88 protein-coding genes and 3 pseudogenes are annotated in these 113,759 nt (G+C 38.9%); 53 read left to right on the forward strand and 38 right to left on the reverse strand.

Annotated elements, in window-relative coordinates:
* From ACGHEH_RS19740 to ACGHEH_RS19750, 3 genes are all read left to right on the forward strand, one after another.
* Nucleotides 1-2,011: insulinase family protein (locus tag ACGHEH_RS19740; RefSeq protein ID WP_390448906.1), on the forward strand; the 2,011-nt coding region annotated here is incomplete at its 5' end.
* A gap of 359 nt (nt 2,012-2,370) precedes the next feature.
* On the forward strand, nt 2,371-2,778 hold the full coding sequence (locus ACGHEH_RS19745) for an ExbD/TolR family protein (RefSeq protein ID WP_390448909.1): 408 nt from the start codon (nt 2,371-2,373) through the stop codon (nt 2,776-2,778).
* A gap of 114 nt (nt 2,779-2,892) precedes the next feature.
* On the forward strand, nt 2,893-5,499 hold the full coding sequence (locus ACGHEH_RS19750; protein WP_390448912.1) for a CHASE domain-containing protein: 2,607 nt from the start codon (nt 2,893-2,895) through the stop codon (nt 5,497-5,499).
* An 11-nt stretch (nt 5,500-5,510) separates the two neighbouring features.
* On the opposite strand, the gene ACGHEH_RS19755 is transcribed toward ACGHEH_RS19750, so the two are convergent.
* Together ACGHEH_RS19755 and ACGHEH_RS19760 are read right to left on the reverse strand one after the other, a co-directional pair.
* Nucleotides 5,511-6,842, reverse strand: a complete 1,332-nt coding sequence (locus ACGHEH_RS19755; RefSeq protein ID WP_390448915.1) for a hypothetical protein — start codon at nt 6,840-6,842, stop codon at nt 5,511-5,513.
* Between the two features lie 177 nt (nt 6,843-7,019).
* Nucleotides 7,020-7,187 carry a hypothetical protein gene (locus ACGHEH_RS19760; RefSeq protein WP_390448918.1) on the reverse strand — a complete coding sequence of 56 codons (168 nt, stop codon included), beginning with the start codon at nt 7,185-7,187 and terminating at the stop codon, nt 7,020-7,022.
* A gap of 120 nt (nt 7,188-7,307) precedes the next feature.
* Between ACGHEH_RS19760 and ACGHEH_RS19765 the strand changes: the two genes are divergently transcribed.
* Nucleotides 7,308-9,149 carry a serine hydrolase domain-containing protein gene (locus tag ACGHEH_RS19765; protein WP_390448921.1) on the forward strand — a complete coding sequence of 614 codons (1,842 nt, stop codon included), beginning with the start codon at nt 7,308-7,310 and terminating at the stop codon, nt 9,147-9,149.
* Nucleotides 9,150-9,195: 46 nt separating this feature from the next.
* On the opposite strand, the gene ACGHEH_RS19770 is transcribed toward ACGHEH_RS19765, so the two are convergent.
* Nucleotides 9,196-10,404 carry an iron-containing alcohol dehydrogenase gene (locus ACGHEH_RS19770; RefSeq protein ID WP_390448924.1) on the reverse strand — a complete coding sequence of 403 codons (1,209 nt, stop codon included), beginning with the start codon at nt 10,402-10,404 and terminating at the stop codon, nt 9,196-9,198.
* A gap of 127 nt (nt 10,405-10,531) precedes the next feature.
* Between ACGHEH_RS19770 and dbpA the strand changes: the two genes are divergently transcribed.
* Nucleotides 10,532-11,920 carry an ATP-dependent RNA helicase DbpA gene (gene dbpA / locus ACGHEH_RS19775; RefSeq protein WP_390448927.1) on the forward strand — a complete coding sequence of 463 codons (1,389 nt, stop codon included), beginning with the start codon at nt 10,532-10,534 and terminating at the stop codon, nt 11,918-11,920.
* A 180-nt stretch (nt 11,921-12,100) separates the two neighbouring features.
* Nucleotides 12,101-12,502: a disulfide bond formation protein B gene (locus ACGHEH_RS19780; RefSeq protein WP_390448930.1), complete on the forward strand. Its 402-nt coding sequence runs from the start codon at nt 12,101-12,103 to the stop codon at nt 12,500-12,502.
* Between the two features lie 81 nt (nt 12,503-12,583).
* On the opposite strand, the pseudogene ACGHEH_RS19785 reads toward ACGHEH_RS19780, so the two are convergent.
* Nucleotides 12,584-12,852 (reverse strand): annotated as a pseudogene (locus ACGHEH_RS19785) (glyoxalase); the annotation flags it as partial.
* Between the two features lie 173 nt (nt 12,853-13,025).
* Here ACGHEH_RS19785 and ACGHEH_RS19790 point away from each other — a divergent pair.
* Nucleotides 13,026-13,739, forward strand: a complete 714-nt coding sequence (locus ACGHEH_RS19790) for a tellurite resistance TerB family protein (protein WP_390448932.1) — start codon at nt 13,026-13,028, stop codon at nt 13,737-13,739.
* Between the two features lie 45 nt (nt 13,740-13,784).
* Here the strand turns inward: ACGHEH_RS19790 and ACGHEH_RS19795 are convergent, their stop codons facing one another.
* On the reverse strand, nt 13,785-14,975 hold the full coding sequence (locus tag ACGHEH_RS19795; protein ID WP_390448934.1) for an alpha/beta hydrolase-fold protein: 1,191 nt from the start codon (nt 14,973-14,975) through the stop codon (nt 13,785-13,787).
* Between the two features lie 164 nt (nt 14,976-15,139).
* On the opposite strand from ACGHEH_RS19795, the gene ACGHEH_RS19800 reads away from it, so the two are divergent.
* Nucleotides 15,140-15,874, forward strand: coding sequence for a spondin domain-containing protein (locus tag ACGHEH_RS19800; protein WP_390448936.1), 735 nt, complete (start codon nt 15,140-15,142; stop codon nt 15,872-15,874).
* A 54-nt stretch (nt 15,875-15,928) separates the two neighbouring features.
* Here the strand turns inward: ACGHEH_RS19800 and ACGHEH_RS19805 are convergent, their stop codons facing one another.
* A complete protein-coding gene (locus ACGHEH_RS19805; RefSeq protein ID WP_390448938.1) occupies nt 15,929-16,858 on the reverse strand; it encodes a LysR family transcriptional regulator in 930 nt (309 codons plus the stop codon).
* 131 nt (nt 16,859-16,989) lie between these two features.
* On the opposite strand from ACGHEH_RS19805, the gene chrA reads away from it, so the two are divergent.
* Nucleotides 16,990-18,144 (forward strand): chromate efflux transporter, encoded by a 1,155-nt coding sequence (gene chrA / locus ACGHEH_RS19810; protein ID WP_390448940.1) that lies wholly within the window; start codon nt 16,990-16,992, stop codon nt 18,142-18,144.
* 35 nt (nt 18,145-18,179) lie between these two features.
* Here the strand turns inward: chrA and ACGHEH_RS19815 are convergent, their stop codons facing one another.
* Nucleotides 18,180-19,796, reverse strand: a complete 1,617-nt coding sequence (locus tag ACGHEH_RS19815) for an RNA polymerase sigma factor (protein WP_390448943.1) — start codon at nt 19,794-19,796, stop codon at nt 18,180-18,182.
* Nucleotides 19,797-19,984: 188 nt separating this feature from the next.
* Here ACGHEH_RS19815 and ACGHEH_RS19820 point away from each other — a divergent pair, with 188 nt between their 5' ends.
* Both ACGHEH_RS19820 and ACGHEH_RS19825 read left to right on the forward strand, forming a co-directional pair.
* Nucleotides 19,985-20,569 (forward strand): CIA30 family protein, encoded by a 585-nt coding sequence (locus tag ACGHEH_RS19820; protein WP_390448946.1) that lies wholly within the window; start codon nt 19,985-19,987, stop codon nt 20,567-20,569.
* A 58-nt stretch (nt 20,570-20,627) separates the two neighbouring features.
* Nucleotides 20,628-21,818: an acyltransferase family protein gene (locus ACGHEH_RS19825; protein WP_390448949.1), complete on the forward strand. Its 1,191-nt coding sequence runs from the start codon at nt 20,628-20,630 to the stop codon at nt 21,816-21,818.
* Between the two features lie 423 nt (nt 21,819-22,241).
* On the opposite strand, the gene sdhD is transcribed toward ACGHEH_RS19825, so the two are convergent.
* Together sdhD and sdhC are read right to left on the reverse strand one after the other, a co-directional pair.
* On the reverse strand, nt 22,242-22,574 hold the full coding sequence (gene sdhD / locus ACGHEH_RS19830; protein WP_390448952.1) for a succinate dehydrogenase, hydrophobic membrane anchor protein: 333 nt from the start codon (nt 22,572-22,574) through the stop codon (nt 22,242-22,244).
* A complete protein-coding gene (gene sdhC, locus ACGHEH_RS19835; protein ID WP_390448955.1) occupies nt 22,571-22,951 on the reverse strand; it encodes a succinate dehydrogenase, cytochrome b556 subunit in 381 nt (126 codons plus the stop codon). The genes sdhD and sdhC overlap by 4 nt, the downstream gene beginning before the upstream one ends.
* Nucleotides 22,952-23,106: 155 nt before the next feature.
* On the opposite strand from sdhC, the gene ACGHEH_RS19840 reads away from it, so the two are divergent.
* Nucleotides 23,107-23,298, forward strand: coding sequence for a hypothetical protein (locus ACGHEH_RS19840; protein ID WP_390448958.1), 192 nt, complete (start codon nt 23,107-23,109; stop codon nt 23,296-23,298).
* A gap of 509 nt (nt 23,299-23,807) precedes the next feature.
* Nucleotides 23,808-24,746 (forward strand): annotated as a pseudogene (locus ACGHEH_RS19845) (serine hydrolase domain-containing protein).
* A gap of 106 nt (nt 24,747-24,852) precedes the next feature.
* Here ACGHEH_RS19845 and ACGHEH_RS19850 read toward each other — a convergent pair.
* The 3 genes from ACGHEH_RS19850 to ACGHEH_RS19860 form a co-directional block, all read right to left on the reverse strand.
* The gene (locus ACGHEH_RS19850) at nt 24,853-25,101 is read right to left on the reverse strand and encodes a DUF3297 family protein (protein ID WP_058028947.1); all 249 of its coding nucleotides are present in this window, start codon (nt 25,099-25,101) and stop codon (nt 24,853-24,855) included.
* A gap of 84 nt (nt 25,102-25,185) precedes the next feature.
* On the reverse strand, nt 25,186-26,307 hold the full coding sequence (locus ACGHEH_RS19855; RefSeq protein WP_390448961.1) for a response regulator transcription factor: 1,122 nt from the start codon (nt 26,305-26,307) through the stop codon (nt 25,186-25,188).
* Nucleotides 26,308-26,329: 22 nt separating this feature from the next.
* Nucleotides 26,330-27,406, reverse strand: coding sequence for an HD-GYP domain-containing protein (locus tag ACGHEH_RS19860; protein WP_390448964.1), 1,077 nt, complete (start codon nt 27,404-27,406; stop codon nt 26,330-26,332).
* Between the two features lie 145 nt (nt 27,407-27,551).
* Here ACGHEH_RS19860 and ACGHEH_RS19865 point away from each other — a divergent pair, with 145 nt between their 5' ends.
* Both ACGHEH_RS19865 and ACGHEH_RS19870 read left to right on the forward strand, forming a co-directional pair.
* Nucleotides 27,552-31,481 (forward strand): response regulator, encoded by a 3,930-nt coding sequence (locus ACGHEH_RS19865; RefSeq protein WP_390448967.1) that lies wholly within the window; start codon nt 27,552-27,554, stop codon nt 31,479-31,481.
* Between the two features lie 42 nt (nt 31,482-31,523).
* Nucleotides 31,524-32,402 carry a bile acid:sodium symporter family protein gene (locus ACGHEH_RS19870; RefSeq protein ID WP_390448970.1) on the forward strand — a complete coding sequence of 293 codons (879 nt, stop codon included), beginning with the start codon at nt 31,524-31,526 and terminating at the stop codon, nt 32,400-32,402.
* A 26-nt stretch (nt 32,403-32,428) separates the two neighbouring features.
* Here ACGHEH_RS19870 and ACGHEH_RS19875 read toward each other — a convergent pair whose 3' ends face one another.
* The 4 genes from ACGHEH_RS19875 to ACGHEH_RS19890 all read right to left on the reverse strand — a co-directional run bounded on the left by ACGHEH_RS19875 (nt 32,429) and on the right by ACGHEH_RS19890 (nt 38,157).
* Nucleotides 32,429-33,733, reverse strand: a complete 1,305-nt coding sequence (locus ACGHEH_RS19875) for an MDR family MFS transporter (protein WP_390448972.1) — start codon at nt 33,731-33,733, stop codon at nt 32,429-32,431.
* Between the two features lie 202 nt (nt 33,734-33,935).
* Nucleotides 33,936-35,129 carry a CobW family GTP-binding protein gene (locus tag ACGHEH_RS19880; protein WP_390448975.1) on the reverse strand — a complete coding sequence of 398 codons (1,194 nt, stop codon included), beginning with the start codon at nt 35,127-35,129 and terminating at the stop codon, nt 33,936-33,938.
* Between the two features lie 89 nt (nt 35,130-35,218).
* A complete protein-coding gene (gene nth, locus ACGHEH_RS19885; RefSeq protein ID WP_390448978.1) occupies nt 35,219-35,887 on the reverse strand; it encodes an endonuclease III in 669 nt (222 codons plus the stop codon).
* 161 nt (nt 35,888-36,048) lie between these two features.
* On the reverse strand, nt 36,049-38,157 hold the full coding sequence (locus tag ACGHEH_RS19890; RefSeq protein WP_390448980.1) for a TonB-dependent receptor domain-containing protein: 2,109 nt from the start codon (nt 38,155-38,157) through the stop codon (nt 36,049-36,051).
* 131 nt (nt 38,158-38,288) lie between these two features.
* Between ACGHEH_RS19890 and ACGHEH_RS19895 the strand changes: the two genes are divergently transcribed.
* The 3 genes from ACGHEH_RS19895 (at nt 38,289) to ACGHEH_RS19905 (ending at nt 41,398) form a co-directional block, all read left to right on the forward strand.
* Nucleotides 38,289-39,269: a helix-turn-helix domain-containing protein gene (locus ACGHEH_RS19895; RefSeq protein WP_390448983.1), complete on the forward strand. Its 981-nt coding sequence runs from the start codon at nt 38,289-38,291 to the stop codon at nt 39,267-39,269.
* Nucleotides 39,270-39,368: 99 nt separating this feature from the next.
* Entirely contained in the window at nt 39,369-40,208 is an 840-nt protein-coding gene (locus ACGHEH_RS19900) for an AAA family ATPase (protein ID WP_390448986.1), read from the forward strand.
* Between the two features lie 5 nt (nt 40,209-40,213).
* The gene (locus tag ACGHEH_RS19905; protein WP_390448989.1) at nt 40,214-41,398 is read left to right on the forward strand and encodes a VWA domain-containing protein; all 1,185 of its coding nucleotides are present in this window, start codon (nt 40,214-40,216) and stop codon (nt 41,396-41,398) included.
* Nucleotides 41,399-41,420: 22 nt separating this feature from the next.
* Here ACGHEH_RS19905 and ACGHEH_RS19910 read toward each other — a convergent pair whose 3' ends face one another.
* Entirely contained in the window at nt 41,421-41,885 is a 465-nt protein-coding gene (locus ACGHEH_RS19910) for a DUF1842 domain-containing protein (RefSeq protein WP_390448992.1), read from the reverse strand.
* Nucleotides 41,886-42,302: 417 nt separating this feature from the next.
* On the opposite strand from ACGHEH_RS19910, the gene ACGHEH_RS19915 reads away from it, so the two are divergent.
* Entirely contained in the window at nt 42,303-45,152 is a 2,850-nt protein-coding gene (locus tag ACGHEH_RS19915) for an insulinase family protein (RefSeq protein WP_390448994.1), read from the forward strand.
* 162 nt (nt 45,153-45,314) lie between these two features.
* Nucleotides 45,315-47,402, forward strand: coding sequence for a transcriptional regulator (locus ACGHEH_RS19920; RefSeq protein ID WP_390448997.1), 2,088 nt, complete (start codon nt 45,315-45,317; stop codon nt 47,400-47,402).
* 468 nt (nt 47,403-47,870) lie between these two features.
* Here ACGHEH_RS19920 and ACGHEH_RS19925 read toward each other — a convergent pair whose 3' ends face one another.
* Complete coding sequence (locus ACGHEH_RS19925) at nt 47,871-48,119, reverse strand: hypothetical protein (RefSeq protein ID WP_390449000.1); 249 nt, start codon at nt 48,117-48,119, stop codon at nt 47,871-47,873.
* Nucleotides 48,120-48,273: 154 nt separating this feature from the next.
* Complete coding sequence (locus ACGHEH_RS19930; protein ID WP_390449002.1) at nt 48,274-48,456, reverse strand: hypothetical protein; 183 nt, start codon at nt 48,454-48,456, stop codon at nt 48,274-48,276.
* A gap of 227 nt (nt 48,457-48,683) precedes the next feature.
* Between ACGHEH_RS19930 and ACGHEH_RS19935 the strand changes: the two genes are divergently transcribed.
* The 5 genes from ACGHEH_RS19935 to ACGHEH_RS19955 all read left to right on the forward strand — a co-directional run bounded on the left by ACGHEH_RS19935 (nt 48,684) and on the right by ACGHEH_RS19955 (nt 52,882).
* Nucleotides 48,684-49,379, forward strand: a complete 696-nt coding sequence (locus tag ACGHEH_RS19935; protein ID WP_390449004.1) for a VC0807 family protein — start codon at nt 48,684-48,686, stop codon at nt 49,377-49,379.
* 380 nt (nt 49,380-49,759) lie between these two features.
* Nucleotides 49,760-49,960 (forward strand): hypothetical protein, encoded by a 201-nt coding sequence (locus ACGHEH_RS19940; RefSeq protein WP_390449007.1) that lies wholly within the window; start codon nt 49,760-49,762, stop codon nt 49,958-49,960.
* 258 nt (nt 49,961-50,218) lie between these two features.
* A complete protein-coding gene (locus ACGHEH_RS19945; protein ID WP_390449009.1) occupies nt 50,219-50,473 on the forward strand; it encodes a kelch repeat-containing protein in 255 nt (84 codons plus the stop codon).
* 192 nt (nt 50,474-50,665) lie between these two features.
* Nucleotides 50,666-50,845, forward strand: coding sequence for a hypothetical protein (locus tag ACGHEH_RS19950; protein WP_390449012.1), 180 nt, complete (start codon nt 50,666-50,668; stop codon nt 50,843-50,845).
* 345 nt (nt 50,846-51,190) lie between these two features.
* Complete coding sequence (locus ACGHEH_RS19955) at nt 51,191-52,882, forward strand: immunoglobulin-like domain-containing protein (protein WP_390449015.1); 1,692 nt, start codon at nt 51,191-51,193, stop codon at nt 52,880-52,882.
* Nucleotides 52,883-53,504: 622 nt separating this feature from the next.
* Here ACGHEH_RS19955 and ACGHEH_RS19960 read toward each other — a convergent pair.
* A complete protein-coding gene (locus tag ACGHEH_RS19960; protein ID WP_390449018.1) occupies nt 53,505-53,717 on the reverse strand; it encodes a hypothetical protein in 213 nt (70 codons plus the stop codon).
* 328 nt (nt 53,718-54,045) lie between these two features.
* On the opposite strand from ACGHEH_RS19960, the gene ACGHEH_RS19965 reads away from it, so the two are divergent.
* Nucleotides 54,046-58,185 (forward strand): ATP-binding protein, encoded by a 4,140-nt coding sequence (locus ACGHEH_RS19965; protein ID WP_390449021.1) that lies wholly within the window; start codon nt 54,046-54,048, stop codon nt 58,183-58,185.
* Between the two features lie 110 nt (nt 58,186-58,295).
* Here the strand turns inward: ACGHEH_RS19965 and ACGHEH_RS19970 are convergent, their stop codons facing one another.
* Nucleotides 58,296-59,666: an L-cystine transporter gene (locus ACGHEH_RS19970; protein ID WP_390449024.1), complete on the reverse strand. Its 1,371-nt coding sequence runs from the start codon at nt 59,664-59,666 to the stop codon at nt 58,296-58,298.
* Nucleotides 59,667-59,974: 308 nt separating this feature from the next.
* Between ACGHEH_RS19970 and ACGHEH_RS19975 the strand changes: the two genes are divergently transcribed.
* Entirely contained in the window at nt 59,975-60,283 is a 309-nt protein-coding gene (locus tag ACGHEH_RS19975) for a hypothetical protein (RefSeq protein WP_058028923.1), read from the forward strand.
* 190 nt (nt 60,284-60,473) lie between these two features.
* The gene (locus ACGHEH_RS19980; protein WP_390449027.1) at nt 60,474-61,271 is read left to right on the forward strand and encodes an ion transporter; all 798 of its coding nucleotides are present in this window, start codon (nt 60,474-60,476) and stop codon (nt 61,269-61,271) included.
* Nucleotides 61,272-62,009: 738 nt separating this feature from the next.
* Here ACGHEH_RS19980 and def read toward each other — a convergent pair.
* The gene (gene def, locus ACGHEH_RS19985; protein WP_390449030.1) at nt 62,010-62,555 is read right to left on the reverse strand and encodes a peptide deformylase; all 546 of its coding nucleotides are present in this window, start codon (nt 62,553-62,555) and stop codon (nt 62,010-62,012) included.
* A gap of 145 nt (nt 62,556-62,700) precedes the next feature.
* Here def and ACGHEH_RS19990 point away from each other — a divergent pair, with 145 nt between their 5' ends.
* The 9 genes from ACGHEH_RS19990 to ACGHEH_RS20030 all read left to right on the forward strand — a co-directional run bounded on the left by ACGHEH_RS19990 (nt 62,701) and on the right by ACGHEH_RS20030 (nt 70,758).
* Nucleotides 62,701-63,249, forward strand: coding sequence for a hypothetical protein (locus ACGHEH_RS19990; RefSeq protein WP_390449033.1), 549 nt, complete (start codon nt 62,701-62,703; stop codon nt 63,247-63,249).
* Nucleotides 63,250-63,339: 90 nt separating this feature from the next.
* The gene (locus ACGHEH_RS19995; protein WP_390449036.1) at nt 63,340-64,002 is read left to right on the forward strand and encodes a hypothetical protein; all 663 of its coding nucleotides are present in this window, start codon (nt 63,340-63,342) and stop codon (nt 64,000-64,002) included.
* A gap of 498 nt (nt 64,003-64,500) precedes the next feature.
* Entirely contained in the window at nt 64,501-66,537 is a 2,037-nt protein-coding gene (locus ACGHEH_RS20000) for a Calx-beta domain-containing protein (protein ID WP_390449039.1), read from the forward strand.
* Between the two features lie 328 nt (nt 66,538-66,865).
* Nucleotides 66,866-67,666, forward strand: coding sequence for a hypothetical protein (locus ACGHEH_RS20005; protein WP_390449042.1), 801 nt, complete (start codon nt 66,866-66,868; stop codon nt 67,664-67,666).
* Nucleotides 67,667-67,879: 213 nt separating this feature from the next.
* Nucleotides 67,880-68,131 (forward strand): hypothetical protein, encoded by a 252-nt coding sequence (locus ACGHEH_RS20010; protein WP_390449045.1) that lies wholly within the window; start codon nt 67,880-67,882, stop codon nt 68,129-68,131.
* A gap of 95 nt (nt 68,132-68,226) precedes the next feature.
* On the forward strand, nt 68,227-68,478 hold the full coding sequence (locus ACGHEH_RS20015) for a hypothetical protein (protein ID WP_390449048.1): 252 nt from the start codon (nt 68,227-68,229) through the stop codon (nt 68,476-68,478).
* Between the two features lie 196 nt (nt 68,479-68,674).
* Entirely contained in the window at nt 68,675-68,983 is a 309-nt protein-coding gene (locus ACGHEH_RS20020; RefSeq protein ID WP_390449050.1) for a DUF6172 family protein, read from the forward strand.
* 482 nt (nt 68,984-69,465) lie between these two features.
* Complete coding sequence (locus ACGHEH_RS20025; protein ID WP_390449053.1) at nt 69,466-70,332, forward strand: GyrI-like domain-containing protein; 867 nt, start codon at nt 69,466-69,468, stop codon at nt 70,330-70,332.
* Nucleotides 70,333-70,551: 219 nt separating this feature from the next.
* Nucleotides 70,552-70,758 (forward strand): hypothetical protein, encoded by a 207-nt coding sequence (locus ACGHEH_RS20030; RefSeq protein WP_390449056.1) that lies wholly within the window; start codon nt 70,552-70,554, stop codon nt 70,756-70,758.
* A gap of 64 nt (nt 70,759-70,822) precedes the next feature.
* On the opposite strand, the gene ACGHEH_RS20035 is transcribed toward ACGHEH_RS20030, so the two are convergent.
* Nucleotides 70,823-71,689 (reverse strand): pirin family protein, encoded by an 867-nt coding sequence (locus ACGHEH_RS20035; RefSeq protein WP_390449058.1) that lies wholly within the window; start codon nt 71,687-71,689, stop codon nt 70,823-70,825.
* 116 nt (nt 71,690-71,805) lie between these two features.
* Between ACGHEH_RS20035 and ACGHEH_RS20040 the strand changes: the two genes are divergently transcribed.
* The 5 genes and pseudogenes from ACGHEH_RS20040 to ACGHEH_RS20060 all read left to right on the forward strand — a co-directional run bounded on the left by ACGHEH_RS20040 (nt 71,806) and on the right by ACGHEH_RS20060 (nt 76,630).
* The gene (locus tag ACGHEH_RS20040) at nt 71,806-72,714 is read left to right on the forward strand and encodes a LysR substrate-binding domain-containing protein (RefSeq protein WP_390449061.1); all 909 of its coding nucleotides are present in this window, start codon (nt 71,806-71,808) and stop codon (nt 72,712-72,714) included.
* A 166-nt stretch (nt 72,715-72,880) separates the two neighbouring features.
* Nucleotides 72,881-73,729, forward strand: a complete 849-nt coding sequence (locus tag ACGHEH_RS20045) for an HAD family hydrolase (protein ID WP_390449063.1) — start codon at nt 72,881-72,883, stop codon at nt 73,727-73,729.
* Between the two features lie 96 nt (nt 73,730-73,825).
* Nucleotides 73,826-75,565: a hypothetical protein gene (locus ACGHEH_RS20050; RefSeq protein WP_390449066.1), complete on the forward strand. Its 1,740-nt coding sequence runs from the start codon at nt 73,826-73,828 to the stop codon at nt 75,563-75,565.
* 199 nt (nt 75,566-75,764) lie between these two features.
* A pseudogene (speD, locus tag ACGHEH_RS20055) lies at nt 75,765-76,088 on the forward strand (adenosylmethionine decarboxylase); the annotation flags it as partial.
* The gene (locus ACGHEH_RS20060; protein WP_390449069.1) at nt 76,067-76,630 is read left to right on the forward strand and encodes an ATP-binding cassette domain-containing protein; all 564 of its coding nucleotides are present in this window, start codon (nt 76,067-76,069) and stop codon (nt 76,628-76,630) included. The pseudogene speD and the gene ACGHEH_RS20060, both read left to right, overlap by 22 nt.
* 138 nt (nt 76,631-76,768) lie before the next feature.
* Here the strand turns inward: ACGHEH_RS20060 and ACGHEH_RS20065 are convergent, their stop codons facing one another.
* The 4 genes from ACGHEH_RS20065 to ACGHEH_RS20080 form a co-directional block, all read right to left on the reverse strand.
* Nucleotides 76,769-77,248: a DUF3016 domain-containing protein gene (locus ACGHEH_RS20065; protein ID WP_390449072.1), complete on the reverse strand. Its 480-nt coding sequence runs from the start codon at nt 77,246-77,248 to the stop codon at nt 76,769-76,771.
* A 604-nt stretch (nt 77,249-77,852) separates the two neighbouring features.
* Nucleotides 77,853-78,623, reverse strand: coding sequence for a DUF4097 domain-containing protein (locus tag ACGHEH_RS20070; RefSeq protein WP_390449075.1), 771 nt, complete (start codon nt 78,621-78,623; stop codon nt 77,853-77,855).
* Between the two features lie 707 nt (nt 78,624-79,330).
* Nucleotides 79,331-79,609 (reverse strand): peptidylprolyl isomerase PpiC, encoded by a 279-nt coding sequence (gene ppiC, locus ACGHEH_RS20075; RefSeq protein WP_138479960.1) that lies wholly within the window; start codon nt 79,607-79,609, stop codon nt 79,331-79,333.
* Nucleotides 79,610-80,014: 405 nt separating this feature from the next.
* Complete coding sequence (locus ACGHEH_RS20080; RefSeq protein ID WP_390449078.1) at nt 80,015-81,286, reverse strand: hypothetical protein; 1,272 nt, start codon at nt 81,284-81,286, stop codon at nt 80,015-80,017.
* A gap of 375 nt (nt 81,287-81,661) precedes the next feature.
* Between ACGHEH_RS20080 and ACGHEH_RS20085 the strand changes: the two genes are divergently transcribed.
* The 3 genes from ACGHEH_RS20085 (at nt 81,662) to ACGHEH_RS20095 (ending at nt 83,785) form a co-directional block, all read left to right on the forward strand.
* Nucleotides 81,662-82,771 (forward strand): TonB family protein, encoded by a 1,110-nt coding sequence (locus ACGHEH_RS20085; RefSeq protein WP_390449080.1) that lies wholly within the window; start codon nt 81,662-81,664, stop codon nt 82,769-82,771.
* 243 nt (nt 82,772-83,014) lie between these two features.
* Nucleotides 83,015-83,224, forward strand: a complete 210-nt coding sequence (locus tag ACGHEH_RS20090) for a hypothetical protein (RefSeq protein ID WP_390449083.1) — start codon at nt 83,015-83,017, stop codon at nt 83,222-83,224.
* A 249-nt stretch (nt 83,225-83,473) separates the two neighbouring features.
* Nucleotides 83,474-83,785, forward strand: a complete 312-nt coding sequence (locus ACGHEH_RS20095) for a hypothetical protein (protein ID WP_390449086.1) — start codon at nt 83,474-83,476, stop codon at nt 83,783-83,785.
* Nucleotides 83,786-83,930: 145 nt separating this feature from the next.
* Here ACGHEH_RS20095 and ACGHEH_RS20100 read toward each other — a convergent pair whose 3' ends face one another.
* The 6 genes from ACGHEH_RS20100 to ACGHEH_RS20125 form a co-directional block, all read right to left on the reverse strand.
* Nucleotides 83,931-85,466 carry a serine hydrolase domain-containing protein gene (locus ACGHEH_RS20100; RefSeq protein ID WP_390449089.1) on the reverse strand — a complete coding sequence of 512 codons (1,536 nt, stop codon included), beginning with the start codon at nt 85,464-85,466 and terminating at the stop codon, nt 83,931-83,933.
* Between the two features lie 69 nt (nt 85,467-85,535).
* Nucleotides 85,536-86,312, reverse strand: a complete 777-nt coding sequence (locus tag ACGHEH_RS20105) for an AraC family transcriptional regulator (protein WP_390449092.1) — start codon at nt 86,310-86,312, stop codon at nt 85,536-85,538.
* 708 nt (nt 86,313-87,020) lie between these two features.
* Entirely contained in the window at nt 87,021-88,949 is a 1,929-nt protein-coding gene (locus ACGHEH_RS20110; RefSeq protein WP_390449095.1) for a hypothetical protein, read from the reverse strand.
* Nucleotides 88,950-89,405: 456 nt separating this feature from the next.
* The gene (locus ACGHEH_RS20115) at nt 89,406-90,401 is read right to left on the reverse strand and encodes a fatty acid desaturase (protein WP_390449098.1); all 996 of its coding nucleotides are present in this window, start codon (nt 90,399-90,401) and stop codon (nt 89,406-89,408) included.
* Between the two features lie 270 nt (nt 90,402-90,671).
* Nucleotides 90,672-91,109, reverse strand: coding sequence for an acyl-CoA thioesterase (locus ACGHEH_RS20120; RefSeq protein WP_390449100.1), 438 nt, complete (start codon nt 91,107-91,109; stop codon nt 90,672-90,674).
* A gap of 493 nt (nt 91,110-91,602) precedes the next feature.
* Nucleotides 91,603-92,055: a hypothetical protein gene (locus ACGHEH_RS20125; RefSeq protein WP_390449103.1), complete on the reverse strand. Its 453-nt coding sequence runs from the start codon at nt 92,053-92,055 to the stop codon at nt 91,603-91,605.
* A gap of 299 nt (nt 92,056-92,354) precedes the next feature.
* On the opposite strand from ACGHEH_RS20125, the gene ACGHEH_RS20130 reads away from it, so the two are divergent.
* From ACGHEH_RS20130 to ACGHEH_RS20150, 5 genes are all read left to right on the forward strand, one after another.
* Nucleotides 92,355-94,010: an LruC domain-containing protein gene (locus ACGHEH_RS20130; RefSeq protein WP_390449106.1), complete on the forward strand. Its 1,656-nt coding sequence runs from the start codon at nt 92,355-92,357 to the stop codon at nt 94,008-94,010.
* A gap of 12 nt (nt 94,011-94,022) precedes the next feature.
* Nucleotides 94,023-94,529 carry a hypothetical protein gene (locus tag ACGHEH_RS20135; RefSeq protein ID WP_349287956.1) on the forward strand — a complete coding sequence of 169 codons (507 nt, stop codon included), beginning with the start codon at nt 94,023-94,025 and terminating at the stop codon, nt 94,527-94,529.
* Between the two features lie 265 nt (nt 94,530-94,794).
* Nucleotides 94,795-95,643, forward strand: coding sequence for a trypsin-like serine protease (locus ACGHEH_RS20140; protein WP_390449108.1), 849 nt, complete (start codon nt 94,795-94,797; stop codon nt 95,641-95,643).
* Nucleotides 95,644-95,933: 290 nt separating this feature from the next.
* Entirely contained in the window at nt 95,934-96,563 is a 630-nt protein-coding gene (gene upp, locus ACGHEH_RS20145; protein WP_390449111.1) for a uracil phosphoribosyltransferase, read from the forward strand.
* A gap of 1,855 nt (nt 96,564-98,418) precedes the next feature.
* On the forward strand, nt 98,419-100,215 hold the full coding sequence (locus ACGHEH_RS20150; RefSeq protein ID WP_390449113.1) for an FG-GAP-like repeat-containing protein: 1,797 nt from the start codon (nt 98,419-98,421) through the stop codon (nt 100,213-100,215).
* A 202-nt stretch (nt 100,216-100,417) separates the two neighbouring features.
* On the opposite strand, the gene ACGHEH_RS20155 is transcribed toward ACGHEH_RS20150, so the two are convergent.
* The 3 genes from ACGHEH_RS20155 to ACGHEH_RS20165 all read right to left on the reverse strand — a co-directional run bounded on the left by ACGHEH_RS20155 (nt 100,418) and on the right by ACGHEH_RS20165 (nt 103,654).
* Nucleotides 100,418-100,990, reverse strand: a complete 573-nt coding sequence (locus tag ACGHEH_RS20155; protein ID WP_390449116.1) for a hypothetical protein — start codon at nt 100,988-100,990, stop codon at nt 100,418-100,420.
* Between the two features lie 2 nt (nt 100,991-100,992).
* A complete protein-coding gene (locus ACGHEH_RS20160; protein WP_390449118.1) occupies nt 100,993-101,826 on the reverse strand; it encodes a hypothetical protein in 834 nt (277 codons plus the stop codon).
* 472 nt (nt 101,827-102,298) lie between these two features.
* Complete coding sequence (locus ACGHEH_RS20165; RefSeq protein WP_390449121.1) at nt 102,299-103,654, reverse strand: erythromycin esterase family protein; 1,356 nt, start codon at nt 103,652-103,654, stop codon at nt 102,299-102,301.
* A gap of 297 nt (nt 103,655-103,951) precedes the next feature.
* Between ACGHEH_RS20165 and ACGHEH_RS20170 the strand changes: the two genes are divergently transcribed.
* A complete protein-coding gene (locus ACGHEH_RS20170) occupies nt 103,952-104,206 on the forward strand; it encodes a hypothetical protein (RefSeq protein ID WP_390449124.1) in 255 nt (84 codons plus the stop codon).
* A 396-nt stretch (nt 104,207-104,602) separates the two neighbouring features.
* A complete protein-coding gene (locus ACGHEH_RS20175) occupies nt 104,603-107,452 on the forward strand; it encodes a M16 family metallopeptidase (protein WP_390449127.1) in 2,850 nt (949 codons plus the stop codon).
* A 174-nt stretch (nt 107,453-107,626) separates the two neighbouring features.
* On the opposite strand, the gene ACGHEH_RS20180 is transcribed toward ACGHEH_RS20175, so the two are convergent.
* Complete coding sequence (locus ACGHEH_RS20180; RefSeq protein ID WP_390449130.1) at nt 107,627-109,765, reverse strand: winged helix-turn-helix domain-containing protein; 2,139 nt, start codon at nt 109,763-109,765, stop codon at nt 107,627-107,629.
* A gap of 640 nt (nt 109,766-110,405) precedes the next feature.
* Here ACGHEH_RS20180 and ACGHEH_RS20185 point away from each other — a divergent pair.
* Nucleotides 110,406-111,068, forward strand: a complete 663-nt coding sequence (locus tag ACGHEH_RS20185) for a hypothetical protein (RefSeq protein ID WP_390449133.1) — start codon at nt 110,406-110,408, stop codon at nt 111,066-111,068.
* A 273-nt stretch (nt 111,069-111,341) separates the two neighbouring features.
* Here ACGHEH_RS20185 and ACGHEH_RS20190 read toward each other — a convergent pair whose 3' ends face one another.
* Nucleotides 111,342-113,552 (reverse strand): hypothetical protein, encoded by a 2,211-nt coding sequence (locus tag ACGHEH_RS20190; protein ID WP_390449135.1) that lies wholly within the window; start codon nt 113,550-113,552, stop codon nt 111,342-111,344.
* Nucleotides 113,553-113,759: the final 207 nt, after the last annotated feature.

Raw genomic sequence — 113,759 nt, forward strand, 5'->3', positions numbered from 1 at the left:
ACAGCTAAAACTTGATTTCACCATTAAAAATAACCAAGACCAGTTTAAGTTCAAACCAAATGCATTTGTGTCTTACTTACTTGACTCTGAAATGCCTGGTACACCAGCGCAGCAGCTAAAAGCATTGGGCTGGATCAGCTCATTGAATGCCGGTGCTAAGCCAAACCATTATGGTAACTACGGTGAAATGTCTATTACCCTAAACCTGACTGATTTAGGTATGCAGAACCGTGACGAAATCGTTGCCATCATCATGCAGTACATCGACCTAGTTAAAGAAAAAGGCGTTGATGAAAAGTACTACAAAGAAATCAAAACTTCGCTTGATAACGAGTTCAGATTCTTACAAAAAGTCGACGAATTCAGTTATGCAGCTCAGTTAGTTAACAGCATGCAAGATTACCCGCTGAATTATAGCATCAACGCGCCATACTATTTTGGTCAATTCAATGCCAAAGCGGTTGATGACGTGCTATCACAATTAACGCCTGACACACTGCGTATTTGGTATACCAGCAAAAATGAGAAAGTCGATCAGAAACAACATTTCTATGCAGGTGAATACCGCATCGAAGACATTGCTGAGCGCGAAATTGCAACTTGGAAAAAACCAACTCAGGTGGCATTAGCACTACCAAAAGTGAATCGCCTATTACCTGAAAACTTCGACCTAAAAACAGCGGGTATGAAGCAATCGACCGCTGAGCTTAAAGTTGAAAAAGACGGTGTGAAAGTGTGGCACTACCCAAGTCAATTATTTGCCGAGCAACCAAAAGGTATCTTAAAAATTGACCTAAACGCCGGCGCAGCAAATGCAGATATCGAAACTCAAGTTTCTCTCGCACTTTGGTCAGAACTATACAACCTACAGCAAAGCTTATTACAAGCTGAAGCTAGTGTTGCGGGTATCAGCACACGTGCAATGACGAGTAACGGAATGAGTCTGTTATTGAACGGTTTCACTGATAAGCAAAACTTGCTGCTTGCTGAAATGCTGTCTGACCTCATTCCTGAGGTGACAGAGACGAACTTTGCTCAAGCTAAAGATCGCCTTATTCGTGGCATCAATAACGCACAAAAACAATTTACTATTCATCAGTTATTCCCTGCCCTTCAGAATTTAACTGAAGCCAATAACTTTGAAGATGGCGCATTAATCGCTACAACACAAAAGCTAGATATAGCGACTTTCAAAGCACGCTTAGAAAAGCTGTTGAAGGCAAACCAACCACGTGTATTTGCATTTGGTAACTACAATCAGGGCGATTTAGAAAACGTTGCTGAGGTTATCAGCAAAACCCTTGGTAGCGACCACACGCAAACAAGCTTTGCAAAAACCAAAACCATTGCGCCATTACCGCAACAGGTTTTGAGCTATCAAAAAGATACCGCAGCTGCTGACAATGGCTTATTAGATATTCATGTTCATCGTAAAGCTGGCTTCAAACAAAAAGCCATTGCAAAGGTATTGGCAAAACACTTCAGCCATGTGGCATTTAACCAATTAAGAACCGAGGAGCAATTGGGCTACGCCGTAGGTGCGCTCTACTATCCGATTGATGACTATGCAAGTATTGGTCTATATATCCAATCACCTGTCATGGACTTAGTCCAAGCGCAAAAACGTTTTGATGACTTCAAGGTAGAGTACAAAGCCAAGCTAGATGCACTGACACCTGAGCAATTTGCTGCAATGAAGCAAGGTGTACTAGTAGAGCTGACGCAATCGGCCAAGAATATGTATGAAGAAGTCTCTCCTATCTTCTCTGATTGGTATAAAGAGAACTGGAGTTACGATTCTAAGCAACAAATGATCACAGAAGTTCAAAACGTGAAACTGGCTGACATCAAGCAGTTCTACAATGAAACGTTAGCGAATCCTAAAGCGTCTCGTATCAACGTACAACTGCGTGGTGCAAACTACCAAGACAAGCCGTTTGCTGAGATTAAAGGTCAAACGAAGATCACCAACATCGCCGAGCTTGCTGGCAAAGTCAGCTATCAACTTTAAAGAGTAATACCAATCCTCTTAATTAAGTGATCTATTTTGAGGCAAGGAAAACGGGGCGATAGCAAGGCGAAAATTTTGCTATTTAGTTGTTCTAAATAAGAAGTTTTTAACGAAGCTAGCGTCCGTTTTAGTCCCTCAAAATGATTGAGTATTATTGAGGATTGGTATAAATGTAAGCCCATCAGGGCTTGCTCCTACTCATATGCCCTCAAGGGTTAACCTAACGGTTAACCCTTTTTTATTTCTTGGTAGAAGAAACCTCGCTTTATTGTGAAAGATTGTAAATATTAACAACAGGTTAAAGGTAAGGTTACAAGCATGGTCTAAGCTAAATATTGAAACAACATGGAGAAACTAAAATGATAAAAACAGCCAAAGCACACATGCAAGAAAACCTCAGCGTAGACATGAATCCGATGCTAGACATTGTTTTCATCTTATTAATCTTTTTTATTGTAACCGCCAGCTTTAACAAAGAAGCTGTATTAGACATCGAACGAAATAACTCACCGACATTGTCTGTTACACCTAAAGTGACCCCACAGTTCACCATAGATGCCAACAACAAGGTGTATTTAAATAACCGCCAAGTTGAAATTGAAGCAATTAATGTAAATATCGCCAAACTCGCTGCCAATGCAGACATTACCGCTATCAGTGTTAGAGCCCATGAAAATAGCCAACACAATACACTGGTCGCAGTTTTAAATGCGATTAAAGAGCAAACTTCAGCGCCAGTAGCGGTCGGAGAGGTTACTTCTAATTAGTATTACAAATAATGCCAGCTTAATTGTGACAAAGAAGAATTAAGCTGGCAGTTTGTGGAAAAAAAATACTCATCCACTAAATTTATATTAATTGTATCAATTTGGTTTTTAACTTTGAGTTCAAGCATACTAAAAGTAACAGTTCTGGCAGTAACAGGCTTTTTCATCAGTGGGTTAGTTTTATTTTGGATGAAAAGTATCGAACGAACAGCCATCATCAATAACTACCAATCTGAAGTTGAACAAATTGCCAACAATTTACAAAAAGAAATTCAAGTCCATTTTGAAATTTTATATCTGATCCGCTCTGTCTACTCCTCTGCCGATAATGTCAGTAAAAATGAATTTTCTAGTATTGCTCAACAGGCACTCAAACGGCATCAAACCATTCAGGCACTTGAGTGGATCCCTAAAGTCTCACACCAAGACAGAACAAAATTTGAAGCATTACAGCAAGAAATATATAAAGGGTTTGAAATTAGAGAGAGAATTAACAATGAAATGCGTGTTTCGCGAATTAAGGAGTTCTATTTCCCCGTTTCGATTGTAGAACCATTTATGGGTAATGAATCAGCGGTTGGTTTTGATTTATACTCCAATTTAGCAAGACGCGAAACTTTACTAAAAGCAGCCAATATGAACTCTATTCAGGCAACTGAAGGCGTTAACCTTGTACAATTAACAGGCCCCGATAAAGGCTTTCTGGTTTTTTTACCAATCTATAAGAAAGGTGCACTAAAGACATTAAATAATTTAAAAGGCTTTGCACTAGGAGTTTATCAGTCAACTGATTTTCTCAAAGACGCTTTGAGTGATAAGTTTACATCACTTGGTAATTTAAAATTATATGATGTTACCTCTTCAGCCTCACTACTAACTCAAATAGCACCTAAAGCGAATGATGTGTCTACGTTTAATGTATCTGTATCGGTTGATAATATTGCGGGCAGGCAATGGATGATACAAGCCTCAATCCCACAATCATATATAGCTTCACACCAAACATTTGAGCCTGTGCTCTCTGCACTTTTAAGTTTAATGTTCTTCATGTTTTTAACGCTCATTTACTATAAAGAGTTAAAAACTGCCAAAAAGATCAAAGCTGAAGTAGCTAAAAAAACTGAGCGCTTAACTAAAAGTAATTTATTTATTAAAAACCTCACCAATAGCGTGCCCATCATGCTGGGCTATGTTGATAAATCTCGCCGCTACCAATTTGTTAATAACAAATTTGAATCATGGCTACAAAAACCAACTAACTTCTATAAAAATAAACTGATTGAAGACACGGTCTCAGAAAGTAACCTGTCATTGATACAAAGTAATATAGAAAAAGTGTTTTCTGGTAGCGCGACTTCTTTTATCGACGAACAAACAGTAAAAAATAAACAACTCAGTTTAAAAACGACTTATACTCCCGACTTCGATAATCATGGCAACTTTATTGGCTTCTTCATATCAATTGAAGATAAAACAGATGAAATCAATAACGAACAAAAGCTTGCAAAGTACACTGCAGATCTCGAGTTTAAATCTTGGGCATTAGGTGAAGCGAAAGAGCAAGCAGAACAAGCAACAAAACTAAAGTCAGCCTTTTTAGCTAACATGAGTCACGAAATTCGGACTCCTATGAACGGTGTGATTGGCGCTTTGGAACTCGCTCTCAATTCCCAAGAACATAGTGAACAACTAAGATTTACGCATTTGGCTTATTCAAGTGCCGAAACACTACTAAGTTTAATCAACGAAATTTTAGATTTATCAAAAATTGAAGCCGGAAAGCTCACGATTGAAGAAACCCAATTTAATCTGGTCGAGTTAATAGATAGCCTCACTAAAATACACACCCACCTAGCTTATGATAAAGCCTTAAGCTTTACTGTGCATATGCATACAAACAAAGAACTCCTAATCATTGCTGATGAATTAAGAATAAGCCAAGTTATTAATAACTTGATCAGTAACGCCCTTAAGTTTACCCATAAAGGTGAAATTTCTATCACAGTCCGGCTCAATGAAGGCAATGACAACTCAAATATAAAAAGGAAACTAAGTATAGAAGTCAGTGACACGGGTATTGGCATGACAGCAGAACAAGTTAAGAGCGTATTTAATGCTTTCGAACAAGCAGATAACTCGACTACCAGAACATTTGGTGGCACCGGCCTTGGACTCAGTATTTGTAGGGAGTTAGCCGAATTAATGCAAGGGACTATTCAAGTAATGAGTGAAATAGGTAAAGGAAGTAAATTTACTTTTTCCATACCTGTAAAGCTCTCACACCTTGATGCATTAGTAACCAACCAAGAACTGATAGATGATGAACAAACGCAAAGTAATATTTTAACTAAAGAAATATATGTCTTGTTAGTCGAAGACAACCCAGTAAATCAGATTGTAGGAAAAGGCATACTCAATGCAATTAATGTAAGCGTTGTAACTGCTAACAATGGTCAAGATGCAATCGCCATACTAAAACAGCAACCAAAAAGGTTCGATGTAATCTTGATGGATTGCATGATGCCAATTATGGATGGGTATCAAGCAACTAAAGAGATCAGAGAATCATTACATCTAAAAATACCTATCATTGCCCTCACAGCAAATGCAATGAAAGGCGAAAAAGAAAAATGTCTATCGGTCGGTATGAGTGATTATTTATCTAAACCCATTCAAAAACATAAGCTAAAGAGCACTCTGTTACAATGGCTCTCAGTATAAAGAAGTCTCTTTCACCAAGTTAAACGCACAATATTACTTTGTGCGCTTAATGACTCAACCATCAACATGGCTTGTTGCTTAGGGTGAATATCAAAGTTCAGACGAAATTGGTTATCATCCATTTTTTCGCACACCGCATCTTGAGAAGGATTAGTGAGAGACACAAAACAAACTTCACCCACTCTTGCCACTCTTCTAGAAAAATACAATGCGTTATTTCTAATACGCCAGCGATTAGGGCTTGCTGAGTTCAGTTGGGCCAGTTTCGACTGCTTTTGCCAACCTTGTTCACCCTTTTTTAAGAACCAAGCCGTCAGTGAGGTATCGACCCCGACAGATGTGTCTGCATCTAATGATTTAAAGCTCAAAAAACCTGAAGCAATAAATTCCCTCTCACCATTGAGTACATTGAGCTTCACTATATTTGGCACATTCCCCTTTAAGTGAGCAACATAAATCGCGTGGTTATCTGCACTCCAAATAGGATTTTCAACGCGCTCTAAAGCCGCAGTTACAAAGTTGAGGCTTTGTGTAGGCTTGGCTTTTCGAGTGTTCAATATAAATAACCGCCCAGAAATAATACCGGCTAATTGGTTGCCATCATCCGATGCGACCAATGCAGTCAGTGTATTAGCGCAATTAAATTCTGCAAGCGTAAAACGTTTGCCATGTGAGTTAATGCGTTCTATCGAAAACTGCTTATTATTTAATTCTGCAAATACCAGATCGGCTGAAGCATTTAAATAAGAGGGAAAGTCTTGAGCCCCAGCATAGTTAAATATTCGCCCATTGAATAATCCATTCTGTTCAACTGTGCCTGTGACTTGAAGTGGGCGCTCTTTAATATCTAAAAAGTCACCATTATGCTGCCTTAAAATCAAACACTGCTCACCACAACTGGCAAATACATCATTGGTGTTTGCCGGCAGAGTTATATCTTGTTCTATTTTTTTACTCAGCAAATTGTAATGGGCTAGTTGCCCATTAAAACTGGTCAAGAAGATCTCTGTACTTTCGTGCCAAACCAACTTGCTTGCAGCAAAAGGCAACATCACATTGGCTTCTTCATCCCCCGACTTTAAGTCGATAATAACCAGTGCTGCTTTTTGCTTGCTCACCTCTCTCAAAATGGCCAATTTAGCACCATCATCAGAGAGCCCGGCTAGGTAATCTCCCTTCCCTGCCACATTGGGGTAACTCAGTGTTTTTAACTGCTTTGACTCTAAATCATATTGATAAATACTATGTTGCTTAGTGCTTTTGACTTGCTCCGCAAACAATAAGCCTGATTGCGCTTTGAGCCATCCAATCACAAATAAATTATTTAAACTTTTATCATTCAATATCTGGGTTTTTATTACATTACCCTGCTTATCAAACTCAGTAATATAGTGCAGATAGTCAATGCCATTACCTGCACCATAAACCAGCTTACTGCCATCTGGTGATCAACATACATTGGTATAATTTTGCGTACCCCATGTGAGGCGATTGAGAGAATTAGATGTCAGGTTTTTGATCTATATTTGCTGCGGACTCGATTTAATTTCTCTATGTAAAAATACCAGTCGTTGTGTGTCACTATGGTAATCAGCAAACACTTCTGAGCCTGATAGTTCTGTTACATTACTTACACTTAATTGAGTTGGTTTTACTACCGCTGACTCAGTCTGTACAAACCACATCATTAAACTGACTACCACGAATAATGCCAACAAAATAGTGACAATACTTTTAGGTGTTTTTATTACTCAGCCAATAAAAGTGTTTTACCTACTTTTTACTTATAAAAAAACAAAGGGTTTACATTGAAATTTGTCATTCATGCTATTAATCAGAGCTTAGTTATTAGTCTGCTATGCTTGCTATTTAGTTTTTCAGCCTCTGCTGAATTAACTAAACATGATTTAGGATTACTTGATCAAGATATTCAGAAAATCGTTAAACAATATAAACTTCCCTCGTTGGCTTATACCATTTTACAAAAAAGCACTTCACCATTTATCAGGGGCTCGGGCGTTACCAATATAAAAAATAACACGCTTGCCGAGCAGCATACCCAATATCGCATTGCCTCAATCAGTAAAATGTTTATTGGCATTGCCGTAATGAAATTGGTAGAAACAAAGAAAGTTAAACTCAGCGATAAAGTCAGTGACCTTTATCCTGAGCTGGAGTTTCATAACCCTTGGCAAGACACTCACCCACTGCGATTAGTACATTTATTAGAAAACACCACAGGCTGGAATGATATTTCACTGAGCGAATTTGCCTATGAAAATAATCCGGCCTTAAATCTTGATGACGCGTTAGCGATTAACTCAAACAGTCGCACGTCGCGATGGCATCCGGGTACACGACAGGCTTACACCAATTCCGCTGCGACAGTCGCCGCACGTATAGTTGAAAAACTATCAGGCTTGAAATTTACCGATTATGTCGAACAACATATTTTCACGCCATTGAACATGCTAAATAGCAACTATGCCCAGCCACTTGCGCAAGACAACGCTGCAACTGGCTATAAACGTCATCAGCCTGTGCCGTTTAAACATATTTTAATGCAACCCTCAGGCAGTTTAAGTGCCAGCATAGAAGATATGAGTCGATTTACTATGATGTTAATCAATCAGGGGGAGCCACTTTTATCTGCTAACTCACTAAATAGAATGGAACATTCTGAAAGCACTAACTTGAAACGATTTGCCGCGAGTTATAGTATTGCTAACTTTTCGAGATACTATCAAGGTCACCGATATCGCGGTCATGATGGCGCTTTACCTGGGTGGATGTCAGAACTTGTTTACTCACCAAGGCACCAAGTCGGGTTTGTACTATTGCTTAATAGTGAGCAACCTCGCGCTTTTAGGGAAATTGCCGAACTTATCAGTACAACTCTCGCAAAGAGTTACCCTAAACTTCAGCTCTCCAACACGAAAATACCTGAAGCATTCAAAGCTCAGTCTGGTTATTACCAATACATTAATCCAAGAAACGAAAAACAATTTTTCTTAGAACGTTTGATTGCGACAAGAAAATTAACCGTGACACAAGACTCTGCAAACTTCTCTTCTTTATTACCTGCCAATTGGCAACGCACACTGTATTACTCTGAGCAAGGTAAATGGTTAAACCCCCAAGGGGAAGAAGTTATGGCGTTTGCTAATGATCCCATCGAAGGTGAAGTGTTGCACTATGGTAATTTGGTCTTTAAATCGGTTTCTGGGTTTCAAGCATGGGCTGATAAAGTCATCGCAATTACATGGCTGCTGCTTCTCATTGGTTTGATTTTACATAGTTGTTACTGGCCTTGGCGACGAAAAAAACTGACAGTACCTGAAGTTCAGCTGAGACAATCGCTATCACTCAATGCTTGGAGCGCATTACTATTTTTACTTTTCTTAACTATTGGGCTTATGTCAGCCATCGATCGACTTGGTCATATCGGTTTTTTCTCTTTGGGCCTCATGCTCTCAAGTCTACTATTGGCAGCAACTTCTTTATGGTCTGTATGGAAGTTGAAACTACTTTATAACCAGTTAACAACCAAAAAAGCCTTTTACATCGCCAGTCTATTTGCTGCATTACAGTTAATGGTGGTCGTGTATCTCGCTACTCATGGCGTCATAGGTATTCAAAGTTGGAATTAAACCTTAGTTTCTACCAAGGTAGCGCGAGTAACTAACCTCGCGCTATTTAAAACACGACTTCTCGCTCGCCTGCTTTTACCGCATCTAAAATCCGAATCACGTGATTAAGCTTCATCGCTTTGGGCACAGAATAAGAGCCGTTTGCCTCACGTAATGCTTGTTTCGCTATCTTAAAAAAGTCTTTTTCTAAAAGACTATCAAGGGACTTTTCTATTTGTAGTTCATCAGACAATTGATCGATTCGTTTAATAAAATTATGTGCCAACTGCTGTTCGGGCAAGTCCGAGCCCTCCCCTGCAATTGCACTTTCTATCTCAGCAAGTTGATTTAAACAATGCGGTTTATTGAATCTTAATACTCTCGGTAACACCACTGCATTGGCTAAACCATGGGGCGTATTGTAATGCGCACTGAGCTGATGAGAAATCGCATGCACATAGCCCAAGCCTTGTTTACTAAACGCATAGCCCGCCATAAACGAGGCAAGCGCGACCATTTCCCGCGCTTCTAAATCCGTACCGTTTTTATAAGCACGAGGTAAATACTCGAGCAATAAACGAATTGCAGTTAAGGCATCGCTCTGTGCATCATTAAAATGCACACGCGCAATGTATGCTTCAATAGCATGAGTCAGCGCGTCCATGCCGGTATAAGCGGTGATCGAAGGCGGTAATGAAGCGAGTAAATCAGTATCGAGTCCTGCCGCAAGTGGCACAAAATCAGGGTCTAAGAAAAACGCTTTTTGATGTGATACAGGGTCGGAGATCACCGCAGCAACGGTTACTTCAGAGCCAGTACCAGATGTAGTTGGCACCGCAAACAAAGGGAGGGGCTTGTTCCTTACGCGCATCATGCCAATGAGTTTTTTAGGTTTGTTGCCATTGGTAAGCGTCGCAGCAACCACTTTGGCAATATCAATCGCAGACCCCCCACCGACCACAAATATGCCATCAGTCTTAATACTCTGAGCCAGAGTCACACTGTTTTCGACTTCCAGCATGGTCGGATTCGGCACTACTTCATCAAAGACTGTAAATTGACAATTGGCATCTTTTAAAAGCTTCGTTAATGCAGACAGTTTACCGCTTTGTGTCATAAAGTCATCGGCAATGATTAAAGGTCGCTGTACACCACTATTCATCATTAGCTTAGCCAGTTTAAGCATCGCGCCACTGCCCGTTATCAAGGTCGGTTTGTTAGCAGGAAAAGCCCCCGCTAAAAACTTAATCCCCCATTTATTAATTGCAGCACGCATAACAAAACTCCTTTGTTAAAAATATGATATCAAATAGGTTAATTACTCAACAATAAACTAGCTAAGCCTGAGTCTCAAGCCATGCTATACTCTCGCCAATCAATTTTGTAAATCAAAGAGCCTGACCTTGACGCAACAGCTATTTTCTCAAACATCCCTTTCTCGCGATTTGTTAGACAACCTAGAGTCATTGGGTTATCAACACATGACAGACATTCAAGCGCAAACACTGCCATTAATTTTAGCAGGCAAAGATGTGATTGGTCAGGGCAAAACAGGCTCAGGTAAAACGGCCGCATTTTCTTTAGGTTTACTGCATAACCTCAATGTAAAACGTTTTCGTGTGCAGTCGCTGGTCGTATGTCCAACGCGCGAATTAGCTGACCAAGTTGCGGTTGAAATTCGCAAGCTTGCTCGCGCTATTCACAATATCAAAGTACTTACTTTGTGCGGCGGTGCGCCGATGGGCCCACAAATTGGTTCGCTTGAGCATGGCGCGCATATTGTTGTTGGCACACCGGGTCGTATTGAAGAGCATATACGCAAAGGTCGTTTAGACTTAAGCGAAGTAAATACCTTTGTGCTAGATGAAGCCGACCGCATGCTAGAAATGGGCTTTGAAGACGCCATTGAATGTATTATTGAGCACTGTCCTGCACAACGTCAGAACTTACTGTTCAGTGCAACTTTCCCACCAAAAATTGAGCAACTGGCTAAGCACGTTATGACTGCGCCAGAAAAAGTGACGGTCGAAGCAAGCCACGATCACAGCAACATCACCCAATATTTCTATGAAGTAGACAACAACGATGTGCGCTTAGATGCAGTACAAAAGCTATTACTTGAGTTTCAACCAAGCTCAGCGGTGATATTCGCTAACACCAAAGCTGAGTGCCAAGCGGTATGTGATGAGTTACAACAACTTGGGTTTGATAGTGCCGCCCTTCATGGCGACCTAGAGCAAAAAGACCGTGACCGTACTTTAGTGCGCTTTGCTAATAAGAGCTTAACCATTTTAGTGGCCACGGATGTTGCTGCACGCGGTATTGATGTTGACCATGTTGAAATGGTGATCAACTACCATATTGCCCACGACCCTGAAGTACATGTTCACCGAGTAGGCCGTACTGGTCGCGCTGGCAACAAGGGCATTGCATGTTCACTGATGAGCTATAAAGAATCTCACAAAGTAAATGCCTTAGAAGATTATTTAGATATCACCATTGAGCCGAGTGACCTGCCAAGTGATGCCGTGTTTAACAACCCAATTACCCGTGCACCTATGGTGACACTACAAATTGATGGCGGTAAAAAAGCCAAGCTACGCCCGGGCGATATTTTAGGTGCTTTAACGGCGAATAATGCGCTTAAAGGCAGCCAAATCGGTAAAATTAAAGTGACGGCTATGGCCTCTTTTGTTGCTGTTGAACGAAAAGTTGCAGGCAAGGCCTTAAACGTGATTGGTGAAGGTAAAATGAAAGGCCGTAACTTCAGAGTGCGTAAAATCAATCGATAGTTTAAGCGTATAAAACAATCAAACTGCTACGATATGCACAAAAATCGTAGCAGTGCTTTTTAATCTTCACTTATCACCTTCATCGAACAAAACACATATAACTAAAAAGAATTAATTAGATTAAAAGGAAATATGATATATTATCACTCTTTTTTTGAATAAGACTATAAACAGAGTGTTATGAACCAACTTACATTAGAAAACATTATCGCCAAACGTCATTGGCTGGGATTATTTGCCATTGCGGTCAGCATCATTGCTTGGACGGTAGAATTAATGGGCGCCGTATATATTTGTCCATATTGCCGAACACAACGCACAGTTATCGGTTTGCTTGGTATTATTATGATTTTGCCATTTGTGCATCATTTTCTGACGAAATATTTGGCGTTAGTATTAGGGTTCTTTGGTGCAGTCGTAGCTGCTAATCAGCACTTTATGGGCTGGAAGAAAATCTCTGCAGGTAAATTCTCTTTCAATGAGAACATTTTTATCGACCCTTTCTTACTCTCAGGTGGCGCGCTATTTTTCATCATTGGTTTGACTGCACTTATTTTGCATACTCAAAAGCCAAATAGCTAACTGTTTGCATTGCACCGTCTCGATATTAGGCTTCTCACACTCTGAGAAGCCTTTTAACGGTTAGCTTGTTAACTTAATAACTTAGTAAGCACCGGCACTATAAATCAGTTCATAGCTATGGCTATAAATTTCTAATATGTTGCCAAACTGATCTGCCATATAAAACATACGATAAGGCTTTTCACTCGGATAATAGTAGCGCGGTTTTTCCATACGCTTTTACCACCCGCAGCCACGACTTTTTCAGCTAGTACTTCAACATTAGGATCCTGCACACAGAAGTGGAAGATCCCACTCTTCCAATATTCAAAATTTTCTTCTGGTTATTGCTGTGTCTTAAACTCAAAAAGCCATATATTCAAATAACAATTATGCAATCACAACATAACTAGCGCACTACCACGAATGCTTTGTAACAAATATGGGCTTTTAATTTTAAATAGCTTCTCTTAATCTGGGCACAGATATACTCAAACTACATCAGCCTATGAAGTAGTTTAGGTAAAAGTGAAGGAGACAAAATATGAAAGACTTGCAAAAACTCGTTGGTAGTCTTAACAAATCAGGTGCCCTAAGTGGCTTTTTAGGGGGGGTCGCCGGCGGTGGCTTAACCAGCTTAGTCAGCGGTAAGAAAAGTAAAAAAACCGGGAAAAAAGCCGTTAAATATGGTGCACTTGCTGCGGTAGGCGGTCTTGCTTGGAAAGCTTACAAAGAATATTCAGAGCAAAATAAAGCTGCGCAACAGCAAGCCGATAGCCGCGCTTATGACAACGCCATGAATAAACGTAGCCACAATCAAGCGCATGCTCACCAAGGTCGTACTTTTGACTTCACACCTGCTTATATGCCGGAGCAAAGCTTTGAACAGGTGGTGGAGGATGAGTCGGGCTCAGGCCAACTCATTATTATGCGTGCCATGATAGCCGCAGCTTATGCTGATGGTCATATTGATGAAACCGAGCGTCAGAAAATCTTTGCGCAAGTTGAAACCATGGAGTTGACTGTTAACGAAAAAGCCATGTTATTTGACGAGTTAAGAAAACCTATGACACTCTCAGAATTGGTGCAATCAGTGCCTGATGCACAAACAGGCATTGAAGTTTATGCCGCGAGTGTCAGCGCCATTGATTTAAACCAGTCTATCTCGGGGCAATACCTTGAGGCATTGGCCAATCAACTTTGTCTACCGAGAGAGCTGGTGCAGTCGATTCACCACCAGCTTACCGTACAAGCTTAACTTAAAGCTTGGTGATTCACTTATCATCAAGCAAACTGACCTATATTATAAGTTTGCCTTTAATAGCCTAGCTTCAAGCTCGGCTATATGATGATTGATCTGACCCCGACTACCTATGGCCAATTTGGGTTGGCTTAAGGCTCTTTCGTATACACTTATGGCTTTTTTATAATTTTGTTGTTTTGCATAAATAGAAGCCAAGCCTATATACGCTGACAATGTGCTGGGTTCACGCTTTAGAATTAATTCGAACAATGACACTGAAAGCTGCTGTTTATCTTCAAATAAAGCGCCATAGGCTAACGCTTCGAGCTGACTTTCAAGGTGCTGTTTAACCCCATACTTACCCTTTACTAGTTTTTGATGTGCCAAAATCTTCTTCTCACCTTGTGCGGTGTTTGCAAGCGTAAGTGCAAAGTCAGAGAATATTGATTTCAAACCAAAATACATGCCTTGATTAACCACACTATTATGGTTTTCTCCTAAAAAGCGCTTAGCTGAAAACTTAAACCCATCGATAGACCGATTATTTAAATATAACTTCACTTGCTCATAAGGGTCTTCCATCAGTGGTCCCTCTTCTCCCACAGCAAAGAAAATCGATTTATCGCTTAATTTATTTAAAGGTATCGACTTTAAATGTCCCAGCCAAGCTTGATGATCCCACCAAAGGCTTGGACTAATCGCAATAAAAGCGTCAAATAGATCTGGTTGTTTAACTAAGCTATAAACCGCAAATAAGCCACCGAAAGAGTGACCTGCAAATACATCATAACCTGAAACCCGATAGTGCTTCTGAACATAAGGTTTAACTTCATCAGCAATAAAGTCTAAAAACGCCTCAGCGCCGCCGGGATCTTGATTTAGCAGCATTGCACCATCGATCGGGAGCACCTCAAAACTATCTTCGCGATAAGTGGGGGTAAGGTTATGAGTGCGGTTTTGATTACTTTCAATACCGATGATAATTAACTCAGGTATTAGACCCTGCGATGATAAAAACTCAACAGAAGCGATTGTATGTTGGAGATTTGCTCGACCATCAGTCATAAATAAAACAGGATACTTTTGTTGAGACTCTGCATATTGTTTGGGTAAATGAAGATGTAATCGTCTCTTTTCTCCTAAAACCGAAGACTGCAGTTCAATAATATGCGTACTAGCTTGATTACTTTCGCCAAAACCACCACATCCGAACAAACAAAAAACCAGCAAAACCAAACAAATATGTCTCACTTTTAACTCCCTTAAATTACCACAATATTTTTAACGAATTTAATCAGTTATAACGCTATGCATCAAGTTAAGTACGCTTAATTCGAACAAAATTAAAACAGTTTTGAAATAAATATTTATAGTCTCAGGTCTTGTAAAAAAATGACATGAACCCAAGTTTAACTATGAACAAACTCATTCAACTTTCGACTGTTTTAAGCTTTACCCTTTTAACTGCGTGTGGTGGTAGTTCAAGTTCTAATTCTACATCTGAAACAACAACGAGAACACCACCAGCAAGCACAGCTCCAGCTGATACAGTGACTTACGAGCTCACTTTTACGCAAGAGTGGACAGCGGCTAACTTTACCACCAACTACCCTAGTGGTACTCACTTCTCTCCTCTTATAGGGCTTACCCATAATTCAGAAGGGGGAATCTTCAAGCGTGATGAGGTAGCGTCGCCAGGTATTGTTTTAATGGCTGAAACGGGTGGCAAAAGTACATTGAAAAATGAAATCAGTGACATACAAAATGCAGGTCATTCTAATTATCTAATTGATGAGTCAGGGATCTCAAATGGCAGCCACAGTGTGACGTTTACCTTTGAAGCCAGCCAAGACTTCCCGCTTTTAAGTGTGGTTTCGATGATAGCACCGAGCCCTGATTGGTTTGTGGCTATTAACAGCTTATCTTTATTTAATGACAATACATGGGTTGAGAGCCAAACCATTGAATTAAAAGTTTATGATGCGGGCAGTGATAGCGGTCTGCGCTTTAACTCTGGTAACCTAGCTACAGTTCCTTCCGAACCAATTACTTTACTGTCAAGCGAACGTGACGACACAGACTTTGCTGAAGGTATACATTATCAAACTAGTAAACATATTGGTTACGTCGAAATTAAGTTAATGCAGTAACTTTTTCTGAGAGCTGTTTCACTTGTTGTCGGCTTAAACCTCAGGCTTAAGCCGTTATACCAATACTTTATTTAACACACTACGTAACCAACGGCTTTTGTCATCTTGAGTTTTCACTTCAGGCCAGATCATCGCAATATCAAAATCAGCAACTGCAATCGGCGGCTCTAACATCGAGAGCCCCCCTTGCTCGGTAGCCAAATCTGCCATTTTCTTCGGCACAATCGCCATCAAGGCGCGCCCTTTAAGCAAGGTTTGAATGGTTAAAAAATTGCGACTTGCCACCGTGACTTGCCTTGATAAACCATGCTCTGCGAGAGTTTTATCAATTTGAGTTGCCAGCTTACCGTCGGGGCTCACTAAAGCATGCTCTACTTTTGCAAATGACTGCAAACTTAATTGGCCATCGGCTGAGAAAATAGATGAATCTAAAGCCGATAAATCAGCCAAACACACATGCTGTTCAGTGTATAGATGCTGACTGCTAAACCCATCGGCTAAAAGCGGCATACTACCAATAATGATGTCGAGCTTTTCTTGCTCAGAGGTTTGCTCATAGTTATTGCGATTCACATTTATCAAGCTGATCTGAGCATGAGGAGCTTGCCCTCGAATAGCATCATAAATCGCTGGCGCAAATATCAATTCGGCGTAATCGGTTAACCCTATTCGACACACACCTTGATAATGGCAGGGAGAAAAAGGCTCACTTTGCAAAATCTGCCCTGAAACTGTGTCGAGCAACACGCTGATTTTAGGCGCTATCTGATGAGCACGTTCGGTGGGACACATTTGATGTCCCTTTCTTTCAAATAATGCATCACCTAAAAGTTGCCTTAATCGAGCAAGACTATGACTCATTGCCGATTGGCTCACACAGGCATGCTCTGCGGCAATACTCACGCTACGATGGCGATACAGATACGAAAATGCCACCAGCAGATTTAAATCAATATGTCGCCACTGCAATTCTTCTTTACCCATTTGTTTCTCTAGCTCACTCTAGCCCTATAAATCCTGAATTATTCATAGTTAGCATAAATACTATTAATTTGAATCATGCTAAGTGAATTTTTACACTATGGGCATATTTATAACAACCTCGCGTTTTGCGTATGCTTTCTATTTTTAAAACTTTTTTCTACCTTGGCTGGATAAGCTTTGGCGGGCCAGCCGCTCACATCGGCTATTTTCGAAAAACCTTTGTCGAGAAGATGAAGTGGCTTAATGATAATGAATATGCACAAATCGTTGCGCTTAGCCAGTTTTTACCGGGTCCGGGCTCTAGCCAAGTCGGCTTTGCACTGGGCTATAAACGCGGCGGCCTGTTAGGAGCCTGTGCGGCATTTTTAGGTTTTACCCTGCCATCTATTCTGATCATGATAGGCTTAGCCCTACTTTCAAGCCAAGTCATGGATACCAGTGCTTTTCAAAATGTGGTGCATGGCTTAAAGCTACTGGCCGTGGTAGTGGTTGCCGATGCCACTTGGGGTATGTATAAAAACTTCTGTAAAAACACGCTATCGGTAAGCTTGTGCTTGCTCACGGCAATCGCGCTATTGGTCATACCAAGCATCATGATACAAATCGCCGTATTAGTTTTTGCTGCTATTGTCGGCACACTGTTTTTACAATCAGAAAAAAGCCACTCAAATGGCTCAAATTCAAGCCCTTTCAAGCCGAATCTCGTCCCGCTGATTTTGTTTATCGGTTTATTGCTAGGGTTACCATTTGCTGCGCACATCTCGCCAGAGTTAGGCTTATTTAATGATTTTTATCAGGCGGGCAGCTTGGTATTTGGCGGCGGCCATGTGGTGCTACCGCTACTGCAAAATATCGTCGGAGATCAACTCAGCCAAGATGCATTTTTAACCGGCTATGCGGCTGCACAAGCAGTGCCTGGGCCTATGTTCACCTTCGCAACTTACATTGGCTATGAGCTACTACCTAGCAACCCAATTGCAGGCGCGCTCATTGCCACAGCGGCGGTGTTCCTTCCGGGCTTTTTATTATTATTAGCGGTATTAAAGAACTGGCAACAGCTGGCGCAAAAACCGAAGGTTGCGGGCGCCTTAACCGGTGTTAACGCTGCTGTCGTTGGTCTACTTGCTGCGGCGCTATATCAACCTGTATTTATTAGTGCAGTTCTACAGCCGCTTGATATTGCCTTAGTATTAGTGGGTTTTTACTTAATGAAACAGCTTAAACTGCCTATTATCTGGATGGTTGTTTTCTTTATGTTGACGGGCTTTGCAACTGGCCTTGTTTGAGGATAAGCTGAAAAATAACTTAAAAAACGCGCTGATCATTTCAGCGCGTTTTTTCTCATTCTGGCTCTGACTTTATTCGAATGCCATGCCGCTGGGACAATCACAAATACCGCAATGAGTCCAAGCACCCAAGGATAATACTGGTTAATGAAAGATAAATTCGTCAATTGCGCAGCGAGTTCGTTATTTGCTTGCTCAGCATACGCAATTGCGCCAATGGCACCGTTTACGGCAACTGCAAAACCACCACTCACAGCCCCTTGCCATGCCAATGAAGACAAAGAAGAAAATGCCTGATAGCCAATGGCTGAGGCGCCAAATGCCAAACCACCTATAGCCACCGTGCCTGTTGCTAATAATCCAATGCCTACAGCCCCCACACTTAAAATACCGAAAGAAATAATACCAACACTAATAGGTGCGACGGCCACGCCTCCCCATGCAAATAGCAACCCATATGCTTTACTCCCACCAGCTATCCAACCAACGGCAGGGTTGTCGGTTTGCTCAGGCATTGCAAATTGCATATGGATCAGGGGCACACCGAACAGACGAATGGGACTAATATACTCCCTTTGCTTGGCATTGGGTTTATCTTGCTCTGCGCTAAAGGCATCAGTGTTAAAAAGCCGCTCTTGCGCCCTTAAATGCTTCATTGCATTAAATGCGTATTTCACTAGCCAAAAATAAGCCGCAACAAACATAAATACGCTAAGATGCGCGACCAAGGTAATTTCATCGACATAATTTTGCTGTGCAGAAGCGAGTGGCTTTAGTAGTAGCAAAACCCCAACAAATAGCGCGGCTATGAACATAAATAAAAATACGCTTTTCTTCACTAAGCTTTTTTCTCGCTCAGTGCGAGATTGATCAAGACTGGCTCTCAAACCAAAATATGCACTCACAAACCCAGATGCTGAACCTAGCACAGCCATGATGCTGGCAAAGTTAAACCCTGTGCCTGCTTTAAAAGCACCGAAACCTGCTGCAACTTTAGCCGGTGGAGCAATGTCGCTGATTGCAGACATGACCGCAGAAGTAAAGGCCAGACCTGGTTTTGAATGTTTAAGCGATACTTCAACAAGATCAGTAACCACCTCTTTCATCATCTTCCGACCTCGCGACAAGCGCTGCTTTACAGTGTCGAGGGATAAATCCAGTTCGCTGGCGACACGCTCAACGGATTGCTGCTCTCGGTAAAATAAAATCAGCGGTGCACGATAGATATCGTCAAGCTGCTCAAGCACTTGCCACATCAACGCTTGTTGCTGCGCTGAAATTGCGTTGGCCTCAAGTTCGGCGTTTTCAGCGCCAATATGCTCCGCGCTTTCTAGCTGCTCCCTGTATTTTTCTGCATTTGAAGCCTGCTTACGATAATGGTGACTTATCTTAAATTTAAGAATGCCACACAACCAAGCCTTGAGTTTATTTGGGTCGTGCAATGTATCGAGCTTTCTCCACGCCTCAACAAATGCATCTTGCGCTAAGTCTTCACTGTATTTGATATCGCCCACGGCAGAATAGGCCAATGAACAAAGTAGTGTTTGGTAGCGCGATACTATTTCGCAAAAAGCACTTTTATTGCCGCCAAGCGCGCGCATCACCAAAGCCGCATCATCAAGTGTTTTATGTTGTTTTGCTGTATTGAACATGCCTCAAGCCTGTTTTTATCTTCTTTGTTTTATAAGTGCCTGCTCTACACAAAAGGTGACAACAAAAATTTAAAAATTTTTTGTGATTTATTTTGTCACCTTTTCAAATCGACCGGCACTTATTGATTAAACCAAGCAAAAACGCCGCAGGCTTTTTGCAATCGATAATCAACATAGAGCACACTAACATGACATTAAAACACTTTATAGAAGTCGTAAAACTTACCCTACTAATTACCTTTTCACATGCCACCTGGGCGGGAGAGTCGCAAACGCTGGTTGATGATTTTAATTCAGCCTCGCAAAACAATATGGGCTTTGAAAGGCTCTTTATTGACGACACCAGTGCCGGCGGTAAGACCAAAACCCATATAAGCGTCAACAATGGCCTACTTTCAGCCAAGGGCGATATCGTGCCGCCTCGAGGTCAGCCGGGTTGGGCAAGTTCGGTATTGCCACTGAACGAATTTGGCAAACAGCTCGATGCCAGCCAATATCAGGGCATTGTGCTCAAAGTTAAAATCAACCAAGGCATGTTGTCGGTGTCAGCCAATAGCAGTGCGATTGATAACTTCGATTATCATGCACTTCCAATCATGATCAAAGCGGATGGACAATTTCATACCGTCAAATTGCCTTTCAAAGACATGAAACGCGCATGGTCGGCACAAACACCACTAGACCCTAAAACCCTCAATAGCTTAAGTATTGTGGCGTTTAGCCTGCAACAAGCCAAATTCGATTATCAAATTGATGAAATTGGCTTTTATTAATAATGCAATTAATAAGGCCTGAATGCAGGCCTCTCCCTTCACTTTGAGAGACATAACAATGACGACCACAACCCGATTGCACTATTTAGACGCAGTTCGTGCGTACGCTTTATTACTGGGCATTGTCTATCATGCCAGTCTATCGTTTTTACCTATCTTCATCGGCTGGGCAGTGATGGATATTTCAACCAGTGACTGGGTGTCGGTGTTTGTGTTTATTAGTCACGCGTTTCGTCTAGAGGTTTTCTTTTTAATTGCCGGCTTTTTCTCTTGTATGACACTACAAAAAGTCGGTATAAAAGGGTTTTTAACATCACGATTTACACGAATTGTGCTGCCGTTTTTACTAGGCTGGATATTGCTTAGACCACTGCTGGTGTCAGGCTGGATAATGGGTGCTGAAAGTATGCAAGGTGAAGCGAATATAATCGCGGCTTTAGTGACAAGCTTTAGCGATTTTAAGGGCTTATCGATGAGTTTATTTGTCGGCACACATTTGTGGTTCTTGTACTACCTCACTCTGGCTACTTTTCTGACATTATTACTCTACTTGCTCCATACCAAGCTTTCTCAATTAGCACCTAAGTTCTCTGACTCAATGCAATTTATTGTTAATACACTTACCAGTAAAAGCTCGTACTTACTTGTTGTTTCTCTGACTGCTGTTTGCCTTTGGTATATGCAACACTGGGGGGTCGATACCCCAGATAAAAGCCTAACACCACAATGGCCCGTGCTATGTATATATAGCGGTTTCTTTTTGTTTGGCTGGGTATTATTTAATCACCAAAATACACTTGCAGATTTTGCGAAGCTGAGCGCTTTTAAAGTAGGTGTTTGGTTGTGCAGCTGTATCGCCGCAGTCATGCTCTCTGGTTATCAAATGCAATATATGCACGAGTATTATCTACAAATCAAAGTCGCCTTTATAATGAGTTATGCAGTAATGATGTGGACATCATGCATGCTATTTATTGGTTTATTCAAAAAGCTGGCAAACAAACCTAATGCATTCACACAAAAACTTGCTGACACCTCTTATGGGCTTTACTTAGTGCATTTACCTTTGGTTGTTTGGCTACAAGTGGCTGTCGCTGAATTAACCATGCCATTGATACTCAAGTTATTCATTATTTGTACCTCGACAGTCGCAATATCACTATTGATCATTGAAAGTATTAAGTTTCTCAAAAATATATTTATAAATAATTCTAAAAGTGAACCAGAAAAAGGCATGCGCTATCAATAAAAATTGATTTTAAGCTTTTATTTTAAACAACAAACCAATAAAATTGAATGATAACTATTTGCAATTGGTATGTAATGATATGCTCAGAGAACTGCTCACAAGGAAGTGCCCTTGTTGTAATAAATCATTGGGTATGTCGCAAAGGCTTCCATTATTAAACCGAGAACCTTTAACCTGTGTTTATTGTGCCAAACCACTTAAACCAAAGTTAAGCGTAATGTTATTTAACATATTTTGGTTATGCATGAGTGTATCTTGGATTATAAAAACACATACTGAATTGAACTATTTTTGGGCGTGCTCTGTCTCTTTATTATTTGCAAGTACAGTATTACCAGCTTTAGATCTGCTCTTCCCGTTAGAAGAAGAGCAGTATTGAGTTTATTTAACTGAGCACAGGATAAATAAACAACTCTGGTCGAATTAACCCCAGAGTGTTGCGAGAATAATGATAACCGAGGCTACACTTGCAGTCATACATATCATATTAAACAGTTTATTGAGCGGTTTTTGTTTTACATAATCTCCTGCAATTTGCCAACCCGCAAGTACACTGTTAAAAGCGAAAAATACAACACACAAAGAGGTAATCACTTTAAACCATGTACTTTGAAACAAGTTAGAAACTGCGGTAAAACTACTAAAATCTACAGTAAATAATAAACAAATTAACAATAAGCTATACGCAACAATACATGCATTGCTCAAACGTTGAAAAATCCACTGGTTTGAACCTGACTTAAGTATATTCATCATAACCAGGTCCACCATATAGCCAATAAGCTAAGCAAAATCCCAACTGCGATTGCTACCAATGAAATCACCTTGCCGCTTTTTAGTTCTTCGCAGTATCCAAAATCTTGAATAATATGCTTTACAGTTCCCGCACAGTAATAGCCTAGTGCTGTCAAAAACCCCCAAACCACAAATTTTGCAATAAAATAACTCTCTAACACTGAGCTTACTTCATCAAAGTTAGTTTCAGACTTTAATGCGAAGTAACTAATAACAATAGCTACTATCATCGCAACCCAGACAATCACCCCGCTTACTCTATGTAAAATAGATGCATACGCTGTAGCAGGTAAAGCAATCGTATTTATGGCCAGATTCATTGGCCTTTCTTTTTTCATATTTATGTACCAATAGACAAACGAACAAAACAAATGCTAACGCAAACCATTTTTATTTACAATTTTTGATTGAACATTTAATTTTTTACAAAAAGTAAACTCTACGACTGTATAATTCGTAATCAATCATGAGAAATAGTTAAGGTAGGTTAGTTATGCAAGCAAATGAATTAAAGCGCGGTGAATGGGTGGAATATAACAATCATCCAGTAGAAGTTGTTGCCATTGATGCTCATAAGCAACAAGCAACGGTATGGGATGAGCAAACTTCAACACATCAAACACTGAGTATTTCAGAGTTGAATGCCGACCCACAATGCCACTGCGACTCACACCAATATTACTAATTTCCAAAAAGTCAGCATAGACATAGCGTATGCTTTGCTGACTGCTTTTTTATTCAACTTAGTTACCTAAATACTGTTAAAATTGACTAAACTAAATAATGTTTAGAGATGTTCTGAAAGGATTTTGTCATGAAATTATATCTCACTGCCGCATCATTGTTTTATTATCTATATCAACCATTACGCACGCATCTAAGCCATCTAAACAACTATTAATTGACGCTCAATCTGATGCCAATGCATTGCAATTGATGGTTGGCTTTCTACCTCTTATTGATAAACGCGTCAATTTGCCTGGCTCTAATTTTTTCAGTTTTCCAAAACTACGCTGGTCGGTTTGCCATATGCATGAACTGCTACCAACCGCCAGCATAGCACGTATCCCTCACGCCTACACGCCGCTAAATTACGCCTTATTACCTGGCATTGATGAACTGACATTTAAGCCAAGCAACAGTAATAAGCGAATGACTTGGCAACAAAGTTTGGCAGCTAATTACACTGATGGCATGCTCATTTTGCATAAAGGTAAAGTTGTATATGAGCGCTATAAGGGCTGTTTAGATGAGCACACAAATCATGCAGCTATGTCGATGACCAAATCTTTAACCGGCCTAGCCGCTGAAATTCTTATCGCTCAAGGCAAACTAAACGACAAAGCTCTCGTCAAAAACATTATCCCAGAGCTAACAAATTCTGCTTTTGGTGATGCCACAGTAAGACAAGTCATGGATATGACCACTGCCCTCCAATATAGCGAGCATTATGCAGATCCTAACGCCGATATTTGACAGTACAGTTATGCGGCAAACCCACTGCCTAAACCTAAAGAGTACACAGGCCCTGTTGGTTATTTAGAGTATTTACAAACCGTTCAAAAGCAAGGTCAGCATGGTGCATATTTTGGCTATAAAACTGTAAACTCAGACGTGCTAGGTTGGATTATTTCTAGAGTGACGAACAAAAAGTTCGACGAGTTAGCCAGTGAACTCGTATGGTCAAAAATTGGCACAGAATACAATGCTGATATCACTGTTGATGGCTTAGGCACGCCTTTCGCCGGTGGAGGGCTGAGTGCAACCTTAAGAGATTTAGCTCGCCTTGGGCTTGCCGTTGCAAACCAAGGAAAAATTGACGGCGTACAAGTTGTTCCTGTAAAAGCGATAGCGAGTATTCAAACGGGTGATGATAAAAACGCTTTTTCAAAAGCAGGCTTTAGCTCAATGCCCGTCGGAAATTATCGCAGTATGTGGTGGCATTTTCACAATAAGAATGGCGCATTCGCTGCACGTGGTGTGCACGGACAAACAATTTATATAGACCCAACAGCCGAGATGGTCATTGTTCGCTTAGCATCACACCCTGTTGCTACAAATGGTGTGATTGATCCAACATCGTTGCCTGCCTATCAAGCAGTGGCTGACTTTTTAATGAATCAGTCTAAATAAAATTGAAGTTTCAAGTTGAGAGGGAATTTGGCTTATTTTAGCAAAGTCACTTATAAAATAGCCATATAAATCAAAGGAGTAAGCAAACGCTTACTCCTCAAAGTGATTAGCGGAAGAATACTTCTACTTCACCTTTTGATTTGATCAGCATTGGCTGACCGAAGCGGTCTAGCGCCTTAGGTGCAGCTGTTTTGATCCAGCCTTCGCTGATGCAATACTCTTCAACGTCGTTACGCTCTTTACCTTTAAAACGCACACCAATATCGTGCTGTAAAATCTCTTCATTGTAGAACTTGCTACGAGGATTAATTGAAAGGTGATCTGGAATTGCTGGTAAATCTGTCTTATCAGTCATAATCTTTTCTTAAATACAGTGTAAAAACTGGGCGTATTGTAGGTAATTGCTAACAAGCTCTCAACCAACTTTATCACTTAATAATTAATCTTCTACTAAAGTGTCTAATTTATAGAAAAAATCACCAAATACGGCTGACATATCTTCTGTATGTTCATTAACTTCCAATACCCGCTCTCTAGACTTACTAAGCAAGGAAAGTAGTTCAGCTTCTTGTTGCTGACTCAAACCAAAACCTAAACTCGCTTCTTCGATCTCAAACAATAGGTCTTCAATTAGATCTTGAATCGATTGCGTATAGGCCTTGTGAGTTTGTTCAATATTAGACAAGTCTTTTTGGGCAATTTCGCTCAGCTCTTTGATCCCTTTATTTCTTTGCTGCATCATTTTGATATTGGTTTCTAAAGAGGACAATCTTGCATCTGCCCCTCTTACGATTAAGGCTAAAATGTCATTAAAGCGACCATACTTTTCAGAATCATCGCAGGGCATATTTTTAACTAACAACGAACACCGCTCACTATTAAAAAAACTTCTTTTATCTATATTAATTACTGTTTTAGAACTTCTTGCTCGAGTTAACAATTCATTTTCTAGCGGGTTAACTAACTCTGAACTGCTGTAATTTTTAAAACTATTCAATATCCCTATTTGAGTTGATACCTCTAAACCTAATTGCTTGGATGAACTAATGACTTCATTGGCTAACGCCGTCATTGTTTTGCACTGATAGCTTTTTTCTATAAATTCAAGCGCAACGCCCAACTCACTACAGCTGGTAATCGCCGTCAGTGTCACTTCTTCTGCATTTTGACAACTCTCTTTTAATGAAGCTATTTCATCTTTTAGACTCATTAATCTATCTATACGAAACTTTAACTCATCTGCATCAAAAGGTTTGGTAATGTAATCATCTCCACCAGCGCGAAACCCTTGTAAGATATCTTCAGTAGAACTTTTGGCAGAAACAAACAACACTGGCGTGCGACAATTAAGCTGATTTCGTAGCTGTTCACACACCTCATAACCATTTACTTCTGGCATAACCACATCCAGCAAAATGGCGTCGTACTCTCCTTGAGACAACAATTCAAGCCCTTGCTTACCTCCTAAAGCTGGAGTGATATCATAGTGCTGGCCGAGCATTGAGCTCACAATGTCATGGTTTACATCATCGTCATCAATTACAAGCACTTTACTTTGCATGCCTAGCTCCTAAGCCTTATCATTAATCTCGATACTTTTCAGAAATAGCAAAAAATTCGTTTTCAATTTCAAGAAATAAATCAATAAGCAAAGGATCGAATTGCTTGCCTTTGCCCTCTTTGATAATTTCAACAGCTTGCTCATGAGACATTGCTTGTTTATAAACTCGTTTAGAAATAAGTGCATCATAAACATCAGCAATAGCCATTAACCGAGCACATACAGGGATCTTCTCGCCGCTAATTCCCTTAGGATAGCCGCTGCCATCCCATTTTTCATGGTGGTATAAAGCAATCTCTTTCGCAACTTCTAGAAAATCATGTGCTCTGCCAGCTTTTTGCTCGGCCTGATTTATGGCGCTATATCCTAGCACTGCATGACTTTTCATTACTTCAAACTCATTCTCAGTCAACTTACCTGGTTTAAGTAAAATGCTATCTGGTATGCCAACTTTGCCAATATCATGTAAAGGTGCTGACTTATAAAAAATATTGATCCGCTCTTTTGTGAGCACTTTTTTATATTTAGGAAGCTTTGCTAACTCCTCAGCTAATCGCTTTACGTACAATTGCGTACGCTTAATATGAAAGCCAGTTTCTTCATCTCTCGTCTCAGCTAAACTCGCCATTGCTTGAATGGTCACGTCTTGTAGCTCAGACATTTGCGCAGCGCGCTTTTGAACTTCTTCTTCTAAGTATAAATTTTTACTCTTTAAGAAGTCTTTTGAGCGCTTATTTAGAAGATGCGTTTTTAGCCTTGCCATCAAAATTGGAGGGCTGATTGGCTTTGAAATATAATCAGATGCACCTAGAGAGAAGCCTTTTTTTTCATCCTCCACAGAAGACTTGGCAGTGAGAAAAATTACAGGTATGTCTTTGCTTTTGGGGTTTCGTTTTAACTCCGTGATAACTTCATAACCATCCATTTCAGGCATTACAACATCTAAGAGAATAATATCTACTTCATTGCGCTCTAAAATGGCCAGTGCTACAGAACCACTTTTAGCTGCTAACACCCTGTATTCATCACCAATAACTTCACTAATAAAAGATAAATTTTCGCTGACGTCATCAACTACCAGAACTGTTGCATTCTCCATAAATTAAGTACTGTTTATTTTTTAAACATAAAAATAAATATAGGTCTATCCTGTAAATTACAGCAAATAAATTTATTGAATAATGCTTAACTTAAGAACCACATTCATCATTACATTTACAATAATGCTTCTTTCTGGGTTAGGTATGGGGTTAACAACCTACACCTCCCAAAGTAAGTTATCCGAGATCACTTTATTAAAAGAGCAGCTTTTTAAACTAAACAACCTCGCCAATGAGTTGAAAACCAGTTCAGATAAGCTCTCACAATTTGCTCGAAGCTACGCAAACACTAGAAATAAACGATGGTTAGATTTATTTGATTATGTTTTGCTATTACGTCAAGGCAAAGTTCCCCTTCCTGCTGAATACACTCTCGACTACTGGGATAAATTATCAGCTCCCAATATGCCCCTCCCTCAAATAGATAAAACTATCAAAGGCATAAGTATTATTGAGCGACTTGAAAATACCGGGATCAAACCAATAGAGCTTGCAAGATTACGTAATGCTTTAGCTAAATCTGATGCCCTAGTGAATCTAGAAAATCGAGCATTTAACGCAATGAAAGGCTTGAGGCAAGATGAATTTGGCAATTGGAATATTAAAGGTGACCCCGATTTTGCGTTAGCAAGGCAAATATTATTTAGTGATGACTACTTTACTGCTAAAGCCAATATCATGACAGAAATTGAACAAGCCTATCATAGTGTTGAGAGTCGCCTTAATAATCAAATGCATAAGTTAAAAGAAGAGTACGAAGTTGTTCACTTTGCTAATACGGTACTGATTGTCTTACTTGTGAGTAATATTATTATTTCTTTCTATTTGCTCTGGAGTTTATACATCAAGCCAGTTGCCACAATTCAAAAGCAAGTGGTGCAAAATGTAAAAGAGAAAAACCTCAATTTCAAACTCAATGAGTCTGTCAGGGGTGAGCTTTCTATATTCACTAAGTCTATGAATTTCTTATTAGAGAACATCTCTGAACAACTAAACTTTAATACCATCATGAAAGATTTTGGTATGGCTTTGAGGGGGAAGAAAGATCCCAAAGCATTGGGTGAAGAGCTTCTACAATTTTTAGAAAAGCGCTTGCCCATCCCCTTGATGGGCCTTTATGTCATCGAGAATAATAGCGTTCTCACCAGAGTAGCAGGTACAGGCTACTGTGCTTCAGCCCCAAAAAAATATGACAATAAAGACTGCATTCATTTTCATGTCGTAGAAACAAAAAAACCTTATAGACTGCGTTTCGGTGAGCATCAATACTCGATTGATTTGAATGGTGAACGCCTTGAAATAGACGAGATGCATTACTTCCCTCTCTTAGTCGGGCAACAAAGCATTGGCTTATTAGAACTTGGGTGCTTAGAAAGCATTAATAGTTCTGATTATAAATGGGTTAAATCTGTTATTCACGATTTGGCTATTAGTTTACAGTTAACACAAAATATTGAGCTGCAAGCCAAGGCTGAAAAACGTGTCAGTGAACAATTAGAGCTTAATAAGAAAATTCTAGATGCAATACCTAATCCCATGTATTACAAAGACAAAAAGGGAGAGTTTTTAGGCGTAAACAGTTCTTTTCATCGCTACTTTGGGACTTTTGACGCCGATGTACTCTCAGCTATGCCCTCTGATATCTTTTCTCCACATGTTGCCTGTATTTTTGAAGAATCTCACCAACGTTTAATCTCTAACGGTAGCAATCATAACTTTGAAATTATGATTGATGATGAGCAAGGCCACACCCGAAGCTTCGTCGTGTACGAAGCCAGTTTTACCGATGTTAATAACATCGCTGACGGCGGTGTGGGTCTGCTATTAGACGTAACCGAACGCAAACAGATGGAGCAAGAATTAATAGAAGCAAAAATCAAAGCCGATGAAATGAGCTCTGCAAAAGGAGAGTTTTTGGCGAACATGAGCCATGAAATCCGTACGCCTATGAATGCCATTATTGGTATGAGCCATTTAGCTTTAAAAACAGAACTAACAAAACAGCAATATAACTACATTAATAAAATAGATCTGGCTGCAAAGAATTTGCTGGGCATCATCAATGATGTTTTAGACTTTTCCAAAATTGAATCCGGCAAATTATCTCTAGAAGAAGTGCCATTTTCACTGCAAGAAGTACTAGATAATGTTGTTGCTATTAATATTATTAAAATCCAAGAAAAAGACTTAGAGCTGCTCATTGATATTGAGCCAGACACACCAATTAACTTAGTTGGTGATCCTCTACGCTTAGGGCAAATTCTTATTAATCTAGTCGGTAATGCAATTAAATTTACCGAAAAAGGAGAAATAAAAATCACTGTCAGCGCGAAGAAAAGTGGACAAAAGGTTGAGCTAGACTTTGCAGTGCAAGACAGCGGCATAGGTATGACGCCTGAGCAGCAAAAAAGGCTGTTTCAAGCTTTTTCACAAGCTGATGGTTCAATTACCCGTAAATATGGTGGAACTGGCCTTGGCTTAAGTATTTCTAAGCGCTTAGTAGAGCTTATGAAAGGCGAAATCACTATTTCTAGCACCCCAAATAAAGGCTCTCAATTTAGCTTTAACATTCTCTGTGAGATTCAAGGTGACAAAGCTTCAACGGTTACCTGCCCTGCGAGTATGCTAGAGGGAAAACAGGTGTTAGTTGTAGATGACAATGACAGTGCGCGTGATATTTTGGCAAACATTTTATGCACTATGAAATTCAATGTTCACCGAGCTAGCAGCGGTTTTGAAGCCCTTGAAATATTAGAAACAGAGCGAATCGAAATACTATTCATTGATTGGAAAATGCCTCAACTAGATGGCATTGAAACAATACATAAAATAAGAGCCAAATATATAGATCTCCCTCCAAAGTGCATTTTAGTCACCGCTCATGGTAGTGAAGTACACCTTGAACAATCATTGCAATGTGTAGATGCTTTAATGCTAAAACCAGTTGATGCTTCACAAGTAAATAATGTGCTTTCAGAGTGCTTTAACCTTCAACAACCTAACTATAAAAAACCGCCTCAAACACACAGTGAAACAAAATTGTTTAATCAAGAGCAAATTTTATTAGTTGAAGACAATGAAACTAATCAAGAAGTCGCTTCTGAAATGCTGCAACAGGCGAACCTAAAAGTCACAGTGGCTGATAATGGGCAGATAGCTTTAGATTTACTCTCAGAACAGACTTTTGATTTAGTGTTGATGGATATGCAGATGCCAGTGATGGATGGACTAACTGCGACGAAAGAAATTCGCAAACTAGAAAAATTTACAACACTCCCCATCATTGCAATGACTGCAAATGCGATGCAAGAGGATATAGATAAATGCTCTAATGCTGGTATGAATGGTCATATTGCAAAACCCATTAACTTTCAAACAATGATAAACACCATTCAAACCCATTTAAGTGCTGAGCTTCCCTTACTCTCTGTAACAACTGAAGAGGCACCTAGCGTTACTCTTGAAGAACCCAGTAATTTGGGGTTTCAATTTGAAGGGCTTGATCAACAACAAGGTATTGAACGCTTAGGAGGAAATAAAGAGGTATACTGGAAAATCTTGAAAAAATTCATTAATAAGCAAATTGAAGAAACCATCAATTTAAACCAAGCGCTCATGCTAGGTGATACAGAGTGCGCCCACCGTTTAGCCCATTCATTAAAAGGCTCTGCTGCAAACTTAGGTGCTCACTTTCTTGAGCAACGCGCGTTAGAAATCGAACACGCAGTGCATAACAATCAAGCCGTTAATAGTGATCAAATCAGTGAATTAACGGCATATTTAAGAGCACTTAATGAAGCGCTAACACTTGAAGAAAGTAATCAAAATGAAAGCTCTAGAGCAGAAGCTGAACTAGTAACTTTAGATAGAGCGCTTTTAGTTCAGCGCTTCAATACATTAAATGAAACATTGCAAGCATATGATGCCAGTTCGAAGAGTCACCTAAAGTCAATTGTCAAACTCAATATGCTACGAAAAGAGCAGTTATCGCCTATTGAAGCACATATTGATAATTTTGACTTCGAACAGGCAATTGAATCTCTTAATGCCTTAAGGCAGTCAATGAACTGCTAGCTTAAATTAATAAAACCGGCAATAACGGTACAAGGAGTATCTATGCCCACAATGCTAACCAGCATAGGTTTACCCGTCGCGCTGATCTTGATTATGATTGGTGTCGGCATGAGTTTGACCCGAGACGACTTTACTCGGGTTTTCAAACAGCCTAAGAGTTTTTTAATAGGTGCTGGTTGCCAAATGTTATTGCTTCCATTGGTCGCGATTGCCGTTATCGCTTTAACCGGCTTATCGGGCGAGTTAGCCATTGGCTTATTTATTTTATCTTTATGCCCTGGTGGCACAACCTCAAACCTATATAGCTACCTAGCAAAAGGCGATGTTGGTTTATCCGTTTCACTCACCGCGGTCATTGGTTTTATCACCCCATTTACTATCCCGTTTTTGGCCACTTGGGCAATCGCATTTTATGGTGAGCAAGCTCAAAATTTTCAATTACCTATAATAAGCACTTGGTTCAAACTTCTGGCAGTGACTGTATTCCCAGTTTTAATAGGTATGGGAATACGCACTAAATGGCCTGCTGTTGCGAACCGTGCGCAAAATTACGTAAGTTGGTTTTCTATTGCTGTTCTGACTCTGGTGATTTTAAGCATTTGCATTAAATTAGGCGACCAACTCATTGAGTTTATTAGACTAGCTGGACCTGCGGCTGTTTTACTCAATATCGTCACTATGTCGTTAGGTTACTTGATTGGTCAACAGCTATTACATAACGATGCTCAGTCGCGCACCATCACCCTTGAGGTTGGACTGCAAAACGGCACCCTAACATTGCTCATCACCAGTACCATTTTAGAGAACACGACGATGTCTATTGCACCAAGTATTTATAGCTTATTTATGTTTATCTCTGCAGGTTTATTTACTTACTTTGTCACCAAAAAGACAGGCTCAGTTATTGAAAACGGACAATGAGCCAATGCACATTGTCCGTCTAAACGTTAAGAATGCAGCTCCCTTTTCGTAGGCTCTGTAAAGTCTGGTCGAGGTAATTTTTCTAGTACATAATACAAGCCCATTACCACGACACACATAGCTGAACACAATACAAATAAACAAAAACCGCCAAATAGATCCAAAATAATACCGCCACCAAGGGGCGCAAAGGCAAAGCCAAAATCGTAAAACGCGGACGCGCCGAAATAAGCCCCCCTTAGATTATCCGGTGCAATGCGGTCTATGTGTACGTTCATGGTCGGGAATAAAATCGCCTCCGCTAAGCTCAGCACCACCACTGCACCTATCCAGCCCCAGAAAAAACTTGGCGCATTGAGTGCCATAAACACTTGTGAGCACATCAACAAAACTAAGCCAATTTGAATACGATGTATTAGTTCAACTTTAGCCATGATCCGCAATAACAGAAACTGGCAGGTGATGATCACCATTGCATTGGTAAATATCAGTGATGAGACTAGCTCCAATAATTGCGGAACACTCTCGCGCGTTAGGTATTGCACCAATGAGCTGTCCATTTGCCCGTAGATAAACAAACAGATGACATTTGCTAATATCAAACACTGAAGTAAGCGATCTTTAGCTAAAATAGCCAAAGTTTGCTTCATGCCGATGCTTTCTTTTTCTGGTTCATTATTCTCTAACTCTTTCGAGCATGTACTGTGACTCTCTGTATTTTTCTGTGACTTTTTATGATGAGACCTTTTATGGTGGGAAAAGCCCCACACTAGCAGCCCTAGTAAAAATGCGAAGGCGACTGTTGTGATATAAAAACTCGACTGCTGGCCGGTTAAACCCAACCAAACACCCGCAATTGGGCCAACCGCACAGCCCACATTAACGATAAAATACATACTCTGCATCGCCAGTTCACGAGTTTTGCTATCACCAATAATGTCACCGATGAGCGCCGAAGCCAGCGGTCGCCAAAGCGCCGTAGCAATCGAGCAAAGCGTGATCACAATGGCAAACATAGTGACGGTATCAGCTTCAGCCAATAAAGAAAAAGACACGATATAAAGCATGCCAGTGGCATACATCACCGTTTGTCGACCCAACTTGTCAGAAAGCGTACTGCCAATAAAGCTGACAAATACCGCCACTACAGCAGCCGTCGATAGGATCAGCCCGACCTCAGTCGCACTTAAGGCAAATTTATCGTACAGAATGACCGCCAAAAATGGCCATACCATAAAGAAACTCCCCCGAGTAATAAAGGAGCCAAAAAGTAATATCCACATCAGTAAAGGGAAATCCTTCACCCGTGAGAATGATAGTTCACTACTCATAACTGATTGTTCGCAAATAATAGTTAGCTTGACGCTGAAATTAACAAGAAGGGTTTTGTTGGGAAGCCCGAAGTATTCATAATGACGCTAATAAAAAATTTGTCACTATAAAATTAAAGGCTTTTTTAGGTTAAAAATGTAACCAGAAATGTATGCCTGTATACGTACCGTTTTATACAGGCAATTTTATTAAAAAGAGTTCTTATACTTGCGCTACTTTTTGTGGCCAAGGATCATCGAAGGTGCCGCCGTTTCGCCAAAAGTTCAATTCTTCATCGGTTAAAAAACAGTTTTTAAGTGCCTTAATAAAATCCGCCGCTTCTTCTTTTTGTCCAATCACGGTTAAACGACAACGTCTGTCTCCAAACCGGCTTTCTATCTTATCGACCTTATTTTTTAGAATATCATAGTGTTCTTGCGTAAAGTTTTGACTGTCATCATTGAGTATCGGCGCACGCCAAAAACCAACGACTTCTAACCCTACACTGCCATTACTTTGGCTCCACAGTAATGAAACATCATCGCGGGTCGGCAACCAAAAGAACCCCTTACTTCTAAATACCCCATGAGTCATATGATTATGGCAGGTTTCCCACAAGCGCATAGGATGAAAAGGCCTATCATCACGTAAGACTTTTGCAATCAGCTTTTGATTTTTTTTGCCTGAGAGTGTGAGTGGCGTATTCACCGTAGCACGTAATTCATTTGTAAGTTGAGACACTAAGTGGAAATTATAATCTTCAAAACTTTGGATATAATTTAAATCGACCTTACCCCATTGCGCACTAGAAATGGCAGCATAAGGGTTGATGGGGTGAATTGCTTGAGCGACGGTCGCAACCGCTTTATCGGTTAATTTATCTGTTTTGGTTAAAAATACATTATTAGAAAATAGAATTTGCTCAGCCAGAATGTTTTCGACCCCTCGCCTTTGTGCATTCATATTATCTTGCCATCTCGGCATCAATTCTTTACCAAAATTGTAGTCCTCTTTTAACCAAGTCGCATCAACCAATGTAATCACGCCTTTAAGCGCAAAATCCTTATTATCTTTAAAAAACTCTATCAGGGGTAAAGGATGGCTACTCCCCGATGTTTCAATAATGATCCATGGTGGCCTAGCCTCATTCTTGAGTGTTTTTAAAGCCATTTTGAGCTCTTTGAGCCCTTTGCTACTACTGACACTGTGGCCACTAATGGTTACAAAGTTGCCACTCTCACTACTGACTATTTCAGTGTTCATGATAAGTACACCATCAACATCTAACTCACTCATATCATTAACAACCACTCCCGGCACTTGCTGAGATTTATATGACTGGGACAGCAGGCTGCGCAAAAGTGTGGTTTTTCCTGAGCCAAGAAAACCATGCAAAATTGTGACTGGAATAGACATGACAACTCACCTTAAAAACAAAGATACAATATAACATACCAAAGATTGATTAAGGTGAGAAACTGAGTGCAAAGAAAGCTTTAATTAAATCAGGGCTTTTTGATTTTCTTCGGGTGCTTGCGGTTTGGATAACAAGTGGTGCAAATTGGGCACACTAAACCATGACAACTTCTTGCTTGGCAATGCTCGCGGGCATAGTAGATGATCTGCAAATGCAAGTCATTCCAAGTCTCTTTAGGAAATAAACGCTTTAAGTCTTTTTCAGTTTGCTCAACACTGCGACCATTAGTCAGACCCCAACGCTGCGCTAAACGATGTATATGAGTGTCGACTGGAAACGACGGAACACCGAATGCCTGAGCCATCACGACCCCTGCAGTTTTGTGACCCACGCCCGGCAGAGTTTCTAAAATAGCCATATCTTGCGGTACCACACCGCCATGTTGCTCAACTAATATTTCAGACAAACGTTTAATTGCTTTCGACTTTTGCGGAGATAAACCACAAGGACGAATAATAGCTTGAATGTCTTCAATACTTTGTAATGCCATATCAAACGGGTTATCAGCTAACTCCCATAATGCCGGCGTCACTTGGTTTACACGTTCATCGGTACATTGCGCCGACAGTAACACCGCCACCAGCAAGGTGTATGGGTCGTTATGATCTAAAGGAATTGGCGGGTTTGGATAGCGCTTTTGCAGTTCAGCCAAAATATAATCAACACGTTCTTGTTTTAATAAGTTTTTTACTTCCACCACTTGCTCTTTTTGTTGGCACAACGTGAGGGCATTATAAACTTTCAAATTACAACGTAAATCAAAAGAACAGGATTACAAGCAGCATGTATTCGCAGGAAGCTATGTGATTTAAAAAATAAAAGGCTGGCAAACAGCCAGCCTTTTTTAATTAAGCTATATTAGAACGAATAAGCAATAGTCGCTTTAATATTTCTACCCGGTTCATAGTCTTGTAAATAAAGCTCTTTAAACCTTGGATGGAAAGATAAACCTGTTCGAGATGATTGCGACGCGTAATATTCATCAAATAAGTTATCGACACCAAATATCACAGTAAGACCTTCAAGCTGCTCAGGCGCCCATTTTGCAGAGATATTATGTACCGTGTATCCATCTTTGCTGTTGTCCAAACTCGCACCGTCTAAATCAATACCGGCTTCAACATCTGAAACCGTTAATACTTCCCAGTTTAAAGCTAGATTAAGTGCAGATAACTCGTAATTAGCATGTGCACTGATTGTGCTACCTTGCTGCCTATCTAGGCGTGCTTTATCAAGATCTTTATACTGTGAAAATGCATCTAACTCACTTTCAGCATCTGAGAAAGTAATACCAAAACTGAGGGCATTCAGCTCATAGTTAATATATGCTTCATAGCCATCTACAGATAAATCACCAATATTATCTTTCCAACTGCGAACTTCTGAGCCCTCAGGTGGTGTTGCATAATCATAGATGTAATCATTAATTTGCGTATCAAATACAGTTGCACCCATTGATAACTCGCCTTCACCAACCTCAACTCTATATGCAAAAGAAAGCTCGACGTTCAAGCCTGTTTCAGCATTAATGTTAGCGTTAGCTAGGTCATCGCTTCCCGCACCTGTAAATACTTCAGCAATTTCTGGACCTTTAAATATTTCAGTACCGCTTAGTTTAAATAGTAAATCATTAGAGGCCTGGAATTCGAACGCTAGAGCAAATGACGTGTCTGTAAAGTCATCATCAATTAAGTTTGAATCTATGCTGTAGTTGTCATAACGTACACCTGGGATCACAGTAAACTGCTCATTCAACGCAATTCTGTCTTGTACAAAGAAAGACAAGGTTGTTGATTTTTCTTCCGAATTATTTGAACCAGCGTCACCTTTAGCTGTATATTTTGTGTCATGTTTTACATAGTCAAAACCATACGTCAGCTCTTGGTTTATTGCACCGTCTACAAAGGTTTCAGCTAATACATTAAAACCTGAATTGGTTGCTTCACCTGTCACTACACCAGCCCATCTTACAAAAGCAGGGTTTTCTGCCCACCCCATTTCGTTTCGCCATAATTCGCTTGTACTACTATAAATTGCGGCTTCAACTTGAGTCGTATTGGTACTAAGTTGATAATTAACAGTCGCGGTGTCACGAGTCAGTTTTGTAGGCCAAAGTAGTGGTACTTTTAATGCATTTGTGATGGCTAAATCCGTTGCAAGCCCCATATCTGGGCGATAGCTGTAGTTACCTTCATCAGTATATTGCTCATAACTGAACTGAATACGCTGGGCTTCAGTTAAATCTACACCAAACTTAATCAGTGCATCATCAATTTCACCCGCAAGACCTCTTACAGTGCCATCTGTACCAGGAAACACTTCGCCTTTTTCATTTAAGATTTTTCCGCCACCCACTTCGTAGTTGTCACGATCAACAAAGTTGTAATAAGCAAGAAAGTCAACATTATCGTTTATAAGCCCATAGCCCGTCAGAGAGTAGTTACTACCTGAATTATCACCTGCACTCACTTGAACGCGTCCACCAAATTGCTGTTCTTCATTTAGAAGATCTCTTGCTTGCTTAGTTTTGAATCGAACAGCACCACCCAGACCGCCATTTAAAACTGAGTTGCTACCCACTTCTATTTCTACTGATTGTAAAATATCGGCATGGATCTGTAAGTTACCCAAGTGATGGTACATATAGGTATTTTGACGAGCACCATCGATTGAAATATCTAAGTCCTTATCATCCATACTACGAATTGTAATACGCTGGTTTAATGAGTGAGCTCCCCCTACATCGACACCTGGAATAGTGCGTAGTAAGTCGCTTAAGTGGTCAGCTTGTTTGGTCGCAATGTTTTCCTTATTAAGGTACATTGATGACGCTTTTACGCCTGTGCTCCACACTGCAATCTGTTCAATCTCTTTGTCTTGATTTGAGTCTGCCATTACTGGCGAAGAAGAAAAAGCAACTGCAACAGCTGCTGCTAAAGAACACTGTGAAAAGCGTTGGAGTGACATTTAAGATCCTTAACAACTTAATGAGAATAATTCACATTACAATACCTGTTTACATGATAAAATTCCTCATTATCTGCTATGCAAAACTGTCATTTCATTATGCTTAACTGTCAAAAAATAAGATATACACCATGGGTTTAAAAGATAAAAAACACTCAAAACAGATACTTAAAAACAAAATTTTGCAAGCTGGGTATGACTTTTCTGCAATACAAGGAAGTGGACAAAGTTCGGATACCCTTCTATCGGGAGCATTAAATTTTAAACAGCTTGCGAATGGAATATCTTTTCACTTTGCTGATACATATGAATCGAGTAATACCGTGAGTAGCTGTGAAATTACAGACCTCATAAGCTTTAATATCTTATTTTCTGGTAAGTTATCATTCGCCATCAATGAACAAAAATACCATTTTGATGCAACCAAATCAGAAAGAGCTTTCATCAATGTAATAAATGGAAAACAAGCTTTTTCTCGTTTTCTTACCGTTGATAATTCGCTAAAAAAACTAAATTTAAGTATTAGTAAAGAGTGGCTAATTCAACGCTGCCTAAATGAACAAGAAAAACGATTTATTTCTTCATTATTCAAAAATAAGCATGCTGTATATGAATTAAAGTGCTCAGAATTATTAAAAGAGCAAGCATTGCAACTTTGTAGCAATGATTTTGATGATTCACTCAAAGCACTGCTAACCTTGGAAGCAAACGCAACTCTCTTTATTACAGAGCTACTCTCAATGTTAAAAAACAATGTTTCTAGCCATGTCAACAGTATTGAATTTCTTGTAGAAAAGCAGAAAAGAGAATTCGACAAAGAAGTGTTGCCCCTGATTCAAAGCGGTTTCACAGTAAAGCAAATTGCGAGTAAGCTCGGGACAAGTGAAAGTACAATGCAGCGTTATTTTAAGCAGCATTTTCAGATGAGTGTCTTAGAATTCATTAGAGAAAAAAGACTAGAGAAGGCAAGGCGTATGCTAGTTATAGAGCGCAAAAGTATCGGGGAGGCTGCTTATTATAGCGGCTACAAACATGTCTCTAATTTTGTTACCGCATTCAAAAAGCAATTTACAGTTACACCCAGTGAACTGCTCAAACAGCATAAATTATAAAACCTTGAAGATTCCTTGAGCTAAATTCACGTCGCTTTTATATGCAAAGCACTTATGGCAGACTTACAGGTCTGATCTCTTAGAAAAATAGGCAACGTCTTGCAATTTACGGGTACTGAAAACTATATCGCATCTGACTCTCTTAAACTTGCAGTAAATGCGGCAATCACACTAGAAAAACCATTACTAATTAAAGGTGAGCCAGGTACAGGTAAAACTATGCTTGCTGAAGAGCTGGCAAAAGCACTTGATACTGAGCTTATTCAGTGGCACATCAAATCAACGACCAAAGCACAGCAAGGCCTTTATGAGTATGACGCTGTATCACGTTTACGTGATAGCCAACTTGGCGATGACCGCGTTCATGACATCAGTAACTACATAGTGAAAGGTAAGTTGTGGCAGGCATTTACTGCTGAAAAACGCCCTATTCTGCTTATAGATGAAATCGACAAAGCTGACATTGAATTCCCCAATGACCTGCTTTTAGAACTCGATAAAATGGAATTCTATGTTTATGAAACACAAGAAGTTGTTAAAGCCAAGCAGCGTCCGATTGTGATTATCACATCTAACAATGAAAAAGAGTTGCCGGACGCCTTTCTTCGCCGCTGTTTCTTCCACTACATCAACTTCCCAACACCTGAAGAAATGGCCAGCATCATTGATGTACACCACCCAAATATCAAACAAGAGTTGGTACAAACGGCACTGGGCGTGTTCTTCAACTTACGCGAAGTAAATGGCTTACGTAAAAAGCCATCGACCAGTGAATTAATCGATTGGCTGAAATTATTATTGGCCGAAGACATCGATGCCAAAACATTGCACGATAAAACGCACAAAGGCGGATTAATGCCATTATTTGGCGCACTGCTTAAAAACGAGCAAGATGTCAGCCTGTTAGAAAAGTTAGCATTTATGGCCAAGCGTGGTTAACCCCCATGCTTATCGACTTTTTCTTTACCCTAAAAAAGTATCGCGTAAAGGCCAGCTTGCGCGAACTACTCGATTTAATTAACGCCTTAAAGCAACAAGTGGTGCTTGCCGACATTGACGGCTTTTATGAGCTTGCCAAATTGTGCTTAGTCAAAGACGAAACCCAATTCGATAAATTCGACCGCGCCTTTTCAGAGTATTTTGAAGGCGTTGAAAGCATCGATATTTTTAGTCAGTTACAACAGCATAACTTGCCCAGTGATTGGCTAAGAAAAGAGTTTGAAAAGCGACTTAGTGAAGAAGAAAAAGCGCAACTTAAATCACTCGGTGGCTTAGATAAATTGATGGAAACCCTTGCCGAGCGTTTGAAAGAACAGCAAAAGCGTCATGCTGGCGGCAACAAATGGGTGGGCACAGGTGGCACTTCTCCTTTTGGTGCCTACGGCTATAACCCTGAAGGAATTCGCATAGGTCAAGACGGCAACCGTAATCGTCGCGCTGTAAAAGTGTGGGACAAACGTCAGTTTAAAAATCTCGACCAAGATGCCGATATCAGCTCTCGTACCATGAAGCTGGCACTCAAAAAGCTGCGAAAATTTGCCCGCAGTGGCGAAAGTGATGAGCTCGATTTAAACCGCACCATCGAAGCCACCGCTAAACAAGGTGGTATGCTCGACGTAAGAATGCAGCCACAGCGTCATAATGCTGTCAAAGTGCTGATGTTTTTTGATATCGGCGGCTCGATGGACGATTACATTCATACTTGTGAAGAGTTATTCAGCGCCGCACATAGTGAGTTTAAGCATTTAGAGTTTTTCTACTTTCATAACTGCCTTTATGAATACGTTTGGCAAGACAATGAACGCCGCTTACAAAATGCGCTTGACACCATGACAGTGATCAATCGCTTCGGCTCAGATTACAAGGTGATTTTTGTCGGTGATGCCACTATGGGTCCTTATGAAATCAAATATTCTGGTGGCAGTGTTGAGCATTGGAATGAAGAACCTGGCAGCGCGTGGTTAGAACGCATCACCAATCACTTTGACAATGTAGTTTGGCTAAACCCACAGCCAGTGGATTATTGGCGTTACTATCATTCTATCGATATCATTTATGAATTGATGGATAAACGTATGTATCCATTGACGTTAGATGGTATTGAACAGGCTATTAAAGCACTAGGTTAAACCTAGTGCTTATTTACAACACTTAAGCTTTTACTTCTTCCGCTAATTTCGTTACATCAGAAATTTCAGTGTAATCGGCTAACGTCACTGGTACTTGATTTTCCTCTACCCACTCATTGGTTCTTGGGTCTAAGAATCTAAAGTTAGCAACACCGGATTTAAAATCGTCATTTAATAAAATATGCGCATCAACATTTTCTACTGAGATTGGCGGTAAAATTCTAGCTCGAATGGCATCAACACCTTTCAAATTCACCATCACAAAACAGCTATTATTTGTGCACTGATAGTGATATTCACCCACTAACTCAGTTCTCACATCAAGCGGTGGATTAGTTGCCTGAGTCACAGCACCACGACCTACCACTTTTTTGTCTTGAGTCGAAAAAAGCAATGAAACATCAAGCGAAACACCACCAGCTAATTGGTGACTGATCCGATAATTAGCAACAAAAACACCCGTGTTATTAAATTCTGAAGTACTCATAATTACATTCCTTATATAGCCAAATTTAAATTTGAGAATAAATACAATTCTCACTTCACCTTGGTTAGGTAAAATTAAATCTAGCAGTGAATTATCAGAGCACAATTACATTAGATTACAGGCTGAGTTTCCCAATTAAACTTGACTTACACTTTATCAATTTTTCAAGTAATTGCTTTTGAAATCAGCGTTAAAACCGCTTTTTAACCAAACAACCTTTCGCAACCTTTACCAATATAAAGGTTACCACAAAACTTAACCATAAATATCAATACCTTAAATAAAAATTTCAATAACCAACAAATTTCACCCATTGTGTAGAAAAATCTCTTTGCTAACTTAAAAAACAACTTAACGCGGCTTAATTACCGCGAACTATTCACAAACAAAATTTAAAAAACATCAAAGGGATGAATCATGCATAAAACATTAAAAATCGCTTCACTGGTTATGGCATTATCAGCCAATATGACACTCGCTTCACAACAACTTTCACAAGCGTTCCCCTCTTCTTTGAGTGTGTCTAAATTTGTAAAAAGCCCTTCAGACACCAGAGAGTACGACACTTTTAAACTAGAAAACGGTATTGAAGTTGTAGTTGTTTCAGATCCAACTCTCTCTGAAGTCGCAGTTAGCTTGACGGTCGGAGTGGGGCAATTTCATGACCCTAAAGCACACCAAGGGCTTGCGCACTTCTTAGAGCATATGATTTTCCAAGGTTCTAAGGCATATCCTGAACCAAACCAATTGATGGACCACATAAAAAGATATAATGGGGTCTACAATGCAACGACTGAAATGCAGCAAACAAACTACTTTTTTAGTATCAATGAGCAAGGTGCTGATAAAGCGATTAATATGCTTGTCGATGCCATCGCATACCCACTTTTTAAAGAAACTAATTTAGCTAAAGAAGTGAATGCTGTTGACCAAGAATGGCACCGTAATAAACAGCAAGATATGTATGGCATTAACCGCGTCGTTGCTAATACAGTAAACCCAGAACACCCAATTTCAGGCTTCGGTAGTGGCAACAAAGCAACATTAAACAATGGCGATAAGAAAACGTTAGCTGCTATGAAACAAATGCATAAAGCGTTTTATTCTTCAAATTTAATGAAACTAGCTGTGGTAGGTAATAGTTCAACCGCTGAACTAAAAAATAAAGTACAAGCAATTTTTAATAAGATCCCTAATAAGAGCAAACCAGCACAACGTATCACTCTTCCGGTATTTACACCTGACACATTACAAAAAGAGATTTTTGTAAAAACTAACCAAGAAATTGACAGCTTGCTCCTACAGTTCCCTATTAGCAATAACTTCGCAAGCTGGGAATCAAAACCGTATAAATTTATTAATCACTTACTCTCTTCACAAGAAGAGGGCAGCTTTCTAGAAACTTTACAGCAACAAGAACTCATTAATAATGGAGGTACGTATGTTTTACCCAATATTTATGGTCAGTCTGGTACTGCACTTATTGAACTTTCTCTAACTGAAAAAGGTGCAGAAAACAAACAACGTATCATCGCAACATTCTTTGAGTATATAGAATTAATCAAGAAAAACCCGCAACAAGTCCAGCATGAACAAGAGTTCGCAGACATGCTCAAAGCTCAATTCGAAAATTATTTAAATATGCCAGCATTGCGCCTTGCAGTACATTTAAGCCGAAATATGACGCATATACCTGCAAAAGATATTATGCATTTTAACACTCGATTCACTGGGCTAGAGCAAGAGCAGCTAACTCAAACTTTAAACCAATTTAGTCCTGAAAAAATGCGAATCTTCCATTTTGGAAATAAAGAAGAGGCTAATATTAAGTTGCGCTATGCTGATGCAAGTTACCGAGTTGAAAAGTTTACACCAACCAAACTACAGCAGTTAACTCGCAATGCTTATCAAGTAAACTTACCCGCGATAGAACAAAAAGAAGAGCAAATTGCAAGTTTAGAGAACAGCGATTTAACTTCTCCAGCTAAAGTTATCGGCATGCCTGGAGCTGAAGGCTGGCTTGTTAACAGCACTGAATTTGCCGATACTAAACAGGGTATGATGGCATTCACGCTTGAGTCTCCTTTATTTAATCAAGATGTAAAAAGTCACATCATGACCAATTTGTTGCTGATTGCATTCCAAAAGGATACCAACTCGCTTACCTCAAGAGCACAGAGAAAAGATCAAATTAACACCATGGGTCTTCAAGATGAGTATGGCAACTTATTCTTTAGCTTATTTGGCAAGACTAAGAAGCAAAACGCTTATGCTACAAAGATTATTGATAAATGGGTCGCGTTAGAAGTGTCTCAATCTCGTTTAAAAAGTGCCATTAAGCAATATGAAAAAGCATTAAAAAACCTAGATAAACAACCTTTGCCACAACAAGCAGCTGCTCATTTAAATATCGCAACAAAAGCGAGTAATACAAAGTGGGGTGTGGATACTCAACTTAATGCTTTACAGAGCGTAACACTTAAAGAGATCAATGCGTTTCATAAACAAACTATGTCAAACCTATATTTAGATGTTTTTGCGATGGGATACTTTGATGCCAAGAGTATTAGCAAAACCGTGAAGCTGCTTCGTGAAAAGTTAGGTGATACAGCGCAAACTGTAAAACCAAAAAGAAGTGATGATTTTAAAGTGAATTCAGGCACCATTACTAATTTTAAGAAAACCTCTGAGCTAGATAACGTGTTCTTCCAAGAAACATTTATTTACCCAGAAGCTTCTGACGAAGTAAATGCTAACTTAGCGGTTTTAAACAAAGTATTTTCTCAGCTTTTATTCAACTCTTTACGTACTGAAAAACAAATGGGCTACATGGTCACAAGTCAGCTTGCTAAAATACAAAAACATCCTGCGTTTTATATCGCGCTAGAGAGTAATAGTCATGACTTGGTCACAATCAAAAAAGAAGTAGATAGCTTCATTCTTGGTTTCTATAAAACATTACAACAGACACCAAGTGAAGAATTAGAGCAAATTAAATCGAGTGTTTTAGATGAATTACAGCAAAAACCTGAAAATTTATTTGCTGAGCTTGCGGTACATTTAAACAGCTGGCACACAGATACTCGCAGTTTCGATAGCCGCTCAAGAAGTATCAAAGCGCTAAAACAAGTGAGCAAAGCTAGTTTGGTTAAACACTTCAAAGAAATTTTACTAGAAGGTAAAGCAGAAAATATCTTAATCCAAATACAGAAAAAAGATAATCAAGCGGACTATTATAGCTATAACCAATCTGCTGTTAGTAAGTAACCAAACTTATTCGAAACAACTCCCAATCAACTTGAGTAAGTTAAGGTCCTTAAACTAATTTAAGGACCTTGTTTATTTTCATTCCTTTAAACACACTGAAAACATAGGATTGTGTATATAATTTAGGTAACATTACAAAAAATTAGCTATTCCGTTATTGAGATGTTTATTAACAAGGTTGTTCGTTTTCTTAACTGGGAATTTAATCCTTCCAATAATACGTTAAATTGGCTTGGTAAAGATGCATCGCCAAATGGTTCTCTTTCTATTGAGTTAGAAGCAAAACAAGCGTTGCTTTTGAGTTACCTCATTTCAATTCAAGGTCAAATTGCTTCAAGAGAAGCGCTACAAAAACACATTTGGTTTGATCGTTACGTGGACGATAAAACCATCAATGCCACTATTTCTAAACTACGCAGAGCCTTAGGCGGTGATACTAAAAGCATCATTAAAACTCACCCCAAGCAAGGTTATTCATTCACACCCACTGTGTTAAATGATGAGCCAACAAATACAAAGCATCATTCGGTTAAGCTTAAAACTATACCTTTATTGTTACTGCTTTTTACACTTATCTCAGCAGCAAGCTTTACTGTCTATCATGCCCAACCACACACATCAGAAACTAAAGCTGAAAGTCAGCCTGTGACTTCACCGCAAACAATAAAACCGCTTACTTTTATAACTGGCTGGAACAGCGCACCACAACTTTCTAAGTCAAATTTGTTAGGATTTATTCATCGCGACCCTGAGCTGCAAACTCAACATCTCATAGTTCAAAAAAGTCAAAACAATCAGCATAGAGAAGTTTTTAAGATTGAGCATGTAAGGGCGTTTTCATGGGCTAAAAACAGCGATACACTTTACTTTATTAAAGAAATAGATAAACAATGCCATATCATTAAACGTGAACTGGTTTCTGTTACACCCACCTATCACGATGAAATAATTAAAGACTGTCAAACTGGCATGAATTTACAGTCTATAAGTGTTGACTCAAAACAAGAGTGGCTTTACTTCCCATCTCGTAATTCTGACACTCAAGTGCATAGTATAAAGCGTTATCATATGCAGCAAAAAATTACTGAGCAACTCACTTTCCCGATAAAAGTGCATCAAATGGATAGCTACGCACAAATAAACCCAGCAAACACTCATTTTGCTTTTATACGCTTTTTCCAAGCTCGTCATGCTCAGTTAATGGTATATGATTTAAAAGATGGCAGTGTCGAAAAGCTAGTAACATTAGAGACTACTCACCCTCTTAGAGTGTCTTGGGCAGATAATCGCACCTTGGTATTTAATAAAAATGCGACAGCCATTGCCACCATAGATATTCAACAAAGAAAAGCGATTGAGATTTATAAAACTGACAAGCAAATTTCGATGCCTATCCTGAATGGTAAAACGTTGCTGGTATCAGTAGGACAAGAAACTAACTCAAATACTGTTGAAGTAGATTTGGCCAATGACACTTTATTGCCTAACTATTTAGCTCGCTCGCCCTTTACAAATTATGCGGGCACAACCTATCGCAGTCGTGAACACCTTAAAACAGCGGTTATTTCTTTACGTACCGGCAAGCAAGAGGTTTGGTTGATTGAGAATGGTGTATTCACACAATTAACCCATCTTAAAGATAGCAAGCTAACTTATTTACTTTTTTCTAGTAATGGTTCAAAACTCTTGTTTAAACAAGATACACAGCTCGGGTTAATTGATTTAACCTCTAAAGCCATTACATACTTAACATTGCCCTACAGCGAATTTAAGCCACCCGTCTTTGCATGTGACTCTGAACAAACACTTCTTTTACCCGTAAGGGAAAACAATCAATGGCACTTATACAAATACAACATGTACTCTCAACATAGTGAGAGATTGATAAATAATATCAATGACTTTCATCAAAATTGTGACTTAGGCACTTACTATGTCACGCAACCTGATAAGCCAGGTATTTATCCGTTAGACTCAAACTGGCAAATCACTACTGAGCATATTTTCTTTGCTGATAGGCTGTTTAATCACTTTCGACATTGGGATACAGATGGTGAATTTATTTATGCACTTGAAGGTCAAAACCAACTTTTGCAGCAACACATAAAAAGCAAACAAATTACCCAACGTGGCATTCTTGAACTGCAAACTTGGGGGATTAACATCGAGTATGGACATTTAATAGTAAATAAATCCCACTCGATGAACACCTTCGTTGGACAAACGGAAATTAGCGCAAGCCAACTTTAGAGTTGGCTTGCCGGCAATAAATCTTCTAAAAGGACGAATAGCTAAGAACAACCGCAGAGTCGTGCATTTGCACAAATAGACATTGAGTGAACTCGGTAACTTTCTCGCTCGCGCTTATTGTTCTTCATGCGCTGAGTTTTAGTCAGTTTCAAGCACCGAGACCTGCCAGATTACACCACAGATTAAAATAGTTCGCATTTTCAGATTAAATAGTGCCATCAAAGTCGTGGTAAATAACAAACGCAGATCATCATGGTCTGCTCAAACAGTAAAATCGATGTTCAAGATACCCATCAAAATCATTAATTACATGGAGTAAGTGACTTTAATTGGCCAAATAAAATATGAAAATTAACGAGTACTTTTAAAGGGCTAGTTAGCAAAAATAAAGATGAAATATGAGAAGCCACTTTGAAAAACCAATATGAGTAAACAAAATTACTTCTCTTAAGCTAGAAGCGAGGTTAATTAGTGACGCTTTTTAACCCCGTAACGCACTATGTCTTTACCATTTTCGTATACGTCTTGCGATACCCAACGACCATGTAGTAATTGATGCTTATCATCTAACACAGCAATAAAAGGACGGCCATTGCTGTTATGAGTTGCCAAAGCAACCCCCTCTACATTGGTGAACCCTAGTCCACCTTTTTCAACTAACAATAAGAAAGCTTCAAGTTCTGCTAATGTTTCGATGATATCGTTATCTTTAATCATGTTTTAATACTCAATATACTGAATATGCATAGGATAACAGGTGTTTTCAGAAGTATAAATTAGCAGGTGTTTTGAATATAAATAAGAGCCTGTTTGTTACTGGCTCTGTTTGAATGATATCCGTTTTCTAATAACTATCTTAATAAAATACTGTTTACATCACTGTACAGTCTTTCTGGTCAGTAACATAACATGTCTCTGTTACTACACACTTTTTATCACGACTACACCACTCAGTGATCTTCACACCACCGGCAATTTGAGGAGTTGCTTGCAAGTGTAAAACTGAATCTTTTGATAATGATTTAAGTCGTTTCTTTTGTAATTTTAATTTCATGTTTTTTCCTTAAAAGTTATTACCCCTAATGGGTTTAATCAAATTATGTAAAAACCCTATAATCGTCAATAGAACTTCACATCAAGTTACAAATTAGGCATCAACTAGTCCTCCCTAAAAAAAGTAATAAAAATCCCAGCCCTTTTATATTCATCTGAAAGAGATTGCAGTTAGACGAGAAGGTGTCATAAACTCTGAAAAATGTTCAGTGGCTCATAGAGGTTTCAGTGACACAGCAAGAAAACAAACCAAGTGGTTTTTTCAGTCAACTTTTATTCAATATCATAGTGCCCGTTATCATCCTGACTCGCTTTTCAGGTGAAGAACACCTCGGGCCAAGCCTTGGTGTTGCGGTAGCGCTTGCCTTTCCACTAGGGTTTGGTGTTTGGGAATTAAAAAAAGTCGGTAAATTTAGTTTTATTTCTATCTTAGGTATCGTTTCTGTCTTATTGACTGGCGGGATCAGCTTATTAGAGCTTGATGTGAAATACATAGCCATTAAAGAAGCACTGGTACCAGGTTTAATCGCAATTGCGATCTTTGTCAGTCAACACACTAAGTACCCGCTTTTGAAAACTATGTTGTTTAATCAAAACACGTTGGACGTGGCGCGCATTGAAAAAGCACTCGCAGAAAAAGGTAACTTAGAGAAGTTACCTAAGATACAAACTACAGCATCGAATATCTTGGGCGGTGCTTTTGTATTTTCTTCTGCGATGAATTATATATTAGCGAAAATGATTGTCGTGAGCCCAACTGGCACTGAGGCTTTTAACAATGAGCTTGGTAGGATGACAGCGCTCAGCTACCCGGTGATAGCCATTCCAAGCATGATTTTATTTTTTGTGGCACTCTATTATTTACTTAACTCAATCAAAAAGCTGTCTGGGTTATCGCTAGAAGAGATGTTTCCCGATAACTAACTTCTCTTAAGATTAAACTTTCATCTATGACGTGTATGAATTTTATTCACCCACGTCATAGTTCACCTACCCTCTTTTAAATTCAGCAACTTAACCGTCGACTCCCTGAGTATAAAACTCATATCACGCCTCACCTGTACCTAAAATATTAATTTATGTATGCTAAACATCTGATATTTATGTTTTTAAGGAAAATGATGCGTTCGCCATTTACCGCACTATGCCTGCTCCTATCCGCGACTTTAGCTGATGATTTATTCGCACACGAAGCTCTACCCGCCTTACCAGAAGCCGTTCAGGAAATATATCCAGCAGTTTATAAGAATAAGATTTGGGTTGCTGGCGGCATTTCTTAAACCCTGCCAGCTGAACAAGGCAATATGACCGCCAAAGTATTTTTTTGGTCAACCGAAGAAAAGCAATGGCAACAAGCCCCTAGCCTACCTGAAGGTCGACATCATACTTATCTTCAAGCAGCGGGTGGGAAGCTCTTTGCTTTTGGTGGCTTTATAAACTCAGCACAAGGGCAATGGCTGAATACAGCAGACGTATTACCGCTCGATGAAGCAAAAAATACATGACGAAAAGTGGCAGAGCTCCCGATGCCTTTAAGTTAAACGGTTGGAGCAGTAATTAACGGTAAAATTCATCTAGCAGGTGCTAGAAGCCCACAAAAAAACCAAAATGGGCAATGGCAACACAGTACAGATACCGCCGCCCACTTTGTTTTTGACCCTCTGAATTATACGTTTACACACGCAAAACCACTGCCAAACCCTCGTAATAGCGCGGCAACCGTAACAAGCAAGCATGGTTGGATAGTTATCGGTGGCAGAAAAATGGGTGGAAGTAACTTATCAGAAGTTTTGCATTACAACGCCAAGCGTGATACTCGGCAACCCTTAGCGCGCTTGCCTGAGCCAAGAGCCGGACATGCAGCAACAATCATCAATGAGCGTATTTACGTGTTTGGTGGTGAACATCACAGCGGGGTTTATCAAAACATTCTAAGATACGATTTACAAACAGACGCTTTTGCACAGTATATCAAAGTGGCCAGCGGCCCTTCATGTTTTAGGCGCAGTAACGCTTAATGACACACCATGGCTGATAGGGGGTGCACGTCATAGTGGCTTAGCTGACACAAGTAATGTACTGCTTGATGCCAATAAAGTGATAACACCTCAAAAGTTATAGTCAGAATATTATTAAGTTGTATTTTTTTCATTTGCCAAAGTGCGCTTTTTACCGATAAGTTTTTAACGTTTTATTTACAAGGAAACATTATGAAACTACAAATCAAAAAACAGTCACTTAAACAACTTTCACAAAAATCTTTAAGTAATGACCAAACAGCAAAAATTGCTGCGGGTTACTTCACGCCAGACCCACAATCTTGGCTAGTGTGCCCTACTCACCCTGCACTTTGTCAAAGCGCTCAAATTACACAATGCTGGGAAGGATAAGGCATAGAAGCCCAACATCTAATATTAATTAGATGACTCAATGTGCTGAGTAAAAATTTAGAGTCGTGCAGTCGCACGATTCTTTTATTTATCCCGCGCCTTCCTAACTCCCCTTCTGACATTAAAAAAGTACCTTTATTAGAAAAATTCATTTTCCAAACACACATAGATGACGTTAGCTTATTTACAATTATTTTACACGAGGTACATCAAGGAGCGATGGTCGTACTCTACCTTGTTTTTACCGAGCCTAAAGTCTGAATTGTCGTTTTTATTCCGAGTTTAGGTTGCTAACTCGCCTGCAAGTTATTGCATGGCATTAAAACAACAAAAGGAATTAATAACATGTTGAAAATATCAAACACCCTAGTTACAGCAGTTACAATGGGCCTTTCATCACTCGTTTCAGGCAGTGCATTAGCGAGCAGTGGTGACCTTATGGTTAACCAACCAAGTGGGGTCGTTGTCGGTTATTGGCATAACTGGTGTGATGGCGCTGGGTACAAAGGCGGTAATGCGCCTTGTGTAACGCTTGAGCAAGTTAACAGTCAGTATAACGTCGTGAATGTCTCATTTATGAAGGTATATGACCTTGCTGAAGGGCGTATCCCGACTTTTAAACTCGACCCAAAAATTGGGCTGTCCGAGCAAGACTTTATTGATCAAATTGCGAAATTGAATAGCCAAGGTCGCAGTGTATTACTCGCGCTTGGTGGTGCTGATGCATTAATTGGCCTCAAAACCGGTGACGAGCAAGCATTCGCTGATGAGATCATTCGCTTAACCGACAAGTTTGGTTTTGATGGTTTAGACATCGATCTTGAACAAACCGCAGTTACCGCAGATGATAACCAAACCGTGATCCCTGCAGCTCTTCGCCTTGTGAAAGATCATTATGCAGCACAAGGCAAAAACTTTTTGGTGACCATGGCGCCAGAATTCCCCTATTTAACGCAAGCTGGTAAGTATATTCCTTACATCACAGCACTCAATGGTTATTACGATTGGATCAATCCGCAGTTTTACAACCAAGGTGGTGACGGCGTGTATGTTGATGGTGTGGGTTGGATAGCACAAACCAACGAATCACTTAAACAAGAGTTTATTTACTATATGTCTGACTCTCTTGCCAACGGGACTCGTGGCTTCCATAAAATCCCACACGACAAACTAGTGTTTGGTATTCCAACCAACAACGATGCTGCAGCATCTGGCTATATTCAGAACCCAAATAACCTGTACAACGCGTTTAATCAGTTAAAACAGCAAGGTCAGCCACTTAAAGGGGTGATGACTTGGTCAGTAAACTGGGATATGGGCACAAATGCCGCAGGCACAGCCTACAACCAAAGCTTTATTAAAAGCTATGGCCCATTTATTCATGGTCAAGTAATCGATCCACCAAAGAATGCGCCAGTATTCAGCGGTGTGAGCAATGCGCGAGTTCGCCAAGGTGAGGTGTTCGATGTACTCGCAGGTGTCAGTGCTACCGACAAAGAAGATGGCAACTTAACCAATAACATACTGGTTTCAGGCAATGTCGACACTTCAACAACAGGCCAATATGTATTGGTATATAGCGTAAGTGACTCTGCTGGCAACGAAACCAAGGCAACTAGAACAGTAGAAGTGTACAGCAACAAACCTGTGTTTAGTGGTGTTAGCGATGTGCAACTGGCAATTGGCTCAAGCTTCAATGCACTCGCGGGTGTCACAGCCGTTGATGAAGAAGACGGTGATTTAACAGCGAATATCACTGTTACAGGTAGCGTTGATACAAATACAGCAGGGCAATATCAACTGACTTATAGTGTATCTGATAGCGCGCAGCAAACAACGACGGTCGTTCGCACAATTACCGTGTCTGATGCCTCATGCGCACAGCCTTGGGATCGCAATACCGTATATTTAGCTAATCAACTTGTCAGCCACAAAGGCGATATTTATAGAGCAGGTTGGTGGACTAAAGGCGAAGAGCCAGGCACGACCGGTGAATGGGGAGTTTGGAAGTTAGCGAATAACGCTTGCCAGCTATAACTAAACAACCAAATTTAAGGCTAATTGGCCTATTTATTAAGCCATTCATAGTTCAAATTTTTACTATGGATGGCTTTTATAAAACAACCATTTTAGGTTCCCTCTATGGTCTGCTGATTTTTCACCTTAGTTTGCTTTCTTATTTCGATTTTTACTGAACAACAATACTCATCGTCTGTTGCATTTCAGCATCTTTTGGCATGGTACTCTTTGTACTTTTATTCAAAAAATATCATTAATAAATGAATGGCTCTTTTGTATTAAAAGGAGGGACGTATACTCTCTTACTAACGATTGCTATCAGAGCCGTAATGCAAAAGCGCACTATCTAAAAAATAAAGGCACACATTTCGATGATAGATTTTATTTTCATAGAAGACTGAATAAATTAAAGATTTAAAATAATATTAGCAGTTTTTAAGTAGTGAAAGATGGCTTGTTTTTACTACATAAAAGCCTATCTCATAAAGAAATGAAGCATCTGAAATTAAATGTTTACTTTGAAACACGTTTTCTTGGTAAGCACTTAAGTGTGACCTACTATTAAAACAGGTCACACTCAGTAACCCTAGTTACTCAACAAAAAAACTCGCCAAATATCTAGTAGTTAACAGCTTTCAGCTTAGAAAGGAGGAGTCCAGCAGTCGATGTTTCCGCCTTGGTCAACCCAACAAATTTCACCATCTTTCCAGAACCAATCCGCACTAAGTGATGTTTGCTTTGCTGTTTCAACAGTTGGAGCCTTTGTAAATTGAGCCTGAGTGTTGCTATCTGTTGCAGCAAAAGTTGAAAGGCTTAAAACAGCTAAAGAAGCGATTGTTAATTTCTTGAACATAATTATTGTCCTATATAATTCTTAATTTTATGTGTAATGGCACTTATCGGTTTCCTAACCTTTAAAATTTCACTAGCTCTAAAATCGATAAAGATAATCAAAACTCGTGAACCACCATTAAATCTTCAAGTATGCAAAAAACAGTTCGAAAGAAATGACCCTGTTTAATGACCAATTCAAAGTGACACAAAGGTTCAAAAACCAGTTAGAAAAAATAGGACATATAAATTAAATTCTGAGACTTTAAAGAAAACAAAAGCACAACCCCATGTTAACAAAGGATAAAAAAACATAAACTATAGGTACATAAAAATAAAAATTAATTTCTATGATGACTTACTTTTTAAAATGTCTTCCGTTACGGACAGCAATCTTATATTTGGTGGCTTTATTTATATCAACAAATGCTGATAGCTCCCCCACCAATCATCGACTTAAAACCTTTGAACCTTTTGCATTTAATGATGAAATTCCAACAAAGCAAATTGCAACTAATTTACAAGACCAAGATGGCCTAATGTGGATTGCTACATGGGGCAGTGGCATATTCATAAATGACGGGATTAAAGTTGTGAGCTTGTATGAATACTTCCCTAAACATACAAATAAACTATGGAGCGAATTCATTCAAAAAATCGTAACCGATAAGTTTGGAAATATCTGGATAGCCACTTCAGCTGGTGTCAATGTCTTCATTAAAGAGACCGAAAAGTTAGAAAGAGTTTCTTTAAATAATGACATGAATACAACTCAATATATTCGAAATATGGGAGCAGACCACGATGGAAATATTTGGTTTGTTTTGAGGGGAGGCTCAAACGTTTATAAAGTTAACGAAAAAAGTCTAAAAGACCCAGAAAAAGTAGAACTTTATCCAAAGGATTACGAGGCTACAAAGTCCGTAGCAGTGAGAGTTCGTCGAGCTGAAAAAGGCTTTATATGGGTTTTTCGAAATGATGACTCTGTATTAAAAATAAATACATCATCAAATCAAATTGTAGAAAGGCACATTTTAGACTCAGCCAACTTCGATCAACTATTTATCAACAACCCGAGCTTAGGGATACGCTTAGAGAATGGTATGAGTGTATTTCCAAAAAGAGATTCTCTCTGGATAAAAGATAAAAATAATATCCAAAAAATAAAACTCTCAGAACACTTCAGCACCAATATAAACACAAACATTAGAGACATAGCCAGTGATCATGAAAATAATATTTTAATTGCCATATCGTCTGGCATCATAGAATTTACCCCTGATAAAAATCGGTTTTATCATTATCAATACGCTAACGAAAGTAAAAAAGACGTCAAGCTGAGCCTTGTCACAAATATTAAACGTGATAATTTTAATAATATATGGATAAGTTCCTTCTCAGGTTTGTTTCTCCTAAGCAATCAAAATCAGTCAATCCAACACCTTCAACCCTCAATCAATAACATCCCCCACTACTCAAAGGGAAGTTTTGCCCTATTTAAAGATAACTTTGGTTACTTTTGGTCTGGAGATAATGGCCTTAATGTCTTTAACGCCCCTGAATCATTTAACCAAGAACTAAAAAAACACTTTGAAGGCATTTTAGTACGGAGTATTAAATCAAATAAACATGGATTATGGGTAGGGACTATAGAAAAAGGATTATTTCATATCGACTATAACGCGAGCAAAATTAATAGTATTACTCACTTTAAAGAGACCATTTACACAGATATTCTAGACTTGGCTTTGGACAGTAATGATAAACTATGGATTGCTGGTTATTATGCCGGGTTAAGTTATTTTGACACTGAATCTCGAACACATTACAAAATCCCCCCGAAGGTGTTCAATAAAAAATCAATCAGCTTCGCTAAACAATCAGTATCTGCAATTAGAATCGACTCAAAAGATAACATATGGGTAGGCACTCAAAATAGTGGTTTATATACACTATCAAATGATGCATCTATACAATCTCACTTTTCTCTTTCTGAGAACTCTAACCATGTTGGCAATCTCTTCATAGACACAAATGACACTGTATGGGTGGGTTTGGAGTCTGCAGGTGCTTTTGAGATCTCAAATGGTCAAGTTACTCCGTTACTCAACAAATATCCTGATTTACCTTCAAATATAGCCCAACAATCAGTTTGGTCTATTACTAAAGATATATATGGTGCTATGTGGTTCACAACTGATAATACATTGTATCAATTATCACCCAATGGCAGGATAAGAAAGTTAAACCGTGACTATCGAGCGTCACTTGCAGCATTTAATGCTCATGCTATGCACCCAACTGAACTTGGAGAACTTTACATTGGTTCTGAAAAAGGCGTAACACTAATTAAAGCTGGTTACTCTGAGTCATTGAGTAATGAGGTTTTCAGTTCAATAAAGCCAATGATAGGTGCTATGTTTTCTGACGAGATCAATAAAGAGGTCAACCTATATACCTCTTCTCAATTGAAGCAGAGACCTATAAATTTATCATCTCAAGGTAATAAAATTGAGTTTACTCTAAGTTCTCCATTACATTCACACCCGAACAGTTTTGAATATCTCTATAAAATAGAAGGCTTTCACAACACATGGCAAAAGACATCTAACAAAGGCCATTCAATTCAGTTTATGAACTTACCACCTGGAGAGTATGTTTTAAAAGCTAAATTACTCAATAGAACATTGCCCTTTGAATTTAATGAACTTGAACAAACTATTATTATACACCCAGCTTGGTTTCAAACCTGGTGGGCCAAAGTACTTGGGATATTATCATTTCTTTTTGTCGGCTTCTTATTTGTCAGATACCGTTTCAAGAAATTAGCTAACAAAGCAAATAGGCTAGAAGGTTTAGTTAATGAGCGAACAAATGAAATCAATAATCTTCTAAAACAGAAGCAATTACTGTTTGCAAAAGTCTCTCATGAATTTAGAACACCGTTAACTTTAATATTAGCGCCTCTTGAAGACTTAATCAGCCATAATGAACTAAGCGCTTATAACAAGCAATTCAAGAATATGAAAGTGAATGCAAATAGGCTTCTTAGAATGGTTGAGCAGCTTTTAGAACTTGCTGCACTAGAGAATAATGCACATTTAAAAAGAGATTTTATTTCTGTCAAACTTAGATTGAATGTAATTGTAGAGTCATTTTCAAGTTTTGCTCGAAAACAAAATATAGTAATAAATATTTTACCATTTAAAGATCTCCACTTAGCGCTTATCAGAGACTCTTTTGACAAAATATTCAGTAACTTACTGTCAAATGCAATCAAATATTCAGATTCCGATTCAAGTATAACCATAAGCGTCATTTCAGATGCCGAGCAGGTTCAGTTTAAGATAACAGATGAAGGTATAGGCATAGCACCTAGCGAACAGCAAAAAATCTTTGAGCACTTTACTCGCGGGGATTCTCAACAGCACTCAGAAACACCTGGAACCGGTATTGGCTTAGCGCTTGTAAAAGAATTGGTAATCGCAAACAACGGAAGTATCACTTTGCAAAGTGAAGTCAATGCTGGTAGCACATTTATAGTCTCATTTCCGGTAGCATCTGCGAAACAAATGACGTACGCAGAGCAAAATGATTCTTTACAATCTAATCAGGCACCTTTAATCCTAGAAGCGGATTACTCAACTCATCAAAATATAATTGCACAAACTGGAAATAATGAAACGAGTTTTTCTAATAAAAAAACAGTGTTGATTATTGAAGATAATGCTGAGTTGCGCAGCTATTTGCGCTCAACTTTACAAGAGCATTACTTATGCTTTGACGCGCCAAACGGAGAGCAAGGCTTAAGAATAGCCAAAGAGCAAATTCCAGATCTGATAGTGTGTGATGTTATGATGCCTGGCATTGATGGCTATGCAACAGCGCAAGAGCTGAAAAGCGATGAACATACAAGCCATATCCCTATATTAATGCTTACTGCAAAAAATGACTTAAACAGTCGTTTAAAAGGTTGGCAAAGTAGTATTGATGAATATATGGCTAAACCATTTTCTAATACTGAGCTACTTTATCGGATACATAATCTATTAACCGTTCGTGACTTACTCAAAAAGCGCTTTGGTAGCTGCCTGAGCAACGAAACGCCGATTTTAAATGCTGAATTTATTCATAATAAAGACGAAAAGTTTATTTTAAAATTTGAAAAGGTGATTGAGGAAAACTTCACAAATCCTGAATTCAAAAGAACTGATGCGGCCGAACTCATGGCAATCGGTGAACGTCAGCTAAATAGAAAACTATCTGCATTGGTAGACCACAACTTTAACGAGTATTTGCGCAAATTTAGATTGAGAAAAGCGAAAACATACATTGGATCTCAACTACAAGTATCTGAAGTTGCTGATATGGTAGGGTTTGCTAATGTGACGTATTTTAGCACTTGTTTTAAAGCTGAGTTTGGAGAAAGCTATAAAAAGTTTGAAGATAAAACCATTAATGAAACTGAGAAAACCTGCTTAGAAAGTTAAGTTAACAGGAGTTATGGTTAACTTAATCTGCTCAATAAAATGGCCTTTAGTTTAAAGGCCATTTTGAAAGTATTAACAATCGATGTTAAATGATGGGTTCTATAAAGCACCTATGCTTTAACTTCTTGCAAGGATACTTCTTCCTTCTCACCCAAAATACGATGGGTAATCGTACCCGCTGTCATTGAGCCAGATACATTCAACGCGGTACGCGCCATATCAATCAGTGGCTCAATAGAAATAAGTAAGGCCGCTATCGTCACAGGCAACCCCATGGCAGGCAATACAATCAAGGCTGCGAAAGTTGCACCACCGCCAACGCCAGCAATACCAAACGAGCTAATAGTGATCATCGCAACCAATGACACAATAAAAGAAAAGCTCATCGGGTCAACACCTACAGTCGGTGCAACCATCACTGCTAACATCGCAGGGTAAATACCCGCACAACCATTTTGACCAATCGTCGCGCCAAATGACGCAGATAAGTTAGCAATGGCAGGTGGTACATTTAACTTGTTGATTTGCGTTTCAACATTAAGCGGTATCGTTGCAGCACTGCTTCGAGAAGTAAAAGCAAAGGTCAACACAGGCCAAATCTTTTGAAAATATTGTTTTGGGTTTACCCCGAACAAGCCCACCAGCAGGCCATGCACCACAAACATTAATAATATAGCGACATAAGACGCAACAATAAAACCAAGTAAATTCAGAATGTCAGTTAGGCTAGACGTCGCAACCACTTTCGCCATCAAAGCCGCAACACCATAAGGAGTCAGTGAAATCACCATTTTTACCAGTCGCATGACCACGGCTTGTAATGTTTCTACAAAAGTACGAATAGGTGCTTCTAACTCTTCACGCTCTTGCATCACTTTGCGTGCGGCAACGCCCGTTAAAATACCAAAGATCACCACAGCGATAATCGACGTTGAACGATCCCATGCGAGATCTTGGAAAATATTCGTTGGAATAAAGCTCACCAGCATTTCTGGAATTGATAAATCACTGACTTTTTCCATTCGCGTTTCTAAGTCAGCAAGTCGAGTGGTTTCGCGTGCGCCTTCGGTTAGCCCCTCTGCGGTGAGACCAAAAAGCTGCGTAATGGTGATACCAATCAGTGCAGCAATCATAGTGGTAAGCAAAAGAATTGAAATAGAGATACCACTGATTTTGCCAAGTGCCCCTGACTTATCGAGTTTTACAACTGCCGCAATCATCGACACCAACACCAATGGCATGATGATCATTTTAAGCAAACCGACATAACCACTGCCGACCACATTAGTCCAAGCTAAGGTTTCTTGAATCGCAGCGTGCCCTTCTCCTAAGAAGAATTGCAGTGCCAAACCAAACACGCTACCTAAAGATAAACCAATTAATACCAACCGAGAGAGCGGCGCCTCTTTTTGTTGTATTTTAAATAGTGCCAAGAGTATTGCTGCGAAGACAGCCAAACTCACCATAGCAATGAAAGACATAGCGTTAACCTATTAATACTGTTATTAACTTACAGACCAGAAAACCGACTGAATCAATTCATCGGTTAAGACGAAAACTTCTCATACGAAGGAAAACTTAAATTAGAAGATAATTTTTAAAGCTTTTACTCAGCGCAGCACAGTAATAAATTATTGACCGCTAGAAAAGATTGAATCGGAATGAGATATATTTTCGAGTTATGACATTGCTTAAATAGTGATGCTTATCGGATTGTGTCTCACTGTTTTAGCCACTCGAGCTCAGGTATACTCTTGCTGTATTAACTCTTTGTCTTTTTGGTTCATTTATGAAAAAGCTTTCAAAAGTACAACAAAAGCAACAGGCCTTAGTTTTACAAATCGCTGATATGATCGAAGCGCAAGGTCGTGAAGAAATTCCAGGTATGCTGCAATGTTGGTTCGATGTTGAATATCATTTATTTCCAGGCTCGCTGTTATTGTGCTTTCAATTTGAAGATGAGCAATCGCTAGAAGCGGCAAAACCTGATTTATTAAAATGGCAGAAACGCTTAAGCGCAGCCATGCTTAAAAAAGGCGTGATTTTAAAAGACATGCGCAAACATTTAACCTTTACGTTATTAGGGCCAGAAGACTAACCTAATTCAACTAAGAATAAATAGGGCGCAATAATAAGCGTTTTATTTATTCTTTTCTCACAGCTGCAAGTCCCTAATCTCTTTTCAAGTAATGCATCGATGCCAAACCTGCACTTCATCGATTCTATGTTGAAAATTAAATATTCACCCCAAACTATGCCATATCACTCATTTTACCGATATCAGAGCCATGGCATCACAAAGTAATTTAACTTCTAAGTTGACGGCACTTGTTGAAGCAAAATCTTTTCAAAACTTTCTTATTGCAGTCATTTTATTTAATGCGATCACATTAGGTATTGAAACCACCCAATTTGGCAAAACTAACTCTGTCTTACTAGCTAAGATCGATTTAGTCGTCCTTATCATTTTCACAATAGAACTCGCACTCAAACTATTTGTATACCGCTTTAAATTTTTTAAGTCTGGTTGGAATTGTTTCGACTTACTTATCGTTGCCATATCTTGGATTCCTGCAACTGGCCCACTGTCAGTACTTCGCGCATTCAGAATATTACGAGTGCTAAGACTTTTCTCAGTTGTGCCACAAATGCGCCGAGTTATCGGTGCGCTTGGCCACTCATTGCCAGGTATGGCCTCAGTTATTGGTGTGCTTGGGATTATCTTTTATGTTTCGGCCGTACTATCAACGAAACTTTTTGGACAACACCCTGATCCAAATATGCAGGAGTGGTTTGGCACTATCGGCGCATCAGCCTATACCTTATTTCAAGTAATGACTTTAGAAAGTTGGTCAATGGGCATAGTGCGCCCAACGATGGAACTATTTCCGCAATCTTGGTTATTCTTCGTCCCGTTCATTATTATCACCAGCTTCGCGGTATTAAACTTATTCATTGGTATCATTGTTGATGCCATGCAGATCATGCATGAAGAAGAAAATCAGCCAGAAAAACCACTGGCAACAAAAGAAGATATATTAAGGATAGAGGCTAAATTAGACGAACTTCTGAAACAAAAAAAATGAGATTTAAAATATAAGAACGAGTTATCTGTTAAGAAGGGCCTTATAAGGCCCTTCTATTAGCATTCATATTTATTGAATGATTTCACTGCTCATAAGCTGCTCTTCTGTCACATCAACATCAAAACTGCGACTAAATACAGGACTGCCATACCAATACATGCCATATGCACATGAGTTTAAAGATTCCCATGTGCCATCTTTGTATAATACTCGTCTAGCACACGCCTGAGCACTGCCGTTCCCTGATACTGTACGATTACTGAATCGACAATACTCACCATTACGACAATTCCAGTACCCATCATGCTCACTAAAATGTGTCCAAGTTACTTCTGCAATTGGCTTAGATGCTTTTAATCTAAAAACAACAGCTGAAGCAGTTGACGAAGTACCGCTAGAGCAGAATTGTTCACTCCACTGTTATGGTGAAGGTGTACCACTAATAACACATTCAACAACTGCTGCTTGACTGGTAAACGTAGCACCTAGCGCAAGGGATGCGGCAAATAGATAATTTTTCATTTAGATATCCTTCTAATTTTATTAATTATTATTACTTTCATTTAGAGTATCTCCTTACAAAATGAAAGTATGCGCAAACTACACCCCAAGCGTTTAAAAATCAAACAAAAAAGATAAGAAAAATACAAAAACAAAACATCGAGAAATACTCAGATTACACAAAAAAAACAAAAACCCTACATTTAAATTTGCGTTAAATACTTATTCTTAAAAGAATTAAACACCTTTTGCATGATGCTCATACCAATAACTTTCACTCACCAAATCTTCCATCGACTCCAGTCTGTCGATAAAAGTTAGACCATCTAAGTGATCGATTTCATGTTGAAAGATACGTGCAATAAACCCAGTAAAAACGCTTTCATGCTCTCGCCCTTGTGCATCATGATATTTCACTGTTACAGCATGATGCCTCGGCACTAAGCCACGCATACTCGGTACACTTAAGCAACCTTCCCAGCCTTTTTCTATTTCTTCACTGACAGCGACTATCTCTGGGTTTATAATGGCAGTAGGAGCCATTAGAGGTGCATCGGGGTATCGTGCATTAGGCTTTGAACACATAATAAAAACACGTAAGCTGTGATAAATTTGTGGCGCAGCTATCCCTACTCCACCAGCCTCTTCCACCGTAGACATCATGTTTTTTATCAAGTTTTGACATTCGTCACCAAGAATGTCTTCAACAAGTTGCGCTTTTTGCTTCAAAACAGGCTGACCCAACTGAGCTATATTCAAAATCTGTCCTCTCACTTTCTTCATTTTTATTCCTAGAATCTCCCAGTTTTTACTAGATAATTTGTCCCTAAAAAATATTTTTTGATCTTACTTTAAAACACCTTCGTATATTCAACGCTTTTATAAAAGCTAATTAATAAGAATAACGACTTATAAAGGAATAGTAATAATGAACATAACAAAAACGTTGCTTACAGCATCAGTTTTAGCTTCACTATCTCTTGGTTCATCTTCATCATTCGCTTCAAACAAGATCGAAACATTTTCAGCTATATCTTCGTGTAATACTGTTGTTGGTACTACAGAAACAGCTGGGAGTGGTGGTATATCTAATGGCTCTGGTGGTATCAAAGCAACTTCTGATCTAGTGATAATCTCTTGCACATTACCAACGACTACAGATCGCCCAGGAGTTGATGTTTATATCAATGATGGTTCTCCAGCCTTTTCTTATCCGGGCTTTGGTGGACCACCTATAAAGAATGGCGGGACAACTGTTTGTAGCTTAATTGCATACGACAACTTCGGAAACGTCACTTCCTCTGACTCTGACTTTGCAAACAACCCTTGGTCTGAAAGTTTAAATCTAACTTTAAATGTAAAGGCGCAACAACCAAACTCTGGTTATTACAATTTTGCTTGCAGATTAAGTCGTAATGACGTCGTTTATATGTACAAACATAACCCGTTTTCAGAACCTGATAACGGTGAATTTTAATAAACATCATTAAGGCTTTTGAATGAAAGTGTAGGCGTATTCATATTCTCTGAACTACGCCTACTTTAAACAACATATTAGGAGGTTAGATTGAAGATAATAGTTAGTTTGCTATCTATAACTCTTGTTATTGCATTTGTTTTTATCAACACTCCAAACCTAACAGAAAAGTATAATCCAAACACACCAGAATCGAGCTTTAACAGAGAGCCTACATTAGAACAAATAAACCAACCACCGGCTCTTCAGAGTGATGCAAATACCATTAATGATATCTATAAGATAATGGAGGCGCAAAATGAACTTCTGAGCAGCTTAGAAAAGATTAATCAAAAACTTAATGAATTTGATGCTCGCATAGAAAGGATTGAAAAAGCTAATAATGACAATAATCAGTTGGTAATGAACACTCAAAACACGAATGAATCAGAAACTAGTTTAGTAGAAAAGAATAAAACATTTAGCACTGCTGAAAGTGAGTTTTACAATCAAAGTTATGACCCTCAATGGGATTCACTAATGAATGAGTCGCTCAACAATGTAACTTCGACATTAAATAGTATCTTTGACGACGGCATCATTATTAACTCACAAGAATGTAGAGGGGACAAATGCCGTGTTGAATTCAACATTCAAGATAATGAAATCAATGTCCACCCCTTAATGTTTGCCGCAGAAGGTAGTCGAAAAATGTATTTTGATTCAGAAGTAATCAATGGAATAAAAAAGACGACTATTATTTACCAACGCTAGCATTGATGAAAGTCAACTTTTAACCTGTTAAGGTCATGGATTATTGCCTTTGCTTAACAGGTTAAAATTAGAATTAATTTTTGCCTGCTCTCGCATATCTAGACGCTCCTCCATGAGTCCTATACAACGCTTCTTATTCCACCCTTGTATGTTCTACAATAGGCTTCAGTAAGCTGTTTAACCCCAAACAAAAAGTAAATGTAAATGTGCTGAGCCGAAAGTTGAATCTAAGCACCTAGCTTTATACCGTATTTAGAGCAGGTTAAAGACTCAAAAGCGTTTCGAGCTATGTTTTATTATAACCTCACTTTTAACGGTTATACTCTGTTACAAAAAACATTAAAAAGAAAAGTCACCCAAAACCTGATATTTTGTAAATAAAAAACAAGCTAAAAATAGTTTAACAAACTTAATTTGACACTCTTATATAGGTAGAAACAAAAGTAGGAACATAGTAAACTTGAGCGCTAAGCATCTTATATATAAGAGAACAACGGAATGATAAAGCACTTACTATTTCTTACTTTAATACTTACCTCTCCAAAATACGCTTTCGCAGATATACATCAATGTAATGATGTAAAGCTAGAAAAAGATAAAACCTATTTTTCCCGCGATAATATTATCTTGATTGGTGATTCTACTGCTGCTTGGTATGGCGAAACACATAAAATTTATAGCCAAAGAAAAATTAAAGGTTGGGGAATGACTCTCCACACTGGGTTTCATAGCCAAACCGATATCAGAAACTTTGCAAGAAGTGGCGCTGATACAGCAGAATTCATAGATCTGAATTGGCACAATGAAAGTATGTCTTCTTTAGAACGAGCCTTAGAATGCTTAGATAAAGATACAAAGCTTTTTCTTATACAGTTTGGTCACAATGATAACACCAATGACATCGCACTTTATAAAGACAATCTCAGTTTTATGATCAATAAGGTCAATGAAAGAATTAGTAGTGTAAATTCAGATGCTGACATTGTTTTAATTACTCCGATGGTAAGAAGGCAGTTTAATAAAGACAGACTTAAAAACAAATTAAAACCGTTTTCAGAAGCTAAAAAAAGTTTGGTACAAGAATTATCTTTAGCCAACTTATACTACATCGACATTAACTCAGTGAGTGAAACATATATCAATAAACTTGGTGAGATAAAAGCAGACACCATGAATTCCTTGTTTGATTCTGAAACACCAAGTCAAAATAGCTTTGGTTCTGATAAAACTCACTTCAATTTAAAAGGTGCCAGTATACACTCTTCTTGGATAGTAGAAGAGCTTAGAAAGTTAAATTTAAAGTCTGTTAAAAGTATATTGTCTCCCGACATTATCAGTGACTCTTTTGAGGATAATCTCAAAACAATTGATGAGTTAGAAGGTTGGAAAACAGTTCTCGGTTCACCTCAATCTCATATACTACAAAGCGGAAATAGCGAGCCACAGTATGGCTATGATGATTTGAATTTTTATTCAGGGTTTCAAGCACTAGAATTAAAAAGCGACTCTACATTTAGCAGGAATGTTGTCCGAAGAACATTCGGTGAAATAAGTAAAGGCAGTTATATATTTCAAATTAAGTTATGGCTTTCTTCAGAGAATACTCAAGCGGTATCACCAAGAATTCACTTTAGAGATAGTGATAACAATATAGTTCATTCTTTTACATTTGAAGATGGAATCATAAAAGGAACAAACATTGATTTTCCCTACTCTCAATGGATGAAACTTAAGATTGGTGTAGACATAGATCAGAAACAATTCGACTTAGTCTTGAATAACGAGCTTAAAAGAACACATAACGCAATACCTTTAAATAATCGTAACTTTTCTAACATAGCTAGTATTGAAGTTGATTGGGCATTTAGTGAAGAAAATGGAAGAATTTTGCTTGATGACTTAAATATTTCAACAACACCAGATAATTTTAATTCTGGACAAATTATCGTTGATAGCGAAAGTACAGAACTATCTGAAGGCGAACGAAATTTAACTTTGCATTTAAACAGAGTTGGCGGTTCTGATGGAGAAATTACTGTTCAGTACAGTTCCAAAGACCAAACAGCCACTGAAGGTGAAGATTATGAACCAGTGAGTGGAACTTTAACTTGGCAACATGGGTCAACTTTGCAAAAGTCGATAAGTCTTAAATTGTTAAATGATGATAAGGCAGAAGAAAAAGAAAGCCTCATAGTTGAATTTCAAGTTAAAGAAAATAATATTAATTTAGATACAATTCAGACTGAAATATTTATTAATGACGAGGAAGATAGCTCATCGGATGATAATGACTCATCGGATGATAATGACTCATCGGATGATAATGACTCATCGGATGATAATGACTCATCGAATGATAATGACTCATCGAATGATAATGACTCATCTAACAATAATGATGACTCATCTAACAATAATGATGAAACCAACTTATCTGTTAAAGAAACAGCCAAACAAAAAGACTCAGGAAGTTTAGGCTCACTGTTTTTACTATTATCATTTTTCATTTTTAGAAGAAAAAAACTTATTAATTAATCCGATTCTCACTCCTCATATTTTTCTAAAATATGAGGAGTGAGAATAAGTCATTCTAATACTCAGTTTTGAAGCATTGCATTACTCGAAACCTAGGTGCTTTAATGATTATTAAAAAATAGTTGATAGATATTTAGATGCTAAATACCCTCTAGACTTACGACAGCTTCCCTCAAGCATACTGATAGTTTAAATTCATATTCGAAGTATTGAAAAACATACTGTCTAACCCTTAGGTCCCCCCCTCCCTCACAAATCTTCCATCCCTGTAAGTTTTACAGTAAGCTTTCAGCCTTGGCATCCTCCCAAAAAACCAAAGGTAAATGTTTTGAGTAAAAGAATTGAACCTGAGCTGCCTAGTATTATGCCCGATTTAGACCAGGTTAAAGATTTTAAGCAGTCTCAAGCACCATCGAATCACAAAGCGCCAGCATTTGACAAAAGCGAGATGGTTAATCAGCAACCGACTAAATCAAGCAATGCTGCATTATGGCTTTGTATCGTTTCAATCATTGGCTTTTCAGTTGGCGGTTATACACTTCACCAACAAAACTTAAAAACTCAGGCGAAACTGTTTGCCTCTGAGCAACGAATTATCGAACTTGAGCGAGCTTTGTCTGCTACTGGTGAAGAGATGGGTGAATCTGCAGGCGCTATCAAAGCAAAGCTGAATGCCATTACCGAGCGTACCGATGAGCTTTGGACACAAATGGATAAGCTATGGGCATCAGCTTGGCGACGCAATCAATCAGAAATTAAAAAGCTGCGCGAGCAAACAGTAGCACTAGAGAATTCACAATCACAACAAAATAAAACACAATCTAATACAACCTCTAGTATTAAGTCGTTGTCAGATAACCAAGCTGATATGACGTTAAAACTATCTCTTTTACAAGAGCAATTAGATGAAGCACAATCTATCAAGACCCAACTAACGGCAATGCTCACAGATTTAGATAAACTTAAATCGCAGTCTCAAGGCAGAGATGCTAAGCAGTTAGAAATTGGTAGTAATATCGCACAAATTGAAATGACACAAAGCGCGCTTGTAGAGCAACTTGAGCGATTAGAAAGTAAATTATCTGCATCTGCACAAACTCAAACTCAAACTCAAACGCAGTTAGATTAAAGTATTGTTAGAAAAGTTAGTTTTGGGGTCATAAGTATGATCCCACACTTTGTTTACCTCTAAGCGCTATGGCGCTTATAAATAATATTCTTATCCCGCTTCCCTTAATAATTAACTTCCCTCCAACTCATAAATAAGCGTTCTACCTTTTTAGTGTCACTAACAACATATTAAACGTCTTAATTAAACAGACACTTTTTTGGAGTATGCAACATGGGCTTAAACTGTACATTTTGTAACGAATCCGTCATTAATTCAGATCCCTCTAAAGGTCACCCAGTAAGCATAGCGCCTTATGGAGTGGCACACTCTTATTGTGCCCAACAAGACTTATTGTATAAACGTGTCTTTCAAGGAGTACGTATAGCCGAACTCGATCACCAAAGCTTTCTGGAATTAAAAGAAATGGTGCTGACAGAAGACAATGTAAGAAGTGGCATGACAAACCATGTAGATTTATTTTGAAATAATCTAGATCATAGATTTAATTTATATCCATACTCACTTCACATTCAGCAAATAGTCTAAAGCCATATTTATTAATTCTCTGATTAACTAATATGGCTTTAAATTGCATTTTTTGTCATCAATGCGTCGTCAAGACAGATAACTCTAAGGGTCACCCAATTAGTGTTCCGCCATATGGTATTGCGCATTCTTACTGTGCAGAACAAGATTTATTGCTGAAACGCATCTTTAAAGGTATTCACATAGCCGAGCTAGATAATGAAAGCTTTCAAGAGCTTAAAGAAATGGTTTTAGCTGAAGACAATGTCAGAAACGGTATGACAGAAGAGATCGATTTATTTTAAAAAGCAGCATGATTTTGAGAAACTCAACATATTAATTGTTTAAAGGTCACTAAGCCATACTCGCTCGTCTTGAAAATATAGCGTAAAATACTCACCATGCATGTATCTATCAAGACGCTTCATATAATACTTGATAAGTACCTTTCCCGACTCAAAAAGCAAGTCGCATATTGAGTATTGATGCTTGAAGGCAATTATGAAAAAAACATTTGAACTAACTCACCCTAAAATCAAAATCGCACGCCGCGTTGACGCGGTTAAGCATGAGCTGAAAAAGTATGTAAAACGCGAACGTAATAAAAAGTTACCTGCGGGCGTTGATTATTGGGACTTTGACTGTAAATTCGGTAACACAGAAGCTGAAGCTGAAACAGTACATTTATCACAAATCAATAAACTGATTGATAAATCACAAGATGAGAACTTAACTTCATTTTATGTTGAGATCTTAGCAAAGCCTGGTTTTAGAGAATCAGCAGACTTTGCTGATTACGATGACGAGTAAATAACCTGAGCTCTGGATAATAAATCTATCTCCAGCGGCTACTTTCAACGTTAACTGCGTTGAATTTACTTGCAATAGGCCAGCTATTGACGCGTAAATTCGCCTTGTTATCGCTAAAAGTCTCCGGCTGCAGACTTGATAATGCACTTATGATTTCAATATCAATAACTTAGTAAATCTCTTAACCAAAGCTCAGGTTAAATAGCTAAACTGGTTTCTTAGCTAAAAGGCTCCTACTGAACTGATTTATCATGGCTATGATATAAATATCAGTTCAGTTTAATTCTCTTTTTGCTTTTTTATACCTACTCCTTACCTCTGCAAATCAAGTAAACACCACTTAAACGCATCTAAAGTATAAAGCTCCCTGAATTTGTGTTACCCATATTAAATACTAAAGTTAGCAAACATTATCAAACGGCTTTGCATTACCTTATTAATGTCGCTGAACAATCACCTTAACTTAGATTTTGAGTGAAACCATGAATCATAAACTTGTTACTAAAAATCAGTATGAGCAACGCCTGCTTAAAGTTATCGACTACATCTATGAACATGTAGATAGTGAGTTAGATGTGAATGCACTTGCTGATGTGGCCTGTATGTCTAGTTATCATTTTCATCGGATATATCGTGAATTTGCAGGAGAGACCATCAATGTCACTGTAAGAAGAATGCGGTTATTAAAAGCAGCGGCCTATTTAGTGCGTAGTGACTTGTCTCAACAGCAGATTGCGAAGCAAGTTGGTTATGGCAGTGTTGAAGCTTTCAACCGAGCGTTCAGTAGACACTACCGAGAAACACCTAACCAATATCGTATTGCAAGAGCTACTAAGCAAGTGACCATGCTTTATCCAAAATCAGATAAGGAATACAAAACCATGTACCAAGTTGAACAACAAACAACACCCGCACTTTCATTAATCACCATTGATCACATTGGTGACTATATGCAAATAGGCCAAGCATTTGAGAAGCTTTCAATGATGGCTGGTAAACTCGGCCTGATTAACGATACAACACGCTTTTTTGGCATTTACTACGACGACCCTAAAACCGTTAAAACAGATGAGTTAAGGTCAAAAGCCTGTATTACTGTTGATTTAAATACCCTCCCAGAACAGCATGAATTTGAAGTCATGAGCATTCCAGCTTCTAACTCTGTGTCTTTACTATTTAAGGGGGATTATCCAGAACTTGAAAAGCCTTATGACTGGTTGTTTGGTGAGTATTTGCCAAGTAGCCAATACCAATTAAAAGACTTTCCACCGTTTGAAGAATACTTAAACGACCTGCGTGAGGTTGCCCCCCAAGATCTGCTTACACGTATTTATTGTTTGGTAGAGTAATCATTAGACTAGGGTGTTAAATTAATTAAACACCCTAGTTTTCCTCTATGAAAAGTGCTTCTAAATTCTCCAGCTTGCAACGTTTCTTTTTTTCATCATCCGAAACCATATACCCAAAAACAAAGTTGATATTTACAAATAAATAACATTCTATAAAATCGGTAAAGTGTGTATATAAAACACTCAAAACCTATATTAATAATATGAAAGGAAATCAAAATGATTAAAACAACTTTAATCGCACTAGCAACCTTATTCGTCGCCTCGATGTCGCCAGTTTCAGAAGCTCGCACTGCAACTTATGTTTTTTGTGAAAAAGATGGAAAATTGGCTTGGTCTGAAGAGTATTACAACTCGCGTTCTGCTCAGGCTGCATATTACCGCTGTGTAAATGAAGGTGGCTCACCGAGCATTGTATATTTCTAAATTCATATACTTAGTTGTTTAGTAATAACACAAGGGGAGTAAGCTCCCCTTCGTAACGAACGAGCTAAACAATACTACCCAACTCACCCGCTTCATACTTAGCCACAACATCATCAATTTCTTGTCGCGTTGTCATAGCAAATGGACCTTGTTGAACAAAGGCTTCTTTGATCGGCTCCCCCGACATTACCACAAAGTGGCTTTGTGTAGAGGCTGCACCTCTCACTGTTAAGTGTTGCATCTGCTCAAAGGTAAGTGCAATTGATGACCCTTGCTTTAAACTTGCCCAATGACCACCTAGCTTATACTCAATATCGCCCTCAACGGCATATAGCCATGTGTTAAATCCGCTTTGTATTTGATGAGTAAATAGGGCTTGGTTATCAGCATAACCATCTAAAATAGTCACAGGCCAAACGGCATTGTCTTGTGAAGAGTGCCCATTACTTTCTCCTAGCACCAAACGAACCCTATAACCTAACCCCTCAAGAGTTGGCATGTCTTCTCGCTTTATATGTAATGAACTTGGTGCATTATGTTTTAGCTTTGCTGGTAGGTTTACAAAAACCTGTAAGCCATGAATTTTAGCCCCCGGCCTTGGCGCTTCATCATGAATTGCGCCGCTACCGGCATTGAGCCAATATAAATCCCCCGCTTCAATATCAAAGTCATTGCCCAGCGAATCTCGGTTATTAAACTTTCCTTCAGTGTCTTCAAACAGTACTGACACCGCTGAGATACCAGCATGCGGGTGTGCGCCAAAAGTCGGTACTGTCATCGTATAATGGTCTGCCATGATCAAGGGGTCCATCACACCGTTAAATTGTTTGTGGCGAAAGCCTAAACCGGTAAAGCCTTCGCCAATATTAAGTGGATTACCTGTCACTGGTGAGAAATCAATTGTTTCATTTTTGTTTTTATAAGTCGTCATTTTACTATTTCCTGTTGAACTCTTTGCGTTGAAATAACTATAACAACTTGAAATTGGCACAAAAATAGACAACAATCGAACCTATCGTTCCATATTTAGAACAACCTAAGATATTCATGAAACTAGATCTCAACGACTATTACTACTTCGTACACGTCGTAGAAAAGCAAGGTTACACGGCTGCGGCTGCCGCACTGCAAATGCCAAAGTCTCGGTTGAGTCGACATGTAGCACAGCTTGAAGCCCGCCTTGGGGTTAGACTGCTGCAGCGCACTTCACGTCATGTCGCGGTGACACAAGAAGGTCTACACTTCTATGGGCATGCTCGTAAGCTCGTTGATGCCATGGAGTTGGCTGAATCTGCCATGAAGAATACCCAAGGTGAACTCTCGGGCAAAGCTGTGATCAGCTGCTCAACGGGAGTTGCTCAATACGCTCTAGGGGAGTTATTGATTGAGTTCGCCGAGCGACATCCGCAGGTAAAAATAGAACAGCGCGTTGCAAATAGCATGGCTAACCTTATCGCAGAAGGCGTCGATTTGGCAATTCGGGGTCATAACACCGACCTACCCAACTCAAGCTTGATCCAACGCTCTATTGCACGAGTCGATTGGCCGCTATTCGCCTCTCCTGCTCTGTTAGAAAAAGTGACATCTTTAAAAGATGCCACTGACTTGGCCCATCTCAACTTCTTAAAGGTTGGTCGCTTTAATCAAACGAACACCATTAACCTCATTGATAACAAAGGCCAAAACACATCGCAAACGGTGATAGCCAAACTTTGCTCTGAAGATATGAGCACACTCAAACGCGCAGCCATCGCAGGGCTTGGTGTTACCTCACTGCCTAATTATGTCTGTAAATCAGAACTAAAAAGCGGAGAACTTGTTCGTGTATTGCCTGAATACCTAACACAAGCAGCAAATTTAAGTTTAGTGATGCCATCAAGACTTGGTGTTCCAGTCCACATTAAAGCATTAGCCGACTTTATTCGTGACAAGCTACCCAGTGTAATGAATGGATAACTAAACCTGAGTAAAAGCTTTGTCATAATCTTTAGACATACTTTTAAGTGTTGCTATTAGGCTGTGACTTCAATCACCTAGCAATGATCTATGTTAGCCTTTTGCAAGTAGAAACTTATATCAGCTCAGAATATGTTCTTTGCTCTTTAAACCTAGGATCCTCAGATTGAATATACATACCCGGCAAGAAATAAAACAACTCGTTGTATTTGACCTTGATAGAACTTTACTTAACAAGCACTCGCAGCTGTCTCCGTTTACATTGCAAACACTTCGCGAAATGGACAAGCGAGGCATTCACTACACCATTGCCACAGGCAGAAGCTTTTTATCTGCAGAAGACATTATAAAGGGTCACACTTTTTCTCTGCCTCAGATATATACCAATGGCGTTGTTACTTATTGCCCGACACAGCAGCGTTTTAGCTTTGATAATTGTTTAGGCCTCGATGAAACATTAGCTGCAACTGAAATAATGATATCAAACTCTGCGCACCCATTTATTAATGCACTCAACGACCAAGGTGAGCGTATTGTTTTTCACGGCGAATATAAAAACAGATTTGAACAAGCCTTGTTAGAACAATTTGGGTTATCTCCAAAAACGCGCATGTTGCCCTTAAGCGAGCTGAATCACGACTTTCAAATTACTAACATCAGTATGATTGGCCCGCGTGATGAAGTTATTTCAGTTCACAATACCATTGAAGAACTCAACCATTTAATCGCTTATTCAGGGCAAGCCATAGAACATGAGGCGTACCGCTGGATAGATGTTCATCATGCAAAAGCGACCAAGGGTACTGCAATCGCTAAATTAAAAGAGTTGCACAATATTGAATCAATCATTTGTTTTGGTGATGGTGATAACGATTTAAGTATGTTCGAAATTGCAGACGAATGTTATGCACCTGAAAATGCTAATATTGAAAATAAACAATTGGCTACTGCTGTGATAGGCCATCATAATGAAGATGGGGTAGCGAAGTTTTTAACTGAACGCTTTTCACTATAAAGCCGTCATTCGCCCCATATTTTTGCTACTTCGACAGGTAATATCCTGTTATCCTAAAAGGAACTTGGATAATAATAATTCTTATGGAGTAAGAATATGAAAAAACTACTTTTAGCAGCAGTCACGGGGACCGCTGTTGCCTCTGGCGCATATTTTGTTTCTAATCAAAACAATTCATACACCCCATTACCACAACTAGATTATGTACCTGCCGATACTGTCTTTTTTTGGTCTCAGCTTGAAGGGTTTCCATATCTTGAGTATTTAGACGTATTGCCTGATGCATTCAAGAATACGCATCAATTTGATGATCTAGTTGAGCTGATGCAACAAAGCGATGCTTCTAGCAATGAGCGTTTCTTCGCTCTACTTATGGAAAGTTATACTAACAGCTTAAATTCTTCAGAAGCCTTTGCAAACATCTGGGGCGCTGACAATGACTTTAAAATGTTAAGTTATTCAGTGGGACTTCTGCCTGTAGGCAGAGCCAAGTTAGCTAATGTTGAAACCTTTGTACAAACGATTAAAACAGCAGCTGACAAATCAGGTGTACGTTATGAAGCAACCGAATTAGCAGGCCTACCTGTGACGCGCTTTGCTATCGAGCAAGGCGATGAAAAGCTATTTGATATTGTTGTCTCAACCAAAGGTGACTGGGTCACACTCACTTTAGACACGGCTTTTAACACCGAAGAAGACTTAAAGGTGGCACTGGCAGCCACTAAACCTGCAAAAGCACTGAGTGAAACAAATCGCGTTGAGCAATATATCAATGACTACCAGTTAGATGGCCAATCTCTTGCTTACCTTGATACAACCCTTTTAGTTGATGCCCTTACTGCGAAAGATCCACAAAGCAATACCACAAGAATGCTTGATGGTTTGCTTGCTTTATTAGGGAGTGAAGACGATCTCGCCCTCATCAGAAATGAAGCTTGCCAACAAGACTTTACTGATATGGCAAGTAATTGGCCTGCGATTATATCTGGTACACAAAAAGTTGAAATCACACATAACTATGCTGATCTTCAGATGTCTACTGTATTCGCATCGACAGATAAGAAAGTACTTGATGCGATGAGCAATGCCCGCGGTTTTATCCCCGAGCACGCTCAAAATATGGGAGACGCTGTCGTTTCTTTCGCATACGGACTAAATGCGTCGAAAATTTCTCCTATGGTTAATACAATATGGGCGCGCTTTGCTTCGGCTGACTTTAGTTGCCAACCACTCGTTGCAGCGCAAGCGCAAAGTAAAGATTCAAACCCTGCGGCACTCGCAATGATGACCGGCATGCTTGGCTCTTTGAAAGGCGTCAGTTTAAGTATTTTTGATGTCGAAATTGTGGAGCATGCACAAAACCCTGGGCAACCTGATTTCAAATCACTCAATGTACTTGCGACAATTTCTGCCGATGATGCTGAAGCTTTATTTAATATTGCTAAAAGCTTCGAACCTGCACTCGCAAGTGTCACTTTACCTGCAGATGGCTCTGCCATTGAAGTAAATGAGTTTCTTCCTGCTAGCTTAGAGTTAGATGCGCCTATCTACCTTGCATTAAAAGGTAATCATTTAACTTTTTATACCGGTGAGCAAGGCAAAAAGTTTGCTGATACTTTATCTAAACAAAAACTTGAAGCAAACGGCATGATGGCATTCTCAATGAATACCGATAAATTCTTTAAAGCACTCTTGAAGGGCGCTGAAATCTCAGGTGAAGAATTAGGTGACGAGTTTGAAAAATTTATTGGCCAAAATACACAAATGCAAATTAACCTTGATGTTGCAGATAAAGGAGTGGTTACTGATTCTCAAATTATGATTAAGAAGCTGTAGCTCTTCGAATATCGTCACTTTGCGTAGCCCTCAAGCCCACGCCAAGTGACGCCTTTCAAATATATTTAACCTTACTTTTTTAACTACATACACCAAGTAACTTCCAAACATTTACTTTTTCATACTCAACGCGACTCCACAATCGTTGCACATTTCAATGCTGCAATGTCTGCGTTCAAAACAGAGCGCAGGTAAAAGAATGCATAAATCACCTTTTGGATCACACTCTGTCCAACCTTTAGGACAGCACATCACGGTCGATATTTTTGAAGCGTCAAACCTTGTTGGCGAACAACATATTAAAAACATGATGATTTACTGCGCTAATGCAGCCAAAGCCACAATTTTAAAAACACACTTACACCCATTCGAAACCAATGATGGCGTATCTGGCATGATCATTTTGGCTGAAAGCCATATTTCTATTCACACATGGCCTAAATATCACTTTGCAGCCATGGATATTTTTATGTGTGGCGATGCAAATCCTCATTACTTAATATGCTCACCGGTATCGACGAAATTGAAAAAGGCGCAATTTATATCGATGGCAAAAATATTGAAGACTATGAAACTGGCAGTATCTGTGGTGAGATTAGCTTTCTCAATCAAGACATCGGGTTATTTAATCAAAGCATCTACAACAACATTGTGTTTGGCTTAAATCACATTAAAAAAGCAGATGTATATCTAGCACTTGAAAAAGCCAATGCATTAGACTTTGTGCAGCAATACAAAGACGCACAAGGTCGACAAGGACTCAATGCTTTTATTGGAGAGAATGGCGGACAATTATCTGGTGGTCAACGACAACGTTTAGCACTTGCCAGAGCCATTTTAAGAGATAAAAAACTGTTCTTGTTAGATGAAGCAAGTAGCGCGCTGGATCCTGCCTTAAAAGCCGAATTTATTCATTCTTTAAAGACACTTATGAAAGGAAAAACGGTTATTTCAATTGCCCATTCCTATGATGTGCTCACAATGATGGATCGCATTATTGAAATTCAAGATGGCAAGATTATTAGAGACGGAAAACCAGAAGAGGTCCTCACTGCTGTAACTTAATTTAAAACTAGTTTCGATAAGATTTAATTGTTTATAAAACCATGTGACCAGTGAATTATTTTGTGATTCATAGAGATTGAAAAATTGAAACAATCTCAATGAATCATACTAATTAAGCAAGATTAACCGCTTAAGTACTTAGCTGGCCATAACGTGCTGTGTAAAGAGCTTATCTAATAGTTTCTTTTCCATAGCAAATGATTTATTTCTTTGTCGCATCTTGATAACACTGCCTGAAATATCTTCTACTCCTGATAAAACAATATCATTACCCTCAGAAATAACATCTCCGGCAGCATCAACTAAGCGATAACTTACAACTAATTTCATTGAGCCAAGATGTGCAACACGAATATCATTACCGTAACCTAAGTCACCTGCACGATCTATATTTTCAAACTCAACAGTAATAGACTGACCTTCTGGCAATCTCTGAGCTAATTTTTCAACATGAAGTTCTAACTTATTTTTCATTTTTTTATAGTAACCAGTACTAACCTCGTCATGTGATGCAAAGTCAGTATAGCTCTCTACTTCATTCCATATTACTTTTGATTCTCCCGCGATGCTTGTAAATGGTAGAATCATTAATGCCGTTGAAATCAATAGTTTTTTCATAAATATCTCCAGTAGTTCAACTTCCTTTTTTTCATATTTAAAACTTAATACCCTACTACTTTGATTAAGTTTTAAAAAGCAATGCTTTAGCACAACCATGTATAAAAAAAGCACATTCAATGTATAAAATCAACGAAAAGGGAAAAAAAAATATAGAATGGGGAATATTTATGTAAAAATTCATAACTCAACAGAATCTATTTTTAGCTATAAAATACTCATAATTAAACTTTTTCAGAATTCTCTTATACTGATGTCATAAATGATAATAGAGCTATTTTTATCGATATTTTCAATTGGCAATATAGCGCTCACCCAAAGTGGGTAACACCAACTTTTATACTCGTCAGCACATTAAAATTTATTTTTTATTTTATTAAGCTAATTGAAAAACATTTAAATTCAGAGCGCTCTGCCATAGTTTGATATTATCGAGCTAATTCACATCTGCTCATAGAGTGCGAATGTGCACTCTGAAAGGAACAACCAAATAATATTAGTGACTCTTTAATTTAAAATCTATCGTTATACAACACGATAGATTTCCCTTATTTAGCTGTTCCAGAAACTCAACTTAAAATTCCAGCACATAAAAACCGATTAATTAAAGGTTTTTAATACGAATAGAGCCGTTATTACTCGACAGCGTTACTTTCGCTTTGCCCGAACCTATTTCGCCAGACAACGTTTTTCGGTTTGAACGACTTTTATCTACCTCTAAACCAAAATTATTACTAATTGAGCCGTTGTTCGATTTTGCTTTTATGCTGGCATCAATCGAATCAGGGAAATAAACCGTAATTGATCCATTTTGCGATTCAACATCCACGTCTGTTAAGTCTTGTAACGCATCGCTAAATGATAATTTAACTGACCCATTATTGCTCTCAACCCGCGTATTACCAGCAAGCCCTGTCGCCACCATGCTGCCGTTATTTAATGATGCGCTAACAGCTCCCCTCACACCTTTGATTGATAACGAACCGTTATTCAATTCCACATCATCTAACTCAATATGCGCAGGCACGTTAATAAAGTAATCGACTTTGGCATAGCCGCTATTATTCCAGCCGAACTGCTTAGCAAAGTGCGTTTCGATATCAATGGTGTTGCCTCTTTGTGATAGCTCAACCTCAACCCTCTCCCTGCCCTCTTTATCTTTACTATAGATAGTTGCAGTTACAAGCACTTCGTCCTTGCTCCATGCTTCAATTTCGACTTTGCCATTGGTATTTTCAATTTGTAATTGCGTGCCTGCATCTGCTGAGAACGTCTTCTCCACAGTTTCAGTGTAACGTTGACCGTTATGGGCAAATACACTTGCAGAAGTCAGTGCACAAAGCGCGAATGCTAAAGTTGGTGTAAATAAATTCATGGTATTTCCTTTCTCTTAATCACCTGTCTTAACCAATAAGACGCACCCACTGAAGGAAAGGTTTAAATATCGTGCAAAATATACGTTGCGAAGCAAGGTTATTTTGCGCAACGTGAAATAAGCAATTTTAAATAACGCTGCGGTTAACTCCTTCGAAGCAAGGTTATTTTGCGCAAGGGCGAAACGCGTCTTGAGGCTTGCGAGTGCGCGCAGCAAGACTAGCGTTGAGCGTGAGGCCTTGGATGGCCGAACCGGACCCAAGCTACATGGATGTATTACAACTCAACTTTTATTTGACCGAAACGAAGTTTCGCAGCACGAGGAGGTGAGGGTATGGATACCCGATGGGCGTAGCTACATGGATGTAATACTGCACTGCTCTTAAATTTTTCATTTAAAGTGCGCGCAGCAAGACTAGCGTTGAGCGTGAGGCCAAATCGTGCAAAATACACTTTGCGGAGCAAGGTTACTTTTGCGCAAGGTGAATTTAGGCGTTTTAAAAAGTGCCAAGATATTCTCAAGCTACATGGAAGTATTACAACTCAACTTTTATTTGACCGAAACGAAGTTTCGCAGCGCGAGGAGGTGAGGGTATGGATACCCGATGGTCGTCACTATATAGTTTTCAAAACACCACACAAGAAAGTGTCGATACACCTTTAACTAAAAAAACATATCAACACTAAAGACATTCACCGACTTTAATTCTAAGTACGATAAAGCACTTTGAGTACGTGCCAACCAAACTTAGTTTTAACCAACTGTGGTGTTAATACTTCACAAGAAAAGCAAACTTTATCAAACTGCGGCACCATAGTTCCACGCCGAAATTCACCTAAGTCACCACCCTTTTTGCCTGTCGGACAATTAGAATACTTCTTAGCTAAAGTCTGAAACTTAGCCCCTTTTTTTAACTGCTTCAGAATGTCTTCTGCTTGCTCTTTGTGCTTTACCAAAATATGTAAAGCGTGTGCTGTACTGGCCATATTACCTATGCTCACTGCTAAATTGTTGCACTTTTAATGGGGGTAATAATACATGAATACGTAGCATATTATGAGGTATCGATATAAATTTTCAGAAGCCAGCTGAGCCGCCGAGAATTTCTTTATAGACCAACTGTTATATGTAACCATGAAATTAAGCACTGACTTCAAGACTAGTATTGCTTGACTAGTTGCTAGTATAAAATTACCTACAGCAACAACTGGTGCACCGTCCAGAGTTTTAGTGTTTAAATTGAAATACTGTATCTGTGATCTGTGTATTCAAATAGTCGAGATAATGAAATCAGTATCTGAAAGCTCTCTTTTTTCCTACCTTCAGTTAAAGTAATATTTAAAAAAAAAAAAGGGACTATTGAATATGCCCCTTTTAAATCCTAACTCATCTTACTGCTTAATTAGATTACCTGAATAAATTGCATCTTCGTAAGTAAGAAACTCTGCTTTCCAGCCCTTATAGGTAAAGCCTGTTGTTTCTTCATCTATAACTTCAACAGCATTTCTATTTAAGAGCCTTAGTGAGTGAAGCGAATCTCCTTCCTTAATTTTGAAAAATGTCCATGGCGTAAAAAGAGCCAAAGTTGAATCTTTAGCAAGCAACTTTGCTCTAGAAAGTGTCCATTGTTCTAATAAGTTAACCTCATAACTACCTAAACTAAGTTGCTGCATACACCCTGTCAGATAGCTAGCCTTCTTATTTTTATCAACAAATTTAGTCATTTTACTTTTGTTATTCTTAATAAACTCACCTAAATCGCTATCAAATCGATAACATGGATTATTACTTGGTACACCAAGATCTTTTGGCCAATCCCCTATTGTTAAACCATCCAATAAATGAGTAGTGCCACTATTAGAGTAAGACAATTTGGTAAAATCAAACCCTTTAAATGTGCTTTCAAGATCTTTAATATCTTTTCCGGTTAGGCGAGCAAAATTACTTAAACTATATGTTGCTCCGCTATTAACCATAGCATCCGGTGTACTTACAAACTCCAACATATTCCCTAATGAGGCAGGAATTAAATTGTTAGAATATTGATATCCAATAAATGTGTCATTCTTAAATAAGAAAGCATGTTTACGGCCTAACAACGTTAAAAGATAGGTTTCGTTGATAGGAATATGCACAGTAAATCGCCCATAGCGCTGTTGCATCTCACTATAACTAGATCCTAGCTTTGACCCCAATGCACTGTCTTTAGTAATTAAATTATCAGCTACTTTTAGAAATTCAGGTGCTTCAGGAAAAATTTCATCTCGATTACTAGAACTTACTATGAGTTTATCTGTGGTTGTTTGAGTTAATAGAGCAGTAGAAGTACAAGATTCAACTTCTTCAAGCGTTAAACTGGCTGAACTTGGAAACATTTGTTTAGGTGAGTATTTTATATCAAAACTTTTAACTCTTAATCCTTGTTCATAATTTTTTGCTACTTTGTTCCCCTTGTAAACCAAAGTACTTTTTAAATTTTCTATAATCGCTTGCTCGTTATAGAGCTTGGGTATGTTTAGATAAAATTGCTCAAGGACGATATCATTTTGATTTTCTTTAGGCATACATTTACTTTCTTTTAAAAATAAGTTTCCCTCAGGAAACATAGTTTTAGAGTAAGTAACAAAAGGTAAAAAAAGTAATACAATTGAAAGGTATCGCACAAAACTTCCTTATTATTAATAATTCTTCTCCTGCAATGATACCGTTTTAACAATATTAACAATAGAAAAACAATGCAGTTGATGATTTAAAGAAGCACCTATTCAGCACTTATAAGTAGTCAAACTTGAGTTGCCTACTTAAGCCATAAACAATTCCAAGCCATAAATTTATGCTCATCATTAACTCATACCTTGATCGCAACAGGTGTACGTTCGTATTAAAAAATAAACTTTGGAATCAATAAATGAGAGTACGCCATAAACTTTGTCACCAATGCCAACAGGCCAAAAATGTAATGTATCGTTGCCGGTTTGGTGACAATGTTGCGTGGCAATTTGTTTGTGGGCCCTGTTTGATAAAAATCAAAAAGAGGCATGCTGACACTTATCAATATGGTGGTACTTGGAAAGCTCGGAAAAATAAGTAGCAAAGTAGCATTACTTCTTGCGAAGCCCCCTTCCAACAAAGCACAACCCATTGACTTACCAGTAGAATTTATCATATCTTCTTGCCATGTTAACTTTAAGCCGACTCTATCAACAGGTAGGTACCATTCCTTGAAAAAAACAATATTACTTTGCTTATTAACCGCAGCTTTGGGTGGGTGTAAAAGCACACCTAGACCACCAACAGATTATTTAAAAGCTCTCAATACTTGCAAACCTTTAACATATGAGTGCCATGCCAAGGTAAAAACAAAAATTGTGAGCATAAGTTTTGGCAAAGCTATGGTCAAAGTATTTGAACATTACTCACGCGAGGGTGCTCACAAAGCAATCAAAGGTATGTTTGCATTAAACGCTGACAACCCATTTGATCGGGCATCTAAACATAGATATCTTGCAACATTTATGTACCAAATTAATGACTTTCAAGGTGTTTTAGAGCACTCCAAACTCGCTCTTAAAACTCCGATTTTGAATGCCAGAGACTACCTTGAATTAATGCGTCTAGAGATAAATGCTCATTTCGAGTTAGAGCAATATGAACTTGTAAAACAAAAAATTGAAAACTACTTTGCTTATGCGGCAAGCAAAGACCACGCAAAACAGCTCGCTCAACTTGCCTACATTGCCAAAATTCAAAAAGACTCAAAAGAATACGATAGGCTTATTGCAAAAATAAAAAATAATGACAGAGCACTCGAGCATTTAAAAAAAATTAACAATCAAAGACTTAAGCTCACACCTCCTACCGTTAAAAACGCTCAGCTTACACCTGCCGCAGTTGTGAGAGTAGAACCTGAATACCCTGAAGAAGCAATAAAAAATGGCGTACACGGCTGGGTAAGATTTCAATATGATTTAACACCCCAAGGTAAACCTAAAAATATTAAAGTTACAGAATCACATCCTGTAGGTGTATTTGACCAAGCCGGGGTTAATGCACTAAAAAAATGGCTTTATCGTGTAAAATTAGACGAAAATGGACAAGTTATTAACGGGCAAGGTTTAACGCTTCAGTTAGATTGGAGGATACGTTAAAAGTACTCAACTCAAAGTTTAGGGGCAGTGCTTTTTCTTAGTTCAGCCTCTGACTTAATCATACCTAAGTTTATTATTAGATTTGCACCTGCACGCGTCGCATGTTTACTTCAAAGTTACACAAAAATTATGCGCCTTTGTTAGTTCGTGACAATTGTCACCGTGAATTGATGACATTAGGCAGCACTTATTCCTCACTTAATTTGCCACACTAGATACATCAAATTATTTAGGAGCAACACCATGAACAACGTAATCAAACATTTCATTGAATACAGCTTAAGACATTTACCTATGCTTATTGTTCTCACACTTATTAATTTGTTTACTGCGCCTGGTTATTTATGGGTACTATGGGTGGCCTTATTTACACTGATTGGCTTTTTTAATGAAGCAGACTTCACTGGCCGAAAACGCTTTGGTTCTCGCAGAGTCAATAAAAGTAGATGGTAATGAGATTTTAACCAAAGCAATATATATGAAAGCTTGCCTATGGGAGTCGCAGTCAAGTTCAAATCGCGACTCTGCTATTTTGAGCATTTCAAAAAATTGACACCTAAACCGTACTTCACTTTATGAACCTAAAAAACGCTTTATCTCTTGATAAATAAGCATTAATACTCATCTTTTCCTCGCTTATTAAATTGGTTTGAAAAATGCATATATACCAAATACAAAAACTCACTTAGACAGGTAACCACAATGAATAGCAGTGAAAGTAAAGTATATGTATTAAGCGGGTATGCTAAATGCGCATCAGCAAACAGCGATAAATACAAGTTAGGTAATCAGCACTCAATCGGATTATTAACCACTGATGAGAATTATGAAGATAACATCACTCAACTCGAGACTTTTGTTAAAGGGTTTGGCTGGGAGTCTATCTCGTTTTGCATAGTTGAAGAGGTTGAAGATATTAATGCGCTGACAAATGATGTGTTAATTTCTAGCTTTATTCGCGCACAAGAAAACGGCCAGTCTTTAGTTGTTAATGATTTACCAATTGCGGTGTAATTAACAGCAAAATAGATCTAACGCTTCGAACACGTTTGAAGCGTTAGTGACTGTGAGCATAACGGGTTGTAAAGCAATTTTTTGTGAAGCGAGAAATCAAAGGTAGGTCGTAACTCTGATTTCACTAGCCTCTTATAATTCACACCTAGTCACTGACTTTTTTGTACTCAACATCTTGCCAGAGCAGACTCTTTACCTGCTTTGAGCTGTCATCAAATTTTACATTAATTGGGTTCAATGAACTAAATGGCGTGCTTTGCTCCAACATTAAAGTTGAAGAAACAGTTGTTATGTCAAACTCATAGTCGAATTGCTTCCCCTTCAAGTCTCCATTTGAAGACATTGAAATGGCCAGTTTACTGTACTTATCATCACCTTGGTAATTACCCACTAGCTTAACCAAGTCAGTTTTCGTCGCTTGATAATTTTCTGCACCAGATTGCTGAGCAAACTCAGCTAGGCTGTCATTGTTTCTTTGTACTCGTCGATTTAATAGCCAGTCTACGCGCTCTTGGTAACCCTGCTGACGAACATTGGCCATGTGCTCTGCTTTTTCATGCTCTGTTAAATACTGAAAAAACTGCACCATGGTTCTACTGGTTAACCAACCCGTCATATTATCTGAATTAGAAAACACCCCAATTCCCACACCTAAGTCTGGAGAAAATGCCATCATAGTGCGAGCGCCTGTATAACCCCCACCATGAGCATACAAGGTGTGTCCATAAATATCACAAACACTCCACCCAAGCGCATAACCATGACATGGCAGCTCATAAGGGTTTCTGGCTTTGGGGTCTAATTTCGCCACAGGCGTATGAGCCAGCTTCATAGTCTCAGCGTTAAAGCCTGACTTATTGGCCAGCTCAGGGCTTAACTGTAACTGTAGCCATTTACCCATATCATTAGCAGAAACCACCAAGCCCCCCGCTGACTGCATTTTACCGTCTGTTTTAGGCGGCACTAAATGCCAGCCTTTTTCTTCACCTTGCCAGATATGATTCCAAGATAGGTGCTTCATTGAAAAGTCAGAAGTGCGCGCAGAGCTATTTGCCATGTCCATCGGCGTAAAGATTTCATCTTGTAGCCAGTCTTGCCAAGCTTTGCCCGTGGCCTGATGCAAAATTGCACCATAGATATTGTACCCAAGATTAGTGTAGTCGTAGCCCTCTTCGCGCTTGCTTGCATGTTTTGCGATTAAGGCAGGATAATCTTTATAATCAACCTCTGTCACATAAGCTTCTAAAATAACAATCTGATCAGCGTCAATAGGAAACTGGTGAGTCAATAAATCTCGTAACGTCCACTGGTTAGGATCAACCCCTTCTGGCAGAGTGATCTTCGGCCAGTGCTTAGCAATGGTATCGTCAAGCTTCAGTATGCCTTGCTTATCTAACTTAGCCGCCAAAAGACCCATATATGCTTTAGTTTGAGATGCGATATATATCGGTGTATCGAGTGTTAATGGCAGCTTAGTGTCGATATTTCTAATGCCTTGAACATGATTTAACAGCACTTCATCTTTGCTGACAGCTACGATTGCATAACCAGGCCCGAGGTTTGGCACTTTACCAATAAACTGCTCTAATTTATCAGCGGCTTGCTGTGGCGTGATGGCATAGCTCAACTGGCTCAAACCTAATAACGCTGATAGAAAAATAGCCTTGCTTTTTGTATACATGACTTACTCCTTAGATAAAAAACATCAGCAACAGCATAACCATTACGCTCGCTATTTTATTGTATAGATTTAACCTGCAATTAATTGTTTGAGTTGTCGAGGTGTAAAACCAACCTCCTGCTTAAATAATCGAGTGAGATGACTTTGATCAGTAAAGCCGCTGTCATGTGCAATATCAACAAGCAGTTTATTTTTAGATAAAAGACTTATTGCTCGTGACACCTTACAACGCTGCTGATATAGACTAGGTGTACAACCAAAATGTTTATGAAAGCTCCGCGAAAAGTACACCGGATGAATGCCAAGCTCTGCCGCTAAGTGAGTTAGATTAAGATTCTCTGGTGAATGTTCAATATATTGTTTAGCTTTTACGAGCCAAGACACTTTATGTCGCTCAGAAGCTAAAGTAACACCTTGTCTAATGGCCAACAAATCCCATAATAACTGCTGCTGAAATGACTCATTATTTATCATCATCCCCTTCACTGACTGCTTAACCATTTGCAGCAACGGCTTAGCAGTTATTGGTTGCCAATACCAATCAATGTCTACGCCACCAGCATATTCATCAAAAGTTTGCTTGCTAAAGTTTAATGAAAATATCAGTGCTCCCTGTTTTCCATATTGATTAGCGTGGCCAAATTCAGCGGGTTTAGTACATAAGCTTGGTGTAAATACGTTTTGCTGCTGCCGATTATCAGACTCAGCCAAAGCGCCGGATAGAACAATTGACACCTGATGACCTTGATGCTCATGCATCGCCATTTCAGTATTAGCGGGATAATAAGTTAAGCTCGCATACTGACCTGACGAAATAGCGACACGCTTTTGCTTTACTTCATTCATTTGGATTATAGATGTAGTTCTGATGCTGTTAGACTAATTAAAAGCCCCCTTAGCCGCAATCTCAACTATGTAACAGTTTATTCCTTAGTGCAAAATACACGTTGCGAAGCAAGGTTATTTTTGCGCAAGGTGAAATGAGCAAGTGAAGCTGCCGATGAGTTGAACTCTATCTAACAAGAAAGGTGCAAAGGGGTATGACTGCGAGCGCAGCGAGTACATTCTCTTTGCGCAAGGGTGACGAGTGACCACAAAAATGTATGGAACATTTTTGAACTGCGAAGCAGGTCCGGAGGATGAAAGGCAGGAAGCCTGAAATCATATGAAGTTTCGCAGCACGAGGAAGTGAGGGTATGGATACCTGATGGGCGTAGCTACATGGATGTAATACGCACTGCTCTTAAACTTTTCATTTACAGTACGAGCAGCAAGACTAGAAGTGAGTGTGAGGCCTAATCATGAAAAGATATACGTTGCGAAGCAAGGCTAGTTTTGCGCAAGGTGAATTAAGCAAGTTTAATAATTGCCAAGACATTTTCAGGCTACATGGACGTAATATACTCACCACATTTTAATAAGACCGAAACGAAATGTCGCACCGAGAAAAAATGAGCAATCACAAAACTAAAAGTGTAACGAAAAAAGTAAAGGTCTTGGAAATAAACATAAAGTTAAGCCAAAACCTTTAAACCTCTCTAACTACACAACAATTTAGTTACTTTTATAAATACAAATACCATCACATAGCTTTAAAAATTCCATACTTTGTGTAATAGGTTGCCCTTTAGTTCCATCACTGTATATCTTCTTTTCACTATACGTTCTTAAGAACCAATAGCCAGCAGCCTCTTTTCTAAACAACTTATAATTCAACACTTCAACTTCTTCGTTTTGAGCAATACAATTTTCAACAGTGTCATTTAGGTCACAATTTCGCACAAAAGACATGCTATTGTCAGATTCATAACGCCAAAGACCATTTGCACCAAAAACACCTCCGTTGTAAACAATCGCAGTTCCATCCTCCCGAGCTTCCATAACTGCATGTTGATCAAGATTCAAAAGACTAATGTTGTTTACATAAAAAGTCTTCATATAGTCATCTTGTGTTGCTTCAAAAGTAGTATCCATTTCTGCAACAGTGGCAAACGAATAACTTAGTAATTTATTATTGTCGAAGAAATCAGTAACCGTTGCGACTCGATTGTCATAAATTCTTGCGTAGCGAACTGAGCGAGTCTTATCTCCTACAGTGAACTCCCTCCCTTGTGCAGTATCAACAATCTCAACATCAACAGAGAAAGTTTCACCGGTAATACCGCTTTGAACATTATATTGGCCCATTGTAGCTGAGCTCATCGTAATCGGTGCATTTACAATTTTGAAGTAACTGCTCTCGGTTAATTTAGAATTATAGAAAGGTGCTAAGCCCATTAATACATCTCCCGCTTTAGGCTCAGGAGGTGAAATAAACTCTGCGCCTCGAAAGACTTTATAAGTTTTGCGGTCAACTAACTCTTTGTTTAACTCAGGCCAATTTGACACATCATCAATATCATTGAATCCACCGCCTGATTTAGGTACAAAATGATAAGTAAATTCTAAGACAGCAAAGTCTTCAACGCTTGCTATCAACTCAGCATGTTTGAGTTTAGGAATAAGGGCTATACGGTCGAATGTACCATCTATGTGCTCAAAAGACTTTTCATAGTTCTTTCCAAAAAAGCTTCTTTCTTCAGATGGCTCAATAAACTGATAAATACCGTCTTTCAGCTCTGCTTTTTCATTAAAGTCTACAATTTGACCGTAACCATCAACCTTAATTGATAAATTAGTAAAAAAGTAATGGCTTATATCTTCCTGCTGATTAAATGAGCTCATCCTCAACGCTGAGTCTTGACGTTGGTCAGTATAAATCATGTGATTAAGAGTTTTCTGCTCACCTTTATTGAGCGTTAGCCATACAAACTCTGATTCGTTTAAATAGCGTTTAACTCTTATTGCGTTGTCGCGCTTAGCCATCACCTCAAGGGGTATAAACTGCGAACGCATACAATTTGCTATGCATTCAAACTCTTCTGTTGAAATTTCAATGTCATCAGGATTTTGCCAACTTAGAGCAAAGTTAACATCACCAAATTTAGCAAATCCTTTTCCATCATCAGCAAAGTGAATTAAGACGTCTTGCTCAAATGCAGTCCATGTACCGGTAAGCTCTTGATCTGATATGGTTATCGCATCACCTGGATAATTGACCTCGTCATACTCTATATCAATATTTAGTGTAACTTTGCTTGAAGCTTTACCATCACTTACCGATACTTCTAACTCATGCAGTTTAATATCAAATAGTGTTGGAGAAATTGTAAAAACCAAGGACTGATTTTCAAGCTCATAACTTAGCCAAGACGGTTGATCTTTTATATTTACACTAAGCTCGTCTTTATCAGGATCTTTTAATGTTAATGTATGACTCAGACTTGATTGCGCAGCTAGAGTGATGCTTAACTCACCTTCGATGCTTGGTTTCGTATTCGTTGTCTGCACTTTTTCATTAGAAGGAGTACTTTCACTGCTACCGCCACCACAGGCTGTAAGAAAAACCAAAGAAAGGGCTGTAAGGGAAGTTTTTAGATTCATTGCATATCCATGTAAATGATTTGCAGCGATAATACAGTTTTCAGGAAATAAAATCTTCAGAACAAATCGTCATTTTAAAAATGACGCCAATATGTTCATACTCTTTATCTTCAAAAGAAGAGCCTAATCAATCACTATCTCATACAACAAAACGATTCTGAGTGAATTAATTCAAATCAGGCTATTGCACTAATTTTTCAATAAAAAATATTAGATAAAGTGAGCTACTTTAATAATCGCTCTTGTTAACAACCCAGAGAAAAAAGTTCAAAAGTTGATAATTGACCTTAAAAATACATAAGACATCTTTAACTTTGAAAAAGGCTTTCAAAGCCAACTCGCGCGAAGTAGAACCACTTTCACAAATCAAATATATATTCTTTGTGAGCACCAAATTTATGCCGCGCTTTTTCGCCTATGCTCAAACAGAACCGCTTGCGTTGTCATAGAGTCACCCTACTCAGCCTTTTCTAAATACCGATTCGCATGCTTTAAGCTCTGCATGTCATTAAAGCGCACACCATGCTCAGCCATGACTGGCTGTATCTTCTTGCTGATTAACTGGCGAATATAAAAAGGTTGATTCGGCACAAAGTGATGAATGGTGTGCGTTCGGCCAAAGTCAAAACAGAAAAGCTGGAAAGGCAAAAACCAGCGGCTACTGATCACATGCGTTTGCTCTAATAAGTTGGTCACCCCACCATAGTAATGCATTGAAGAAGTCACAAAGTTCAGTGACGTTGAGCGGATCATGTTCGGCACAATCAGTACCACCATTAAAAACTCAGCCACAGCTAATATATCCGCCCCCCAATGAGGCACTTCAAACGGCTGAATAAATTGCACTACATGATAAGCAATCACGCCATATAAGATCGCAAAGTAAGCCGAGGTGATTGGAAAACCGGCATTAAACACCTGTAGAAACTTAAAGCCTTTGATCTCTTTGCTAAAACGCTTGGAGTTAATCAGCAAGCCGAGTAATCCATCCATGATAACCACCGCTCTTAAAAAGGGTGACTTAATGCCATTACCGACTAAGCGCTCTTCTAAGTCTTGTTCTGTGCCTGATACCTTATGATGGTGAAGATGTATCTGTCTGCGGTACCAAGGATTCACCGTATTAGGACGCATCAACCACACAGTCAGCATCATAAAATTATGTATAAATGGTCGATTACTAAAATACTGTTTGTGAATTAGATCATGTTCTAACTCATGGGAAATAGACGTGATTAAAGCCGCTAGAATAATACACAACCACGCAGGAATAAGTGTAAAGTAGTAAAGCGTACCAACCCCTATGAGTGAAAAAAGTGACAGCAACATCATTACCATCGCAATGCTGTTTTGCTGGTTAAGGATAGGAAAACGGGCTCGAAGAGATTGCTCTTCGGCTTTAATCGCAGTCACAATGCTTTTTATGTTCTGCTTCGCGGTTAATTTTGACATTGAAAATATAACTAACTTTTTGGTGCTAAGATCATAGCGTAAACGCAACACTCCCTCGACTAAATGCGGTGGAACTAAGTGCAAAATACACGTTGAAGGTGCAAAGGGTTTATGACTGCAAGCGCAGCGAGTGCATTCTCTTTGCGCAAGGTGAATTGAGCTATCTTCACTTACTGAACCCGAAACGAAGCAGCTCAGCCTGAAAAGGTGAAAATAAGGATACTTAATGAGCACAGCTCAATGAGTAACCCCCTTCACCATCAGCTAAGCCTATTGAGTAGCATCCATCTCATACTGCTTTAATATAGCCAGCATATTCTCAGGTATTGGCGATTTTTGACCTGTTTTCATATTAAACATCACCACATTCGCATAACCCGTTGTGCAAATTGCTTGCTGTGACTCACTAAAGGCTTCATAACGCATAGTAAAGCGATCTTCTTTTATATCGGTAATATACGAGCCAATGTGCAAAGTATCGGGAAAAGTCACTGGGCGCTTATATTGCGCATAAGTATCGCGTAACACAGGACTATGCGTCGGCTCAGATAAAATAGATAAAAGCCCTGTTTGCTGTAAAAAATCGATTCGTGCGGTTTCAAAGTAGCGGAAATACGACACATTATTCACATGTCCCAACGCATCCATTTCACCCCACACCACATTGACCTTAGTGGTGATTGCGAACTTCTCGAAAAACTCCTGCATGATGTTGCCTTTATTATGGTCATTTGTTTTAAAGTAAAAACTCATCGTACCAGTATAAAGATGCAAAATATACATTGCAAAGCAAGGTTACTTTTGCACAAGGGTGACGAGTGACCACAAAAATGTATGGAACATTTTTGAACTGCGAAGCAGAGCCGGAGGATGAAAGGCAGGAAGCCTGAAATCATACGAAGTTTCGCAGCACGAGGAAGTGAGGGTATGGATACCCGATGGGCGTAGCTACATGGATGTAATACAGCGCTGGTCTTAAATTTTTCATTTGCAGTGCGCGCAGCAAGACTAACGTTGAGCGTGAGGCCTTGGATGGCCGAATCGGACCCAGGCTACATGGACGTAATACTTCGCCTTACTATGTTTTAATATTCTCTATGCGTAAGATGAATGCTAAACAACGAGCTTATTAGCTGTAATTTTAAATATGAATCGCATCTCGGTTTACATAACATTGATTACTAAGCTCAAAGCTCTATGGTTATGTAATATTATTTTCTTCTAAATCCTCTTTCTTTTGCTCATGTGCTCGCGATCGCTCCTGCCCTTTTTGATACTCTTCAGCAATCATCTTCTCTATTTCTGAAGTTTTTTCATTAAAATCTTTCTCAGAAATTTCACCTGCATCAAACTGTTCTTTTTGTTCATCGAGCTTCTCTCTCAACTGTTTTATTTTCTCCATATCAACGCCAAGTCTTTGCATTAAAATGGCTTCTTGCATTTGCCCTAAAAAACCTTCGTTACGTATGGTCGTTTGTAGCTCTTTTTGTTGATATTGCTGGCTAACTGAAGAAGCCTGTTGCATCGGCATCTCAGCGGCAATTGCTTGGCTAAATTGCCTTTCATCATTGCCGCTATGCGACAACTTTTGCCCACCTTCAATATGATTTGGGGTCGATAATGGGCTAGTGCCTGCGGCTTTGTACATCAACATAGTGTGTTCCTTGTAATTTGCTTATCACATCCATATATGTTTCAAAAATCGAGCCAGTATGAAAATCGATTTCATTATTACTTATATATCATTTAACGGTTTTCACCTTTATTGATTTGCAACCTCGCAGAGTAATAAAAGAAGCTCAAAAGGCGTACTCATTAAACTTTTCGCAAAATGCAATGCATGTTCATAAAACAACTTAACAAGAAAAACATAAATCATTAATTAATAAGAAGAAAATTCAGGCCTATTATTTGCTAAAACTTATGTATGAATAAAGTAGAGAGAGATCTAATATGACTTATTATCAGACATTACTCATATGCATTGTCATTAGCTTTTTTTCAACTTTAGTAAGTGCAGAGCCCGATACATTAGATACTCGCTTAGGGCCTATCAACATCAGTTGGGTAAGTGATAGAAACACAGGCTATAATGTTAAAGGCGAACCACTCAATGTTGTCAATATTAACGACCAGCTACCTGCTACTTTTCTAGCCGATATTTATGCGAAGATCCCAGATGGACGCCGAGTAAACCCCGACTATATTGACACTGATTCAAAGAGTAATTTGGTTATAGACAATGACTTTGAGGGACAAGCAACCGTAAGTGTTACATTTTTAAACGAAGGTGCCTATTTCAGAAACACCTTCGGTTACTTCTTATATGATCCAAATTCCCCCCCTCAAACTTTCACCGATATTGCAGAACATAAAATCATTTTTCCTAACGCATCTAAACCTAATGCGGGGTTACTAGACCAAGGCGATACTGTGCCTTTAGAGATCACATTAGCTGCTGGTCAAGCAATGGGCTTTTTTGTTATTCCAAATGGGTGGGGGTTCTCAAGCAGCTATGCAGAACTTGAAAGCTCAGGGTATTGGGATCAAGCCTTTTACAGCCTTCCGCACTTAAACCCAGAACCTGATGGAGTAAAACAACACAATGTCGTGTTTTATGACACGCAAAGTCAACTCTTAGTAATTGCGTTTGAAGATTATTATCGTATGCAGGGTGACAACGACTTCAACGATATGATCTTTTCATTAGACGTTACTCCAATTGGTGCTTTAGAAGGTATCAATGATGACGGTACGGTCACAGACACAAACTATAATGTACTTATTGAAGAAGAGACTACTCCCACTACATCATCAAGTTACTATCCGTCTGCATCAGGCTATGCAACCATCATGTTTGAAGATAGATGGCCAAAAATGGGGGATTATGATTTTAACGACCTTGTTGTTAAATATAGATATTATTTAGAAAAAGATATCAATAATAACCTTTCATCACTCGAGCTAAAATATAATATTCAAGCCATTGGCGCGGAGTATCATAACGGCTTTGCACTTCATCTTCCCAATGTAACAAAGGCGAATATCAAATCAGCAACGCTGCAAAAGTCAGGCTCAACGGTAACATTACAACCTGAAGCAGCAGCCAGCGAGGTTATTTTCATTTTATCTGCAGATGTTTGGCAAGACGTCTCTACTAGCTGCAATATGTTTAGAACTATGCCAAGTTGTAAAAATGCCATCAGCAGTGAGTTTGTACTGAATGTTGAGTTTAATCAGAGTGTCGATGAATCTTCCATCGGCCTCCCCCCTTATGATTTATTTATATTTGCATCTGTAGACAAGCCCCATGGGGAGTTCGCTGGACGCCAGTGGGAGGTTCATCTAAAAGAATTTTCAGGCACTAGCTTATTTAACCAAGGTCAGTACGGCCTTCACGATGACAATAGTAATGCCACTAACTCATTCGTGAACTCAAATAACTTCCCATGGGCAATCAATGTACTAGACAACTTTGAGCAACCTTCAGAAGGAAAGGATATTCAAAAAGGTTACCCTGATTTTGCTCAGTGGGTAATAAATAGCGGAGCCAGCCATACAGACTGGTACAAACCAGCACGCTCTGTCATAAACTATATTTACAAGTAAGAGGAAAACAAGATGAAACTTACCAATTCAATTACACTTATCATCTTACTCGCATTGCTTGTGGGGTGTGGCGGTGGGTCAGAAAGCAGTTCGCAGGTGCCAGAAAACAATGAAAGTAATACTCAAACAGCTGCAACAACTGAAAGCAGTGGAAATACTGAAACAAACGAGACTCCAGATACAACGCAGCTTGTTGCTCCTCAATCTTTTGATTTTCGAGTGGATAAAGATGTTCGTATTCTTTTAACCGACTTACCTCAAACAAACGGTGTCATAAACATATACCATGGCACCGACTTTTATGACGAACAAAACGATGTGTATTACCCTGATGGTAAGACACTACTTACCAGCTGGCGCCCTAAGCAAACACAACAGATAAAAGTCAGCTTCAACAAAAACTGGCAAGGACTATTGATTGAGTGGCTACCACAAACGGGATTTCAAAAAGAGCAATATATATTCTTTCCTGCTTCGCAAATTAACGAAGAACTCTTGCTTTCGATCAATGCAGAGTAATCTGTCAAAAAATGAATCTGCTAAGTCAATAAAAAGCTAAAACCGTAATGGCTCTCACATAAGGAGAGCCCACACTTTGACAATAAGCGCTACTAAATAACACTTCGACTACTTTTGCAAAATCATAAAAACCTTATCGAAACCGTAAAACCACACCAACATAAAATCACTATAAAAACTAAAACCTATAAATATTAGAGCCTTACAATCAGGCACTCAACTTGCTATCTCATAACTCTAAACACATGAAGGGTAAGGAATAGACATGAACTTAATCAGAAAATTAATTATCGGTGGTTTAATCACAACCAGCCTGCACGCCAATGCCATGATAATTAGGCACGATGTAAATGACGATAAGTACGTTCAACAAGCAAGCGATTACCTCGCTATTTTTCCCTTGAAGGATGACGGTAAAACTAAAAACTGTGTCGGAACTTTATTGGCAGCACAGTGGGCTGTAACTGCTGCGCATTGTACTATTTTATTAGAGCCCGGCAGTCAGCTTGAAATAGCGGGTAACAAAACTGAAGTGCAATCGATCCATTTGCCGCCTGAATATGGCTATATGAAAGCAATTAAGAATGAGCAAGGTAAAATCATCAACATTGAAGACAAGGTTAAAGACCCATCATTCGATATTGCTTTGCTAAGACTTAAGCAACCAATAGAAAACGCAAAGACATTTCCCCTACTTGAGTCAAAAGTAAAAGAAAACCAAATCATAGAAGTGATGGGCTGGGGCGACTTTGGTGATGGTGCAAAAGGCGTCTCTCGCCAAGAGAGAGTGAACGACAGACAACTGCGCGTGGCACACAACAAAATAGACGTCGTCGATGGCAATTATCTGATTTTCAATTTTGACGCTCCTAACAGCAAGAACGTTTTACCTCTTGAGGGTATTAATGGCCCCGGCGACAGTGGCAGCCCTGCGCTTGTGAAACTTGCAACAGGGTACTACATCGCTGGGATCAGCTCAGGGGGAGATTATCCCGAACCACAAGCGCAACACCAAAGAGAAGGCAAATATGGCTGGCAGGAATACTATATTAGCGTGAATGCACTGAGTGCTTGGATAAGTAAAACCATGGCTTTAAAAATAGATAACCCTTAAATAAAAATAAGCTACTTTCATCTGTAGGCGCGGCTTTATGCCGCGATTTGAAATATAGATCGTTTTAGCGCGACAGGTTTTAATTTAACTTTCAATTAGAGAATATGTCGCGCTTTCGAAAATAACAGCACAATACAAAGCCTACTCTGGGAGTTTCATTTTTTAATTGGCCAAGGACAATAATTAATCTGCTCTTAATATTGCGCTCATTAATTCTCTAATAGGATTTATCGATTCCTCTCCTTCTTGTTAGACTTAACTACATTATAAAAATTTATTTAGGGCACATCATGAACGTAGTTGAAGTTAAACATCCATTGATTTCTCACAAACTGGGGCTGTTACGAACACACGATATTAGCGTTAAAGCATTTCGTGAATTGGTATCTGAAATTGGCAGTTTATTAACTTTTGAAGCAACTCGGGACTTACCGCTAGAAGATACCACTACCGCTTCTTGGCAAGGTGATATCACCACGCAACAACTAGCTGGAAAAAAACTAACCTTGGTGCCTATCTTAAGAGCTGGACTAGGTTTAAATGAAGGTGTGTTATCACTTATTCCGTGTGCAAGGGTCTCAGTGGTTGGCCTTTATCGCGATGAAGAAACTCTAGAGCCAGTGCCTTACTTTGAAAAACTCACTTCCGATTTAGATAAACGTGTCGCCTTGGTCGTTGACCCAATGTTAGCAACCGGAGGCTCAATGATCGCGACCATAGATTTATTAAAAAAGCATGGCGTAAAAGAAATTAAAGCCATGGTTTTAGTGGCCGCCCCAGAGGGTATTCAAGCACTTGAAGAGACTCATCCAGATGTCACGCTTTATACAGCCAGTGTTGATGAAAAACTCAATGAACAAAGCTACATTTTACCGGGGCTAGGTGATGCAGGTGATAAGATTTTTGGAACAAAGAAATAAAGGTCTGTAAATAAAGCTCTGCAAAATAAACAACCTTAATCTGTAGTAGCGGCTTTATGCCGCGACTGTTTTATGTGAAGCATTATCAAATTCCATCATTCTGAATTTGTTTTTGAATCTATGTGCTTTCATGCCCTGCTTTTAACTCCCTGAATACTATAAATACTCAATACAAGGCCTGCCCCTATTTTTTGAACTTAGAAGTAGTCAATGGGTGTTTATTGAACAATTTTTGAGGTAGGTGTTCTGAATAACTCCCTCAATCAACAACTCTGCCCATTGATTATGAGTACATCGAAATTGATTATAACAAGAAAAGAAGGCATTTTACCTTAATGGGCTCCCACTGTAATTATAAGGTTAAATCTTTTAACCGAAGAAGCTCCTTTATTGCTAATAATAAAAATCATTTATTACTTATTACATTACTTTATAAAAGTAAAATTTGAAAATTAATTTCAACATGCGAATAATTCACACTTTTTATAAATCTAATATTTTCAGAATCTTATTTTAAAAATACGCCATTTTTATGTGGTTTCAAGGTTTTTATAAAAATAGTTTTTTGACGTTTTTATTACAGTCACTTATCTTTTTTACTAGTTCAAATTAAGTTGAGATAAATAAATCAAGATCCAATTGTCATATACTAGATTTATGCGATGTCTACTAAATATAAATTTAGGGTACAGGATTTTCTGTTCGCTTAATTATTTTAAGCGGATTCAGAAAAAGGTAGGCTAGCTTTACCGAGGAAATTAATACTCCATTCTTAATTAAGCGGTCTATTTTTAGGCGAAGAAGGCTTGTCAATAGCGAGACGAAATTTTGCTATTTATTTGATATAAATAAGAAAAACACAAAAATCCAGTGTCAATTTAAACCCCTAAAAATGATTGAGGATTCATATAAAGCTAGCCAAATTTATTAGAGGTTGTTTTGCAAATGCAACTGTTGCTACTGGAGGGATGTCCTTACCACTGGCTGGTCAAACTTGCATTGCAGGGGGAACAATAAGCGTCATTGGCTCACTTGTAAAAGATATTTATACTTGGGCTACAAAATAATTTTAATGGCGTATATCAATTGATATACGCCACTTCTAATTTAAAAGGATTGTAATGATTAAATTCTCAAGATTACTGACCATCGCTTGTGTAATATTTGCTTGCAGATCATTAATTAGTGATGCTTTGTCACTAAACAGCGATCGGCTATATGAGTATTTTCTTAGTTTAGCAATTTCAGTTGCGATATTAATAATCATTGATGTGCGAAATAGAAAAAATTCAGGCAGTAACTAAGTTTTGGTATTTTAAAGTTTGCGGTTTGAACTATAGCCCGAATTTAACTTCGAAGTGCGACACAAGATCCCGTAACAGTGTTTGTTTCACTGTCATTCAGTTAATAAGCTGTTCGAGGCGCTTCTCGAATTCGATAATAAAACGACTCATCGCCTTACGCCAGTTTTGAATCGGCATAGACCATTTCTTACTGGCGTTTTTAATTGAAGAGTCAATGGGGTCAGAGTTATTGATTTCATTGACTGTACTCTTTTCAGGATGTGATTAAAGCAAAAGGATGTCGCTTTTAAGTTATGGAAGTCAGGTCAGGCTTGGGCTGCCTTTCGAACTCATAAGGTCAGACTCTTTGAACCTAAATACTCAAATGAAAAACCTGAAACCTGCCTTTTTTTGTAAACGGCACCAAAGCCCAAAGCAACATTAAATTAACTAATAACACCATTAAAATAACTAATTTTACATCCTCCCCTATTTTAAAGTACCGTTTTTGGGTCACTAGGTAGTGACATGTTTAGACACTGAAATTAAACATCAAAACAAGGAAATGAATTTTGAAAACAAACCCAAAGTTATTATTTGCATCGATAGCACTTGGGCTTTCTAGCCAAGCGACTGCAGTAGAAGAAAATGAAAACTTTTTACGTAAACTAGATGATGGCAATAACTACTCTGTTAAACGCCAGTTACCTGAAAGTATTTGTGGCGTCGACGACCTACAACATGTTGAAAGGTATAATAACCGCTATGCTAACTGGGGTTACACTCAAAACTATGTCGATACTCAGCAAAGATCAGTTGGCGCTTTAAAAAACAGAGCGTCTAACACCGCTGGTAGCTACTGTACTGGTACACTTATCTCAAACGACTTATTTCTAACTGCAAGCCACTGTGTAGATTCAAATGTCGTAAATGATGTTGTTGCTTTTAACTATCAGTTGCCTAGTAATTCAAATACTGTAAGAACACAGCAATTCTTTGACGTTACAGAAATAGTAGAAGACGGTGCAGATCTAAACGGCCGTTTAGATTTTGCAATTTTGCGACTTGATGGTAACCCAGGTAATACTTTTGGTTGGAAAAGTGTTCAAACATCGGTCCCTGGTGATGTAATGATCATCCAGCACCCTCGTGGTGAAGCTAAACAGACTGATGCCGGTACTGACGTAGTCGTTTCTGGCAATCGCGTACTTTATGGCGACCTTGACACTGAACCAGGCTCATCAGGCTCTGGTGTACTAAATCGAGCTGGCGAGATCATTGGTGTTCATACCAATGGTGGTTGTCGCGCAACTTCTGGGCGTAACTCAGGTTACACCATCGCGGGGATCACAGCTGTTTCTTCTGTCTTGCCTGTAAACAATTACATTCGTGCCATAGATTCATTTGGCAAGAATGTTGGGGGTTGGGAGGTTTCAAAACACCCTCGCGTCTTAGCTGATATTAATGGTGATGGAAAAGAAGACATTATTGGTTTTGGTACGTCATCAGTATTCACAGCAATCGCTAACAGTGACGGTACATTCCAAAGTATTAAGCGAGCTTTAAACTCATTTACGTTAAAAAATGGTGGTTGGGATGTTGCTAAACACCCACGCACTGTAGCTGATATTAATGGTGATGGCTTAGCTGATATCATTGGTTTTGGCACTAATTCAGTATTTACTGCACTATCAAACGGTGACGGCACATTTGCTTCACCAAAAGTTGCGATTAGTGCATTTACTTACAATAAAGGTGGCTGGAGAGTCGAAAAACACCCTCGTACAGTTGCTGATATTAATGGTGATGGCCTAGCGGATATTATTGGTTTTGGCACAAACAGTGTATTTACTGCCCTATCAAAAGGTGATGGTACATTTGCCAGCATAAAAACTGCTTACAATGGGTTTACCATTAATTCAGGTGGCTGGGATGTTGCTAAGCACCCTCGTAAAGTTGCAGATATCAACGGTGATGGCCTAGCCGATATTGTTGGTTTTGGTACAAAAGGCGTTTATACATCACTATCTAAAGGTGATGGTACTTTTGCACAATCACGTTTTGTCTTAAGCAGCTATGCTATTTCTGCAGGTGGTTGGGATGTTGCAAAACACCCACGAACACTTGCCGATGTAAATGGTGATGGCTTAAATGATATCGTTGGCTTTGGCACATCTCATGTTTATGTTTCTTATGCTAATGGCGATGGTACTTTCAGAAATCCAACCACTCACTCTGACGAGTTTGTTTACTCAAATGGTTGGCGTGTAGAGAGCCACCCGCGCCACTCTGCAGATGTAAACGGTGATGGTAAAGCAGATCTAATTACATTCTCTGATAGTGGTGTTCTGGTTTATTTAACTCGCTAAATATAGCTTTATCAAACTATAAAAGCCCTTTTATAGGGCTTTTGTTATTTTAGGTTCGTATTATTCATTTTTAAAACGCATATCAGAGTAGACTGCATCATTTAGGTTCTAATATACCAGGTAATTATAAAGCTTATAAAAAAGCCGCCACTTTAATTGATAATACAATTTATATGATAGCGGCCTTACTTAATTTTAGAAGTTAAAGTGTCGAGCTTGATTTCGCCTGTTCACAAACCTCAGGTAACTTTTTCAAAAAAGACAACACCATTTCATGCGTTGCTCTTTCCGCTGACTCTACAAACTCGCTATCACCATTTGCCCAGTTTGTTTTTGAATAAAAACCTCGGTGGTGACTGGTTTTAAATGCTTTACCTTGTATTGAGTAATCTGCAGTGACAACGGACATGCCATTGATATTCATTGACTCATTATAGGTATACAAGCGATTTAGCGAAGGTGAAACTTCAATCACAAGTTCATTTGCAGCCTCTGAAATGGCAGGCTTAATTAAGCTCTTATGCAAGTCAACTAACCAAGCATCTACATTAGTCGCGTTAACAGCCCAGCTAATAGTGCTTTTATTAAAGCGCTCATCTTTAAATGGTAATACATTAAAGCTACAACCCGAGCTGCTTATTTTCTTTCCAACCTGAGTAAACTGCTTTTCCATTTTTTTAGTCAACTTTACAGATTGAATTGGCACATCTGCCACAGCGAAAGCATTAGTTGCAGCCAAAAATAAAGGTAAAGAACAAAGTAATTTAGTATTCATGATCACGCCCCACATAACTTTTTAACTGGTTTACCAAGTAAATCATTCGTTGTATGAACTAGCGCACCATTTTTATTTCTTAGCAAAACACGGTTGTTTTCTTTACTGATCACTGTGCCTTTCGCATGAACCTTACCTAGTACATTAAAAGTATGGTATTTAGTCCCACCTAAACAGGCTTCATTTTTTTCAACTTTAATATCAGCTTCTAACATTTTTCGAATTTGAGTTAGGCTATCTTTAATCGTTGAACGATAAAGTGCTGCATTATTTTCGTTCCAAAGATTAATTGAGTTAACTGATCCTGTTCCTACCTGATCTGAAATGTACGTAAAGGTGTTTCTATAGTCAGGTTTAGTCGCTGAACGCTTGCCTTCTTTCGCAATATAAAGATTGGCAACGGTTTCGAACTGAAGCACTTTAAAATCATCATGGAATTGGTAGAAAGTTGATAAATATAAAAAAGCCTCTCCCTCTTTTAACTGAGTTATTTTTGCTTTTACATCTTTATCCCTTAATAACCTAGCCTCTGCTTGCTCTGCAGATGACGCATTGAATTCAGAAACCAGAACTGGATTCATTTCTTCAACAATCAGCTTTCTAAAGTTTACATCTAATGTGCTATTTAGAAGCGGAGCAGCCACACCAAAAGCGCCCAAAGCACGATCATCGTTAATTGATGAGTCAATCGCTGCAGCAATCAAACCACCACCAAGCGCACCCGATGCATTTGAAAGTTCAACTGCAGGTCTAGCTTCATCTTGTATTACAAGGTTATATGCTTGGGTTGTTTTTACTGCGTCTCTCGTTTCTTGAGTCATTGGAGTGTACTTCATGCCTGAGCAGCCTTGTAAAAGGGCTAGCAATGAAGTCACTAGTAGAGTTTTTTTCATATTTATTATTTTATATTCCATTTAGGGGGGCACATTTTTGTTCTTTTTTTGTAACTAATCAATAACACAAAAAGGTAATATTATTTTTTTAATAGGGTTTACGTAAAAAAATGTAAACAACTTTGGTTTTACACAACACGCACATATCTTGCTTCGGCTGGAGAAAATATAGCTTGTCACCCTAAATTGCCACGAATAGAGCAATTTCTATTTTATTTTTAAAGTCAAAAAGATGTAACAGAATTGAAAAAGTCGCAGCTAAATCTATAACCCAAAAAAAATAGGCGAAGGCATAGCGCTCATTGAAAATCGATTTTGGCTGGCATTTGACCCTATTGACTCAATGAGAATAGGGTCTGCCATCACATCGGGTTGCAAAATCGCTCGAATAATGGGTAACTCGCAATTATTTTAATTAGTTCAGATAATCCGGCAGCGATGACGTCTCAATGACAATAAGTGCATCATAACTGTCACTTAAAACAAGCTCAGTATTACCCTGCCCCCATTCTTTTGCCCGCGTTTGAGTATGAAGCCAATCGTCACTGTTCCCACTTTGATTTTCTTTACTCAAGGGTAAGAAAAGCGGTGCTAAACTTGTAGCCTGAACAATTGACTCTAAAGAGTCTGATTGGTGCGCAGTCACAGGTATTGGACCTCTATTATTGTCGCCGCTTTCGCCAGAGAGCATGTATATCCCAACCGTGTATAGCTCATCTGAATAGTAGTCATTTAATAAGGCCCCCATGAACTTATCTTGATAATATTGGCTTGGGTAGGATTCTGAAATATGGAAGTTATGCGCCCAAATAATCACTTTATCATTCGGGAACATATGTTCTGCAAGCGTAATAAAATTCTCCGCCATGCCCGTATCTCTTGCCTTCATTCCTGCGCTCACGCCCCCTTCAATATCTGCTTTTAACATCAACAATCTAAAGTGCTGTGACTTGGCAATCGCGGCAGGTAAAACAAAGTCATTACCAAGACTCTCAAAATACTGAGTTATTAACTCTAAGCTTGCTACTGCATCTAAATACGCATCTTCAAATTGCTCGCACTGTTCGTTATCACTGATATTGTTATCTCTACAACGAAGACCTGCCCCGCCTGTATTTATGTATTGCTGTAAATGAGTGGTTAGGTCGAAACTAGGAGTCAGTTGATTTTGCGTAATAATTTGCTCGTAATAATCGTGAAGACTTGAAGCTGGGTAGTCACCACTAGAAAACTGCACATCATACCCCGCTAACTTTAACGGCCTATCGGTACTTTGAGTCTCTATTATATAATCGAATAACTCTAGCACTTCGTCACTATGCCAAATAGGAAAGGCACAACTTGTTAGCAGTGGTTGCGCTGTTTTAATGTTAGTTTCTAGCTTTAAATTACAGCTAAACATAGAGCTTTCGAAAGCCACTACATTGTAATCGTGATTCTGATGAAGGTACTTGATGATTCGTGTTTTTATTTGGTTCATTTGCTTAGAACCATGAGTACTTTCCCCTAGCTGTACAATCCGCTTGTCATTAAAGTGCGCCGTTATTTGGTCTAAATCACTTGTATTATTATTGTCGGTTAATGAATCTAGCTGCATGGCATGCGTCACAACATATTGTTCATAAGCAGGCGTATTTACTGAACCTGTAGACGTTGAAGTTGATACCTCTGCGGCTGCACTATCGTTTTGCGTAGTGCTACCACCTCCACCACAGCCAAACATAAAAATGGCAGTTGCAAATATAGCGAAATGTTTTAGTTGTGAGTTCATCCTAACTCATCCTTGTTGTTATTTTAGGTATATAAAATAACGAATTAACTAATATGTCAAATGTGCTTATGGTAAATCTATAACTCAAAATTTGACCTCATTTACTTCTTCAACGCTCATATCAGCATAACGTGTATAGAATACCCTCAATTAATTCATATTCGATTATCTACTGCATACTTATACTTCCTCTTTTTCGAAATCATAAAAAACATCACGAAATCGCAAAAGCAGGCCTTTAACTCGCCATAAAATATCTTGTAAAACCATAAATATCAGTATGTTAAAAATCGGAACATGGTTTGCTACTGCAATTACCTAAACACGCAAAACATAAGGAATAACTATGAACTTAATAAGCAAGTTAATTATTGGGGGGGGGGGGTAATCACCACCAGCATGCACGCCAGTGCAATGATTATTAGACATGATGTAAGTGATAATAACTATGTAAAACAAGCAACTGATTACCCCGCCATCTTCCCATTAAAAGACGACGGTAAAACCAAAAACTGTGTGGGTACATTACTGGCTCCTGAGCTCGTTGATTAAGGTAAGGCTTAAGCTGTCTGTGAGCTCATAGGGTCAAATTGCACAATGCAAAACCTGACCCAGCTATTTTAGCAGGCTATCGTACCCACCTACTCTTCACGTATTCCTAACAGAAGCAGATTAATAAAGATTACCGAGCCACATGTAGCGACATTATGCCTATATACTGCTGTAAAAAGCCTCGAAATAACGAAAAGCCACTGTGGAATATTTCAATAATAATTGTAACCACATGATTTTACTACTAATAAATTTAAAATGAATTCATGATAACTTCATAAGCGACTCACCGAGCAGAGATAGTTAATCTTGTCGTCAACAGCAGAGGAGACAGCCTTCGAGCGAGCTCCTCTTAACAGATAGATAAAATAATAAAGTTGATATAAGGATTTTCTTATGCTTTTAAACAAAGTAGCAATGGCAGTAATTATGGCTGCAACATTAAATGGTTGTAGTCAGTTTCAATCGTCTGAAAACATAAAATATGCAGGTGCAGAATTTGTTGAACAAAAACAGGTTGAGCGCGGTGATATTGGTATCTCATATGAAAAGTTTGAATTGGATAATGGCCTAACCGTTATTCTACATGAAGACCATTCTGACCCATTAGTGCATGTTGATGTGACTTATCATGTTGGCTCTGCACGAGAAGAGCTGGGTAAGTCAGGGTTTGCTCATCTATTTGAACACATGATGTTTCAAGGCTCAAAGCATGTGGCAGATGAAGAACATATCAAAATGGTGACTGAAGCGGGTGGAAAGCTAAATGCCACAACGAATTTAGATAGAACTAACTACTTCCAAACCGTCCCAGTAAATCAATTAGAGAAGATGCTGTGGTTAGAGTCAGACCGTATGGGTTTTTTTGCTCAAGGTATTACCCAAGAAAAGTTTGAAGTTCAACGTGCTGCGGTAAAAAATGAACGTATGATGCGTTATGACAATGTGCCTTATGGGCAAGGTACCGAAAAGTCGCATCAAGCCCTGTATGGCTATGGACACCCTTATTCTTGGATGCCAATTGGATATATGTCGGATCTAAATAGAGCTGATGCCAACGATTTAAAAGCCTTCTTTAAACGTTGGTATGGCCCAAATAACGCGACACTAACGATTGGTGGAGCAATTAGTCGCGATGACGTGTTGCCATTGGTACAAAAATACTTTGGTTCAATACCACGAGGCGAGGCCGTGACTAGCGCTGAAAAACAGCCAGGTACATTAAGTGAAACTCGTTTTGTGTCGTACGAAGATAATGTGTCACTGCCACTGATCAGAAAAACCTATCCGACGGCCTATATGGGGCACCAAGACGAAGCCGCATTAGATGCGCTAGGTTATTTTATTGGCCAAGGTGAAAGTTCAATGCTGCGTCAAAAGTTAGTTGATACTCAGCAAGCTGTCCATGCAAGCTCTACGCATATGTGTTTTGAATTATCTTGTCAGATGATTATTGTCGCACTGCCACACCCTGTAAGTGGTAAAACGTTGACGGCGCTAAACCAAGATATTGAAACCTTAGTGAGTGACTACATTGAAAATGACCTGACTCAAAATGACATTGAGCTATTTATTACCAAACGAGAAGCAGAAATTGTTAGAGCGCTGCAAAGTGTGCAAGGTAAAGTGTCAATGCTTGCCGAATTTGAGACTTTCCATAACAGTCCTGACTACTTGAGTCAGCAGCTAGCAAGTATTAGAGCGCTAAAAGTAGATGATATTAAGCGTGTATATGCTCAATATGTTGCTAACAAACCACATACTGTGCTCAGCATTGTACCTAAAGGCAAGCCGGAGACAGTGGCGAAACCGGACAATTATACACCAACATTTTTCGAACCAGCAGGCACTGAAACGGCAAAAGCTGAGGTAGAGTTACCGGTTATCGTAGATACTTTTGACCGCAATATAAAGCCTACCTCTGGTGCTGCAAAAACGCTTAAATTACCAAAGCTTTGGAAAACAAAAACTTTGAATGGTATTGAAGTGTTAGGTACAGAAGATGCTGAAACGCCTACTACAACCTTACTATTACAAATTCCAGCCGGTCGCTTATATGACCCCGAGCAATTACCAGGTCTTGCATTATTAACGGTGGAAATGCTAACTGAAGCCACAACCCAACATACAAAATCAGAACTCGCTCAGCAGTTAGCTAAACTTGGTGCGGAAATATCATTTGATGCTAAGTCTGAGCACATTGAAGTTGAAGTGTCGACTTTAACCAAGAATCTAACGCAAACATTAGCGGTGTTGGCAGAGAAGTTATTGCAGCCTAAATTTGCTGAATCAGATTTTGAACGAGTGAAAGGCCTTGTCATGGAGTACAGTAAAGCAGAGCGCGATAGTGCTGACTTTTTAGCGGATAGTGCATTAAATGAAGTAATGTATGCAAGAGGAAACTACAGTAAACCTTGGTTACCTACTGTTGACGAGCTTGCAAAACTAGAGCTTACCGATATTAAATCTTATTACGCCAAACAAGTTCGCCCGCAAGGCAGCAAATTGTCAGTAGTGTCTGATATGGCACAACCTAAACTGATTACCGCATTGGAAGGAGCATTATCTAAGTGGCAGGGTAAAGGTGAGCTTACCATGGCTAAACCAACACCTGCGCAGTTAGACAGCAACACGATTTACCTTGTGCACAAAGAAAAAGCACCACAGGCGCAGATTAGGGTGGCAACGCATACTGTGGCTGCAGACTTAACGGGTGAGCATTTTAAAAATCAGATTATGAACTTTGCGTTCTCAAATAGTTTTAACAGCCGTATGACGCAAAACTTGCGAGAAGATAAAGGCTTCACCTATGGTATCCGTGGCATTTTCTCTGGAAATCGAGACACTGGACACTATGTGATTTCTTCAGGCATTAATGCTGAAAATGTGGCAGATGCACTAAACGAAATTCAACATGAATTAAACTTGGTTAATACATCGGGACTTACAGACAAAGAAGTGGAGTTCACAAAAAATGCCATTGCCCAAAGAGATGCACTGAAATATGAAACACCAGCTGCAAAATTAAGCTTCTTTGCGATGATGCACGCACATAATGTTGATTCAAGTATTGTAGAAACACAGGCTAACATTATCGAAAAGGTGACTAAAAAAGAACTAAACCAATTGGCTGCTAAACACCTTGTACCAACAAATATGACTTACATTGTAGTGGGTGACGCGCCTTCATTGACAACGCAACTAGAGGCCAAGGGCTTTAACGTTAAAACATTAACCATCCAATAAGTTAAACAAATTGATCCCAACCGTGGCGAACACTCTGTGCTCGCCATTTTTTTACTCGACTTTTGGCAAATAAGCGCATATCCAATTTGTATTTTTACTAGTTACTGGGAAGACGGCAAACACTTGGCAACGGAGTACCAATACGATGCAATCTATTATTTGTGCTGACATGTCCTAGCGTTGATATAACTTAATTTCATTATGGTATCGAGTGATGTAAGAAATCAGCAGTTTGTCACCATGTGCATCTAAATAGTAGATGCCAGAGTCGGCATTGACTGCTGACTTTATATCCCAAACGGTTTCAAGGGTGTTATCGCCATTAAGCTTAAATACAGACTGTCGATTATAAAGGTATATATCACCGTTAGCTGCCGTGATCATGGGTCTAACCTGTTCACCGTTCAAACTATGGTGCAGGGCTTCTCCCGATATTAACGGGGTGACTTCGTTGGTTACAACGTTTAATAGTGCAATGTCTCGATTGCTCGATAGAGTGACAAGCTGGGTATCGTCATACCAGTCAATACCGACAATATTGCTAGCAGGAAGAGTTTTGCTTTGTTGATCTCTGATAGAGATCACTTCAATTATTTTATCATCCGTTATTTCATGGGCGCGCAACTGTGCCACTCGATTATTGTGTAGGCGGGTGTCACCATTCTTTTCGTTATCTGGCATCGTGTATAGTATATCGAGTGAGCCTAAAGCTCTTACTTGAGCGACTTTATTCACTGTCTGCTTAACCAATATTTGCCGCTCGGTAGGATCGGAGTCTGTGATGGAATATCCAGCACTCAGCTGTGAGATAGGACTATATCTATGATGTTGGTCGATTCGAATTACACTATATGACTCGGTGTCCTTAAAAAGCGAATCCGTGTAGGCAAACTCCCCCTCTCCAAGATAGGCCATAATCACTTCGTAGATCTTAGGTTTAGCAAAAGCTGTTGACTCGCCCGTTTTTAAATCAATGACATAACTATCATGATCATAGCCATAAGTGGTCATAAGTAGCTGGCTCTTTGACATAGGTAAAACGTACGATGTTGGTTCTACTGCTACTTTCACAGGTGGTAGCTCTGTTAAAGTTTGCATTGAATAACGCTTTATTTCGCTGCGGTCATGGTCAAACCACAACACCGTTTTTTGCTTAGGATCCCAATTTGCAGCCCATAACAAATATGTATATTCAGCTAATTTCAAAGTTTTATGGCCATTTAGAGTGGTGACTAATAGCTCAACCTTATCACCAATGTTACGCGTAAAAATCAACTGTTGTGTTTCGGGAATGATTGCAAGCAGGCGATCACCAAAACCATGATTGCTGGGTGTCGTGATCCGAGTTTCTTGTTGAGTATTAAGGTCATAACGATAAATGGCTCCGAGATTGGGTACCCCTAAATAACCTCGTCGGCTATACACAATTTGTGCTTGGCCAAAATCAAATATTGCGTTAATAGAACCGCCAGAGCAAGGGAATAAAACTTGATCGCGGTCACTGGTGTTAGTAGATAGGCGATGTTTGCGATATTCGCACACCGATTGCTCTGAGTCTTGTTTAGCTTGATGTAAATAGTAAATCCAATTACTGTCGGCGGACCACCCTAAAATAGAGCTATTTGTCGGTATGCTTAGCGCCTTCTCATGTTGGGTGGTGAGATCCATTAGTCTTATCTCTCCTAGTGCATTCGCTTCATTGGTCGCAGATTTAAAGCTATAAGCGAGGTAGCGCTGATCTGGAGAGTTGTATAATTTGCCGTGATGGCCTCGATACCACGAGAGAATTTGATTGTTAAATGTTGTAGCTTGTGGTGACTGATGGTTATGCTCAGTAGTTTTACGGGGCATCACTACATATAGAGTGATGGCAATAGCTGCCAAGGAAAAAAGGGTAAACGCAATAAGATAATATTTATAAGACTTTGATACTTTGCTTTTTTTGCAAATGGGAGTCTCTGCTTCAGGGGGTGGCTCTGTTGCACCTTCTAGCGGTACAGTAAAGCTATAGCCTTTTCGGTAGTGTGTTTTAATCACTGGTTTTGGTTGCAGATCAGAAGCCAGCTGCTTTCTGAGCTCGAATATGACACGGTTAATTGTATTATCATCAACAAAATTAAGTTGCCACACGTTTTGTGCAAGCTCTTGGCGAGTAATGATCCGGTTTTGATTTTGAATAAAATACATCAGAGCTTTAAAAAGTAATGGTTCTAGCTCCTTACTTTCTTGGGCATTACTGATAGTTTGCGTGGCTGTATTCAGTTGCCAGCATCCAATATCAATATAGTTCGGGTGCGTTGTTTCGAGATCCATGAAAATTCCAAATTAGTGACGAGTAATACAACTTATTTAGGGTCTGTTGAACTTTGCGGTTTAATTTTTTTCGTATTTTTTGGTCGTGACGCGCAGTTTTCCGCTTAGTGATCTAAGTAAAATTTAAGCAACAATGAACAATGCCAACTCAGGTAAATCCAAAGGGCCGCGCTCGATTAGCACTTCTACTGTGTTGCTCCACATTGAAGTAGGGTAAGGTGACTTTTTAGGAGTACAACGTCTTTATCGACTGACTTACATAGAATAAATACGCTACGCAGACACTGCCTTGTATAAATACCACTCAAACTACTGCAATAACACACTTGATGATAAACAGTTCCTAATATCGATATTATCAAAGATTTTAAAAGAATATTCAGCAGTTATTCCTTAATATCCTTGAAAATTAACAGCTATGAGCGCTGTTTGTGGTTAAAAAAGGCAGTTATATTGTTGAGGCAAGCGCTTTAGTGGTTGGGGTTTAATGTGGATATAATGGGGTCAGGTCGAACTCTTTGGCCATAAATCAACGACTCTGATCCCATTGATTCACTCAAGAAAACGTCTTTTGATTGATGCATGACTTATCGAAACATATAATCCCCCCCCAAATAATGGAGTCATTTAAAAAATTTATATGAGTTTTAAGAAACCTTTTCTCGCACTTACACTTTTATCACTTCTTTCAGCATGTGGTGATCAAAAAACACCAAACTCAGCCCCAGAGATTAACGGTTGGTCTATGGCAACTGAATATACCTGGGGAGAACCGGTTAACGAAGCAATGCTAGTAACATTAACCCCATCAGTGTTTGATGCTGAACGTGATACATTAACGTATCAGTGGAGACTACTGACCGAAACCGACAAGGTAACACTCATCAATACAAGCGCCCCAACATTGAGTTTCAATTACCCTGTTTCTGTCTCTGAAGAAGTGTATGAATTAGCATTTGAAGTAACCGTAACAGATGAAAAAGGCGCATCTACCAGTGGTAATTATGAAGACGATTTTAATGATTATGTGTACATAAATTTACCCGCGGATCTTACTTTTCAAGAAGGCCAAGAGATCACTATAACTCCAAGGCTATTTGGCCGAACAAGCTATATCAGTCATTACCAATGGCATGTAACTTCTAAACACGACATCACATTAATTGGTGAAGATACACAACACGTGTCTTTTGTTGCCCCAAATTCACCAACACCTATTACCTTGTCACTCACGACAACCTATATTAACGGTCATAATGAAGTCCGTGAGGTGGACATCACCATTATCAATAGTATTAAATAATCTAAACCGACCGCTTAATAGAGACTTTTTTGAAATCTACCTCAATTGTTATTTACAGCAATGAAATATTAGTAAAAGCCGCCTTAAGGCGGTTTTTACTAAACCATAAAAGGTTTGATTACTTTTTACGAGACTGAAGTATTTTGGACTGTGCAATTACTTTTGAAAGCTCACTTGCCGCTTCAGCGTAGTTGAAGTCAGCGGCAGAAGCGTTCGTAATTTCTCTCGCCATTTCTTCGTTTTATGACTAAGCTGCTAAACGAAATAATAGTTCTAGTGGCATTTAGCGGTGATGAAGTCATCTAAGTATATTTTTCCATTTGGGGTCTTATTAAAGACTAACTCCATAAATTGTAATTGTGTGATGTCTAACTTTGTATTGCTTTTTATATACTTTGCCAAAGGGATCCTAACTGATTGAAATACAGGCTCATAAAATGCTTGAAGTCCGATTCTTGCTTTTTTAGCCAAAAGTGGAAAAAGGGCCCTAAATTGACTCAGAGGTAATTCAGCAGTTTCTCCACGTTTATCCGCTACTCTAATCGTAAAATCAATCGCGGTTTTAGTTTCTATTTCACATACTGCGCTAGATATTGCAAACCCAATACAAGAATTTTCATCAAGAGAATCAGATAAAGAAAGGCGATATGTTGCTAAACTACTTTCATTCCATGCCAATTCAACAACATGAGTGTTCAAATCTGTTCCAGACCAATAAGGATGGAGTTGCAACCATATTTCTCGCCAGCTTTCAAAATTAGTTCCAGCAATTAAGCCAGATTGGCCTGTTCTTAAATTACTATCTTCTTCGAAAGTCGCTATTTTAGAGTAATTAGAATCAAAGTAGTTGGACATGAAGTAAGTATTGGGGAACTGTCCTGTCAGGTAGTCAGCATTTTGAAAAATAGGAAGATAGCTCTCGTCTTTTCTTATCACGATATCAACAAATGAGCTCACCAGCACTTTAGCTATTTCTTGCTGAAGTCCTTGCTCCATTATTAAATCATCGTAGAAAGTGAGATCACACATCCACTGGTATAAATCACATCTTCCCCAGTCAGAATTGAATTGTCCATGATTTGCACCATGAATAGAAATGCTCGATTTAAAGTTGAATGTCTGTGAATCAAATTCAACTCTCGAATATGCAGATTTACCCATAAATATTAAAGCATCAGCATCAACATCGCCCTGTATAGTGAGGTAGCTGGTATTTTTTAGGCTCGCTAGACGACCTCTTGGTTTGTATCGACCATCAGAAGGTGCAATGGCAATAACACCACTAATATTGAAATTAAAATCAAACTCCAATTTCGCGTTATCAGGAAAATGTGAAAGTTTATTAAACGAAGCCGCAGTAAAAGCTGCCTCTCCACCCCTTGAATGACCAATTAACACAACATTATCTAAATCAACATTCCCTATCAAAGTCATATCAGGATCCCGTTGCCATTCTCTCCATTGCTCGAGATGCTTTAACAACAACCATGCTCTAGCATCATCCGTCCCCTCTAACCCTATGTCATATTCAAAAAAGCCTTCAGAATGAGAATTATTAAGAAAATTTTGATCAACTGATACAAATGTATACCCGTGACTTGCAAGATGCTCACCGAGATATTCATACCCTTTATCAGAGAAGTGCTCCATGGAATGATTGCCATGCACCATCAAAATAAGTGGAGAAGCATCATATGTTTTTGGTTTCCATACTCGACCCTGTATAGGTAAGGCTTTTGAGTCGAATCCCCAATATATTTTTCGGAAAAAAGCCCTAAATCCATTCCAGTTTTCTAACAGAATAGAACCATCGACTGTATCAGTCACCAAAACAGAGCCACCTGAAAATTCGCTACGTTGTATGTCTTTTCCAGATCCATACGTAAAAGTTTCTACTTTGTAAGGCCCCACTATAGCAGGTGAAGGTACAGCTAAATCAAGCTTTGGGATGGTATTTTTATCAATAAAATGACCTATCTCAGGGGCCTTGGTTAAATTGCAAACGATGAGAAAAAATATGGGTGAAAAGATACTTAACCCAATAATATGCTTATTAAAAACTTTTCCATTAACTAACTGACGAACATAGCAACATACAAAAATATTTATTAAGAAATAGAAACCATAAAGCATCAATGCGAGTTTTAACCCAAACGAAATCGCCAAAAAGCGAATCACGATCGGTGCCATTATGATTGAGGACAAGAGAAGCTTATTTTTAACTTTCAAAAAATAAAATACTGAGGCGACAAGCAGCCCAAAAATAAAGTGTACGCCGATAAATACCAATGGACCTAAAGCCTGACCAAGCCAAGCATTACCATATATCGTGCCTTGAAAGGTCCAAGCCACAAATAAAATAGTCCAAACAATGTTCCCCCAAATTATGGCTTTTTGGCTGGAGCTTGAAAGAGCGGTTTTATTTAAAAGTTCTAAAAAAAGTGATTTGTCGTGTCGCTTGCAATCAGATTTATTTTTAATCATATATTTATTATTAACCTGAATGGGCTTACAAGTCCCAACTTTGAAAATTAGCTTTTACTTGACTAAATTATGAACCTCATACTCATCTAGGCTCTAGCTTATTCTATAACAATAATTTTTTAAAAGTATAAAAATCAATTGGTAAACTCTTGGTTTTAACAGGACAGCCACTTTAACTTTTAAAAACAGAAAGCCAACAACAAAGTC

It is taken from the genome of Pseudoalteromonas sp. MTN2-4 (assembly GCF_042848605.1).
Classification (GTDB): domain Bacteria; phylum Pseudomonadota; class Gammaproteobacteria; order Enterobacterales; family Alteromonadaceae; genus Pseudoalteromonas.

Coding starts and splice junctions, on each gene's coding strand:
- ACGHEH_RS19745 (WP_390448909.1), top strand. CDS start 2,371: ATGATAAAAACAGCCAAAGCACACATGCAAGAAAACCTCAGCGTAGAC.
- ACGHEH_RS19760 (WP_390448918.1), bottom strand. CDS start 7,187: ATGATGTGGTTTGTACAGACTGAGTCAGCGGTAGTAAAACCAACTCAA.
- ACGHEH_RS19770 (WP_390448924.1), bottom strand. CDS start 10,404: ATGCGTGCTGCAATTAATAAATGGGGGATTAAGTTTTTAGCGGGGGCT.
- ACGHEH_RS19780 (WP_390448930.1), top strand. CDS start 12,101: ATGAACCAACTTACATTAGAAAACATTATCGCCAAACGTCATTGGCTG.
- ACGHEH_RS19790 (WP_390448932.1), top strand. CDS start 13,026: ATGAAAGACTTGCAAAAACTCGTTGGTAGTCTTAACAAATCAGGTGCC.
- ACGHEH_RS19800 (WP_390448936.1), top strand. CDS start 15,140: ATGAACAAACTCATTCAACTTTCGACTGTTTTAAGCTTTACCCTTTTA.
- ACGHEH_RS19805 (WP_390448938.1), bottom strand. CDS start 16,858: ATGGGTAAAGAAGAATTGCAGTGGCGACATATTGATTTAAATCTGCTG.
- chrA (WP_390448940.1), top strand. CDS start 16,990: ATGCTTTCTATTTTTAAAACTTTTTTCTACCTTGGCTGGATAAGCTTT.
- ACGHEH_RS19815 (WP_390448943.1), bottom strand. CDS start 19,796: ATGTTCAATACAGCAAAACAACATAAAACACTTGATGATGCGGCTTTG.
- ACGHEH_RS19820 (WP_390448946.1), top strand. CDS start 19,985: ATGACATTAAAACACTTTATAGAAGTCGTAAAACTTACCCTACTAATT.
- ACGHEH_RS19825 (WP_390448949.1), top strand. CDS start 20,628: ATGACGACCACAACCCGATTGCACTATTTAGACGCAGTTCGTGCGTAC.
- sdhD (WP_390448952.1), bottom strand. CDS start 22,574: ATGATGAATATACTTAAGTCAGGTTCAAACCAGTGGATTTTTCAACGT.
- sdhC (WP_390448955.1), bottom strand. CDS start 22,951: ATGAAAAAAGAAAGGCCAATGAATCTGGCCATAAATACGATTGCTTTA.
- ACGHEH_RS19840 (WP_390448958.1), top strand. CDS start 23,107: ATGCAAGCAAATGAATTAAAGCGCGGTGAATGGGTGGAATATAACAAT.
- ACGHEH_RS19850 (WP_058028947.1), bottom strand. CDS start 25,101: ATGACTGATAAGACAGATTTACCAGCAATTCCAGATCACCTTTCAATT.
- ACGHEH_RS19855 (WP_390448961.1), bottom strand. CDS start 26,307: ATGCAAAGTAAAGTGCTTGTAATTGATGACGATGATGTAAACCATGAC.
- ACGHEH_RS19860 (WP_390448964.1), bottom strand. CDS start 27,406: ATGGAGAATGCAACAGTTCTGGTAGTTGATGACGTCAGCGAAAATTTA.
- ACGHEH_RS19865 (WP_390448967.1), top strand. CDS start 27,552: ATGGGGTTAACAACCTACACCTCCCAAAGTAAGTTATCCGAGATCACT.
- ACGHEH_RS19870 (WP_390448970.1), top strand. CDS start 31,524: ATGCCCACAATGCTAACCAGCATAGGTTTACCCGTCGCGCTGATCTTG.
- ACGHEH_RS19875 (WP_390448972.1), bottom strand. CDS start 33,733: ATGAGTAGTGAACTATCATTCTCACGGGTGAAGGATTTCCCTTTACTG.
- ACGHEH_RS19880 (WP_390448975.1), bottom strand. CDS start 35,129: ATGTCTATTCCAGTCACAATTTTGCATGGTTTTCTTGGCTCAGGAAAA.
- ACGHEH_RS19890 (WP_390448980.1), bottom strand. CDS start 38,157: ATGTCACTCCAACGCTTTTCACAGTGTTCTTTAGCAGCAGCTGTTGCA.
- ACGHEH_RS19895 (WP_390448983.1), top strand. CDS start 38,289: ATGGGTTTAAAAGATAAAAAACACTCAAAACAGATACTTAAAAACAAA.
- ACGHEH_RS19905 (WP_390448989.1), top strand. CDS start 40,214: ATGCTTATCGACTTTTTCTTTACCCTAAAAAAGTATCGCGTAAAGGCC.
- ACGHEH_RS19910 (WP_390448992.1), bottom strand. CDS start 41,885: ATGAGTACTTCAGAATTTAATAACACGGGTGTTTTTGTTGCTAATTAT.
- ACGHEH_RS19915 (WP_390448994.1), top strand. CDS start 42,303: ATGCATAAAACATTAAAAATCGCTTCACTGGTTATGGCATTATCAGCC.
- ACGHEH_RS19920 (WP_390448997.1), top strand. CDS start 45,315: ATGTTTATTAACAAGGTTGTTCGTTTTCTTAACTGGGAATTTAATCCT.
- ACGHEH_RS19925 (WP_390449000.1), bottom strand. CDS start 48,119: ATGATTAAAGATAACGATATCATCGAAACATTAGCAGAACTTGAAGCT.
- ACGHEH_RS19930 (WP_390449002.1), bottom strand. CDS start 48,456: ATGAAATTAAAATTACAAAAGAAACGACTTAAATCATTATCAAAAGAT.
- ACGHEH_RS19940 (WP_390449007.1), top strand. CDS start 49,760: ATGACCGCCAAAGTATTTTTTTGGTCAACCGAAGAAAAGCAATGGCAA.
- ACGHEH_RS19945 (WP_390449009.1), top strand. CDS start 50,219: ATGGGTGGAAGTAACTTATCAGAAGTTTTGCATTACAACGCCAAGCGT.
- ACGHEH_RS19950 (WP_390449012.1), top strand. CDS start 50,666: ATGAAACTACAAATCAAAAAACAGTCACTTAAACAACTTTCACAAAAA.
- ACGHEH_RS19955 (WP_390449015.1), top strand. CDS start 51,191: ATGTTGAAAATATCAAACACCCTAGTTACAGCAGTTACAATGGGCCTT.
- ACGHEH_RS19960 (WP_390449018.1), bottom strand. CDS start 53,717: ATGTTCAAGAAATTAACAATCGCTTCTTTAGCTGTTTTAAGCCTTTCA.
- ACGHEH_RS19965 (WP_390449021.1), top strand. CDS start 54,046: ATGATGACTTACTTTTTAAAATGTCTTCCGTTACGGACAGCAATCTTA.
- ACGHEH_RS19970 (WP_390449024.1), bottom strand. CDS start 59,666: ATGTCTTTCATTGCTATGGTGAGTTTGGCTGTCTTCGCAGCAATACTC.
- ACGHEH_RS19975 (WP_058028923.1), top strand. CDS start 59,975: ATGAAAAAGCTTTCAAAAGTACAACAAAAGCAACAGGCCTTAGTTTTA.
- ACGHEH_RS19980 (WP_390449027.1), top strand. CDS start 60,474: ATGGCATCACAAAGTAATTTAACTTCTAAGTTGACGGCACTTGTTGAA.
- def (WP_390449030.1), bottom strand. CDS start 62,555: ATGAAGAAAGTGAGAGGACAGATTTTGAATATAGCTCAGTTGGGTCAG.
- ACGHEH_RS19990 (WP_390449033.1), top strand. CDS start 62,701: ATGAACATAACAAAAACGTTGCTTACAGCATCAGTTTTAGCTTCACTA.
- ACGHEH_RS20000 (WP_390449039.1), top strand. CDS start 64,501: ATGATAAAGCACTTACTATTTCTTACTTTAATACTTACCTCTCCAAAA.
- ACGHEH_RS20010 (WP_390449045.1), top strand. CDS start 67,880: ATGGGCTTAAACTGTACATTTTGTAACGAATCCGTCATTAATTCAGAT.
- ACGHEH_RS20015 (WP_390449048.1), top strand. CDS start 68,227: ATGGCTTTAAATTGCATTTTTTGTCATCAATGCGTCGTCAAGACAGAT.
- ACGHEH_RS20020 (WP_390449050.1), top strand. CDS start 68,675: ATGAAAAAAACATTTGAACTAACTCACCCTAAAATCAAAATCGCACGC.
- ACGHEH_RS20025 (WP_390449053.1), top strand. CDS start 69,466: ATGAATCATAAACTTGTTACTAAAAATCAGTATGAGCAACGCCTGCTT.
- ACGHEH_RS20030 (WP_390449056.1), top strand. CDS start 70,552: ATGATTAAAACAACTTTAATCGCACTAGCAACCTTATTCGTCGCCTCG.
- ACGHEH_RS20035 (WP_390449058.1), bottom strand. CDS start 71,689: ATGACGACTTATAAAAACAAAAATGAAACAATTGATTTCTCACCAGTG.
- ACGHEH_RS20040 (WP_390449061.1), top strand. CDS start 71,806: ATGAAACTAGATCTCAACGACTATTACTACTTCGTACACGTCGTAGAA.
- ACGHEH_RS20050 (WP_390449066.1), top strand. CDS start 73,826: ATGAAAAAACTACTTTTAGCAGCAGTCACGGGGACCGCTGTTGCCTCT.
- ACGHEH_RS20060 (WP_390449069.1), top strand. CDS start 76,067: ATGCTCACCGGTATCGACGAAATTGAAAAAGGCGCAATTTATATCGAT.
- ACGHEH_RS20065 (WP_390449072.1), bottom strand. CDS start 77,248: ATGAAAAAACTATTGATTTCAACGGCATTAATGATTCTACCATTTACA.
- ACGHEH_RS20070 (WP_390449075.1), bottom strand. CDS start 78,623: ATGAATTTATTTACACCAACTTTAGCATTCGCGCTTTGTGCACTGACT.
- ppiC (WP_138479960.1), bottom strand. CDS start 79,609: ATGGCCAGTACAGCACACGCTTTACATATTTTGGTAAAGCACAAAGAG.
- ACGHEH_RS20085 (WP_390449080.1), top strand. CDS start 81,662: ATGCTGACACTTATCAATATGGTGGTACTTGGAAAGCTCGGAAAAATA.
- ACGHEH_RS20090 (WP_390449083.1), top strand. CDS start 83,015: ATGAACAACGTAATCAAACATTTCATTGAATACAGCTTAAGACATTTA.
- ACGHEH_RS20095 (WP_390449086.1), top strand. CDS start 83,474: ATGAATAGCAGTGAAAGTAAAGTATATGTATTAAGCGGGTATGCTAAA.
- ACGHEH_RS20100 (WP_390449089.1), bottom strand. CDS start 85,466: ATGTATACAAAAAGCAAGGCTATTTTTCTATCAGCGTTATTAGGTTTG.
- ACGHEH_RS20105 (WP_390449092.1), bottom strand. CDS start 86,312: ATGAATGAAGTAAAGCAAAAGCGTGTCGCTATTTCGTCAGGTCAGTAT.
- ACGHEH_RS20110 (WP_390449095.1), bottom strand. CDS start 88,949: ATGAATCTAAAAACTTCCCTTACAGCCCTTTCTTTGGTTTTTCTTACA.
- ACGHEH_RS20115 (WP_390449098.1), bottom strand. CDS start 90,401: ATGTCAAAATTAACCGCGAAGCAGAACATAAAAAGCATTGTGACTGCG.
- ACGHEH_RS20120 (WP_390449100.1), bottom strand. CDS start 91,109: ATGCAGGAGTTTTTCGAGAAGTTCGCAATCACCACTAAGGTCAATGTG.
- ACGHEH_RS20125 (WP_390449103.1), bottom strand. CDS start 92,055: ATGTTGATGTACAAAGCCGCAGGCACTAGCCCATTATCGACCCCAAAT.
- ACGHEH_RS20130 (WP_390449106.1), top strand. CDS start 92,355: ATGACTTATTATCAGACATTACTCATATGCATTGTCATTAGCTTTTTT.
- ACGHEH_RS20135 (WP_349287956.1), top strand. CDS start 94,023: ATGAAACTTACCAATTCAATTACACTTATCATCTTACTCGCATTGCTT.
- ACGHEH_RS20140 (WP_390449108.1), top strand. CDS start 94,795: ATGAACTTAATCAGAAAATTAATTATCGGTGGTTTAATCACAACCAGC.
- upp (WP_390449111.1), top strand. CDS start 95,934: ATGAACGTAGTTGAAGTTAAACATCCATTGATTTCTCACAAACTGGGG.
- ACGHEH_RS20155 (WP_390449116.1), bottom strand. CDS start 100,990: ATGAATACTAAATTACTTTGTTCTTTACCTTTATTTTTGGCTGCAACT.
- ACGHEH_RS20160 (WP_390449118.1), bottom strand. CDS start 101,826: ATGAAGTACACTCCAATGACTCAAGAAACGAGAGACGCAGTAAAAACA.
- ACGHEH_RS20165 (WP_390449121.1), bottom strand. CDS start 103,654: ATGAACTCACAACTAAAACATTTCGCTATATTTGCAACTGCCATTTTT.
- ACGHEH_RS20170 (WP_390449124.1), top strand. CDS start 103,952: ATGGTTTGCTACTGCAATTACCTAAACACGCAAAACATAAGGAATAAC.
- ACGHEH_RS20175 (WP_390449127.1), top strand. CDS start 104,603: ATGCTTTTAAACAAAGTAGCAATGGCAGTAATTATGGCTGCAACATTA.
- ACGHEH_RS20180 (WP_390449130.1), bottom strand. CDS start 109,765: ATGGATCTCGAAACAACGCACCCGAACTATATTGATATTGGATGCTGG.
- ACGHEH_RS20185 (WP_390449133.1), top strand. CDS start 110,406: ATGAGTTTTAAGAAACCTTTTCTCGCACTTACACTTTTATCACTTCTT.
- ACGHEH_RS20190 (WP_390449135.1), bottom strand. CDS start 113,552: ATGATTAAAAATAAATCTGATTGCAAGCGACACGACAAATCACTTTTT.